Raw genomic sequence first — 82,414 nt, forward strand, 5'->3', positions numbered from 1 at the left:
TCATATTCATAGTTTACCGCTGCAGGTACTACTGTAGCTCTGATGATGTTATTCATCTGTGCTAAAGTAGCTCCACATGAACTTGGTGCTAACACTGTACTTGGAATACCAGGAGTAACTACACTACAAATGTCGCCATATGGCATCCACTCTGTATTCAATAATACGGCAACCTCTACATTGTAAACCGTTCCATACTGTGCAATATCCAAAGTGGATAATTGTAATACATAGTTCGGACGATCAACTACACGAACAACATTGGTTGTCATATTGGTTACTCTGAAGCGGTATCCATTTAACGCCACTCCATTTGGAATGCTTGATGAGAAGAAATCTCCTCGTAAAGCTTGATTAATCGCTGTTAATGTTGCTCCGCAATTGTCATTACGTAAACGAGCTAAGATCACCGGACATCCATCGGTTGTACTACCGTTACAGTTCTGATCAATGCCATCGTAGCAGATTTCTGTCGCTCCTGGGTTGATGCTTGAATTGTTGTCATTGCAATCGCCACCTTGTGTTACATAGTTTGAACCTGGTGCTGTACAAGCTGTTACTAAAGTACTGGAATTACCATATGAATCACCATCATTATCTAGATACCAATCTAATGGTTGGCATAATGTAGTTAATGAAGCTGTGGCAGGTGAAGAAAATTGATTTGTTTCTGAATTATATTGATACAACCAAAAAGTATAGTTAGTGAAAGAATTAAGTCCAGATAAATTGAATCCAAACGGGCTAGCTCCACTACCATCTCCAGCTGTACTTCCAAATGTATATTCTGCAGCAGTTGTAGGATTAACTGGTGCTGAAGCTGTTGGAGAATAAAATAATCTGTAAATAATTGTTCCATTAACATTGTTAGGACCACAAGCTAGAAATACACTAGAAGAAGTTGGATTTAAAGCTACAAATCCAACAGGTTGAGTTGGTGGTGGTGGAAATGCAAAATTCACTGTGTAAGTTAATTGAACTGAAGGATCTTCAGATGTAACTAAAACTGTTGCACTTCCTGGTATAGCTGTAGATTGTGTAATTACAGTTGATGCAGCACCGCTATTTGGTGTAGCAGATGTAATTTGAGGTATTTCAGTCGTACCAAAAGGAACACTGTACGTATATGAAAGCTGATTCGAACTAAATCCATCTACTGGTGCAAAATCTACTTGTAAATCACTTAACGTTGCATCTGTACTTACACCCGGATTATTCCAAAAATAAATATTATCTAAGTAAATATCAATTGGAGTTGTACTTCCTGGACCATTCGCAGCAAATTTCATTTGTATTACGTTGTCCCAAGTCATTCCTGTAAATAAACTTTTAGGTAAATCAACACTTACCCATTGTCCTTGAACGTGATTGATGGTTACTAAAACTTCTGAAGGTCCTGAACCTGCATTTATTGGACTAACTTGAACAATTGCAGTTGAAGTTGGAGCATTTGTCCAAAGGTCAACATGCAAAAATTCCATATCAGAAAGATTTGATGCGTTAAGTTGTGTTCCTTGATAATTAAAGTTGGGATAATGTAAAATGGTATTTCCAGAATCCGGAACAGCAATAAAAGCAGAATTAACTAAAGTATGACCTGATTGACCCCAGTTTGGGTCATAATTATTGGCAATATTTGAATAGCTGTTACTAAAAACGGATACAACATTAGCAGCATTTCTTGTTGGGACTGGTGCATTTGTTGTAGGGGGTATTAATACCGGAGGAGGATTTAATGTTGAATTAGATGCTATTGCAGGAGTTGAGTATATACTTGAAGAAGTATCAAATTGATACAACCAAAAAGTATAAGCTGTTGAAGGGGAAAGTCCTCCAATGTTAAATCCAAAAGCACCATTACCATTGTTATCACCTGCAGTAGAACCAAAGTTATATTGTGAAGCGGTTAAAGGATTTACTGGAGCAGTAGCTGTTGGTGAATAGAATAATCTGTAAACGATATTTCCACCCGTATTATTAGGGCCAACAGCTAAACGAATACTAGTTGAAGTTCTAGGGTCTTGTGCAACAAACCCAACTGGTTGTGGTACACTACCTGATGAAGTTGTTGTTGCAGTTACTGATGTTGGGGGAGAATATAAACCTGAGCTAGAGTCAAATTGATATAGCCAAAAAGTATAAGGTGTTCCCGAATTCAATCCGGTTAGCACAAATCCAAAAGCACTAACACCATTTCCATCACCCGGTGTAGAACCAAATGTGTATTGAGTGGCAGTTGTTGGGTTTACTGGAGCAGTAGCTGTTGGTGAATAAAACAGTCTGTAAACGATGTCACCACTACCTGCATTATTTGGTCCACAAGCTAAAAACACACTTGAAGAAGTTGGAGTATTTACAACAAGACCAACAGGTTGAGCAGGTGGCGTAGGACCACCACCTCCACCACTGTTTACCTCTATAACAACATCATCATAATATACAGATGCAGTACTACCTTGACCGGCCATTAAAAAACCGATTTGAACATTTCCATTCGTAAATGGGGCTGAGAAAGTTGCTGTAAAAGTTTGCATTGAAGTGGTTAGTGCATAACTTTCTCTGAATTGATCATTCCAAATACCTACATTTTGAATCGCGACAGTAATGTTTCTGTTGGATGCTGCACGGGCTTTGAATGTTAATGTGTAAGATGTACCGGAGGTAAACGACATTCCACCTTGCACTAATTGCGTATCCCAAAGATTACCGGCCGAATTAGTTTCGTTGTAAAATGCCTCTCCATTAGACACCGTACCCTGCGGTCCAAATGACCAGTTCGCGGTGCCATTTTCAAAATCACCATTGGTGAGTAAATTTTGCGAAATTCCAATATTGGAAAAAAGTATCGCAATGAGTAAAGTAAATTTTTTCATTTTAAATTGATTTATTGACACTCAAATTTAATTTTATATTTCACTCAAACGTTTTCGAACTAGTGTATAAAAACTATACAATTTTTTTTTAGTTGTAGTAGATATATAAAAGTCATATTTTAAAGGAGTTTAGCTTGTTTTTACAGATTTGTTTTTTACAGATTTTACCTTCTTTGTTTTTTTGTTTTTTTATTGATGTTGAGTTAATGTTGCGGTAATTTTGGTTTTAGAATGAAATTTCACCGTAAGTAATTACTTAATTTATATTTTTTTTAGCTTAAAATTTTACTTTATGAAAAAAAATCTATAAAAAATTATATAATTTGTAACAAAGAAGAAATTTGAATAATGGACTTATTTTTTTCATTTTAAATAATTGTAAGATTATTAAAAGTAGATTTGTTTTGTTGAGATGTTGATATGGAAATACTTTTTTAAAAGGTGTATTTTTGTCATTAATTTTACAATTTGAGTTCATAACCTCACCTTTTCTTTTACTTTCTAATTTTAAATCTGCAAATATTACTTTCTTATGTTAATAGTAAATAATGTTTTATTCCAATATGATAAAAAAAATGTATTAAATGATGTGTCATTTGCTATAAATAAAGGACATATTTTTGCTATAATTGGTGAAAGTGGTTGTGGAAAAAGTACACTTTTAAAATTGATCTATGGTTTGTATGATTTAAATAGTGGACAAATTTATTGGAAAGATCAAGAAGTACTTGGACCAAAGTATAATTTGATTCCCGGTATGTCATATATGAAATATTTGGCACAAGATTTTGATCTGATGCCATTTATAACTGTTGCTGAAAATGTTGGTAAATATCTGTCCAATTTTTATCCTGAAGAAAAGAAAGAAAGAATTTCTGAATTACTAGAAATTGTTGAAATGACCGAATATGCCAACACAAAAGCAAAAAATCTAAGTGGCGGACAAATGCAACGGGTAGCTTTAGCAAGAGTTTTAGCCCTAGAACCGGAAGTTTTATTGTTAGATGAACCGTTCAGTCATATAGATAATTTTAGAAAAAACAGTTTAAGACGTAAACTTTTTTCCTATTTAAAAGAAAAAAATATCACAACTATTATTGCTACTCATGATGGCACAGATGTGCTATCTTTTGCAGATGAAGTTCTTGTATTACGACAAGGTGAAAAAGTTGTACAGAAAAAGCCATCTGAACTTTATCAACATCCAAATTCATTCTATACCGCTTCCTTATTCGGCGAAGTAAATGAAATTTCCGGACAATATTTTAATGAAGCTGAAAACTGTTTTCTTTTTCCTCACCAATTAACGATTGTTGAAAATTCTACCCTAAAAGTTGAAGTAGTTCACTCTTATTTTAGAGGTGGACATTATTTAATTGAAACCAAACAACTTGAAAACACCATTTTCTTTGAGCATCACAATTCAATTGAAATGGGAACAGTTGTGTATTTAAACAAAAAATAAGCCCCGAAATTTCTCAACTTCAGGGTTATTTCTATTCTCTATTTTCTAAAAATTATTTCAAATGCTTCTCTAAAAATTGGTCTTGTTCCCAAAGTAAATGAAGGATGTTTTCTTTCGCTACATACCCATGACTTTCTTTCGGTAAAATAACCATTCTAACCGGTGCTCCCAGATTTTTCAACGCTTGAAAATAACGTTCTGTTTGCAAAGTAAATGTACCCGGATTATTATCGGCTTCACCATGTGTTAACAAAAGAGGTGTTTTCATTTTGTTGGCATTCATAAAAGGAGACATCGTATTGTACACTTCGGGAACATCCCAATAATTGCGTTGCTCACTTTGAAAACCAAATGGAGTTAAGGTTCTGTTATAAGCACCACTTCTCGCAATTCCACAAGCAAATAGATTAGAATGAGTTAATAAATTAGCAGTCATGAACGCTCCATAAGAATGACCACCTACTGCTACTTTTGAACGGTTAATATATCCCAATTTATCCACAGCATCAATTGCTGCTTCTGCATTGGCAACCAATTGTTCAATAAAAGTATCGTTGGGTTCTGTTGTTCCTTCTCCAATTATTGGGAAAGATGCATCGTCTAAGACTACATATCCTCTCGTTACCCAATAAACAAATGAACCATAATTTGGAAAAGTAAATTCATTTGGGTTTTTATCACTTTGTCCAGCCGAGTTCTTATCTTTGAATTCTGCCGGATAAGCCCAAATTAAAAGTGGTTTTTTCTCTTTTTTAGTTTTATCATATCCAACCGGAAGATACAAGGTTCCGGATAATTCAACTCCGTCTTTTCGTTGGTATTTAATCACTTCTTTATGCACGTTTTTGATGCTTTCAAAAGGATTCTTAAAGAAAGTTAATTGTGTTAACTTACTTTTAGATTTAAAATTTCTGTAGTAATAGTTTGGATATTCATTTTTTGATTGAATCATCACCAAAGCTTCACCTTTTTTTACATCTTCAACCGATAAAATGTCTTCTTTTTTATCTTTATACGTTGATTGATACAGACGTTTTGTTTTGAGAGTAGTCAGATTCAATTCGTCAATAAATGGAAATTGTCCTTCTTTAGTAAAACCATCACCAACCAAATAAACAGTATTATTTTCAATATTTAGTACCATTTTACCCCATTGATTTTTCTTCATTTCAATACTTCCGGGGTCGCTGTAAATGTCTTGGTAGTTTCTATCCGAAATAATTTTTGGTTGCAGATTCGGATTGGATGGATTAATCAAATACGTTTTCATATTTCGGGTATCATACCATTGATCCATCACAATAGCCACATTTTCATTACCCCACATTATTCCGGCATAACGTTGTTGAGTTTTAACAAATGAAGTTGGATTGGATGTAAATGGTGCTTCCCACAAGAAAACTTCGTCTCTAAAATCAACCTTGTTAGCTTGATTCCCTTCATCTAAGGCTTCAACAAAGGAAAGAGTTGCAGGTTTATCGGTTCTCCAACTCATACTTCTTTTTCCTTTTCTAACGGATGAAAATCCTTTTGGCATTATTTCAGTCAATGGAACTTCATTTACCACTTTTACTTCTTTTCCGGATTTGTCATAAACTACCGATTTTTGTGGAAATCTGCTCAAGGGAACAATGTATGAAAACGGTTTGTGAATAGTGGTGACCATCACAAAATTTCCATCTGGTGAAATGCTCTCACTGGCATACAAGTCTGCTTTTTTGAATAATTCTGCCTTGCCGTCTAATGTTACTTTATATAATTCTGATGTGATTAAAGTTTCAAAATTTTGTTCATCAATTGGATTTTTTAACAAATCTTGATAGGTTCTGTTTTGCGAAACATTTCCATCACCGGTTGAAACGATTGGTCCGGTTGGCAAATCTTTTTTCTGATCAATCAATGCAGGACGATTTTTCACTAACATTCTAACCAATATCGTTTGGTTATCTGCAAACCAACTAAACGGATTACCCATGTTTGCATTTACAGTTGCATCAGTCAATTTAGTAGCTTGAGCTGAGGCTAAATCCAAGACCCATAGTTCAACACCTTTTGTGGTTGTATTCGAAAAAGATATTTTTTTCTCATTCGGCGACATGCCAATGTTACTTATTCTTGGGTTTTCCGGTAAACCTTTTACTTGCATTTCTACTTTATCGGCTACTTTTCTAACTTTTAAATTTGTAATATAAGTTACCGTACTGGAAATGTTTGTTACCGGATTGATACGAAGACCACCCAAACGCATTTCTTCTTGGTTCAAGTCATCTAGTGTTTTGAAAGTGCTTCGATAAGACAAGAGCATGTACTCTTTTTTACTATCCATATTAACGGATGGAGCTCTTTCATAATCAGCTAATTCTAAAATTTCTTTTGGTGGTTTTTGATAAGATAAATTTTCTTGAGCTGTAGCAACATAGCTTAGAAATAAAATAAAAAGGAACTTAATTTTCATAAAGTTTATATTGATTTATTAGTGCCCCTAAAGTATGACTAATAAAACGCAAACTTCTAAAAAATGTGTTAAAATAGGGTAGAAGCTCTAAAGTAGTTTATTCTTTAAAAATACTCATTGAAGCTTTAGCACCAGTTGCAAGATTCCATATATTGGACATGATAACTACATCAAACTCATCTAATACAGCAAATTGAGCAGTGTTGGGGCCGGATGTGCCTTGATTTAAGGCAACAAATTCAATATTGTTGAAACCGGGAGCTAATTCAATATAAAAAACAGAAAATTCGGCATCCAAATAGATATTAGCTTCAACAACTTTGTCGTTTAAAATGATACTCACGCGGTCTCCGTCAATGGCTTGATGGTCTCTGCATAATACTTTTACAAATTTTGATTTGCTGATAAAGCTTCCAAAAAATTTACCGCGTTTGTATTCTTCCAACATTTCATTTTCACCATTCAAATTGGGTTGAACGTTAAAATCGGGTTTTACAAAACCGTAATTTTGAGTCAAATCAATTTCTTTTTCCTTGCGAAGTGGAGAGTAATAGTTATCAGATTTTTTTTCTTCTTTAGATTTTGGGGAAAAAATGGAAGAATTAGAAGTGCTGGGAGAAATACCAAAATTTCCACTTGGCGTGATTGATTTTTTGCCGGAGTCAAATTGTGCTTTCCCTGAAAGAGAAAAACAAAGTAAGACCAAAATGGAAAGTGAAGTTTTCATACCCCAAAAATACAATTTTATGCATATTAGCCTCTTAATAAATTGCCAATATTGAAAATTATTTCCTCAATAACAATGCCAAATTAAAAATTGTAAAAAGTTGAAGAGTATAAAAAAGAGAGCTGAAAATGATAGCTGTTTTTAAAAGATTGCTAAATTTGTTATTCTAATTTTATTAATATAGCATAATATGTATCATTCAAAAATAGCCGGATTAGGATTTTATGTTCCAGAAAATGTGGTAACCAACAATGATTTATCAAAAATCATGGAAACCAATGACGAATGGATTCAAGAGCGAACCGGTATCAAAGAACGCCGTCATGTGGTTAGAGGCGATGGCGATACGACTACTAGCATGGGTGTAAAGGCGGCTAAAATTGCCATTGAACGTTCTGGTATAAGTAAAGATGAAGTTGATTTTATCATTTTTGCCACCTTGAGTCCCGATTATTATTTTCCTGGTCCTGGAGTTTTGGTACAAAAAGAACTTGGATTAAGAACGGTAGGAGCTTTGGATGTCAGAAATCAATGTTCCGGATTTGTATATGCACTTTCTATTGCTGACCAATACATCAAAACCGGGATGTATAAAAATATACTCATCATTGGGTCTGAATTGCATTCTTACGGTTTAGACATGACAACACGTGGAAGAGGGGTTTCAGTTATTTTTGGCGATGGAGCCGGTGCTGCCATTGTTTCTCGTGAAACCGATTTAACCAAAGGAATTTTATCCACTCATTTGCATTCAGAAGGTCAACATGCAGAAGAATTGTCTTTGATCGCTCCGGGTATGGGAAAACGTTGGGTAACTGATATTATTAAAGATAATGACCCTAATGACGAAAGTTATTATCCTTATATGAATGGGCAATTTGTGTTTAAAAATGCAGTTGTCCGATTTAGCGAAGTGATAAATGAAGGATTGATGGCCAATAATTTAAACGTGTCTGATATAAACATGTTAATTCCTCATCAAGCAAATTTGAGAATTTCTCAATTTATCCAGCAAAAATTCAAATTGGCTGATGATCAGGTGTATAACAACATTCAAAAATATGGTAACACAACAGCAGCTTCTATTCCAATTGCATTAACGGAAGCTTGGGAAAAGGGTAAAATTAAATCAGGTGATTTGGTGGTACTAGCTGCTTTTGGTAGTGGCTTTACGTGGGGAAGTGCTATAATCAGATGGTAAATTTATAAAAAATGAAACCCGAAGTTTTTGCTTCGGGTTTTTTAATGGAGTAAAACCAATTTTTAGAATAATCCTCCACCTTGTGTTTCGTTTTTATCTCTTTGTTTACGTTGTAATGCTCTGTTTTTACCGGATCCAAATTTATAATTAAAGGTAATGTTCAACATTCTACTTTCCCAACGAAATTGCCCATCCACTTTATCCGGATTTTCTCCTTCAAATCTAGCTCTCATTTTGTTGAAAATATCATTGTATCGTATGCTAATAGAACCTTGATTATTGAATAAATTTTGTCTGATGCCAAAATCTGTACGCCACATATCTTTGTTGCTGAATTGAACATCTTTAACGGCACTTCTATACATGCTAAACCATGTAATTTTGAAATTTTTCGTCACATTAAAATCATGACTCATTCTGGCATTAAACGGGATTGCCAAAACCGATTTTTCTACCGGTATATTTTCTGCATTTTCAACAAAACCACGAATGTTGTTAAAATAGGTATCAATACCATAGTTGGCAGTCCACCATTTTTTAAATCTAAGATTCCCTGAGGTTTCAATACCGTATTGAGTGGAGTTTTCAAAGTTGTCAAACGTCATTAATTTTTTGTTTGGGTCATACGGACTTTGAATGAATACCTGTGAAATAGGATCATTAATGTATCTAAAGAAAACACCGGTTGTGATAGAACCTATTTTAGTTACTCTTGTATAATTTAATTCAAATGAATTGGTAAACTGTGGTGTTAAATTTGGATTTCCTTCTTGGTCAATTGTAGGACTACTCCATTCACGAATTGGATTTACTTGATTCAAATTAGGTCTGTCAACACGTCTGGAATAGCTCAGATTGTAAGTGTTTTTTTCATTTGCAGTATAAGAGAAAAATGCAGAGGGATAAACGGTAAAAATGTAATCTTTAAACTGACCGGGCGTAGTTTCAACTCTTCTGAAATTTGCTTCAACATCAAAACTTTCGATACGAGCACCAATTTGATAACTCCATTTTTTTAATTGCTTTCCATAATTGGTATAAGCACTCAAGATAGAACGCTTATAATCAAAATCAGAGAAATACGTGAAATTTTGATCAAAAGTATTATCGGTAGCGTCAAATCTACTTTCTAATCCTACTTCTAATTTTGTTTTATCATCCAAAGGATGAACATAGTCAACATTCGCAATAAAATTTTGACCCAATGTTTCTACTTGATTGGTTTGTAATAGCACATTATTTCCATCATAAAACTGACTGTCTTCCGGTCTGAAATTTCTATTGTAATTCAATTCAACATCTAAAGTTTGTTGCGGATTTTTAAACAAATGTTTATAACTCAAATTGTAAACATCGTTTTTGCTTTTGTTTTCAGAAATGAATAATTGGGTAATAGAAGGGGTAATACCGGTAAAGTAGTTCACATCGTTTGAGAAATAACCTTCGGTAGTATTAAAAATTTGATTGGTAAAAAATGAAAAAGTATTCTTCTCATTTAAATAAAAATCAACACCGGCTTTAATGAAATTATTCGTATTTAAATTTTTAATAAAAAAATCTGAACGATTACTGAAATTATCATCAGAAATGTCTTTTGTATTTAAATAACCTTCACTAATTCTTTGACCGTGATTGATAGAGTAGGTAGTATAAAAATTGAATTTATTAATGCGGTAATTCAAATCTAATGAACCATTTCCTTTTGGAGTGATACCAAAATTTACTCCCGCATTTACACTCCCGTTGAATCCTAAATTTGAATTCTTTTTCAAAATAATATTGATGATTCCGCTCATTCCTTCCGGATTATATTTTGCAGAAGGATTTGTTATCAATTCAATTTGTTTGATGGAGGTAGATGGAATTTGTTGAATGGCCTGAGAAGCACTCATTTGTGAAGGTTTACCATCAATGAAAATTTGAACATTTGAATTACCTCTCAACGAAATAGTATTGTTTTGTGCATCAACACTCACCGATGGAATATTGTTTAAAACGTCTGAAGCTGTTGGTCCGGCATTCACTAAATCAGCACCAACATTTACCACTTTTCGGTCGATTCGTTGTTCAATACTTGAACGTTCTCCAACCACTTCAACTTCAGATAATGAAGTTGCTTCTTCTTCTAATTGTACTGTTTTAACTTGGAAATTTTTGGCTGTTAAATTTGCTGGAAGTTGAACGGTTTTGAATCCAATAAATTGAATTTCTAATTGATAATTTCCATAAGCGATTTTCGATATGGAAAATTCACCTTTTTCATCTGTTATTCCACCATTAACAATCTGATCATTACTTTTTAGTACAATAGTGGCATAAGGAATAGGAGAATTGTTAGATTTCTCCACAACTTTACCGGAAATGGTTCCGGTATTTTGTGCTTGCAATTGAAAGAATGAAATGAATAAGGCGAGTAGTGTTAGTTTAAAGTTCATTTTAAAGTTCATTTTAATGTTTTTTGATTGATTGATTGATTAACGTAATAGACTATCAAACCTATTTTTTGTTACAACCATAAATAAAAAAAGTCTTCCGTTTCCGAAAGACTTTCATTTCTAAACAACAAAACAATATAAAACTATCTCTTTAATGAAAAGTGAGATTTAAACTCTTTGGTTTGGTAGTTTTCTTCAAAAGTTACTGTAAACCAATAATCTGTTGAAGGCATAATGCTACCGTTATAGGTTCCATCCCAACCACCTTTGCTAGGATAAATTTGGGTTAATAATTTTCCGTATCGGTCATAAATATATATTACCGCTTTTTCTTGACCACTCAAATCAGTAATATTCCAAGTGTCGTTAAATCCATCTCCGTTAGGAGTAAAGAATTTTGGATAATTCACCACAATAATGGTATCCGTTACGCTTCCACAACCGTTTTTGTCTCTTACCGTTACAGTGTGTGAACCGGAAGTGATATTGTCAAAAGTCGGACTATCTTGAAACGGACTACCATCTAAAGAATATTCATAATTTCCTCCAATTCCTGTTGCATTTATCGTAATAGAATTGGTATCACTAAATGCTGTACTTATTGTAAAATTGATTGCAGCAGGTTCTGAAGCTAAAACTTCTGCAGGTGTAGGTTCTGATGAACAACCTGTTTGAATGTTTGTTGCAATCACACTATACACACCCGGAGCAGTTACTTGTAATGAACTTCCATTTGCACCGGCAATTAAAGTGGTGTCTAAATACCACTCAAAAGTGTGTGTTGATGATGATAATCCACTAAAAATGGTATAGGGATTCAATAGATTTCCTGTAACACTTTCTATACACACAATTCCGTCTTGAGGAGTTGGTTCAGGTATTTTTAGTACTGTAATTTGAATTGGAATAATAGCATAACAATCTGCTACTAAAGTATTGTTTACTCTTGCATAAACTGTTGCCAATGTTGAATTAGTAAAACCATTTGTTTGGCTTACAGCATTTTCCATTGTTGCATAATAGCCTACCGTAAATTCAGTTCCGGTTTGAGTACCTAAAACAGCACTGTTTAAAGTTGTAAAATCAAAAGAAGTTACGCCATCATTTGTACCGTCTTCATCACATGTTCTAGTTAAGGATGATGGAACCGGATTTGCAACAGGAGTTGGAACAATAGTTACAACAAATGATGTTTCATCTGAGCAATTTGGCGTAAAACCGGAATTTGCAAAAACATAAATCGTTTGAGTTGTAGTAATTACACTTCCTGCCTGAAGTTGACCTCCGCTTCCGTTTGGACCTCTATAATATCTTCCAACAGTTAATGCAGGCAATACATAACTAGAACATGTTGTTACATCTGCTAACTCATCAACATTAAAAATAACGATATTAAAACTTTTTTCATCAAAACAATTAGGAGTTGTGCCGGTTTCAGCATATACATAAATAGTTTGCGAGGTAGTTATAACAGTTCCTTCTGTTAATTGAGTTCCACCTCCATTTGGTGCTGTGTAATAGTTTCCAACTGTCAATGCTGGTAACGTATATGAATTACAAGCATTTACATTCAATATGGCTGGAATAACCGGTGTAGTATTGATGGTAACTGTAAATGAAGTTTGATCGATACAAGAGAATGCCGGTCTAATTTGATTTTCTTTATAAATGTAAATGGTTTGATTAGTTGTAATTACTGAACCAGCTGGTAATAAAGAGCCAAAACCATTCGGACCATCCGGTTGAGTGTAATATTCATTTCCTGAGGTTAAAGTAGGTAATATATAGCTATCACAAACTACTACGTTTGGTAAAGAATCTGCTTGAATTTCAAATACATTTACTTGGAAACTAGTTTCATTTGAACAACCGTCAACTTCACGATAAATGTAAATTACTTGAGAGGAAGTGATCACATGACCTCCATTTAATTGTGTTCCTGTTCCGTTTGGACCTGTGAAATAGTTACCGTTTACTAAATCTGTTAAAATATAACTGTTACAACCGTCAATATCTGAGCGTGAATCAATCACTGGTGGCGTTAATACAGTTATAGTAAAGCTTACAGAATTTTGACATCCAGACCCATTATTTAAATATACGTATAAAGTTTGAGAAGTAGAAATCACATCACCGGCAAATAAAGCAGTACCGGTACCATTTGGTCCTGTAAAATAGTTACCTTCTGGCAGTTGAGGTAAAATGTAAGATGCACAACCCGTTGTCACTTCTGGGGTTTCCACTGCTGGCAAAGAGATGGATACTGTAAAATTTAGATTAGAAGTACAATTTGGTTGAGACTGGCTTTGTGCATAAACATAGATAGTTTGTGTAGAGGAAATGACAGTACCGGCCGGTATTTGTTGACCTGTTCCGTTTGGTCCGGTAAAATAACCTCCAATAGGTAAGTTCGGTAAAGTATAACTCACACATTCAGTAGTAGAAGTCGGAGCATCTAATCCAATGAAAACTGTAAAACTAGCTTGACTTTCACAGAAATTATTTATCGCATATACATAAATAGTTGTTGTTTCTGTAATTACAGTTCCTGGTGCAATAGATTGTCCAGTTCCGTTTGGACCATCAAAATACATTCCATTAGTTAAGTTAGGTAAGGTATAAGAGGTACAATCAAATACATCTTGAAAGCTTCCTACTGATGGTGAAGGAACTATCGACAAACTAATTGGAATATCGATGATACAAAATGGAGGCTCCAAAGATTGAAAGTAAAAATAAATTGTCTGAGAAGAGGTTAATTGAGTTCCGGGTGCTAATTGACCTGTTCCGTTTGGACCTGTAAAATATCCTCCAATTTGAGAATTTGGAATACTGTATGTATCACAAAAGTTTGTATTGTTTGGCATAAATTCCTCCGGTTTGATGATGGTTACCATAAAACTAGACTGATTCGTACAAAATGGTTCTACAGTACCAACACTATAAATGTAAATACGTTGTGTTTCATCAACAATATCGCCAGCAAATAAAGGTGTACCGGTTCCGTTTGGTCCGGTAAAATAATTACCGTTCACCAAACTAGGAAGTACATAATATTCACAAACAAATACGTTCTCCAGTACATCTACCAATGGTAATGGTACTACCTCAATATTGAAGGACACCACACTAAAACATGTAGGATCAGAAATACTTTGTACTCTAGCATAAATTACTCTACTTATGGTGTTGTAAAGTGTTGTATTTAATGGTGTTGTACCTGAATTTGCATTTTCTAATGATGTATGGTAGGTTACTTGATAGATATCAGTAGATTGACCATTTAATATTTGCTCATCCTGTAATGATAATCTAAAACGACTTCTATTTGGTGCATCTGAAATGGCACAACCGTATAAAGTAGTAGGCTGATGAGCTACCGGTGGTGGCACAACTAACAACTCAAACGCTTTCACCGCAAAACAACTTGTATTGTTTTTTTGAACTCTTACATAAATAGTTTGATTACCAGCACTAGTGTAGTTATTGGATAACGGATTTACTCCATTCATTGCATTTGCTTCTGTTGCGTGATAGGTTACGGTCGTAGGTCCTGTTACTCCTGCAGTTACAACAGAATTATTTTGAGTTAAATTAAAGGTGTAGGTAGCAGATCCATTATTACAACGCATCAAATCAATTGGATTTGGAATGGATAAAACTTGATTAAATTCCACAATTATAGTATCAGAAATAACTTGACAAGGAAACGCAATGTTCGTGTAAATTAATTCATATGTTCCAGGCTCAGTAACTGTTAATGTACTTCCGTTAGCTCCGGGAATAATTTCACCGTTTCTTTTCCATACAAATGAATATTGAGCTGCATTTAAACCACTATTTAATAGATGTGACTGTCCACTACATATTGCTGCATTATTGGCAACGGTTAAGTCATTTCCTAGTACGTTTTGACCAATGTTGAAACTGTTGGCTGAAAGAAATATTGCAGAGTCAGATTGTGGGTCAACTCTATCTGCAATTACTAATTTAATTTTATATGGTGTGTTAGGTGTTAATACTGCTGATGCATTCATTACTACTGTTTGACCATTAAAATTGGTTGGTGAAAACGGAGCATTGGCACCACCATTAAACGAACCAAAATATTGTGCGTTTACAGACGGACATGCAGAATTATATAAAAAATCTCTAATCGTAACTACTGAAATTGGAGTGTTTGTTCCAGGTACAACCGCTAAGTTTGTGGTTACTCCTGTATTTAAATTCGTTAATAAAAACGCAAATGCATCAGAAAATTGACATTGAAAGTTTCCGTATTCTTCTGACGCAAATAAAAAGTCAAAATCAAAGAAAGGAGATAATGCCGTAAAATTAAACTCCAAAACCGTTGCGTTTTTTGAAGTCATGGCAATTCCTGCATTGGCTAATGTGTTTTCTAAGTCAGCATCTCCCGGCCATGTGTTTAAACCATCATTTAACATTGAAGTGTTTGGTCCAACCGCATTCATCACGTTTCCTGTACTAAGGATTACTCCGCTTTGCATTGGAAAGTTTGGATTGGTGTTTTGAAAATACCCAATCCCGTTGGAGGAACCAAAATTAGTTCCCGTTCGCCAATTTACATTGTTTACATTCAAACACGGTGAGTTAACCAAAACATTGGTTACTAATTCCGGTACGGTGTAGGTTGTCGTATTGACTGAAATAGATTGAGAAATTCCTATGATAGGAATCAATAGTAGCAGGTAAAGTAATTTAGTTTTCATACCTATTAATTTGGGTTTGACAGTATTTATTGAATTTTGACACCACAAATAAATGGATATTAATCGATAAAAAGCAAATAAAATCGATGAAATACACAAAATAATTATAATATAAAGAAAAATACTTACAAAATTTACCTACTTGTATAACTTTTTTCTACTTTTTAATTAGAATAAAATTGGAATTAATGACACTTCCATTATGATAAAGATAAAATTGCATGTTTTTACATATTAATTATCTTTGCAACCTTATAATGAAATCATGCGAGTATCCGATATTTTAGTAGTTCCTATTCAAAATGCCATTCAAGAACTTTTTTCTGTTTCATTTGAAAAAATTGAATTTCAAGTGACCCGTAAGGAGTTTGAAGGGGATATTACCATGGTTATCTTTCCTTTGTTGAAAGTAATCAAAGGTAATCCTGTTGAAATTGGTCAAAAAATCGGTCAGCATTTGGTTGAGAATGTTGAACAAGTGGAAAAATTTAATGTGGTTTCGGGGTTCTTAAACATCGTTATTTCGGATACATTTTACCTTCATTTTTTTAATTCTATTCTCAATACTTCCCATTTTGGTCATGTTGCTGTACCAACTTCCGATAAAGCGGTGATGGTTGAATATTCTTCGCCCAACACCAATAAACCTCTACATTTAGGACATATTCGCAATAATTTATTGGGTTATTCAGTGGCAGAAATCATCAAAGCCTCCGGTAAAAAAGTGTATAAAACCCAAATTATCAATGATCGTGGAATCCACATCTGTAAATCGATGTTGGCTTGGAAAAAGTTCGGAAATGGTGAAACACCGGAATCTACCGGTTTAAAAGGGGATAAATTAGTCGGAAATTATTATGTAGCTTTCGATAAACAATATAAATCCGAAATAAGCGAATTAATAGCTAAAGGTCAATCAGAAGAGGAAGCCAAGAAGAATGCACCAATTATTCTCGAAGCCCAACAAATGCTCCTCGATTGGGAAGCCGGTAAACCCGAAGTCATCGAACTTTGGAAAACCATGAACCAATGGGTGTATGATGGATTTAATGAAACCTACAAAAACTTAGGTGTTGATTTTGATAGTTATTATTACGAATCCAATACCTATTTGTTAGGAAAAGAAGTGGTTCAATTTGGTTTAGAGAAAGGTATTTTTGAAAAAGATCCCGATGGTTCGGTTTGGATTGACTTAACCGAAGAGGGTTTAGACCGTAAAATTGTACTTCGTTCAGACGGAACAGCTGTGTATATGACGCAAGATATTGGTACCGCCATTCAACGGGTGAAGGATTTTCCAGATGTGGGCGGAATGGTGTATACCGTTGGTAACGAACAAGATTACCACTTCAAAGTGTTGTTTCTTATCTTGAAAAAACTTGGTTTTGAGTGGGCAGAAAATTTATATCATCTGTCGTATGGAATGGTAGAATTACCTTCCGGAAAAATGAAATCACGTGAAGGTACGGTTGTTGATGCCGATGATTTAATGGTAGAAATGACGCAAACCGCCGGAAAAATTGCTCAAGAATTGGGTAAATTAGAAGGCTATTCAGAAGAGGAAAAACAGCGATTGTATAAAATCATTGGTTTAGGAGCGTTGAAATATTTTATGTTGAAAGTTGATCCGAAAAAAACCATGCTTTTCAATCCGGAAGAATCGGTTGATTTTAATGGAAATACCGGTCCGTTTATTCAATATACGTATGCTCGAATTCAATCTATTTTGCGAAAAGCGGATGTAGATGTAACGGAAGAATGTGCCAATTTTGCTCTTCAACCCAAAGAAAAAGAGCTCATGAAATTAATAGAAACCTATCCAACGGTTATTCAAAATGCGGCTCAAGCGTATAGTCCGGCAATCGTAGCGAATTATGTTTATGATTTGGTAAAAGAATACAATTCGTTTTATCAAGCCATTCCAATTTTACCTGAAAAGGACGAAAATTTAAGATTGTTCCGTGTGCAATTGTCTAAAAAAGTGGGCGAAATTATCGCTTCTGCTTTCCAATTATTAGGAATTGAAGTTCCGGAAAGAATGTAAAGGATAAATGTTAGCAAAAGCAACATATTTTTTCAGAACATTAGCCGTCATTTTGCTGTCGGCTGTTTTCTTTTTAGTATTCAAAAGCATTTTACCTAAGCGAATTTTTTCTGAAACAAAAATTGCTTCAAAACATGTTACCATAGATAGTATTTTATTAGAAACCATCTCAGCGGAACAGGAAATTTCAACCGCAGAAAATGGAGTGGATTCTTTTAGTCGCAAGAAAATTGTCTTTGAACAAATCGACGGCATAACTTTTCCGGCTGAAGAATATGAACAATACAAAGGGTTTCAATATTTGATTCCATTTTATGAGAAATTATACCAAATGGAAACCGAACAAAAAGGCGATGTTCGAATTGCTTATTTTGGCGATTCAATGACTGATGGCGATATGATTGTTCAAGATTTCCGCAGAGCGTTACAAAATCAATATGGTGGGAAAGGAGTTGGTTTTGTGCCGATTACTTCTGAATCTGCCAATTCCAGAAGTTCTGTGGTGCATCAATTTTCTCCCAATTGGAAGACACAATCTTATTTAAATGTCAAAAGGCCACTTAATCCTTTTGGGGTGAATGGTCATGTGTTTTTTGCCAATGACACCGTTTCTCAACCTTGGGTAAGTTATAAAGCAGGAAAAGGTTTGCACACTTCTAATTTAGACAATCCAACGTTGTTTTATGGTAAATCTGATAACAAGAATGGTGAGATTATCCTAAAAACAGGAAAAGATACATTGATAAAAAAATTAAACCCTGAAAAATTAGTCAATGCTCTTTCGTTGTCAACGAGTTTAAAATATTTGAAAGCTTCTTTTAAAAAGGCAGATTCTATTCCAATTTACGGATTTAATTTTGATGATGGAAAAGGTGTGCATGTTGATAATTTTTCTAACCGAGGAAATTCCGGGTTGCCGATTTCTACATTTAATGTGAATGTGATGAATCAATTTCAAGAGCGATTTGATTATGATTTAATCATTTTACATTACGGAACAAACGTACTCAATTATGGTTCTTACAATTATACTTGGTATGAACGCAAGATGAATCAAGTTGTTAATCATTTGAAAGCTTGCTTTCCGGGTGTAACCATTATGGTCATTTCTACCGCCGATAAAGCAACGAAATATGATTTAGAAATGAAAACCGATTCAGCTGTAGTTCCGCTGAGTTTGGCTCAAAAGAAATATGCCATTCAATCGAAATCAGGCTTTTTTAATTTATATGAAGCCATGGGTGGAGAAGGTTCTATGACCAAATGGGTAGAAGAGGAAGTTCCGGCGATGGCAGCTAAAGATTATACCCATTTCAGTTATCGTGGGGCTCAAAAAGTTGCCGACTTGTTATACAATCAGTTACAAGAAGGTTATGTTGCGTATAAAAATCTACGAAAGCGTCAAAAAGTTGTACCTGCCAAAACCGTTTCAGATTCCGTTTTAACACCTAAAAAGCCTGAGCATGAAAAGTAAATTATGGTGTTTTCTATTTTTCTGCCACTTTTCACTTTTGGCTCAAACGGATTCTCTATTTGTTGAGATTGATACTACTGTTGTGATTACTACCAAAAATGCTTTGACCAATGCTTCTTCCATTAAGGCTGTTTTTGCTAAATTGAGTCAATTGGAAAAAAATAAAAAGGGAAAGGTAAACATTGTTCACATTGGTGATTCACACATTCAAGCCGATTTATTTTCAGGCTACAATCGAACAATTTTGTTGCAAAAATTCGGAAATGGGGGAAGAGGTTTTGTTTTTCCGCATGCGTTGGCTAAAACGAATGGTACTTCTGATGTGCGGTTTTCGTCTAATCAAACGTGGGAAAGTCAACGTAATATTTATCCGGATGTTGGAAATCCGGTGGGGTTAAGTGGTTTTGCTTTGTTTACAAAGAAAAATGATTTTGCGATAGAAATGAATTTGAAGGATAAATCGTTTGGTTTTTCCTCTCTAAAAATCATTACACCTCAAAACCAGAAAATGTTTGATGTAGCTTTGGCTTCCAAAATCATTAAACTGGAATCGGATATTCCTAAAAATATCATTCATAAAATAAAAAGCGGCGAAAATTTATCGGTAATAGCCGATAGGTATAATCTCTCGATTCAAGCTATTAAAACAGCTAATGGTTTAAAAAACAATAACATCAGAGCGGGAAAAACATTGAAAATTCCATCTAACGAAAAGGAGAAAAAGGTAGTAGAACGTTCTGAGTTTATTCCGTTGCTTACCAAAGAAAGTAATGGGTATCATTTGTTTGAATCAGATTCGTTGTTGCATAAAGTATATCTTATTCCGGCAATGGAAAAGACCGATTTTGCTCTTAACGGTTTGGTTTTGGAAAATAATTCACCCGGTGTCGTTTACCATACTATTGGTGTGAATGGTGCAAAATGTTCAGATTTTACGAAATTTCCATTGTTTTTTGAGCAATTAAAGGTGCTTTCTCCTGATTTGGTCATTATTTCGTTGGGAACAAATGAAAGTTTTGACAAATTGATTACACCTGATTACATCACTCAACTTAATTTGATGATTGAAGCGATTCGTACTAAAAATCCGGAAACGGCAATTTTGATTACTACGCCACCACCATCACAATTTAAACGCAAATTTCCCAATACATTTGTTGCGGAGTATGCCAGAGAAATTTTAGCTCAATCCACTACAAACAATTATACGGTTTGGGATATGTTTTCCATTTCCGGTGGTTTGTTTGGAATTTCGCAAAGTGCAAAGGCCGGATTAATAGGAGCGGATAGAGTGCATTACACCAAAAATGGCTATGAAAAGCAAGGACAACTTTTTATGGAAGCTTTTTTAGAAAGTTATGAAGAATTTAAAACTTTAATCGAAGAATAGTACGTGAAACTGCTTTCAAATAGCCGTCAATGGTTGGAAACTTTGGTTGGAAACCCTACTTGGGAACAAGTGCAAAGCTGGTTTGTATTTGACCCACAAAAACCATTGTTGTTCAACAGTGCGTTGTTTTTGGGATTGTTTCTGGTGTTTTATTTTTTCTATATTTTAACCCAAAAAACACATCGTCTTCGCATTGCGTATGTGGTGGCTTTTTCACTTTTTTTCTATTATAAATCGAGTGGCATTTTCTTTTTGCTGATTATCTTTTCCTCGGTGTTGGATTACGCCATAGCCAAATTGATTTATGACGAAAAAGATACGTTTTACCGAAAATTCTATTTAGTGGTCAGTTTGGTGGTCAATCTAGGATTGTTGGGTTACTTTAAATATACCAACTTTTTCATTGACAATACCAATCTACTTTTCGATAGAAATTTTGAGTTTCAAGACATTATTCTACCGGTTGGGATTTCATTTTATACGTTTCAAACACTTAGTTATACGATTGATGTCTATCGAAAGGAACTCGAACCGACCAAAAGTTTCATGGACTTTTTGTTTTTCGTTTCGTTCTTTCCGCAGTTGGTGGCGGGACCAATTGTTAGGGCAAGCGATTTTATTCCGCAGATTTACAAGAAATTAAAACTTACCAAAGAAGAATTCAATGCCGCTTTGTTTTTGATTATTGGCGGATTATTGAAAAAGGCGGTGATTTCCGATTACATTTCCATCAACTTTGTTGATCGTGTTTTTGACGCACCAAATAGTTATTCTGCTTTTGAGAATTTAATGGCTTCTTATGGCTATGCAATTCAAATTTATTGCGACTTTTCCGGATATTCCGATATGGCGATTGGTTTAGCTTTACTGATGGGATTTTGGTTGCCACCAAATTTCAGAACGCCTTATCAGTCTGCTTCGGTAACTGAGTTTTGGCGACGTTGGCATATTTCGTTATCGTCTTGGTTACGGGATTATTTATACATTTCCTTAGGAGGAAACCGCAAAGGGAAATTCAGAACCTATGTCAATTTATTTCTCACGATGTTGTTGGGCGGTTTGTGGCACGGAGCTTCTTGGAAGTTTGTCTTTTGGGGTGTTTTACACGGGTTGGCCTTAGCCGTAGAACGCTATTTTGGAATGTTCATCAAATTGCCAAAAAACTATTTCGTGCGAACCATTCAAATTTTCTTGACGTTTCATTTTGTGGCGTTTTGTTGGTTGTTTTTTAGAGCAAAAGATTTTCCTACCGCTTTTGAAATCATGCAAAACATTGGCAAAATCACCTTTAATCCACAGCAATGGATGATTATTGCTCAAGGCTATCAAAATGTATTTTTATTAATTGCCATTGGATTTGTTTGGCATTTTCTTCCTCATAACTTCATCAAGTTACTTCAAAAAGGATTTGATGCCACACCATTAATCGGGAAAGCTGTAGTGTTAGCTTTTGTTTATTGGATTGTCTATGCCACGGCATCAGCAGGGCCGCAACCGTTTATTTATTTTCAGTTTTAGAGGGTTTCAAATTTTCTCAAATGGTATAAAAATTGCATGCAAAAAAATGTAATATTCATTTTTAATTATTAAAAAAGAGTAATAAGTTATATCTAAAACTATCAATTGTTTAAGTTGATCAATACGGTTCTTAGATGACTTATGGTAGTTGAAAAAATGCGATTTGTTTTATTTTTTATTCATATATTTGTTAAGTTATTTTCTTATACTATCATTATAATTTATGGCTACATTAACTAAAACTCCACTTGAAAAAAGACCTGAAGAAGATACCGTTCGTATTAAAGGTGGTATTTTAACAGTTCAAGCAACAGTGATTAGCGGTAAAGAAGGAGAACATTTTGTGTCAATTATTCCTTCTTTAATGATTAGTGGATATGGTTCAACAGAGGAGGAAGCAATGGAATCACTTGATGAAAATATGGAAACCTTTTGTGAAGATTTCATGAAGTTGAATCAAGATCAAAGAAAATCGGAATTAATTAAACTAGGATTTACGCAAGTTAGATATCATTCCAAGAATTTTTCAAAATTATATGTAGACGAAAATGGATTGTTGCAAGGTTTAGAAAATGTAACCATTAAAAAAAATAAGCAATACCAAGTTGCTTGCTAATTTTTTGTAAATGGGTAACAACAGGCCAGTTAAAACAAAGGATTGGGTTTCATTTCTAAAGGCACATAAATGCACTTATCTTCGCACAAAAGCTTCGCATGACCATTACAAATGTCCTGGATGTTTATGAACGATAACACATCGTGAAAAGGATAAAGAAATTCCGTCATTACATCTTAGAACTAATCTTTTTAGTATGGGATTAACAATTGAATACTTGTATAAGTGGATAGAAGAAAACTGTTAAGATTCCATCCGATTTATTTAATATAAAATTTTCAAATTACTTCTATTTTTTTGTTATTATCTTACAGGACAATTTAGACACTATAATTACATCAAACTACTTCAAAAAGGATTTGACGCCACACCATTAATCGGGAAAGCTGTTGTGTTAGCTTTTGTTTATTGGTTTGTCTATGCCACGGCATCAGCAGGGCCGCAACCGTTTATTTATTTTCAGTTTTAGTGGAATTCAACAAAGAAGTTTATTAAAATATAAAAACCGCAAAGTCATTTGACATTTGCGGTTTTTAAAAATAATTTTATTGAGCTATAGAAAGTCTATCGATATTCTAATTAGTCTCTAATTGCTCTAAAACTTCCATTAGTAACGGTAGCTGTTGTACCCTCATCATTAGTGCCGGTAAAGCTAAACGTTCCTTTTACATAATCAGCACCTAATTCAGTAATTACTAAAGTACCGGAAGAAGCGTCAATCACTTCATCGCCAATCCATACATCAGCTGAATATAGGGTGTCAACATTATCATCAGACACAAAATCATCAGTGATTTGATGTGTACCAACAGTAGCTCCATTTGGCATCCATAACGATATTCTTGAGAAATCACTATTTACAGTTCCGCTTCCTAAAATTAAAGTTCGCAAAGAAGTAAGCGTTTCCGGTTCAAAATCATAATTCACACCATTTAAGGTATAACGAAGATAAAAGGTATTATCCTGATTTCCACCTCCTGAGGAATCATCATCCGAAGAACAACCCATAAGGCTAATTGTAATCAAAGCAAAGAATAGAAAAGATAATTTTTTCATGGTAAATAGTATTTAATAGTTATTATTTTATTGTTTAAAACGCTTCTTGTTTGGAGTTTTTCACAACACTTTTTAAGTTGAATTCTACTTTAAAAGAATAGTGTAAAAGAGCCTATTTCAAGAAATTAATCGTTGAGTGGCATTTTCCAAACGGGTGCAAACATAAGCATAATAGTTAATAAAAAAGCGTTAAAATAAAATAAGGCGTGTTAATTATACTTGTTTTTAATTGGAAAGTTAATTTGCTGCAAAGTCTGGACCTATCGCAGAGCAGCGTGCCATTGATTAGACTTTGAGCAGCTGGGGCAATGTGCTATCAAAGAAGACTTAGGGGAGCTGGTGACCATCGCAGAGCAGGAATAAGTATGGTTATATTGAAATTGGAATGTTAATTTGCTGCGAGGTCAGAGGCATTCGCAGAGCAGCGTGCAAACAAAGAATACTTAGGAGAGCGTGGGGGTTCGGAGCCCGTTATTGTCAGTTAAGCCCAAAGTTAATTATTGTAAGACGTTTAAATTCTGTAAACTAGCCAGCATTATGCAAAATAGTGGTTAGCAGCTGTATTTTCTTTTTAGTTTCGTTTGATATGTTTTTGTATATATTTTTCTAATTCTTTTCCATCAAATGTTTTATGATTGATATCAAAATATATCTCGTTTTCATTACTTTGTTTTAGAGTAATTAAACTTTTTTTTCCGTTTTTTTCCACAATGTATATGTCTAACCATTTTTCAGGTCTTATGTTATCAATATATTTTGCGTTTGCTGAATTTATTATTTTGCAAAATTCACTAATCTCATTTTTAGTTAATGAAAAGGAATATTCTTTATAAAAATCATATTCTTTTTCGTTCCATTTCCAACTACCGTCACCATTATTAATTTTGTCAACATTAGATTGATTCAGTTTTGCTTTTTCTGAAGTGTCAAAAGATGCTCTTTTATAATAAAACATATTAAAAACCGACCAAGCAAATAGTAAATTTACGATAATGATAATAACGATAAATACCTTTTTTCTGTTCATTTTTTTGGTCTCGAGTAATATATAGCTGCTAACTAGTAAACATCCGCAAGTTTATGTAACTTTTTTCAATTATTTTAAAAAAAAACTGATTGTACAGTTCTAATTCTGTGCTATGGTATTTTTTTTAAAGATATTCCATCCCCACCAAACCATTTTACGGATTCCCGTAACGCACTAAAAAAAATAAATAGGAGTATCCTTGCCACTCGGCAAATTTGTTTTTGGAAATACTAAGATATAAAAAAAGTGATTCGTTCTTACAAAAAAGTACAATTTTTAAAAATTCACTTTCACAAACGCATTCGGGGTCAGTTCTAATGAATAGGTGTTTACTTCTTCAATGGCTGTATTGCCGGGGTTAATGCGGTAAAAACGATTGATCGTGTTGCGTTGGTTCAAGAGGTTCAGCACCGAAACGCCCAAAAAGAGGTTAGTTTTTTTACCCAACGCTACCGCATACGAGGAGGAAAAATTCACTTGAAAATAATCGTCCAGGTTTTCGGCATTGGGTAAACTGTAGGCAATCGCCGGGTTGTCAGGAGTAGGAAAGATAGGGGTATTGCTCAACGGGATAGTGTTGGGTCGACCGGTAAACCATTTACCACCCAACGCCAATTTGAGATTTTTCCATTGATAAGTAGCTCCCAACGCTAGGCTGTGGTTCACTTCAAAATTGTTGGCAAACTGCGGCGGAATGTAGCCTTCAAACGTATAATCGTTGTTGTTAAAACTGTAATTGAACCAACCGGTGAATTGGTCAATCTGTTTTTGAAGGAGCACTTCCACACCATATACTTCGTATTGTCCAATCACTTTTACAAACTCCAATTGGTTTTGAAAACCTTGTCCGGAACTGGTGATGCCTTCTACTTTTTTATAAAAGGCTTCGGGATGAATGAGCCAATTGTTTTTGCGAAACACCATACCAACCGAAGCTTGATTGCTCTTTTGAATCGGAATGGTTGCATTGTTCGCTAAGACCCAACGGCGTTTTTCCACTCCTAAAAAGTCTTGTTGTAAATCGATAATTTGCGAAGTGGTTTGGTTTTTTTGCTCCGCTGCAACTTCCACTTTTAAATGGTCAGAAAGAGCATAATTCAGATGTAAACGAGGTTCAATCAACGTCATCGACCATTTGTCGAAATAGTTGCCTCGAACGCCCAATTTGGCGTACAGTTTTTGGTTGGGTGATTGGTATTCTAACTCGGCAATTAAAGCGTGACTCATCAAGACTTCTTTCACCGTTCTGGTAAATTGAGGAACATTCACATCATCAAAACTTCTGATTCCAATTTCATTGAACTGATAGCCGTTGTGCAACGTAAGGTTTTGATTCAATTTGTGACTGTTTCGCAAACGAAAACCATTGTCTAAAATCGTGTTTTCCTGCACCAACACCTGATTGTCTTCCACCGATTCGTTTTTGCCCTCTAACTCATAATAGGAGCTGTACACACTGATTTCGGTTTCGTTTTTGTCGTTCCATTTGGTTTTCCACGTCAGGGTTCCGCCAAAAGTGTTTTGGTTCAGCCTACTGTTTTTGGAAATCAACTGCGAGTTAGCCAACGTACTTTCCGTAAAGGTCAACGCATTGGAAATGGCAATTCCATCAATGAATAATTCACTTTTTTTACCTATTTTTTGTTGGAATTGCACGGTAAAATCATAAAAGTAAAAATCTTCTTCGCTTTCGTAATTCACGTCTTGATTGTTGGTTACATCAATCACTTCCGTGTTTTGAAAAATACGGTTGAAGTAATTTTTATACGTCGGCGAATTGAAAACATCCGTGAACGATCTTCGGGCCGCAATTTCAATGCTGTTGTTTTTTCCGGTTTTGATACGAGAGGCAAATTCAGCATTCAGCAAGTTCATTCCAACAGTTGAGGTGTTTTCTTCGGTGTTGGTGCGAGAAGAAATATCAATTACACTTGATACACTTTCGCCATAAAAAGCAGAGCTTCCGTTTTTCGAAATTTGAATGGTATGAGCAAGATTCGGATGTAAAGCCGAGATTAAACCAAAAAAGTGTCCGGTTTGATAGAGTCGAATCCCGTTCCAAAGGAATAAATTTTGGTCATGGGTACCACCACGCATATTTATATTGGCAATGGTTTCATCGGCACTTATAATACCGGGAATTTGCTGCATGGTTTGCAACACATCCGGTTCTACCAATCCGGGTAGAATACCGAATTTCTTGGGTTTAATTTCAAAGGTTCCATTTGTTTTTTTGCGAATACCTACCGTCAAATAAGCATCGGCTACCACTTCTTCCAGTTCCTGAATGGCGTATTGCAAAAGAAATGTGGGACAATTTTCCACATACAAATCGTTAATCAAAACCGATTGAGCTTGGTAATTCACATGACTGATTTCAATTGGGTTGGGCGAAATTACCGGAAGTTGGAAAAAGCCTTTTTCATCTGACAACACAAACGTATTAGTTCCGGAAACCCGAATCGTTGCATTGTAAATCGGTACTTTAGAATCGTTGTCTAACAAATACCCACAAAGCGGTTTGTCTAGTTTTTTGTTATTGGAAATGGTAATCAATCGGTCGCTTACAAACTTAAACCGAAGGGTTGTTTTACTTTGGATATACTCGATTTTTTCTTCTAAGGTTTTTTTTAAAGCCGGAGAAGGGAGTGTATACACTACAATTTCGTCTTCGATATAGTTAAAAGTGACTTGGTGTTTTTTTTCAATTTCGCTTAAGATTTCCTTTAAAGGCATAGTGGATCCTAGCTCTTGACCGGAAAGGTCAAAAAACCATAAGAAAAGTAACAATAGGGTTATTTCCCCTTTTTTAATCTTCATTCACTACTCTAATCGATAGGTTGAATCATTTATTTTCGTCATTTTTAAATGATACGTGGTCGCAACAATTTCAAGAGCAACTTCAAGGTTATTCATCGGAATGGTACCGGTAAATCGTTGTGAGGTTGCTTTTCCTTTCATCTGAATATCGATGTTGTATTGACGCATCATTTCTTCTAAAATAGCCGGAAGTTGGGCGGCAGTAAACGCTACTTGTTTTGAAAGCCAATCCGGTTCTGTTTGTGCGATTTGGGCTGCCACCACTTGTTGACCGTCTTCAAACGAAACCGTCATTCCTTTGGTTAAAAGGAGTTGAGTGTTTTGATAGTTTACTTGTACTTTTCCTTCAAAACAGGTTACATCCAAGCGATTGTTGCGGTTTTTCACATTGAATTGGGTTCCCAATACGGTCACTTTTCCTAATTCGGTTGCCACTTCAAATTTTTTCCCTTTTGCGACTTTAAAAAAAGCTTCACCGTTGAGTTTCAGTTTACGTTCGTTATCCCAATTCCATTTTTTGTATTCTATCTCCGAACCGGAATTGAGCAATACGGTTGAATTGTCGGGTAACAAAAATTCTGTTGTGGCACCATTTGGAGCATATTCCGTGAAATTTGCAAAATTTTTCACGGCAAAAGTAATACCGAAACTTAAGATGACTACGGCAGCAATGCGAAGCACCACTTTTTGGATGGAAATAGGTTTTGCTTTTTTTGAATGTAAAATCCTTTGTAGCATTTTATCTTCATCAAAAGCAGGAGTAGTTAACTCGCCTGAGTACTGTTTAATTCTTTGGTAAACGGCAAAATCTTTAGAGGCTTCAAACGCTTTCAGTTCGTCACCTTCCAATTCATTGTTCAGCCATTTTGCTAAGTGGTAATTTTCTTCCATATCATTGGATTTTTATCTATAACAGTTTGGATTTCAAAAACCCTACTTAAAATAATCAAATTCTTTTCTTAATTCCAGGAGTGCCAAATGCATTCTTTTTTCAACGGCTTTTACACTTATGCCTAAGGCTTCGGCAATTTCACTGTATTTTTTACCATCAATGCGGTGCATTAAAAAGCAAGTGCGTTGGCCTTCGTTTAAATTGGCAATAGCCTTTTGTAATTTTGCTTTGAATTCCTCTTCTTCCATGTGGAAATCCGGACTTTCAAACGTTTTGTCTTGTTTTGGAGCAGCTTTGGCATATTCCAACACTACTTTTTGATGGGCAATTTGATTGAGTGTCGTATTGTTAGCGATGGTATATAAATAGGATTTAGCTTTGTCTAAAGGTACTTTTTCGCAGTTTTCCCAAAGTTTGATAAATGCTTCTTGGGTTACATCCTCAGCTTGTTCTGCATTGCCGAATTTGTAATACATATAATTTCGGAGTGCTTTGACGTGGTTTTTGAAAAAGTTGTTAAAAATGACTTCTTCACAAATTCCGGAGAGTGATTTACTATTCATTTGCAATTTTAAAAACTTTGTGAAATTATAAAAAAAAAGTAAGGTGGGTAGGGTATTTTGGTTTTAATTTGTTTTAGATTTAAATGTATGGATTATGAAAAAAGTTTTACCATTTGTTTTGACGCTTTTCGGTTTCTTTTTGTTGGTCTCTTGTCAAGAAGAAGAAAATACGATTGTTCAAGATACGACTCAAAATTTAAATACAACTTCACCGACTACCAAGTTTTTATCTCGAGTAGCTCAAAACAATACTTCTGTAGATAATGTCGTGGACGGTACGAGTGTTTTTAGAGTGAAACTTCCGGTACAAATAACATTAAATTCAGTGAATTTAACGCTGAACACTGTAGCTGATTATCAATTGGTTTCCGATTTAAAAGCGGCCTCTACTTCGGATGATGATGTGGTGAATTATACCTTTCCGATTACCGTTTCTTTGCGAAATTTTGAGGAGATTACAGTTAATAATTTGACACAATTGAATACGATTATAACACAGAATGAAGATTTGAGCGACATCAGTTGTATCACAATTCTTTATCCATTAACAATTAACGAGTACGATAGTGAGAATCAAATCGCCAATGTTTTGACAATGAACAGTGATTCACAACTTATAAATTACCTGATAAATTTAAATATTAGTGTTTTTTATTCGATTAATTATCCTATTTCGCTTATCAATCCGAGTAACCAAAATGTAGTGATTAATTCTAATTTGGAACTGAAGGATGTAATTGAAAGTGCCATCGGTCAATGCGGTTCCAATTCCGGTTCAACGGATGATTTTATTGACGTTTTGACCTCCGGCAATTGGCGTATTTCCTATTATCATGAAGGCGACGATGATGAAACGAGTACCTTTAATGGTTTTGTCTTTACATTCAACATCAATAATACGATTACGATAACTAAAGACAGTTCAACTTATAACGGGACTTGGTTATTTTATGAAGACGATGGACTAGATATATTGGAAATTGATTTTGAAGATGATCCGTTAGATGATTTAGATGATGATTGGGAGTTGTTTGAGTTTTCTTCTACTTTAATTCAGTTAAAAGAGGAGGGCGATAATGAATATTTGAGTTTCACTAAAATATAGAAGCAATGGACATGAAGACTCTTTTTCGAAACTTTCTTTTTGGAAAAAATAACATCATTTATTTTCTCACGCAGGCGGTGATTTGGGTTTTTAATGTGCTTTTGATTTATATCTTATTTTTTTAATTTCTTAACTTAACCTATTAAAGCATGAAAAAGTTTTTTTAATTCCTTTATTATTCGGTATATTTATGCTGAATGTTGCTTCAACTTGTAGCAATGACGACGATGACAACAATTCATCGAGCCATTATTTCACAAACATAAAATACATTGGTCAATGGAACTTGGCGAGTGACTTTATTTTCTGAAGATGGTTCGAACCAAACCTCACAATTTTCAAATTATGATTTTGTTTTTGGAACGAATGGTTCACTCATAGCCGATAATGGTAGTACGACCATGAACGGGACCTGGACCACCGGAACGGATGACAGTACGCCGAAATTTATTATCAATTTTAGTGCAACGAATGGTCCATTTGAAGAAATCAGTGAAGATTGGCGAATTTTATCAACAACCGCCACAAGAGTAGAGCTCAAACATGTTAGTGGAGGAGACGGGAGTATTGATTTGTTGACTTTTGAAAAGAATTAATTTAATTTCTTAATTTACTAAAAAGCCATTCGTAACGGAATGGTTTTTTTATGTTTTAAACTTTTCAAATAGTAGTTTATTTTGGTTTTATTTGAAATGAACTATGCACAAGTTGAAAATGGTTTTGAATCAAAACCATCAATTTACAAAAGGGATTTATTTAATTATTTACAAGTATTGGCTTTACATAAATACTGAAATTTGTTTTTATTAGTTTATTTTTTAAAAATCATAATGTTGTTTGACCAGCTTGGTGTAATTAAAATTTGAAATAATATTGCCACTAATCTACTTTGTCTGTTCGCTACGCTCAAGCCACTAATTTTTTTAACATGATTATTTGATCTAATTCGAATTTTCATCAAAGATGAACAAATTATTACGTTCACTTATTTTTATATTCGAGAATTCGCGGTAAAATTCACAGAATAATTTTTGAATTAAACATACACTCAATAGGAAAAATTGATAATTGAGCACAAAAAAAAAGCTGCATTTTTGTGCAGCTTTTTTACGCATAGTAGGTTAAAAGAGGTATTTGGAAACTAACTAACTTTAATCGTCTAACAAATCAGTGTATTCTTCAATTTTATCTTTGATGGTGTTGGCTAAGCTGCGGTTTCCATCATTATCAGTTGGACTAATTTCGATTAAACCGTCACCATTATCATCGGTTGCATTCGATAAATCAACATTGGCTAGAACAGCGTCTAAGTTGAAGTTTATCACTAAAGTGGCTGAGTTGTCAGCAATTACTAGGTTTTGACCGGCATCTTCGTAGTCAATTTCAAAATCCTCATCAATGTTGTGCCAAAAGATAAAAGGAGTTGAACCAATAGTTCCTTTAATCAAAACCGACTTGTTAAATAATTCACTGTTTGAATTGTTGTTTCTGGCCATTTTGAATTCTACTTCTTCATAAATACCATTTGGAATATTGATGGAAGTAATGGTGGTTTGTCCGCTTAACAAATCCAATTCAAATGGACCGCTCAATTCGAATTCATCGTCATCACCATAAAACCCATCACCGTAGTCATCATCATCGTCATCATAAAAATCATCATCCAATTCAAATTCAATTTCTTTTAAATTAATTTTAAAATCTGAAATGGCTACAGCATTTGCACTTCTACCGGTATTTCCGGAATAGCTGGCTTTGGCTACAATTCTTAAATTGTCATTTCCATTAGATGTTTCATTTTCATCATTAGAACAAGAAACCATTACGATTCCCGCTAGTAGGCCTAAAAGAATTTTTTTGTTTTTCATAGTATGTAAATTTTGTTGTATACCCATAAAACAATCTACTTTTATTTTACCCTACCTTATTTTAAAAAAAAATTACTTCATCTCATTTTTTGATGCTTATTTGCTTTATGTTATCTTTGCACTTCATTAAAAGAAAATCAGATTTATGTTCAGTAATTTAAGCGATAAATTAGATAAAGCTCTTCATATATTAAAAGGTCACGGTAAAATTACCGAAGTAAACGTAGCTGATACTTTAAAAGAAGTTCGTCGAGCGTTATTAGATGCCGACGTGAATTTTAAGATTGCTAAAGATTTTACCACTACCGTTAAAGAAAAGGCTATCGGTCAAAACGTATTGACCTCGTTACAGCCGGGGCAGTTAATGGTGAAATTGGTGAAAGACGAATTAACCGAGTTAATGGGTGGTTCTGAGGTAGGAATTAATCTTTCCGGAAACCCGACAGTTATTTTGATGTCAGGTTTGCAAGGTTCAGGTAAAACGACTTTTTCGGGTAAATTAGCCAATTTTCTAAAAACAAAAAAAGGAAAAAAACCGCTTTTAGTAGCGTGTGATATTTATCGTCCGGCAGCAATTAACCAGTTGCATGTGGTGGGAGGACAAATAGGCGTTGAGGTCTATTCTGAACCGGAAAATAAAAATCCGGTTGAGATTGCTCAAAATGCCATTAAACATGCCAAAGCCAACGGATTTAATGTTGTGATTGTGGATACCGCCGGTCGTTTGGCAGTTGATGAGCAAATGATGAATGAGATTGCGAATGTTCATCAAGCCATTCAACCACAAGAAACCTTGTTTGTAGTGGATTCCATGACCGGACAAGATGCGGTAAATACAGCAAAAGCTTTCAATGACCGTTTGAATTTTGACGGAGTTATTTTGACCAAATTAGATGGTGATACGCGTGGTGGAGCCGCCTTATCGATTAAATCCGTAGTTGATAAACCGATTAAATTCATCGGTACGGGAGAAAAAATGGAAGCCATTGATGTGTTTTATCCTTCCCGTATGGCGGATAGAATTTTGGGAATGGGTGACGTGGTTTCGTTAGTAGAAAGAGCTCAAGAACAATATGACGAAGAAGAAGCCCGTAAACTGCAGAAGAAAATTGCCAAAAACGAATTCGGTTTTGATGATTTCTTGGTGCAAATTCAACAAATCAAAAAAATGGGTAACATGAAAGACTTGGTAGGCATGATTCCCGGTGCCGGAAAAGCATTAAAAGATGTAGAGATTGAAGATGATGCGTTCAAACACATTGAAGCTATTATTCACTCGATGACACCAACCGAAAGAAGTAAACCAACGATTATTGACGGTAAAAGAAAGATAAGAATTGCAAAAGGTTCCGGTACGAAAGTAGAACAAGTGAACCAATTGATGAAGCAGTTTGATCAAATGAGCAAAATGATGAAGATGATGCAAGGCGGCGGCGGAAAAAACCTAGCCAGAATGATGGGCGGAATGAAAGGAATGCGACCCTAATAAAGACAACTGAGACGCGATGATTCGCGTCTTATTTTTTTAGCACAACACAACCAAAACAACACACTATGAAAATTTTAGACGGTAAAAAAGTTTCCGAAGACATCAAGAATGAAATTGCTGCTGAGGTGCAGAAAATGAAAGATAATGGTGAGAAAGTTCCACATTTGGCCGCCGTTATTGTGGGAAATGACGGAGCGAGTTTAACCTATGTAGGCAGTAAAGTAAAAGCCTGTGAACGAGTAGGTTTTGAAAGTACGCTGATTAAAATGCCCAACACCACTTCTGAAACGGAATTACTCAAAAAAATTAAAGAATTAAACGAAGACGATAACATAGACGGTTTCATTGTGCAGTTGCCATTGCCCAAACAAATTGATACGCAAGAAGTGTTGATGGCGATTGACCCGAATAAAGATGTAGATGGATTTCATCCGGAGAACTTCGGGAAAATGGCGTTGGATATGACAACCTTTATTCCGGCTACTCCATTTGGTATTTTAGAATTATTGGAGCGTTATGGAGTGGAAACTCAAGGAAAACATACGGTTGTAATTGGTAGAAGTCATATTGTAGGAAGACCAATGAGTATTTTGATGGGAAGAAAAGGTTTTCCGGGAAATTCTACAGTTACGTTAACGCATAGTTATACTAAAAACATTGCACAAATTACCACCCAAGCGGATATTATCATCACGGCATTGGGCGTACCGAATTACCTAAAAGCCGAAATGGTGAAAGATGATGCTGTGGTGATTGATGTGGGAATCACACGTGTTGCCGATGATACCACTGAAAAAGGTTACCGTATTACCGGTGATGTTGACTTTGAATTTGTTAGCAAAAAAGCCTCTTACATTACACCTGTTCCTGGTGGGGTTGGTCCCATGACGATTGCGATGTTGCTGAAAAACACCTTATTGGCAAGAGAACAGAAGCGTTTGAAATTGAAATAGAATAAAAAACCCAAGTGATGAACTTGGGTTTTTAGTTTAAATGATTATCTTAGCTTTAAATTTTGTAAAATGGGAGCAGAAGCTTTAAAACTAGAACTATTGGATTGGTTAATGCACGTTGATAATAACGACATGCTCCAGTATTTAAAAGTGATTAAAGATCAAACTACATCTCAGAAAGATTGGTGGGATGAGTTATCTCATGAACAAAAAGCAGGAATAGAAAGAGGAATAAAAGATATTGAATCAGGAAGAATAGTTTCTCATGAAGATATAAAAAAGAAATATGGCTTATAAAAAGTATAAGTTATATTGGTCAAATGAATCGATAAATAATCTTGAAGATATTTTAGATTATTTAAATAACAAATGGACAACCAGAGAAGTAGAAGATTTCAAAGAAAAACTTCGCAGGCATATAGATATTATTTTGTTTTTTCCAGAAATTTTTCCAATTTCTTAATTTCAACCTAGATTGAGAAAGGCTGTTTTAAGTAAGCAAACAACCGTATTTTATGAAATAAATAAAGATAGAATTACAATTGTCTATCTATTTGTTGTAAAAAAGAATCCCAACAAAATAAAATAATAAAATCACCAACTATTTTTGGTCACATTACCTTAAATTTTCATTTAGTAATTCATTTTCTTTCATAAAAAAGCCCCAATAATTTGAAACTATTGGGGCTTTCCTTTTGTTTAATTTAATTATGAACCATTTGAAACAGCTCCGGTAAGATTGATATTAGCCGAAATGTTTGTCTGGTCTAATTTTTTGAAATTTCCTGTAAATTTAATAGTATAATTATTTCCACCATTTGAAATAATTTGAACCGTTCCCGTTGGAGCATTTCCACTTGTTATTGTCTCAGAAGTTAAATTAGTAACAGCTACTAATGAAGTCCAACCAATACAAACTCTTACATCAGATGCAAGAATATTATCAATACTCGTAAACGTATCTTCATCTTGATCAGTAGAAATTTGATAGGTTCCGGCAACAGATTCTCCATTTTTTACAAATAAGTCAAAGGTAACGGTTGCTACATCTGTCATTCCTTTAATTCCATTGATAATAAAAGTGTTACGATTGTAAATGTTACCATCCAATTCATAAGCATTTGGACTAACAATGTTTACAATTCCTTGAGCTGGAGGTAGAGAATAACTTACACCGTCAATTTTAAAAGTTGAAGATGAACTACTTGAATCACTGTCACTACTACATGAAAGTGCAGTAAACATAGCAATAATTGCTAAACTTGATAAAATTAATTTTTTCATGATATTGTTTTTTATTGTTCGATGCAAAAATAGCCTAAACTTCTTATTATCAAAATTTTGAAGCTACTTTTTTTTGGGTTGAAATGGTGCTTTGATTTTCGGCAAACTGGCTTCTTCGGTCTTACTTGAAGGTTCAATCAATTGATTCAATTCTTTGATTTCAGCATTAGTTAAATCGCGGTATCTTCCCACCGGAATATCCAATGAAATATTGATGATTCGGGTGCGTTTCAATGCTGTAACTTCATAGCCCAAATATTCACACATTCTTCTGATTTGACGGTTTAAACCTTGCGTAAGCACAATCCGGAAAATGTATTTACTGATTTGTTCTACTTTACATTTTCGGGTTACGGTATCTAAAATCGGAACACCGTTTCCCATTCGTTGAATGAATCGGTCGGTGATGGGGCGATCAACCGTCACAATATATTCTTTTTCGTGATTGTTACGTGCACGAAGAATTTTGTTGACTATATCGCCGTCATTGGTCATGAAAATTAGTCCTTCGCTGGCTTTATCCAATCTTCCAATCGGAAAAATACGTTCGGGATAATTGATGTAATCTACAATGTTGTTTTTCACATTTAAATTAGTGGTACATTCAATTCCAACCGGTTTGTGAAAAGCTAAATAAATTGGTTTTTCTCTTTTTTCACGGATTAGTTTACCGTCTACTCGCACTTCATCGGTGTCTAAAATTTTTGTGCCCATTTCGGCAATAGCACCGTTGATGCTTACTCGCTTTTGTTCAATCAGTTTATCTGCTTCTCTTCTGGAGCAAAAACCTGTTTCCGATAAAAATTTATTGATTCTTTTTCCGGTTGTTTCCATCCCGCAAAGGTAAACTTTTTTGTGTTTTGAAAAAAGTAGCAATTCAGCTCTTCATTCGAAAGTATTCTGTCATTTATTGCTTTACAAAAGCTTGAATTTTTTGATATAAATCATTGTCATGCATACTGTGACCTAAACCATTTGTTTCTACAAAAATTGCCCTTTTCCAAGTAGAACTAATTTTTACTGCTTCTTCAAAAAGTACCACATCATCTGATTTGTCATGGGAAATAAAACCTTCAAATTCTATAGAGGAAGCAAATGTTTTTCCGGAAAATGCAGTAAAATTCATGTCGAATTTATGTTCAAAATACATTTCCAATAATTGCACTGCTTTTGAGTTCAATCCAAGAATTTTGGTATAATTGTCAATTAGAATTTCCAAATCAGAAGGAGCTCCCAACAACACCATTTTTTCAATATTTTTTGGTTGATATCGGTGATGAAAATACAAACAAGTAGCACCACCAATGGAATGCCCGATAATGGTTTTTGGTTGATATTCTTCTACCACTTTATTGACAAAAGAAGCAAATTTGGGTACGCTGAATTCTTTTCCACTCGATAAACCATGAGCAGGACCATCAAGAGCAATTATTGAATTACCGTTTTGAAGTAAATAAGGAAGTAAAGGTTCCCACCGAGACGAATTGCTTTCCCAACCATGTATCAATAATAACGGTTCTTTTGTTCCGCTCCAATGATAGACTTCAAAATATTCTTCGTTTATCGATAAAGTTTCTCTAGTAGCTTTTTTTAAAATTTCCGGCAAGGCATCCGCTTGTAATCTTCCCGCTCTCGGTTCACTAAAAAAACGATAGGCCAATTGAGTAGCCTTTTTGGGCCATACATAACTCAAAATGGAAATGTAAAGTCCAATGGATTTTGCTATTATTTTTTTAAAAAAATCAGTCATAAAAAAACCCCGAAACTCGGGGCTTTAGATTATATAGTTGCAAATATGCTTTCCATTTTTTGTTTTTCTTCGGCAGCTAATACGTTGTCAACCAAAATTCTTCCGCTGTGCTCATCAGTGATGATTTTTTTGCGGGCTGCAATTTCCACTTGCGTTTGGGGTGGAATGGTAAAAAACGAACCGGTAGAAGCTCCTCTTTCAATAGAAACGATGGCTAAACCATTTCTAACATTGTTTCTGATTCTGTTGTAAGCCGCTAAAAGTCGATCTTCAACATTAGCTGCATATTCAGTAGAAAGCTTCGTCAAAAACTCTTCTTCTTTTTGTGTTTCAGCCATAATATCACCTAATTCCGCTTTTTTGTGCTCTAAGTGATTTTGTTTAGTAGCTAATTTTTCTTGTGAATCAGCAACTTGTTGTTTTTTGTATTCAATAGATGCTTTTAATTCTTTGATATGCTTTTCATTCAATTGAATTTCTAACTCTTGGTATTCAATTTCTTTTGTTAACGAATTGAATTCTCTATTGTTACGTACATTTTTTTGTTGCTCTGTGTATTTTTTTATGCCTTCTTTATGAGCTTCAATGGCGTTTTTCTTAGCTCTGATTTGATCATCAATTTGTTCTAAATCGGCTTTTAGTTTTTCATTTCTAGCTTTTAATCCAGCTACTTCATCTTCTAAATCTTGCACTTCAAGAGGCAATTCTCCTCTAACGTTTCTGATTTCATCTATTCGTGAGTCGATTAACTGCAAATCATAGAGAGCTCTCAACTTCTCTTCAACACTCATTTCTTTTACGTTTGTCATAGTCTAAAAGTACTTAACTGGGTTTGTATTCTGTTCTGATAAAATGATGGCAAAATTAGGAATTTTTTTGATAAGAAAATCAACAATATAGTTTTTTGTGTAGCGTTCGCTTTCATAATGTCCAATATCGACTAAAAGTAATTGATTTTCAGCTTCATAGAATTGATGATATTTTAAATCGGCGGTTAAAAAAGCATCGGCTCCCATTTTTTTTGCCTGTTGAATGGCAAAACTTCCGGCACCACCTAAAACAGCTACTTTTTTGATTGGTTTATTCATAAATGCGGAATGACGGATGTTTTCACACTTCATTTTTTCTTTCACCAATTGTAAAAAATCACGTTCAGGCATTTCGTTTTCCAATTCGCCAATCATGCCTAACCCAATATTTTGGTGTTGGTTTTGCAATTCATAAATTTCATACGCCACTTCTTCATACACATGATTGGTAAAGAGAGCTTTCAATATTTTGGCTTCCAAATGCTTTTCAAACGTCACTTCAATTTTGATTTCTTCACTTTCTACAAACTCAAAGCGTTCGCCAATTTCCGGATTACTGTGTTCATTGCCCATATAGGTTCCGATTCCTTTGGAATTAAAACTGCAATCTTCATAATTGCCAATGTTTCCCGCACCGGCTTCAAATAAAGCATTCCGCAATTGTTGATGGTTTTCAGGAATGGTAAAGGTGACTAATTTTCGAATGAATTTTTCTTTAGGCACCAATATTTTCGTTTTTTTCAATCCTAATTGGTTACAAATCATTTTGTTTACCCCTTCCGGATGATTGTCTAAAGCGGTATGGACAGCATAAATGGCTATATCGTGTTTAATGGCTTTCATTACCACTCGTTCCACGTATGTTTTACCCGTTATTTTTTTCAATCCTGAAAAAAGAATCGGGTGGAAGCAGACAATCAGGTTGCATTTTTTTTGAATGGCTTCGTCCACAACCGTTTCCAGAGCATCGTGGCACACTAAAATGCCGCTGATTTCTTGTTGCGGATTCCCGACCAAAAGGCCAACATTGTCAAAATCTTCCGCATAAGCCAAAGGAGCTAATGCTTCTAAAATAGGGGTAATGGTGTGAAGTTGCATAGAATTAAATTGATTTTCAAAGATAGTATTTTCTTTTTGAGATGAAATTTTTTGAGAGATTGAAAGTGAATTATACCGATATTAATTGCTTATTTAACGTGAGTTCGATATAAAAACTAAAGAAGCATTCACCATTTTACACGAATTACACAAATTAACACGAATTGAAGATGTAATATTATACCAATAAAATCTGATAAATCAGATTTTAATTCGTGAAACTTAATTGTTAAAAATTATGATTCGTGTAAATTCGTGCAATTCGTGTCTAAATTTATATATAATTACGTCGAACTCACGTTAAATAAAGAGAATTTACTCAAATTGAATCCTTCCCAATCCATTATAGCAAAGCTATAAAATCAACGAAAATCTGTTTTATCTATTTAATCTGTGTTCCATTTAAAAGCTTTAAAATTTCAAAATAAATCCAAAACAAAAAAGATAAAATTTCTTTAAATATCCCTACCTTCGTAACATGATTTTGTTGCGAAAAATACTCTTTCCTTTTGCCATTTTATATGGGTTGATTACCGCCATTCGCAATTGGTGTTTTGATAAAGGAATGCTAAAGTCGTATTCATTTTCTATTCCGATTATCGCTGTTGGGAATCTTAGTGTGGGTGGAACAGGAAAAACACCGCAAATAGAATATTTGATTCGATTGCTTTTACCAAAGTATAAAGTGGCTGTTTTGAGCCGTGGTTATAAACGCAAAACCTCCGGATTTTTATTGGCTAATTCAGTTTCTACTGCCGAAAGTTTGGGTGATGAACCTTTTCAAATGGCACAAAAATATCCAACGATACAAGTGGCTGTTGATGCTAATCGCAAAAACGGGATTGAACGGTTATTGGCTTTACAAAACAAACCTGATATCATTTTACTTGACGATGCTTTTCAGCACCGCAAAGTGAAAGCCGGTTTTTATATTTTGCTCACCGCTTATAATGATTTATATGCGAATGATTATATATTACCAACCGGAAATTTGAGGGAAAGTAGGAGTGGAGCAAAACGTGCAAATATCGTTGTGGTGACCAAATGTCCGACAACACTTTCCGAAGCTGAACAAAATCAAATTCGAGAAAAGTTACATCTTTCAACACATCAACAACTTTATTTTTCGGCTATTCAGTATGATGAAATTTTGTATTCTGAAACCGAAAATCGTACCGTTGCTTCACTACATAACACTGATAAATTGTTAGTTGCCGGAATCGCCAAACCCAAACCTTTTTTCAACCATTTGCAAGATGGCAACGATGAGGAATTGGAATTTCCTGACCACCACGATTTTACAGAAAGTGATATTCAAACCATTCAAAAAAAATCTAAAAATAAACCGATTATTACCACCGAAAAAGATTTCGTTCGGCTAAGAGGAAAAGTAAATCAGGCACAATTATTCTATTTGCCCATTCAAAGTGTTTTTCTTTCTAACGGCGAAAATTTCAACCAACAAATAAACATTTATGTGGAACAAAGTACAAGAAACCGTCCAATTTCTTAAAGAAAAAACCAATTATTCACCTGAATACGGTATCATTTTAGGATCCGGTTTGGGTTCATTCACACAAGATATCGACATCGAATTTACCATTCCGTATTCCGAAATTCCAAACTTTCCGGTTTCCACCGTGCAAGGACACAAGGGTGCATTGGTTTTTGGAACAATTGGGAACAAACAAGTGGTGGCCATGCAAGGAAGATTTCATTACTATGAAGGATATGATATGCAAACGGTTACCTTTCCGGTAAGAGTTTTACATTATTTGGGCATACAAAATTTGATTGTTTCCAATGCTTCCGGCGGTGTGAATCCGAATTATAAAGTGGGTGATGTCGTGTTGATAAAAGACCATATCAATTTGTTTCCAGATCATCCGTTGCGTGGTACAAATGATGAGCGTTTTGGTCCACGCTTCGTAAACATGAGCGAACCGTATTCCCGCACCTTACAACAAAAAGCGAAAGCTATTGCTTTGCAGCACAACATTGATTTAAAAGAAGGTATTTATTTAGGTCTGCAAGGGCCAACTTTTGAAACCTTAGCTGAATACAAAATGGTCAAAATTTTAGGAGCTGATTGCGTAGGCATGTCCACTGTGCCGGAGGTGATTGTAGCCCGCCACATGAATTTATCTTGTTTAGGAATTTCAGTTATTACCGATATGGGCGACGAAGATAATATTGATGAAGTCAACCACGATGAGGTTTTGCAAGCTGCCAAAAAAGCCGAACCGGTAGTTAGAAAATTAATTAGAGAGTTTATTCTAAAGGAGTAGGAAGCTATTCCGGTTATCCGTTGCATCCCGATAGCTATCGGAATCAGTCTTCAAGCTATTTTTCTACTCCTTTTTCGTGGCTTCCTTTGGTCGCCCCAAAAAGCAAAGAAAAATTAGCTTTCAGTCTTGCGGGGTTTTCTCCCGAAACTTTGGGACTACCCGGGCTGATAAGTTCATCCTTGAAAGAGAATTGAATTTTTAACTCAACAGTTGAGCTATCGATCGATAAAAATTATCCGGATTAAAAGGTTTTGTCACTACATCATTCATTCCGTAGGATAAAAGCATTTCTCGGTTTTCATTCAATGAAATGGCGGTAAGGGCAATAATTGGTAATGTTTTATTGAATTCCCTAATTTTTTGCGTTGCTTCCGTTCCGTTGATGCCCGGAAGATGAACATCCATGAGCACTAAATCAAAATGGTGATTGCGTATCATTTCAATGGCATCTTCTCCATTATCTATGATTTCACATTGAATGGATTTGTTTTCAACCATTTTTTTGGTAATCATTTGGTTGATTTTGTTATCTTCAACAATGAGTATTTTTTTGTTTTCAAAAACACTTTCGTCATAGTGCTTTTTGACTTCTACAAATTGTTGTTCGCCAACAATAAAGTTTACATCAAACGAAAAAGTAGAACCAATTCCTTCTGAACTGGTTAATTTGATTTGACCACCTAAAAGCTCAACTAATCTTTTAACGATGGCTAAGCCCAAACCGGTTCCACCGTATTTACGATTGATTTCTACAGAGCCTTGTGAAAAACTTTCAAAAATTGTGGATTGTTTTTCAGGAGAAATTCCAATTCCGGTATCGGCAATGTCAAAATGTATGGTACATTCTTCGTCTTTTGTTTCAGTTACGGATGCTTTAACGTATACTTTTCCGTTTTGTGTAAATTTTAAAGCGTTATTGATGAGGTTGATGAAAATCTGTGATAATTTTGTTGGATCGCCAATCAAATTTTCCGGTATATTTTCATCCATTTCCAACACAAAATCATTGTTATTTTTAGACGCTAAATCTTTGAATGAATTATGTAGGTCACTTAATAATTGTTTGATGTTTACATTGATTTTTTCAATTTCAATGTTTTCACTTTCTACTCGGTTAATTTCTAAAATATCATTAATGAAGGTCAGTAAATAATCTCCCGAGAATTTAAGAGAGGTTAAATACTGCATTTGCGATTTTTTAGGATTTTCTTCTAACAAAAGATGGGTGATACCGTTGATGGCATTTAATGGCGTTCTTAATTCATGACTCACGGTAGATAGAAATTCTGCCCTTGCTTTCGACGCTTTTTCAGCTTTTTCCTTTGCTTGAATTAACTCTTGATTTTTATCTTGTAGTAATTTATTGCTTTGGCTTCTGATGATATTGTTTTTGTATAACGATAAACTCAATAACGACAAAATTGAAATCAATGCAATACTCAAAATACTGATGAGTTTAGAGAACTTATTAGCTCTTTGTTGTTCTTTGTTTTCCCGATTCATTTGCTCAACAGCTTTTAATCGTTCGGCTTCTTTGAAACTTAAGAAGTCTTCAGTTCCTACTCTTTTACTATTTAGGACTCTGATGCTATCTCGTAAAGTTAAATGTTGTTTTAAGTATTTATGCGATTGTTTTATATCAATCATTTCTTCATAAATAAAACTCAATGATTTAGCTACATCAGCAGACAATTGTAAATCTTTATATTTAGAACTGAGTTCTAATGCTTTGTTGTAATAATTGATGGCTAAATTATTGCGATTTCTTTTCGCTTCTATTTGACCAATATAATAGTATGCTTTTGACTTAATTTTTGATTGGTCTTCATCATCCGGTTTTGAAATTAGAGTACTAAAAATAGTTAACGCTTTGTCATCATCACCTTTGATTTGATGAAGGATTCCTTTTTGAAGATTAATTAATTCTTTCCCTTCTGGAACATTGATGAGTTCATAAATTTTCTCTGCCTCATTAAAATAGTTTTCAGCTGTTGAATATTCCTTTTTTTCAGAATAACATAATCCTAAATTATACAAAGTATAAGCTTGATTTGCAGTAGGTTTTTGTTTCGCGTAAAGCGGAATACTTTTATTGAAAATTAAAATGGCATCATTTACTTTTTTCAACTCAAAATAAACATTTCCTAAAAAAGAAAAAGCATTGGCTTGAGCCAAATAATCTTTGTTTTTTTCAGCCGCTTTAATGGCTTTTTGAATGTAGTCCATTGAACTTCCAAAGTTGTTATTCTTTTTGTGAAAATTGGCAATTTCAATGTAATAAGTAGTACTGTCAATTTCCACTTTTTCTTTTTTCTTTTGTGCAAAAAGGGAGATTGTACAGAAAAATATCGTTAAAAAATAATATTTCATACTAAAAGGCGTGCTTTTATTTAGCGTATAAAAATAATTATTTATTTGAAATATATGTAATTAAGTCAATAATTCTCGATGAATAACCAATTTCATTGTCATACCACCCCACAACCTTAACCATTTTATCAATTGTTGAAGTCAATTGAGCATCAAAAAGACAAGAATGTGAATTGCCAATTATATCAACTGAAACAATTGGAGCTTCTGTGTAGGCTAATATATTTTTAAATTCATTTTGAGAAGCGTTCAAAAAAGCAGCATTAATTTCTTCTATCGTTACTATTTTGGAAACATAGCAGGTGATGTCGGTTAATGAGCCATTTGGCACCGGTACTCGAATTCCACTTCCACCAAGTTTTCCCTCTAGTTTTGGAAAAATTTTTGTCAAAGCTTTTGCCGCACCGGTTGTAGTTGGAACGATAGATTGTGCCGCACCACGTGCTCTTCTCAAGTCATGATGAGGTTGATCGTGCAAACTTTGATCAGTAGTATAGGAGTGAACCGTGGTGATATAGGCTTGTTCAATTCCGCAAAGTTCATCAATGATTTTTATCATCGGAGCGGCGTTGTTGGTGGTGCAACTCGCATTGGAAATAATAGTTTCTGTTCCGTCAAGAATAGATTCATTGACACCCATCACAACTGTTTTAATGCTATCATCTTCAGGAGGAGCCGATAAAATGACTTTTTTTGCTCCGGCCTTCAGATGTGCTTGAGCCGCTTGATACGTTTTAAACTTTCCGGTGGATTCGATAACAAAATCAATTCCGTTCCAGTTTAGGTTTTCTATATTTTTTTCTGAATAGTAGGAAATTTTTTTTCCGTCAACAATCAGATGTTTTTCATCAAAGTCAACTTCTTCCTTTAAAATACCATGAATGCTATCGTATTTAAGCAAATGAGCCATGGTTTTTACATCTGCTAAATCATTAATGGCAACGATTTCTATCGTGGGATGATTTAACAATAAACGGAAAAAATTTCTTCCGATTCGACCGAAACCGTTGATGGCGATTTTTGTTTTTTGCATAAAAATAGTATTCGTTTATAAAAGTACAGATTTAAATACGAATTATTTGTTTTTCAAAAGAATTCAAACCATAATGTACTTATATTTGTATTAAATGATTTATTTATGAAAGTATATTTAACCTTTTTTTTAGTTTTACTGGTGTCAAATGTATCACTTTTTGGACAAACTAAAAGTAAAACGATATCCTCAAAAATTGAAAAAGTAATTGTTTTTACTGAGGGAGCTCAAGTTGTAAGAACTGCAAAAGCAACATTTTCAAGTGGTAAGACTGAATTGGTTTTTTCAGGTGTTTCTCCTAAAATTGACAAAGAAAGTTTACAAGTAAAAGGAAAAGGAGCATTTACCATTCAATCTGTTGTGCATCAAAATAATCATTTAACAATTCAAAAAAACAGAGAGGAAATTGAAAAATTACAATCTGCCAAATTGCAACTAAATAAGAAAAGAACGTTTGAAAATAATGTATTGACCATATTAAAGAATGAGGAATCAATTTTAGCAAAAAATCAGGTTATTGGGGGAACAAATTCAGGATTGAAAATGACAGATTTGAGAGAGGCTGTTGATTTTCAACGCCAACGATTGATAGATTTATTGAAGCAAAAATCTGATGTAGAAGCGAAAATGTCATCTATAGACAGTACAATAACCAAATTAGACAAACAATTAAAGTCATTAAATGAGTCAAATGAAACTGCAACAAGTGATATTGTAGTAACGGTATCTTCAAGAGGAGAAATTGCAAATGCCTCTTTCGAAATTACCTATTATGTCATGCAAGCAGGTTGGTATTCTAATTATGATTTGAGGGTAGAAGACATTAAAAATCCGATTGAGTTGTTATTTAAAGCCAATATTTTTCAAAGTTCAGGTGAAGATTGGAATGATGTTTCTTTAACCATTTCAAATGGAAATCCAACGGAAAGTGGAGTAGCACCAACATTACAACCATGGTATTTGAATTTAAATCAACGCATTAAACCTTCCGGTTCAGTACAAGCCTATGGCCAATTAATTGGTAATACTATTACTGGTGTGGTTTCAGAGGGAGGTATTCCATTGCCGGGAGCAAATGTAATTGTTAAAGGAACATCAATTGGAACATCAACAGATTTTGATGGTAAATACAGTATAAAAGTACCCAATCAAAATAGTGTTTTAGAATTTTCTTTTGTTGGAATGAAGTCTCAATTAGTAAACGCAAATTCCAAAGTAATTAATGTTAGTTTGGATAGTGATACTCGATTAGAAGAAGTAGTGGTTGTGAGTGGTTATAATAGTTCAAAAAAGAAGCAGGTTCAATATGAGGAAGAAAGTATTGCATTACAAACCGCAGTTAATTATCAACCTACTACCATTACCTATGAAATAAATGAGCCTTATACCATATTAAGTGATAATAAAAAATATACCGCCGAAATCAAACGATTTGAGTTACCTGCTCAATATCAATATTATGCTGTACCAAAATTAGATGAAAGTGTTTACTTAACTGCAAAAGTTACCAATTGGCAAGAGTTAAATTTATTTGATGGTGAGTTGAATTTATTTTTTGAAGGAGCTTATTTAGGTAAATCACTTTTAGATTTACAATCAGCATCGGATACCCTAGATATCTCTTTAGGGAAAGATAAAGGAATTGTTATTCTGCGAAAAAAATTAAAAGAATTTAGTTCCAAGCAATTTTTAAGCAACTATAAAAAAGAAAGTCGGGCCTATGATATTATTGTTAAAAACAACAAGCCTTATGCAGTAAATATAACTGTATTAGACCAATTGCCAATTAGCAATAATAAAGAAATTATATTAGAAGAACAATTTTATAATGAAGGTGAAATCGATAAAAATACAAATATTGTTAAATGGAACCTAACTATACCTTCCAAAACAGAAAGGAAAGTACAATTAAAATATCAAGTTAAATACCCTAAAAACGAATTTTTACAGTTGGAATAATATTACAAAATATGTTTCTGAGCATGATAAGAAGATCTTACCAACGCTCCACTTTCCACATGGCGGAAACCTAATTCTTTCCCGATTTCTTCATATTTTTTGAATTGTTCCGGAGTGATGAATTCTTTTACCGGTAGATGCTTTTTACTCGGTTGCAAATATTGACCAATTGTCACAATGTCAACATTGGCAGCTCTTAAATCCTTCATGGTTTCAATGACTTCTTCTTCTGTTTCACCCAATCCTAACATGATTCCGGATTTGGTTCTTCTGATTCCTTTTTCTTTTAAGTAGCGTAAAACTTCTAAGCTTCGGTCATATTTTGCTTGAATTCGCACTTCGCGAGTTAAGCGACGTACTGTTTCCATGTTATGTGAAACTACTTCAGGATTGGCTTCAATAATTCGGTCAATATTTCTTTCCACTCCTTGAAAATCAGGAATTAAAGTTTCTAAGGTAGTTTGCGGATTCATTCTTCGGATGGCCAAAATGGTTTCATACCAAATAATGGAACCCATATCTTTTAAATCGTCACGGTCCACACTAGTGATTACCGCATGTTTGATATTCATGATTTTGATGGAACGAGCCACTTTTTCCGGTTCATCCCAATCTACTGTTTCCGGACGACCGGTTTTTACACCACAAAATCCGCACGAACGCGTACAAATATTTCCGAGAATCATAAAGGTAGCTGTGCCTTCTCCCCAGCATTCTCCCATATTCGGGCAACTTCCTGAGGTGCAAATAGTGTTCAATTTATATTTATCAACCAATCCTCTAAGCTCGGTATATTTTTGTCCGGTTGGCAATTTTACTCTCAGCCATTTCGGTTTTCCCACCGGTGGTTGAACATGGTCTAAAACAGTATTCATATCTTTTTATTGAAGTACAAAGATAAGAAAAAACGAAATGTAAACTCAAGAACTCAAAAATTAGGATTTCTTTATTATTTGTTGAATGAAGCGAACTTAATCAATAAAATCTAAATCAGAATTGTGCGTTTCGGCGATAGTTAATGTAGCGTAAATTCCCAACCCAAAAACAACTGTTCCAACAATAGCTGCTGACCAAATTACACCGTAATCCACTTTAAAAAAATCAAATCCGATCAGCATTACCGGTAATAAACCTCTTACCATATTGGGAACTGTGGTAGTAGCCGTACTTCGAATATTTGTGCCAAATTGTTCTGCTGCAACTGTAACAAACATAGCCCAATAACCTGTTCCCAATCCGAGCCAACAACAATAAAAATAATACATATTTTCAGTTTTTTGACCACTAAATAAAAGGAGTAAAACACCAATAATGGTGAATAGCATCATGTAGAGTATAGCTTTTTTTCGTGAATGCAAAGCATGAGAAATAAAACCACTGGCAAAATCTCCGGCAGAAATTCCGATATAGGCCCACATGATGGCTTTTCCGGGTTGAATGGATTCAATTCCCATCACACCAGCAAATTGATTGGCCATGACGGCTAAAATTCCTATGCAAAACCAAGTGGGTAAACCAATCGCAATGCATCGTAGATATTTTATAAATCTATCTTTGTTAGTAAAAAATGAGATAAAATTACCTTTTGAAACCTGCTGACGATGTTGGATGTCTTTGTATATACCGCTTTCCACCACACCAATTCGTAATAGTAAAAGAGCTAAGCCCATGGCTCCGCCAATAAAATAGGCAATGGTCCAACTTCCGGCTAGTTCAACCGTTAATTGGGCTACAACCGCTCCTAACAATCCAAATCCCGCTACAATTGAAGTACCAATAGCTCGTAATTCTTTTGGTAAACTTTCTGCAACTAAAGTGATGCCGGCTCCTAATTCACCTGCTAAACCCACTCCGGCAATAAAGCGTAAAACAGCATACAGCATGACTTTGTCTTCTATTGGAAATTGAGGTAAAAATCCACACGCAATATTGGCCAATGAATACACCAAAATGGAACCAAATAAAACAGAAAGACGTCCTTTTTTGTCGCCAAGCACTCCCCAAAGAATACCACCGACCAGCAAACCGGTCATTTGAAAATTTAGAATTGTTGTTCCGTCTTGGTCAACATTCATTCCTAATTCAATAAGACTTGGCACGCGTACAATTCCGAAAAGCAATAAATCATAAATATCTACAAAATAGCCTAAAGCAGCCACAATAACAGGAAGACTTAAAAGGTGTTTGAGTTTTTCAGCTCGCGTAAAAGTTGTCATTTTTTGTTTGTTGAGAAAAACAAAAATAACAAAATAGTATTATCGTTGTTGAATGATTTCAGCGAGTAATTTTTTTGCTCGAAGTAGTTTTACTTTTACATTGCTGAGAGGTTCATTCAATTGTTCTGAAATTTCCTGATAACTTAATTCCTGAAAATAGCGAAGTTGAATTACTTCCTGATAATGGGGCTTCAATTCCTTGATATAGCCTAATAATCGGGAGAGATTTTGTTCTGTAATCAACTTGTCTTCAACCGTTGGAGTAGTATCCGCGACATTATACATTGGATGATTTTCTTCATCGGAAATTTCTACAAATGGTGTAATTTTCTTTTTCCGTAACGCATCAATATGTACATTTTTGGCAATAGCAATCAACCAAGTATTAAATTGAAATTCCGGATTGTAACTGTTCAGTTTGTCAAATGCTTTAGAAAATGTTTCTATGGTAATGTCTTCTGCATCCGTTTCATTTTCTGTTCTTTTCAGCATAAAACCATATACTTCATTCCAATACATATCCAACAGGGAAGTAAAGGCTACTTGGTCGCCATTGATGGCTTTTTGTATGGTTTTATTTATTTCCAATGGACGGGTTTTGAGAAAATATTACTCAGAAAAACATTTAATTGTACCATTAATAAAGCAATTTCCATAAATGGATACCAATAGATAACGTCTTTTTCATTCAATTTATTAGCGGCATAGCCCATCACTAACCAAGCAATTAAATAGCGAAACAATACGATTGGTAAAACAATCATCCATAAATATTGAAAAGACAAAAGTAAAATAGCAAGTAGCAAAAAGGAAAGTTGTGAAAAATAGAACAATCCCAATTGAAAACGGTCAAAACCTTTGTAATACGAGGCCGTTGAAACATGTCTTCTTTTTTGGGTAAACCATTCTTTGAACGTTGTTTTAGGTTTTGAATACGTAAAACTATCTTTTGAAAAACAAATCGTTGTATTAGCTCCGTTTGCCGCTTGATTGATAAACAAATCATCGTCACCGGAGCGAATTTTCATGTGGTCAATAAAGCCGTTTACTTTGAAAAATTCTTCTCTTTTGTAGGCTAAATTTCGACCAACTCCCATATAAGGTTTACCTATTTTTGCCCAACCAAAATATTGCGTAGCAGTTAGCAGGGTTTCAAAACGAATTAATTTATTTAGAAAGGAATTTTGAATTTTTTCATACGCTCCATACCCTAAAATAATGGTTTTTTTGAGTGTAAATTGAGCACTCATTTCTTTTATCCAATTGGTTGAAGTTGGATAACAATCGGCATCTGTAAACAAAAGATATTCGTGTTTTGCGGCTTTGATACCCAGCGTTAAAGCGAATTTTTTATTTCCCCAAAAGGCTTCGTTGTTTTCAACTTTTACCAATTTTACATTGGAATGCTGTTTTTCAAATGCTTCAAAAATTTCTAATGTGTTATCAGAAGAAGAATCGTCAATTAATACAATTTCAAATTCAGGATAGTTTTGTTCTAAAAGAAGGGGTACAAACTTCTGTACGTTTTCCTCCTCATTTTTAGCACAAACAATCACGGAAATCGGAATTCTTTTTGGTGTAGAATCGTTGTTTTTCAGAAAAGAAAATTTTCCAAAAACCACTAAATAATAAAAAAGCTGAACAATTCCAATACCAATTAGAGCATAAAATAATAAGTGCAGCATAAATTTTTATCGCTTACGAATGACTTGGTTCTGAACAATCTTTCATTTCTTCCGGTGTGCGACCACAAAAGCTACAATTTTCACCGTCTTTATTTAAAAAAGGGCTTTGGCTGGCACAGGTTCCGGCAAATTTACCGTCTTTTTTCAACCATATTTTTATTGCTATTCCGGCAAAAGCCAGAGCAAGAAGACCAATCGTAAGAAGTATCAATTTCATGTGTGGTAATTTTTGAGGGCAAAGGTACAAAAAAGAAAGAAATTTTAATTCAAAAAGAAGGGTTAAATAATGTTAACTTCTGCCTCAATCGAAATACCGAATTGCTCAAAAACAGTTTGTTGAATGTTTTTTGAAAGGGCATAAATTTCCGCTCCGGTTGCCTTTCCATAATTAACCAAAACTAAGGCTTGAAATTGATGGATTCCGGCATCACCAAACCGTTTTCCTTTGAATCCGGCTTGTTCAATTAACCAACCTGCAGGCACTTTTACTTCCGTTTCAGAAACGGTATAGCTTGGCATTTCGGGAAATTTCACTTTAATTTTATCATAATCCGCTTTGAGAATTACCGGATTTTTGAAGAAACTTCCGCTATTGCCCAGTTCTTTTGGGTCGGGAAGTTTGCTTTTTCTAATTGCAATAACCGCATCACTAACATCTTTTATGGTAGGTTGTAGTATTCCGTTTTTCGCTAATTCAGTATCAATCGCACCGTAAGAAGTATTCAGTTGGTGATTTCTTTTGGTCAGTTTAAAAACAACTGATAAGATAATAAATTCATCTTTAACTTCATTTTTAAAGATGCTTTCGCGGTAGCCAAACTGACATTTTTCTTTGGTAAATATAAGGTTTTCAGTTGTTTCGATATGCATGGCTTCGCATAGCACAAAACTATCTTTCATTTCAACACCATACGCACCAATATTTTGAATAGGAGTGGTACCCACATTTCCGGGAATGAGCGAAAGATTTTCTAAACCACCAAAACCTTGATCGATTGTCCAAAGCACAAATTCATGCCAATTTTCACCTGCTTGTGCTTCTACCCACACAAAATCATCATTTTCATCAATAATTTTTTTTCCTTTTAAATCAATGTGAATGACCAAAGCATCAATATCTTTCGTTAAAAGCATGTTACTTCCACCACCCAAAATAAATTTTTTTAAGGAAGGAAATTGAATTAACACTTCTTTTAATTCTGCTTGATTGTGCACGGAAACGAATTCTTTTGCTTTCGCTTCAATACCAAAAGTGTTGTAGTTTTTTAATGAAAAATCGGTTAAAATTTGCATGATTCTGTTATTCAACTGTTTCTAATGCTCGGTTCAAAAATTCGTTCAAGGGTTTTAATAAAAGTAATTTATCTGCTATTTTTTTAGTAAAATCAGCATCAAAAAAGTCAGTGTCTTTGATAGCAAAAGTAGCGGTGTAACTTTTTAATTTTAAATGTTCAATTGCCGGGTGATTTGTCTCAAAATCTTTTGGAGCTTTTTTCAACACATTTTGTTCTTCGCGGTCAAGTGCTTGAAAAGTATTTTTGAACGTTTTATCATTTAAAATTTCGTCTAAGTCTTCGTAAAAAAAAGCAATTTCTTTTCTTATTTTTTTTACATCTTCCGGTTCCGGACAATATAATCCGCCGGCTATGAAGCTTTTACCTTTTTCGTAATGAACATAATATCCGGGAGCATTTTTATGGTTTTTTCGAGTGGAAAACCAAATGCCTAAATTGGTTTTATAAGGCGATTTATCTTTCGCAAAACGAATGTCGCGATTGATGCGGAAAGTACAATTTTTAACTTCTAAATCATGCAACATCGGTTCACCTTTTTTCATTTCCTCCAACAATGCCGCAATCAATGAATGGTATTCTTTTTTGAATAGTTCATATTGCTTTTTATGGTCGTGAAACCATTCTTTGTTATTGTTGTTTTTCAACTCTTCTAAAAACTGAAATGCGTCTTTTAAAGCCATATTTATTTTATTTGATGAAGGCACACAAAGGTAAAAGAACCATTTTAATTTGAGTGGAAATCGACATTAATTTTTAGTGGAAACTGAAAAGTTTAGGATAACGTAAACAGCGAATATTTTTGTTTTGTTTTTTTTACAATTAATTCAGTGCGTTCCTCATGAGTATCAGAAATGAATAATTGACCAAATTCATCTTGATTGACCATTTCTACAATTTTAGCCACACGGGTTTCGTCTAGTTTGTCAAAAATATCATCTAATAATAGAATAGGTTTTTGTCCGCTTTGTTTTTTTAAAAAATCAAATTGAGCCAGTTTTAAGGCGATTAAAAATGATTTTTGTTGCCCTTGTGAACCAAATTTTTTGATGGGATATCCTTTGATTTCAAACGCTAAATCATCTTTGTGAATGCCCATTGTAGTGTATTGAACTATTTTGTCTTTTTGAATGGATTCGTCCAATAATTGATGTAAATCCTTATCAAAAAGGTGGCTTTCATACCGCAAAGAAACTTCTTCAACTGAATTTGTTATGGATTGATGATGTTTGTTAAAAATGGGTAAGAATAATTCAATAAATGCTTTTCGGGTTTCAAAAATAGAATGCCCCAATTGATGCAATTGTTCATTATAAATGGAAAGTGTTTCTCCATCAAAAGTATGATTAAGAGCAAAATACTTCAGTAATGCATTTCGTTGTTGCAGAATTTTTTGGTAGTGAATCAATTGATTTAAATAGGTTGGATTCAATTGTGAAATAACGGAATCCATGAATTTTCTTCGGGTTTCACTTCCTTCAATAATTAAATCCGTATCATAAGGAGAAATAATCACTAACGGAATTAATCCTAAATGTTCAGAAAATTTTTCATATACTTTTCCATTGCGTTTTAAGGTTTTTTTGAACCCTTTTTTTAGGCTACACACAATTTGTTCTGTTCGATCGTTTTTATCAAAATCGCCTTCAATTACAAAAAAATCTTCTCCATGTTTGATGTTTTGTACGGCCAATGGATTAAAGTAGCTTTTTCCGTTTGCCAAATGATAAATGGCGTCCAAAACATTGGTTTTCCCAACACCATTTTTCCCCACAAAACAATTGATTTTACTCTCAAAATTGAATTCAATTTCGGAGAAGTTTTTATAATTGAGTAAAGAAATTCGTTTTAAATACAAGGTAAAAGAACAATTTTTCGGATTAAATTTTGAACAGCAAAAATAATCGGATTTTAAGTAATAACTACACTATTATGGAAAGACTTTTAAATAATTTAAAAATATCTCGAAAATTACTTTTAAATAGGAATAAAAATTTTATTTTTGCCGCTCATTAAATTTAGAATAAATGGCAACTTATAACAAAAGAGGATTCAAAGCACCTAAACCTAAAGAAGTTGAAGATATTGATAATGATGTAGAAGTTGATATCGATGCAAAAGACAGTACAACCGCTGAAGTTTTTAACACCTTAGACGAAAGTGCATCAAGAGCAGAAGAGTGGGTTGTTCGCAATCAAAAATATATTTTTGGAATTGTTGGTGCAATTGCTTTGGTTACGATTGGATATTTGGCATATCAAAAATTTATTGTTGAACCAAAAGAATTGGAAGCGGCAGATGAAATGTTTTTAGCTCAACAAAATTTCCAAAAAGCGTTAGATGCTACTACCGGACAAGATAGTTTGTTTAATGTAGCCTTGAATGGTGCGGATGGAAAATATGGTTTTGTTAAAATTGCTGCTGAATATTCAGGAACTGATGCAGGAAATTTAGCGAATTATTATGCCGGAATGGCTTATTTAAATACTGGAAAAAATACTGAAGCTATCTCTTACTTAGATAAATTTTCCTCTGAAGATATGATTTTAAGTGCTTTAGCCAAAGGTGCGGTTGGAGATGCATTCGCTCAAAAAAATCAATTAAAAGAAGCGTTAGAATATTATAAAAAAGCGGCAGAAATGAATCCAAATGATTTAACTACTCCTCGCTTTTTATTGAAAGCCGGTCAAACTGCTTTTAGTTTAGGTCAAAAAGCAGATGCTTTAAAATATTTTACAGAAATTAAAGAAAAATACGAAGCTACACCAGAAGCTAGAAATATTGACGGATTAATCGGAATGGCTCAATAAATATGGCAACCGAAAATAAAAATTTATCGCATTACGATAAAAATTCACTCCCAAACGTTAGTCAACTTTCGTTTGGGATTGTTGTTTCTGAATGGAATGAAACGATAACTGAAGGACTTTTTAAAGGTGCTTTGGATACTTTATTAGATTGTAATGTAAAGCCTGAAAATGTAATTCGATGGAATGTTCCCGGTAGTTTCGAATTAATTTATGGTTGTAAAAAAATGATGGAAAAGCATCCACATTTAGCCGGAATTATTGCTATTGGAAGCGTCATTCAAGGGGAAACCAAACATTTTGATTTTGTGTGTGAAGGTGTTACACAAGGCATCAAAGACTTGAATCTTTTAGGGAAAATGCCCGTTATCTTTTGTGTGTTAACGGATAATAACATGCAACAATCGCTTGATAGAAGTGGAGGAAAGCACGGTAATAAAGGAGTAGAAGCAGCAGTTGCAGCAATCAAAATGACTGCTTTGTAAAAATGTTATATTTACAATTCAAAGCCAAAGTCGAATGATTTTGGCTTTTTTTCTTGTAAATCTCATTAATTAATGCTTTTACACCTGTCAGGTATAAGAACAACCTTTATATAAAAACTAACAAAACTTTCACACGGTTATATTTTCTAGTCTTTTCAGAATTGCTTAACTTTGAATGTTAATATTGAAAACATGTTAAAGCGATCATTATTTAAATTACCTAGAAACAAAAGTTTTAATTACACTCCCCGCTACTATGAAGGAAAGGAGCAAGGTAATCTATATGATTTTGATTCTGTTTTTTATAAAAATAGAGATTCAGTAAATTATAACGATTATCGCTCTCATTGGTCTGATGCACGTAATGAAAGCCGTCACAGAGGGAATAGAGAGATTAATTTTAGGTTAATTGCCATCGTTTTAGTGTTAGTATTATTGTTTTTAATCGTTATCGATTTCGATATATCCATCTTTAGACAACGATAATGTCGAGTATCATTCAATTACTTCCCGATCATGTAGCCAATCAAATTGCTGCCGGTGAGGTCGTTCAGCGGCCAGCTTCGGTGGTAAAAGAATTATTGGAAAATGCTGTAGATGCCAAAGCAACCAACATCAAATTAATAGTAAAAGATGCTGGAAGGTCGCTCGTTCAAGTGATTGATAACGGTCAAGGAATGAATGTGACCGATTCCAGAATGTGTTTTGAGCGTCATGCTACTTCCAAAATTCGTCATGCCGAAGATTTGTTTTCACTCTACACCAAAGGATTTCGTGGTGAAGCATTGGCTTCTATTGCAGCAATTGCTCATGTTGAGCTAAAAACGAAACAAGAAAATGATGAATTAGGTACACATATCATCATTGAAGGGAGTAAATTTATTTCGCAAGATCCTGCCGTTTTACCAAAAGGAACCTCTTTTGCTGTCAAAAATTTATTTTTTAATATTCCGGCCCGCCGTAATTTTTTAAAATCGGAAACGGTTGAACATCGTCATATTATTGATGAATTTCAACGGGTAGCGTTGGCACATCCTGCCATTCATTTTACGTTTATTCATAATGGAAGTGAGTTGTTTAATCTTCCATCTTCTAATTTACGTCAGCGAATTGTAAACCTGTTTGCCGGTAAAACAAATGAAAAATTGGTGCCGATTTCCGAAGAAACCGAAATTGTGAAAGTGCAAGGTTTTATTGCAAAACCTGAATTTTCAAAGAAAAGCAGAACTGAACAATTCTTTTTTGTGAATGATCGATTCATTAAAAGCGGTTATTTACATCATGCCGTGATGGCTGCTTACGAAGGCTTGTTAAAAGACGGAATGCAACCTGCTTACTTTATATATTTAGAGGTGCCACCGAATACCATCGATATCAATATTCATCCCACAAAAACAGAAATTAAATTTGATGATGAACATTCGCTTTATGCGATTTTGCGTTCAACCGTAAAACATAGTTTAGGTCAGTTTAATGTTGCTCCGGTGTTGGATTTTGAACGGGATCCAAATTTAGACACACCGTATCATTATCAAGAGAAAGAGGCTTCTGTTCCATTGATTCAGATAGATGCCAATTTTAATCCGTTTGCTGATGATAAACCTTCAAAATCATATTCTGGTTCGAGCTACAGAGAAAAAAGAGCAGATGCTCCCGCCTGGGAAAGTTTGTATGTGGGTTTAAAAAATGATGTACAAGAGATTGATGTGCATTCGTTTGAACAAGTGGCGGTATCCAGTTCATTGTTTAATGATGTTGATTTGGAAGAATCTCAAAACAGAACGTACCAAATTCATAAAAAATATATTGTAAGCTCCATTAAATCCGGAATGATGGTGATTGACCAACAACGGGCTCATCAACGGATTTTATATGAACAGTATTTAAAAAATATGACTGTTCATCAAGCTTCCAGTCAACAGTTGCTTTTTCCATTGGAATTGTTTTTTTCTGTGCATGAGATTCAATTGTTGAACGAATTGAAACCATCTTTAGTTACTACCGGATTTGTTTTTGATTCGATTGAAAATGATAAAGTAATCATTTCAGGTATTCCTGTTCACGTTACGGAAAGTGAAGTTTCTATTGTGTTGGAAGAACTGATGAATGATTTACAAAGTGATACTCCGGAAAATAGTTTTAGTTTAAACGATAGCATTGCCAAATCAATGGCCAAAAGTTTAGCAGTTCGAACAGGAACCTATTTAACCGAAAAAGAACAGGAAAACATTGTCAACAGTTTATTTGCCTGTAAAGAACCAGATGTTTCTCCATTTCATAAACCCACATTCATCACCATTAGCGTGGATGATTTAGATAAAAAATTTGCTATATGATGCGAATGACTGAAACCGTTAAGCAATTGGTAATCATCAATGTAATCTTTTATATTGGTTCTAATACCATTGCACCTGCTGCCTACGATTATCTGGCTTTACACTATCCATTGAGTGAAGGTTTTAGATGGTGGCAACCTATCACGCACATGTTTATGCATGCCAAAATGCCCAATTTGATGCATATTTTCTTTAATATGTTTGGTTTAATCATGTTTGGTTCAGCTTTAGAGCATTTTTGGGGATGGAAAAAATTCTTGTTTTTCTATATTTCTTGTGGTTTAGGAGCTTCTTTGTTGCACATGGGAATGACTTATTATGAAATTCATTCTTTGATGGCAAAAGTTTCAGATTTAAATTTAACTACATCTGAAATTGATTATTTGTTAAAGGCAAATCATTTTCAACATTTTGATACTAATAATAAAATTATACCCGGGCAGTTGAATGATATTCTTGAAAAAGTGAATGCAAATCAAGATCAGTATAATATAATTGCCAAAGCTGCGATGGAGTTTCAAACTACTGCAGTTGGTGCTTCCGGAGCATTGTATGGAATATTAGTTGCATTTGCCTTTATGTTTCCTAATGCCGAATTGATGTTGTTGTTTTTACCGATACCAATCAAAGCAAAATATTTTGTTCCTGTTTTGGTTTTGGGCGATTTGTTTATGGGACTTCAAGGGGGTTCTATATTTGGTGGTGGAGGAGGAATAGCTCATTTTGCTCACGTTGGAGGAGCAGTTACCGGATTTTTGATGATGTGGTTTTGGAAGAAAAATCAGTTTAATGATAGGAGATGGGATTAGGAATAGGTAATAGGTAAAAGGTAAATGGTAAAAGGTAATTGGAAAAAAGATGAGTATTTTAAATGAAATAAAGCAACAGTACCGTATGGGTGGCGTAACAGAAAAGTTAATCTACCTTAATGTATTTTTATTTGCGATTCCGTGGGTGCTAACCGGAATATTATTTCTTTTTGGAATCAAATTTAATTTTACGCAGTTTATCAGTTTATCTTCAACTCCGGCTGATTTACTTTGGAAACCATGGTCGGTTTTGAGTTATGCTTTCTTCCATGCGGATATTTTTCATATTCTCTTTAATTTAATCATTTTCAATTTTGCCGGGCGTTTGTTTTTGACCTTTTTTACTCAAAAACAATTGTTGAGTTTGTATCTGATGGGAGCCATTTTTTCGGGATTAATATTTGTTATCAGTTACTTAATTTTTCCTGCCTTAATTAATCAAAATGCAACATTAATTGGTGCTTCAGGTGCTATAATGGCTGTTCTTTTTGCTACCACAACTTATGCTCCGTATATGCAAATTCGTTTGTTGCTGATAGGAACGGTTAAACTTTGGCATATCGCTTTGTTTTATTTAGTTATTGATTTAATTAGCCTTTCTTTTAGTAATGTGGGTGGACATATCGCACATCTTGGTGGTGCTTTGTTTGGGTATTTGTATAGTAGTCAGCTTAAAAAAGGAACAGATATTACTAAATCATTTACTTCATTTGTAGATGGTTTGGTTAATTTATTTAAGGGAAGAAAATCGACTCCTTTCAAGAAGGTACATAAGAATTCAACCTATTCAAAACCAAAACCTGTTGCAAAAGATAAAACACAACAGCAGATTGATGATATATTAGACAAAATCAGTAAGTCAGGTTATGAAAGTTTAACCAAAGAAGAAAAGGAATTTTTGTTTAAAGCCGGAAATAATAATTAGTTTCGTTGTATGAATAAGTTAGGCTGGTTTAATAAAGGAATATTTTATATCAATATTGTACTCACGATATTGACCTTTATGGCTTATATACTTCCTTTTTTGGCTCCCAAACTGTTTCCGTTATTATCTGTTTTTACGCTTTTTTTGCCATTAATGCTTATTTTGAATTTGTTATTTTTTGGTTATTGGTTACTTCAATTCAAACGCCAAATGTTGCTTTCCGGCGTAGTTTTATTATTAGGCATTACGTTTGTATCAAAATTTTATAAATTTTCGGAAACAAACTTACCCAAAGAAGAAAACGATTTTGTGGTGATGAGTTATAATGTCCGTTTGTTTAATTTGTATGATTGGATTAAACGAGAGGATGTAAGCGAACAAATTTCCGGTTTTATTAAAGAACAAACGCCTGATATTTTGTGTATTCAAGAATTTTCAAAGCGAAATGAAGTTGATTTTAGAATATATAAACATAAGTATATTTTTATTGAAGGTAAGAATACAAAATTGGGACAAGCTATTTTTTCTAAATATCCAATTGTAAATGAAGGTGTAATTCCGTTTCCAAATTCTACTAATAATGCCGTTTATGCAGATATAAAAAGAGGAAAAGATACGATTCGGGTGTACAGTATTCATCTACAATCTATTAAAATTACGCCGGACGTACACGAAATTGATGAGAACATTCAAGGTGTTTCTCAACATCAATCTAAACGCATCTTTAGACGTATGAGTAGTTCGTTTAAGCTTCAACAACAACAAGCCGAAATCATCAAAAAGCACAAATCAGATTGTAATTACCCTATTATTGTTTGTGGGGATATGAATAACAGCCCTTTTTCGTTTGTGTACAGAAGTATCAAAGGTGATTTAAACGATACTTTTGAAGAAGCCGGAAAAGGTTTTGGTACCACGTATAATTTTAAATATTATCCTGCTCGAATCGATTATATTTTTGCGGACAAACAGTTTAAAGTAAAACAATTTCAATCTTTTCCGAATTTTAAAAATTCAGACCACTTTCCGATAGTATCAAGGTTAGCTTTTGATAAAGAATAATTTATAAGGATTGTTTTTTAAGATAATCTAAAGCATATCTACCTTCGTTGAACAACAAATCTAAGATGCTTAAATTATTAATGAATCCATGTTTTTCAGCAAAAACTTGTTGATAGGGTTCACAAATGGTTGTGTCTTTTTTTCCATTTGCCAGATACCTAAAATCATTCACTTCTGACACTTCATGAAAATATTCAGCTGTGTATTCCGGTTGAAAAGCAATGCCTAAACACTGATTTACAATTTCGAATAGCTCAATATTCAAATCAAATAAAAAGGTGTGTTGCTTTTCAAAAATAGGGGCAATATCATCTTCAAAATATTCAAAAAATGGTGAGGTGCGATAAGCGGCTTCTAAGGTTTTAAAATGCTGCTTTTGCCAATTAAATGCAGGTTCAATTTTGATGTCTTTGTATTTTTGATGAGCAGTTTTGGAATGTTTTATCGGAATGTTCAACAATTGAATTCCATTCGGACTATAAATATACATTCTGTTCCGATTGGTTTGTTTTTGAAAATTGTCTTCCTTTTCAAACACCAATTCTTCTGCTTGAACAATTGCGGCATATTGACTAATTGACGGAAAATAAGTGGGATGTAAAAGGGTTTTCATAACCAATTATGCACTTTGTTTTTTCTTGCGTTTGCGGTAAAAACTATAACCATTCCATCCAATTAAAACAATTACAAAATAAATGAAATAGGATACCGGTTCGCCATTTCCACCAACAGTTGTAAACATTCTTTCCCATCTTATTTTATCTAAAGCTTTACTCCAGGGAACATTTTGATCTAGGCTTAACCAAATAAACACAGGTTTTCCAACAATGTGGTCAGAAGGAACAAATCCCCAGTAGCGACTATCTTCTGAGTTGTGACGATTATCACCCATCATCCAATAATAATCTAACTTGAATGTGTAGTCTTTCGCTACTTTACCGTTTATTCTAATTTCATCACCATTTACTTCTAATTTGTTTTTTTCATAATCAGAGATAATCATTTTGTAAAATGGTAGTGTTTCTTTGTTCAAAGCAACCGTTACACCAGCTTTAGGTATGTATAATGGCCCCATGTTATCACTGCTCCAATCTGGCTTTGTATGGGGAAAGATAGCAGTTGAACCTTCTGCAATATCATATTTTAGAGAAACTACTCTACTGTCTTTTTTTATTTCTTCTGCTAGTTCCTTCGTTAAATTTAAATAAGCAAATTTTGTAGAAACACCCATTTCTAATTTTTTAAAATCCTCTTCATCCAGTTGACCATCAACAGTAGCTTGAGTACTGTCTTTATAAACTTCAACAAGCTTTGAATTACTATTACCACTTGTTAAATAGTGTTTAATGGACGGAACATCCCAATATTTTCGATTGATAGTATAATAGTATCTAACTTCGGTGAGTTTATAGGTATTGATAAAATCACCTAGGTTATTATCTTTAAATTCAACTTTATAAAAATGTTGTAATTTTTGACGATCGTGCAATGGAAGAACTTTTCCATTTACATAAACAACTCCGTTTTTAATGGCCAGACTATCTCCCGGAATGCCAAGACATCTTTTTACGTAATTTGATTTTTTATCTAAAGGTTTATTAACACGTCTTCCTGAACGATCTCTAAATTGATAAACGGTATCTATAGGCCAATTAAACACTACAATATCATTTCTCTCAATACTTTCTATCCCCGGAAAACGGAAAGAAGGCAATTGTGGCCAACTTAAATACGATTTGTTTTTTGTTAACGGTATAGAATCATGTACCATTGGCAAACCAACTGCTGTTGTTGGAGTTCGGGCACCATAATGAAATTTACTTACAAATAAAAAGTCGCCAATAAGTAATGATTTTTCTAAGGAAGAAGTAGGAATGGTAAAGGGTTGCATAACATAAGTATGCACAGTAGTCGCCACAACAATAGCAAACAAAATTGAACTAATAAAATCAGCTGTTGGGTTTTTCGGATGAAGACTTCTGTCTTTTATATGATGAAGATCTTGTGAATAATTAAAATAATAGATAATAAAACCAAATGTAATGACAGCTAAAAATGTATCAAAGGCTGAATTTTTACCAAAACTTCTCATGGTTTCCACCCATATAACCGGAAACATGATTAAATTGACAATAGGAATAAAAAGCAAGAATGTCCACCACCAAGGGCGATTGATGATTTTCATCAAAACAATTGCATTATAAACCGGTACGGCGGCTTCCCATGATTTTCTTCCTGCTGCTTTATATAATTTCCAAGTTCCTAAATAGTGGATAATTTGAACAACCAAAAAGAGAATAAACCATTGATATAAAGTCATTTTTGTATATTTTTAATTTGATAATTATTACATTTAACAAGCAATTAGTACCTAAAAAAGGTTTAATGTTACGCTAAAAAGGTTCATTTTATTTTAAATCCAAAACATCTTTCATGGTAAATACCCCTTTTTTACCTACAATCCATTCTGCTGCTATAACAGCACCAAAAGCAAATCCTTCTCGATTGTGAGCAATATGTTTGATTTCAATAGTGTCAACAACAGATTGATAAAAAACACTATGAGTTCCCGGAACGGCATCAATTCGTTTCACATCAATAAATACATCATCCGGTGTTGGATTTTCAATACTCCAACTGTTTTTTGATGTATGATTGATGATTGCATTTGCAAGCGAAATAGCTGTTCCACTTGGTTTATCTAATTTTTGAGTGTGATGAATTTCTTCCATAGAAACATCATATTGCGAAAATTTAGCCATCATTTTAGCTAAATAATCATTCAACTCAAAAAATAAATTTACCCCTAAACTAAAGTTTGAACCATAAATAAAAGCACCATTGTTTTCTTTACAAAGATTGACCATTTTATGATAATCATTTAGCCAACCAGTAGTGCCGGAAACGATTGGAGTATTATTTTTCAGACAAGCGGTAATGTTTTGCACCGCAGCATCAGGAATGCTAAAATCAATGGCAACATCTGCATTGTTTAAACCCTCAAAAGAGTCTTGACTACTTTTTTTAAGCACAATTTCATGACCTCTTTCCAAAGCAATTTTTTCAATTACTTTACCCATTTTTCCATATCCGAGCAGTGCAATTTTCATTAGAACTTAAAATTTAATACGATACCAACATTGTGTTTATTATTGAAGTCATTTTGATAGATATCCGGACGAACAGATAAATTATCATTTACATTGAATTGTAACAAATGAGCATCAACATTGGCATCAATTATATTCAAAACATAGAATCCTAACATCACAACCAACGAAATGTCACGGTTTCTTTGGTAAGTTCGTTGAGCATTTATCAACACATTATTAGAATAAATTCCAAAATATTCATCATCTGTATAACCTTCTAATCTTCGTTTGTAGATGTTTCGAAATTCTTTATAGTTTTTATTGTTTTGATTGTAGAAATAATAACCAATTGCTATTCCTCCATAAACGATTGGAATTTTCCAATATTTTTTGTTGTATGCTTGACCTAAACCGGGTAAAATTGCAGAATAAAATGCTGCTTTTGATGGTGCAAGCGGATCAATAGGTTTGTATTGAATAGAATCTGTTTTGCTATTAAATTCTTCAATCTGAACTTGAGAATAGGAGGAATGTATTCCTAATAGTAGAAATACAATCACAACTATTTGTTTTACTTTCAACACTATCCTTTGATTAATGCGATGATTCGTTGAAAATCGGCTTCAGATTTAAACGGAATAGTGATTTTACCTTTTCCGTTGGCATCTATTTTTACATCTACTTTTGAACCTAAAACGGTACCGATTTCTTTTTTATCTGAATCAGAAATTACAAAAGCAGAAGCAGATTTGCTTGCTTTTCCGGTTTTGGGTTTTAAACCTTCTTGATAATTTTTCACTAAGGTTTCAGTATCGCGAACAGAAAGATTCTGACTGATGATTTTGTGGTAAATGTCTGATTGAGCATCTTCGTCTTCAATGTTAATCAATGCTCGACCATGACCCATTGAAATAAATCCATCCCGAATTCCGGTTTGAATAATCGGGTCTAATTTCAACAAACGAAGATAATTGGCAATAGTAGAGCGTTTTTTACCCACTTTATCGCTCATTTGTTCTTGCGTTAACTGAATTTCATCAATTAAACGTTGATACGAAAGTGCAATTTCAATTGGGTCTAAATCATGACGTTGGATGTTTTCTACCAAAGCCATCACTAGCGACTCGTTGTCGTTGGCAATTCTGATATATGAAGGAATAACAGTTAAACCGGCCATTTTAGAAGCACGGAGTCTTCGTTCACCCGATATTAACTGGTATTTGTTGAATTCTAATTTTCTAACGGTAATGGGTTGAATAACACCTAGTTCTTTGATAGATGTTGCTAATTCCTGAAGCGTTTCTTCGTTAAAATTGCTTCTGGGCTGAAACGGATTTATTTCAATGGCCTCAATGTCAAGCTCAATAATATTTCCAACCACTTTATCGGCATTTTTGTCATTTACCGATTTGATGTCGTTTTCCGGGTCTTTCAATAAAGCCGATAATCCTCTTCCTAAGGCTTGTTTTTTTGTGGCTTGTGTCATAAAATCCTAGCTATTTTTTTTGATAATTTCTTCTGCTAAACTCAAATAATTGTTAGCACCTTTGCTGGTTGCATCAAAATTAATGATGCTTTCGCCAAAACTTGGAGCTTCACTTAATTTCACATTTCGTTGAATGATGGTTGAAAAAACCATATCATTAAAATGCTTCTGAACTTCTTCCACCACTTGGTTAGATAAACGCAAACGGGAATCGTACATGGTTAATAATAATCCTTCTATATCCAAATCCGGATTGTGTAATTTTTGAACACTTTTGATGGTGTTTAATAATTTTCCTAAACCTTCCAAGGCAAAATATTCGCATTGAATCGGAATCACCACGCTATCGGCGGCGGTCAAAGCATTCAAGGTCAATAATCCCAAAGAAGGAGCACAATCAATCAAAATATAATCATAGTCATCTTTAATCGATGCCAATGCTTCTTTGAGCATATATTCACGATTTTCTTTGTCAACCAATTCAATTTCAATAGCCACCAAATCAATGTGAGCCGGAATAACATCAACGTTGGGAGCAGAGCATTTTACGACTGCTTCTGCAGGAGAATTGCTATGTTCCAATACTTGATAGGAGCCAATAGAAACCGTATCCACATCAATTCCCAACCCTGAACTGGCATTCGCTTGAGGGTCAGCATCAATTAGTAATACTTTTTTTTCTAAAACACCTAATGAGGCGGCTAAATTCACTGTAGTAGTAGTTTTACCAACGCCTCCTTTTTGATTCGCAATTGCAATAATTTTGCCCATTGATTCGATTAAATTTGAGCCGTAAAATTACGATTATTTATGGGTTTTTCAAGTTCAAGTTGTTAACAAATGTTAATTGTTTTATGTACAATTAATTAGCTGAAAACCGATGGATTTTATTTGCTTTTTTTGGCTTTAATCATGGCTTCCAACATATCCCACATTTGCTCGGGAATTTGTTCTAATAAATTGAATTGACCAGCTCCTTTTAACCATTCGCCACCATCAATTGTTATTACGTCTCCGTTAATATAAGCTGAAAAGTCAGAAACTAAAAATGCCGCCAAATTGGCTAATTCTTGATGATCGCCTACTCGGTTTAATGGAACTTTTTTAGCCATATCAAATTTTTCGGCTAAATCGCCCGGCAACAATCTATCCCAAGCTCCTTTGGTTGGAAATGGTCCCGGAGCAATGGCATTACTTCGAATTCCATATTTTGCCCATTCTACAGCTAAACTTCTGGTCATCGCCAAAACGCCGGCTTTTGCAGTGGCACTTGGCACAACATAAGCAGAACCTGTCCAAGCATACGTTGTAACAATATTCAAAATGGTTGATGATTCTTGCTTGGAATCAATCCAATGTTTTCCGAAAGCTAAGGTGCAATTTTTTGTTCCTTTTAGCACAATATCAATGATTGTATCGAACGCATTGGCCGATAATCGTTCAGTTGGAGAAATGAAATTTCCGGCTGCATTATTCAATAAAACATCTACTTTTCCAAAATTTTTTAGGACTTCTTGAAGCATTTCTTCCACTTGTTCATAATGGCGAACATCGCATTGCAAAGGCAAACATGTTCCTCCGGTTTCTTTTTCTAATTCGGCAGCGGTGGTTTTTAATTTGTCTAAATCTCTGGAAGTAATGGCAACTTTTGCACCCAATTCTAAAAAGTATTTGGTCATCGCTTTTCCGAGTCCGCTACCGCCACCGGTAACAACAATTACTTTGCCTTCTAAGGCATTATCACGAAGCATTTTTGCTGAAAAATTCATAGTCTTTTATTATAAGTGTTGTTAATCCAAATTTTAAAGATAGGGTCAATAAATTCAATTTTTTTTTCAAAAACGTCAATAATTTCTTTTTGAATGAGTGCTTCTTTTGAGCGGTTAACGCTTGCAGAAGAACTTAAATTATATTTTTTTATTGTTTTTTTACTACTCAATTCTTTTTCATCTGCTGCCAAAGCTTTCAAAAGATTGAGTTGTAAGTTTGATAGTCCATCAACTTCTCTGCTAAAAAACAGTTCATATTGAAGCAGAAGTTTATCTAATCCGTTTTCAATATCCTCTTTCGAACATGCTTTGTTAACTTCTAACCAAACCGCATTTGCTAATTGTTGCACAAAATACGAATGATTTTCCACTTTTTGAGTCAAAAATTCTGCTAATTCTATGGAAATATTTTTTTTGGTAGATTTGAATTTTTCGATAATGTATTCTTGCCAATGATGTGTTTCAATCTTTGAAAGTAAAATTACTTCACCAAATTTGTAAAACGGCATCGATTTGTTTTCAAAAAGTTCTGCCATCATGTGCCGTTTGCTACCATATAAAACATAACTACAATTTTGATGTTTTTGCCATGTTGCTCTGGCTTTTTTCTGAAAACTTAACGGATCATCAAAAAATGACAGGTTTTGAAATTCATCCAAACAAATAACAAGTTGAATGTTTTTGGCTTTAGAAACAACTTCCGGTAAATCTAAAATTTCTTGTTGATTTTTTGAGATGTTATCCCAGTCAAATGATATTGAAAACTCTTGATTAGGGTCTAAACCAAAACTAAATTTTGGTATGATTTGCTTGAAAAATAATTTTGCGTTTTCAACTCGCTCATCCCATTTTGAATAACTTGCTTTTAAAATTTCAGTCGCAAAATAGTTGTAAAATTCCTCCTCATTTCTAACGTTGTATAAATCGATAAAGCAAAATTTGATTTTTTTTTCCTCTTTTGCCATGCTTCGGGCAATTTTTGAAACCAATGACGACTTACCCCAGCGTCTGGGTGAGATAAGTGTAAGATTAATTTTTGATTTAATGTTTCGTTTTAAAAAATCTAATTCACTTGTTCTGTTGACAAAAAAATCATCATCAATTATTTTTCCGTATTTGAATGGTAAGTTCATTTTTAATGAATTGAATTACAAACTTACGACTTATTTAATAACTAACAAAATTGTAACTAACAAAATTGTAACTAACAAAATTGTAACTAACAAAATTGTTACATTATTTTTTGCTTCAATTTTATTAATCTCTCCGCGGCTTTCATCAACATTTCATCATCTTTTGCAAAACAGAAACGGATGCGTTTTAAATCGGTTTGATTGCCATAAAATACTGAAAGAGGAATTGTTGCCACACCAAATTCGGTCACTAATCGTTTCGTGAAATCCAAATCATTTTCATCTGAAATGTTTTGATACGATGCGGTTTGAAAATAAGTTCCTTCGCAAGGTAGCAAGTCAAAAGCTGTTTCATTTAAAAGGTTTTGAAAGAGATTCCTTTTCTGAAGATATAATTCAGCCACTTCCTTTACATCAAAAACAGTCAAGTATTCATTAATGGAAGCTTGAGCCAAACTATTCACACTAAATACTAAGTATTGATGTACTTTTTTGACTTCTTTTAGAAAATTTTCAGGAGCAATTAAATAACCAATTTTCCATCCGGTTAAGTGAAGTGTTTTCCCGAAGGATGAAACAATTAAGCTTCTGTCTTTTAATTTTTCTCTTGTATTAATGGAAATATGTTTGTTTTCAAACGTAATGAATTCATATACTTCGTCTGATAAAATCAATAGATTGGGGTACTTTTCGATGATTTTTTCGAGTTGAATAAAATCATTTTCTGTCCAAATTTTTCCGGACGGATTGTGTGGATTATTCAAAATCAACATTCGAGTTTTCGTTGATAAATGCTGACTAATAGCTTCAAAATCGGGAGAATAATCTTCTTTTAACGCAATCCGAATGGGTTTGGCATTACTCAAAATGATTGGCATTTCATAACAATCATAACTTGGGTCGAGAATGATGATTTCGTCTTGCGGTTGCACAAATGCTTGAATGGCAGCAAAAATCGCTTCGGTTGCTCCGGCTGTGATTAAAATTTCGGATGACGGATTCACTTTTCGTTGATAATGATCCGATGTTAACTGAGCAATTTTTTCCAATAGTGGTGGATAACCAGCCATTGGAGCATATTGATGAATGTCGGTTTTGGCCAAACAAGCCACAATTTCTGACATTCGAACATCAATCGGAAAATTCGGAAAACCTTGCGAGAGATTTATCGCTTGATAATCAGTTGCCATTTTAGACATGACGGTGAAAATACTTATTGGAGTGTTGGGGAGTTTTGACATTACATTATTTTTTACCATATAAGTCATATAAGAAACAATTTAATCAAAAGCTTATATGGCTTATATGTTTAAATTTAATAAATTTTCTTCACAAAATTTCGTTTTAAAAGTGAATACACAACCGAATCCCAAAATTTCCCATCCCAATATTCATTTTCCAGAAAATGAGCTTCTTTCACAAATCCATTTTTTTCTAAAACTATACCGGAAACATGGTTTTCAGGATCAACCACTGCTTCAACCGAATGAAAATTCAGCACATTGAAACCATAGTCTAAAACCAAGTTGATGGCTTCGCTCACAATACCTTTTCCTTGGTAATCCGGCAAAAGCATATAGCCAATTTCCGATCGGTAATTTTCGGTTTGAATGCGGTAATGACCAATCACCCCTAATAATTTCGGATTTCCTTTTAACGTAATGGCCCAATTGATACCGGTGTTGTTTTCAATTTTTTCGGTAATCATCGCAATGTGTTCCATTGCCATTTCGGGAGAAGTTGCCAACGGTCGCGGAATAAATTTCATCGTTTCGGGATTACCGCGAAGTTCCATTACTTCGTTGACATCATCAACAGTAACCGCTCTTAACAACAAACGATCGGATTCGAGGATTGGGAATGGGGTGAAGGAGAGGGTGAGCATTTTGTTTGTTTTTGTAAATATATGAAATCTCTTTAAACCTGACAGGTTTCAAAAACCTGTCAGGTTTAAATCCCTAAAAATGATTCAATAGCAAAACAATCCACTTTTTCCGTATGAATACTTTTAAAATTTTCTAAACCATTGAATAGTTCCATTACTTTTTCTCTTTGAAGTTTTGTTGGCTTTTCTGAAACACAAGATAAGTATGAACTCCAAGGGTATTCTAACGGATGCTCACATATTCTGTGGTGAACAGGATTATTATGAATGTATGAAATGACATTTTGAAAATAGTTATCATAATCGATTTGCTTTCTTCTAAAAGGTCTTTCAAACAAAGAACCGTGACGATTATGCCATTTATTATAAGCTTTGGTGTAAGCATTAAATAAATTTGAAAATGTTTGTGAAGGCAAGACTTTCTTGGTTGAAGTAATTTCCTCAATTTCTTTAATTCTAACTAAAAAGTGGAAATGATTTTTCATTAAACACCAAGCATAGGTTTCTGCAATCGGATTAATGTGTTCATCGTAAAGATTAAGAAAATGCTGGAAGTTCGATTTCTCTTTAAAGAGAATATCACTGTTAATACCTCTGTTGTATATATGGTAGTATTTACCATATTTTAACGGTTGAATCATATCTGTATGGCTTTTAATTTATTAGGCTAAAATAAAAAAAACTTCTAATAAAGTATTTTATTTTTTGAAAAATTTTAACGGTTTAATTTGTTAAACCTGACAGGTTTCAAAAACCTGTCAGGTTTACGTATCAAAACTATTCCACCGTTACACTTACTTTTTATACTTCTTTTCAGAAACAATTTCAACCACTTTGAGTTCTTTTGCAAATAATTCAATCAAATTCTTTAACGTTTTACCCGCTTTTGTTCGCTCGTTTATTTTGATGGTGATTGTTGTTATTGATTTTTGGTTGTGATATGAATTAAGGGAGTTTTTTGTTTGGTATTGAATGAGAAATTCCTATAAAAAAACACCAACCTCTCAGTCAGTGTTTTATAAAAATCTATATTTCTGTCTACTGTGACTGCGACTGAAAACTACTCCTCCATCAAAACCTCCAAAATACTAATCGCCGCCTCACTAATCTTCGTTCCGGGTCCAAAAACGGCAACCGCTCCGGCATCAAACAAAAATTGGTAATCTTGTGCAGGAATCACGCCACCAACTATAACCATAATGTCTTCACGACCGTATTTTTTGAGTTCTTCAATCACTTGCGGAACCAAGGTTTTGTGTCCGGCTGCTAAAGACGAAACGCCTAAAATATGCACGTCGTTTTCCACAGCTTGTTTGGCGGCTTCTTGTGGGGTTTGAAAAAGTGGACCAATATCCACATCAAAACCTACATCGGCATAACCGGTTGCCACTACTTTTGCACCACGATCGTGACCGTCTTGTCCCATTTTGGCAATCATAATACGAGGACGACGACCTTCTTTCTTGGCAAAAGCATCGGCTAATTGTTTCGCTTTTTCAAAGCTTTCGTCGTTTTTGATTTCTTTACTATACACGCCGCTAAAAGTTCTAATTTGTGCTTTATATCGTCCGAAAACGGCTTCTAAGGCATCACTGATTTCGCCAAGAGTTGCTCTGTTTCGGGCTGCTTCTACGGCTAAAGATAATAAATTTTCCTGACCTGATTTTGCAGATTCAGTCAATTTGGCTAAACTTGCTTTTACTTTTTCCGTATCACGAGTGGATTTTATTTGTGCCAATCGTTCCAATTGTTGTTTGCGTACCATTTCGTTATCCACATCCAAAATCATCAACGGATCTTCTTTCTCCAAACGGTATTTGTTTACGCCAACAATAATATCTTGTCCGCTGTCAATTCTCGCTTGCTTTCTGGCTGCAGCTTCTTCAATTCGCAATTTCGGAATTCCGGCTTCAATGGCTTTGGTCATGCCGCCTAATTCTTCCACTTCTTCAATCAAAGCCCATGCTTTTTTGGCAATTTCATCGGTCAAACTTTCTACATAATAACTTCCTGCCCACGGGTCAACCGTTTTGCAGATTTTCGTTTCTTCTTGCAAAAAGATTTGCGTATTTCGTGCAATTCGAGCAGAGAAATCGGTTGGTAAGGCAATCGCTTCATCCAATGCATTGGTGTGTAATGATTGCGTTCCGCCAAAAGCTGCTGCTGCGGCTTCAATGCATGTTCGAGCTACATTGTTAAACGGATCTTGTTCGGTTAAACTCCAACCCGAAGTTTGACAATGCGTTCGTAACGCTAATGATTTTTCATCTTTCGGATTGAATCGTTTGAGCAATTTTGCCCATAACATTCGACCCGCACGCATTTTGGCGATTTCCATAAAATGATTCATCCCAATTGCCCAGAAAAACGAAAGGCGAGGAGCAAAAGTGTCAATATCCATTCCGGCTGCTAATCCGGTTCGGATGTATTCTAAACCATCGGCTAAGGTATAAGCCAATTCAATATCGGCAGTAGCTCCGGCTTCTTGCATATGATAACCCGAAATCGAAATCGAATTGAATTTAGGCATATTTTTACTCGTATATTCAAAAATATCGGCAATAATTTTCATCGAAGGAGTAGGTGGATAGATGTACGTATTTCGCACCATAAACTCTTTCAAAATATCATTTTGAATGGTTCCCGAAAGTAAATGTGGAGCCACGCCTTGTTCTTCAGCAGCCACAATATAAAAAGCCATAATTGGTAAAACAGCACCGTTCATGGTCATGGAAACCGACATTTCACCAAGCGGAATTTGATCGAACAAAACCTTCATATCTTCCACCGAATCGATAGCAACTCCGGCTTTTCCCACATCACCCACCACACGTTCATGATCAGAATCATATCCTCGGTGTGTGGCTAAATCAAATGCAACTGAAAGTCCTTTTTGACCTGCAGCTAAATTTCTTCGGTAAAACGCATTACTTTCTTCGGCTGTGGAAAATCCAGCATACTGACGAATGGTCCACGGTCGGCGAACGTACATAGTAGCATAAGGACCACGCAGATTAGGAGCAAATCCGGCACCAAAATCAAGATGTTTCAAATCCTTCACATCCTCTTTTGAGTAGAATGATTTGAGTTCGATGTTTTCGGCGGTTTGAAAGTTATCTGTTTGAGGTTTTTCTATATTCTGATTTCTACCTTCTAATTTTATATGTTGGATGTTTTTTCTCATGATAATTTTTCTGAAGATAAACGTTCCTGCTCCAATTTCTCAGCCAATCGTCTTTCAATAATCGGTGTAATCAATGTTTTTCTCGGATTGGTTTTCACAAAAGGAAACAGCTCTAAGTCATTGGCCATTTTGTCATTTTTGTTCGGATATTTGTTGGTTCCCAACAAAACTTCTTTTCCGGAATCAAATAAATCTTGTTCTTTTTGAGCACTTTCATTGATTTTTCGTTGAATCGTTCCTTCAATTAATTGAGTAATGAATCCGCCATTGGCCTCAATATCTTTAAACAGAGTCAAGGCTTTTTCGGCTAATTGTTCGGTTAGACTTTCAATATAATAAGCTCCGTCAGATGGATTATTAACCTCATTAAAATAACTTTCGTGTTTTAAAACCAATAATTGATTGCGGGAAATTCGATCTCCAAATTCATTGTCTTTGTGATAAATAGCATCATAAGCCAAATTAGAAACCGCATTGGCTCCGCCCAAAATAGCACTCATACATTCGGTTGTGGTGCGAAGCATGTTGACGTTGTAATCGTATAATGTTTTGTTGCGTTTGGTTGGCGTAACAACAATATGACAATCAAAAGTATGATTATATTCTTTTGCCAACGCATTAAAAAGTAAACGTAAAGCTCTCAATTTAGCAATTTCAAAAAAGTAATTGGTGCCAACTGAAACTTCAAATGTAATGGGCGATGAAATGTTTTCAATCCGATTGAAATATTCATTCACATGTGCTAAAGAATAAGCCAATTGCTGAATGATATTCGCTCCTGCATTTTGATACAAATCGGTTTTGCAACTTAAAAATGGAATGTTTAATCCAGAAATTAAATTTAGCTCACTAAAATCTTTTTCTAACGAAGTAAACCAATTTCCATCTTTTGCCAATTGACCAACTGGATCTTGTAAAACAACAATTTTGTAATCATTTTGAATCGAAAAAGCACCAACTTTTTTAACAAATTCAGCAGAAAGAAATAATAAATTAAAGTAATACGTTACATTTTCTTTCGGAAGATTCATCATTAATTCATCCAACAAAATCGCTTCACTTTCAATCGTAAACCGTATAGATTCCGCACCTCTTTGTAAAGAATCAATTGCTCTTTCATTCGATTTTTTTACATCATGAACATAAATATTCTGAACAATGTTAAATCCATCAGAACCCGATGTTTCAAAATTAAAATCATTTTCATCGCTGTGATAAAAGGGTTTTACTTTAATGCCTTCCGGACTTTCCCAAACCAACGTTTCATTGTAGTCTGCACCTTTGAGTTCAAACTGAATTTGTTGTTTCCACTGCTTTGTAGAAACAGGTTCAAACTCTTTAAATAATTCTTTTGCCATAATTTATAGCGATTTGTTGTTTTCTTCTTCTTTTGGAAGTATATCTTCCTCAAATTCTATGATATAAATATCTTCACTATCTCGTTTCATATAGTATTTTTCACGAGCGTATTTTTCAATTTGATCAGGATTATTGAGGCGTTTAATGTCTAGACAATCTTTTTTAATTTCGTCTTGGTAGTATTCTTTGTTGGTTTCCAATTCATCGAGCTCTTCATTCAAAACACGATGTTCCAGATAGGAATAATTATCTAAAAAAAGCATCCATACCGCAAAAAAAAGAAATACAAAAACATATCGATTTCCGACATATTTAAACCAAGGATATTTTTCTTTTAAGCGTTGAATAAATTTCATAATTATAATATACGTTGATTGATAACGGCTCTTACAACATCAATTGCCACTGTATTATATTTGTCATTTGGAATAATAATATCAGCAAAAGCCTTGGTGGGTTCGATAAATTGTTGATGCATCGGTTTCAACGTGTTTTGATAACGATTTAAAACTTCTTCCATATCTCGACCACGTTCAGCAATATCACGTTTTAATCTGCGAATTAGGCGTTCATCAGAATCGGCATGCACAAAAATTTTAATATCAAACATATCCCTAAGTTCCGGATTGGCTAAAATTAAAATTCCTTCAACTATCATTACTTTCCTTGGATGAGTCATAATTGTATCATCCGTTCGATTGTGGGTGACAAAAGAATAAACAGGTTGTTCAATAATTTTACCGGCTTTTAATTCTCTTAAATGTTGAACCAATAAATCAAAGTCAATCGCTCTTGGGTGATCAAAATTAATCTTTGTTCGTTCTTCATAACTTAAATTGTGCGTTTCTTTATAATAAGAATCTTGTGAAATAATGCCCACTTCAGTTTCCGGAAGTTCGTTCATAATTTGATGTACAACCGTGGTTTTCCCACTTCCTGTGCCACCTGCAATGCCAATAATCAACATGTTTTTTTTCGTTTGTTTAAGTGTAACAAAGTTAAAAATTATAAATGCAGAAATATTGTTTTTTCATTATTAATTTTTAAAAATGTTTACACATTATATTTGGCTTAAATTTATTTGTTTTAGATATAATTAACTAGCATGACGATACAGAAATCAAAAAATCCCTCTCACAAAGTGAAAAGGATTTTGGTGGTCGGAGTGGCAGGATTATTTCATGAACCTGAATATAGGAAATGTTGCTCGCCAAAATCCTTAGAGCTTCGCACAGCGTTATTTTTTGTTTTCAAACCTTACAAGCAAGCTTGACGGTTCTAAAAACAAAATATCCCTCTCACAAAGTGAAAAGGATTTTGGTGGTCGGGGTGGCAGGATTCGAACCTGCGGCCTCCTGCTCCCAAAGCAGGCGCGATAACCGGGCTACGCTACACCCCGCATTCAATGCTTGAATGAGGGTGCAAATATAGTACTATAATTAGTTTTACCAAACCAATTTTTAAATAAAATTAGGTTATTCAAAAATTATTAAAACTAATCAACAATTAAGTAATCTTTTTTATTTAAAACTTACATTTGCAATCAAATTTAGAAATCAATATTATGTCTGATACAATCGAAAAAGTTAAGTGCTTAATTATAGGTTCAGGACCAGCGGGTTACACAGCTGCCATTTATGCTGCAAGAGCCAATATGTTTCCTGTTTTGTACCAAGGAACGCAACCGGGAGGACAATTAACTACCACCAATGAAGTTGAAAATTTTCCGGGTTATCCTGATGGTGTAACCGGACCGGAAATGATGATTCAATTGCAAGAACAAGCCAAACGTTTTGGAACTGATATTCGTGATGGGTGGGCAACCAAAGTTGATTTTTCCGGACCTATTCATAAAGTTTGGGTAAACGATACAAAAGAAATTCATTGTGAAACGGTGATAATTTCCACCGGAGCATCTGCAAAATATTTAGGATTGCCATCAGAACAACATTACCTTCAAATGGGGGGTGGTGTTTCAGCTTGTGCGGTTTGTGACGGATTTTTCTACAGAGGTCAAGAAGTTGTAATTGTTGGAGCAGGAGATTCAGCTTGTGAAGAAGCTCATTACTTATCAAAATTGTGTAAAAAAGTGACCATGTTAGTGCGTAGCGAAAAATTCCGTGCTTCCAGAATTATGGAAGAGCGAGTTCGCAAAACGAAAAACATTGAGATATTATTAAATACAGAAACTGTTGAAGTAAAAGGAGACGGTCAAGTAGTTAGCTCTGTTTTGGTGAAAGAAAGAACAACCGGAAAAGAAACTGAAATCCCTGCTACAGGATTTTTTGTTGCCATTGGTCATAAACCAAATACGGATATTTTTGCGGATTATCTTGACTTAGATGAAACAGGTTATATTAAAAATGTTCCGGGAAGAGCATTGACTAATGTAGAAGGTGTTTTTGTTGCAGGAGATGCTGCCGACCACGTTTACAGACAAGCGATTACTGCTGCCGGAACTGGCTGTATGGCGGCTTTGGATGCAGAACGTTATCTTGCGAGTAAAGAATAAGTTGAAAAAATAAAAACAAAAAAATCCAACTGAAGAGTTGGATTTTTTTTATTTGAGTAGTTTTTTGTTTAAGGATGATTCGTCTGCAAAGCGTTTGATTTCAATGGTTGCATTTCCATATAAGTTAGTTTCAGACTTACCGGAAGATTCTAACGTTAATTTATCTGATACTTGAATGTGGCTTTTAGCTGAACTTTCTATTACTAAAACTGCTGTTTTTGTGGCTAGATTTTTTCCTGTAAAAGTGGTACTATTATCCATTCTAAGATTACAACTATTTACATCACCTTCAATGGTAGCAGTTGCTTTTTGATACATATCACATTTAAAATTAGATGAACGAATCAATGCTTTTACATTGGTATTTTTACTTAATTCAAACAAAATATCATCTGATTTTATGTTTATTTCCACTTTTGATTTATCATTTGCAATCAAGGTAAAATTATCACAATCAGCATTTAAAAATAATCGGGCATCATCATAACATTTAAAGGTTGCTTGATTTAGTTTTAAATCTGACAACGCTGTAACTTTTGCTTCCCCTTTTGCAATCAGCATTTTAAATTGGTCAGTATAGGTTATTCTTACACTTGTTTTTTTTGCACCTGAAATAGCATGCATCAATCCGACTCTCAAAGTTGTTCCACTTAATTTAATGTCAAATGATTCATGCGTATTATCATCAGCTTCAATTTCTACATTAGGTTGATCACCTTTAATAATGAATACATCTATTTCATCTTCAATTTCAATATTTTCAAAATTACTTATCTCTTTTTGGGTGATAGTTACAATTTTAGAAGCTTTAATTTTTTCTTTTTTTTGTGACCATACAATAGTGCTTAGTAAAAGAAAAGTGAACAAAAGGATACTTTTTTTCATTTTAGATTGGGTTAATGAAGCAAATATAAAAAAAACATCCCGATTTTGTCGGGATGTTTTTAACTAATCTATTAATAAATTTTTAATTTAACTTAACTGAACCACCTGATGAAGTTGCCTTTGTTATCGTTTTTGGGTTGTTATAATATTTAATATCACTTCCACTTGAGGCTTTTGCATCTAAACTTACAATAGGGTGAACTTTTATTCCACTACCACTAGAAGATTTTGCCGTTACTTCATTTGAAAGTAAATTTTCTGCATCAATATCGCTACCACTTGATGATTCAGCTATTAAATTTAATGTTTTGCCATCAATTTCAATTTCACTGCCGCTACTTGTTTCACAAATAGTTTTTTCTGATTCAACAGTCAAATTAATTTCAGCTCCACTTGAAGCTTTGGCATCAATTGATTTGACAACTAGTTTGTTTTTACTGTTTATTGAAGATCCACTTGACGCTCTTAAATTTTCCACATTCGGCATCGAAACATATACTTTTCTTGATTTACTAAACTTAACACTTTTTTCGATGCTAATCTTTAAAATTCCGTCAGATATGTCAGTTGTAATATATTCAATAATATTTTTATCTGCTTCAACAACTATTGATTTAACATCTTCTTGAGTAATATATACATCAATGCCTTTTGAAACTTCAATATTTGTAAATTCTCCTGAAACAGGACGATTCTCTTTAATTATATTTCCATCTCCTTTAATGTTATCACCTAGGTCTAATGAAAATTGACAGGAGTTCATCAATATTGATAAAAGAACAACAATGATGGTTCTGGTAATGTAAACAATTAACTTGATCATGATTAGTTAGTTTTAATGATTATACCTTCCTTGTTTATTTCGAGTCCTTTGAAATCTTTGTTTTTAATTTCTTTATTTTTTTCTTCTATGAGTATTCCGTCTCGGTTAATTGTTACAGATGTTGATGATGAATCACTCGAAACATCATTGTACTCATTTTCTTCAACCGGACAATTTATACATTTAACTTGCTCTTTAGTTATTATATAAATGTATTGGTCAGAACTGTAATGTAAATTAAAAAATGAATTGTTAGATGAATCAAAGCGTTGAACAGAACTATCAGGCTTAATGTAAGTACCTTGTGGCATGTATAAATACAATTCAACTTCTTGGTTTCTATATTTGTTTTTTAAATCGGTAATAAAAAAGTTGTCTAAAATTAATTTATTTTTCTCAAATTTATAGGAATAATTTATTTTTTCTGCTCTTTTCTTTGCTTCAGAATTTGATTTTCCCTCTGCTTTTCGTTCAATTTGAAGATATGGCATTGGCTCATCAGTATAAAGAATTTCTAAACTAATCTCATTTGAATAAATGATGTCATTGCCGTTTTCATCTTGGGTTACCTCAAATTCATTGTGATGAAAATCTTTTGCATAGTAATCATTAAATTTAAATTGAATTTCTAATGTGTCTGTTGGTGAAATGGTTAACGTTTCTTTTTCTACAATTTTACCGTTGTAAGCAATTTCAGTTGCTTGTTTGAGGCCAAATGCAATTAAAGTACCAACTGAAATTATCCATAATGCTAGTAAGGTATATTTTGCAATATTTCCAATTGATTTCATGTTAGTTATCAATAATTTTAATCCCAAAATCATCAAAAAGAAAAACGGAATACCAATTGCAAATATACTTAATAAGACAACTAACCAAATTGGAAATTCGCTCACAATAACGGCGTCATAATAACTTTGCCATGGCATATCTACAAATGTAGTTGAGCCAAAAGTAAAGCCTCCAATTAAGATACTTCCTAGCATAAAAATTGAGATGATTAAAATTAATGCTCCAATAAATTTGGCAAAGACACTAAAAATAGTCATGAATATTTCTCCAATAGCAGACCCAACTCTTTCAGCTCCTGTTTTTGCCGCACTTCCTACTTTAGTATAATCGGCATTTTCTATTTTCTCTGAAATATTCGAAAATTCCTCACGTACTTTTTTTTCAATATTACTCAAATTCACCGGCTCTCCTGTCATTTGTAGTTTTTCAGCGGTAGTTTGAGCTTTAGGAATTAAAACCCATAGTAATAGATAAAGTAAGATTGGTGAGCCAACTCCGGCAATTACGATAAAAACCAACAATAATCTTATCCATAAAGAATCTACACCAAAGTAATGACCTAAACCTGCACAAACTCCTCCTAAAATGTTTTTATCAATATCACGATAAAGTTTTTTATTGGTTTTTGTGCTTGTGTCAGTGAAATTGGATTGACTTGATTCACCTTCTTCTTCAATTCTATAATCTTCTGGTTGACCCATAATGGCAATCATGGCATCAACATCTTTCAGATTAATTACATTTTTATCAGAATCTTTATGCTCACTGAAAATTTCAGAAATTCTTACTTCTATATCTTTCATAATTTCATCTTGACCAGAAGAATTAGAAAGTGAACGTTTTATAGCATCAAAATAGCGATTTAATTTTTGATATGCATCTTCATCAATGTGAAAGAAGAGACCGCCTAAATTTATATTTACTGTTTTGTTCATGACTTTAGTTTTGGTTAGTTATGGTGTTTACGGCGTTGGATAATTCTGTCCAAGTACCATTGAGTTCATTTAAAAATTGTTTTCCTATTTCTGTCAGAGCATAATATTTTCTTGGTGGCCCTGATGTTGATTCTTCCCAGCGATAATTGAGTAGTCCGTCATTTTTAAGTCGAGTGAGCAGTGGATAAACCGTGCCTTCTACGACCAATAGTTTTGCGTTTTTTAAGGTATCTAATATTTCAGAGGTGTAGGCTTCTTTTTCTTTTAAGACCGATAAGATACAGAACTCTAAAACACCTTTTCGCATCTGTGCTTTTGTGTTTTCAATATTCATAATTCATGATAAGATTTTTAGTTTAACTGATTCGTTTTTTGATTTGATTAATTGCCTTTCAGCGATGATTGATTGATGATTGAAACTCTATTTTATAAATTTTATGGTAAATGGATAATTGTATATTGTGCCCTCATTGGCTTTAACAGTTCCTATAACAACTAAAATAAATTCCGCAATTGTCCAAATTCCAACCACTATAGCAGTAATAATACCTAGCGTGATTAAATCTACTGGAATTACATCTCCGCCTGCATTTTCAATTTTAATATAGTTAACAATGGAACCGATAAAAAAGATTCCTAATACAATAGCTATAATAATGCTATACGTTAATATGCTCAAATGAAAATTCACTACAGATTTACCATTTTCATTTACATATTCGGATTCATGTTTTTTTTGTTGCCATATGATTAATGGAACTACAATTCCGGCAAACGGAATTAAATACTTAGCAAATGCACTCAAATGCAATAATGCTGCTGTTGTTTTTTCGTTTTGTGCTGTCATAATTTAAAGTGTATAATAATATCCTATGCAAATATATGTCTAAAAGAAGGTATTGTGTTACGCATAGTACTTATATTTAACAAAATATTAACAATATTGATTTAATTGAAAAATATTATATTTACATCAAAATTCAGTATCCATGAGGTTTTCAGCTTTTAATATCAATGTTTTTCTTTTTTTTAAATTACCATCTGCTTTTTGGTGTGGTGTTCGGGTAAAGTCAATAAATGATAAGGAATGTGTGGTAACTGTGAAACATCGATGGTTCAACCAAAACCCTTTTAATTCCATGTATTTTGCTGTTCAAGCTATGGCGGCAGAACTCACGACTGGTGCTTTGGTAATGGGAAAAATTAAAGAAAGCGGCAAAAATATATCCATGTTAGTAGCTAATAACAATGGAAATTTTACCAAAAAGGCTCGTGGTAGAATAACATATATATGTAGCGAAGGCTCTCTTATTGATCAAGCCATTAAAAAAGCAATTGAAACCGATGAAGGACAAACATTTTGGATGAAATCCATTGGAACTGATGAAAAAGGAGACCAAGTTGCGGAACTTAACTTTGAATGGAGTGTTAGATTAAAGTAATTTTCAGAAGCTTCATCCCGCTTTTCGTTACAAGTCCGTTTGATGGGCTTGGTTCGGCTAAGCTTTACCAAGAGCTTCCTTTGGTCGCTTTGGTAAATCAAGTCTCACACAAGCCCATCAATCCGGGCTTTTCACTACAATCGGGGCTAGGGTAGCAGAAGTAAAAAGAAGTTTCAGGTTTCAACCAATATCAATTGATTACCAAACC

At 34.1% G+C, this 82,414-nt stretch carries 70 protein-coding genes and 1 tRNA gene; 24 read left to right on the top strand and 47 right to left on the bottom strand.

Annotated elements, in window-relative coordinates:
• A partial coding sequence (locus tag H601_RS16165; RefSeq protein WP_211223544.1) for a carbohydrate binding domain-containing protein occupies positions 1 to 2,873 on the bottom strand: 2,873 nt, incomplete at its 3' end.
• Positions 2,874 to 3,405: 532 nt separating this feature from the next.
• Here H601_RS16165 and H601_RS0110150 point away from each other — a divergent pair.
• Positions 3,406 to 4,338 (top strand): ABC transporter ATP-binding protein, encoded by a 933-nt coding sequence (locus tag H601_RS0110150; RefSeq protein ID WP_026711421.1) that lies wholly within the window; start codon positions 3,406 to 3,408, stop codon positions 4,336 to 4,338.
• A 52-nt stretch (positions 4,339 to 4,390) separates the two neighbouring features.
• On the opposite strand, the gene H601_RS0110155 is transcribed toward H601_RS0110150, so the two are convergent.
• Positions 4,391 to 6,793, bottom strand: a complete 2,403-nt coding sequence (locus tag H601_RS0110155; protein ID WP_026711422.1) for an alpha/beta hydrolase family protein — start codon at positions 6,791 to 6,793, stop codon at positions 4,391 to 4,393.
• A 97-nt stretch (positions 6,794 to 6,890) separates the two neighbouring features.
• A complete protein-coding gene (locus H601_RS0110160) occupies positions 6,891 to 7,520 on the bottom strand; it encodes a hypothetical protein (RefSeq protein ID WP_026711423.1) in 630 nt (209 codons plus the stop codon).
• A 190-nt stretch (positions 7,521 to 7,710) separates the two neighbouring features.
• Here H601_RS0110160 and H601_RS0110165 point away from each other — a divergent pair, with 190 nt between their 5' ends.
• Positions 7,711 to 8,721: a 3-oxoacyl-ACP synthase III family protein gene (locus tag H601_RS0110165; protein ID WP_026711424.1), complete on the top strand. Its 1,011-nt coding sequence runs from the start codon at positions 7,711 to 7,713 to the stop codon at positions 8,719 to 8,721.
• A 62-nt stretch (positions 8,722 to 8,783) separates the two neighbouring features.
• On the opposite strand, the gene H601_RS0110170 is transcribed toward H601_RS0110165, so the two are convergent.
• Together H601_RS0110170 and H601_RS0110175 are read right to left on the bottom strand one after the other, a co-directional pair.
• Positions 8,784 to 11,156 carry a TonB-dependent receptor gene (locus H601_RS0110170; RefSeq protein ID WP_026711425.1) on the bottom strand — a complete coding sequence of 791 codons (2,373 nt, stop codon included), beginning with the start codon at positions 11,154 to 11,156 and terminating at the stop codon, positions 8,784 to 8,786.
• Between the two features lie 143 nt (positions 11,157 to 11,299).
• Entirely contained in the window at positions 11,300 to 15,886 is a 4,587-nt protein-coding gene (locus H601_RS0110175; RefSeq protein WP_084139970.1) for a T9SS type B sorting domain-containing protein, read from the bottom strand.
• A gap of 265 nt (positions 15,887 to 16,151) precedes the next feature.
• Between H601_RS0110175 and argS the strand changes: the two genes are divergently transcribed.
• From argS to H601_RS15575, 5 genes are all read left to right on the top strand, one after another.
• On the top strand, positions 16,152 to 17,930 hold the full coding sequence (argS, locus tag H601_RS0110180) for an arginine--tRNA ligase (RefSeq protein ID WP_026711427.1): 1,779 nt from the start codon (positions 16,152 to 16,154) through the stop codon (positions 17,928 to 17,930).
• A 7-nt stretch (positions 17,931 to 17,937) separates the two neighbouring features.
• A complete protein-coding gene (locus H601_RS15565) occupies positions 17,938 to 19,404 on the top strand; it encodes an SGNH/GDSL hydrolase family protein (protein WP_051220719.1) in 1,467 nt (488 codons plus the stop codon).
• On the top strand, positions 19,394 to 20,794 hold the full coding sequence (locus tag H601_RS15570; RefSeq protein WP_035655832.1) for a GDSL-type esterase/lipase family protein: 1,401 nt from the start codon (positions 19,394 to 19,396) through the stop codon (positions 20,792 to 20,794). The genes H601_RS15565 and H601_RS15570 overlap by 11 nt, the downstream gene beginning before the upstream one ends.
• A 3-nt stretch (positions 20,795 to 20,797) precedes the next feature.
• Positions 20,798 to 22,312, top strand: a complete 1,515-nt coding sequence (locus H601_RS16690) for an MBOAT family O-acyltransferase (RefSeq protein ID WP_211223545.1) — start codon at positions 20,798 to 20,800, stop codon at positions 22,310 to 22,312.
• Between the two features lie 223 nt (positions 22,313 to 22,535).
• Positions 22,536 to 22,928, top strand: a complete 393-nt coding sequence (locus H601_RS15575) for a hypothetical protein (RefSeq protein ID WP_051220720.1) — start codon at positions 22,536 to 22,538, stop codon at positions 22,926 to 22,928.
• A gap of 579 nt (positions 22,929 to 23,507) precedes the next feature.
• On the opposite strand, the gene H601_RS0110205 is transcribed toward H601_RS15575, so the two are convergent.
• The 5 genes from H601_RS0110205 to H601_RS0110225 form a co-directional block, all read right to left on the bottom strand.
• The gene (locus tag H601_RS0110205) at positions 23,508 to 23,984 is read right to left on the bottom strand and encodes a hypothetical protein (RefSeq protein ID WP_156900385.1); all 477 of its coding nucleotides are present in this window, start codon (positions 23,982 to 23,984) and stop codon (positions 23,508 to 23,510) included.
• A gap of 571 nt (positions 23,985 to 24,555) precedes the next feature.
• Positions 24,556 to 25,011 carry a hypothetical protein gene (locus H601_RS0110210; protein ID WP_156900386.1) on the bottom strand — a complete coding sequence of 152 codons (456 nt, stop codon included), beginning with the start codon at positions 25,009 to 25,011 and terminating at the stop codon, positions 24,556 to 24,558.
• A 276-nt stretch (positions 25,012 to 25,287) separates the two neighbouring features.
• Positions 25,288 to 27,831 (bottom strand): TonB-dependent receptor, encoded by a 2,544-nt coding sequence (locus tag H601_RS0110215; RefSeq protein ID WP_035655836.1) that lies wholly within the window; start codon positions 27,829 to 27,831, stop codon positions 25,288 to 25,290.
• A 3-nt stretch (positions 27,832 to 27,834) separates the two neighbouring features.
• A complete protein-coding gene (locus tag H601_RS0110220) occupies positions 27,835 to 28,722 on the bottom strand; it encodes a FecR family protein (protein ID WP_026711432.1) in 888 nt (295 codons plus the stop codon).
• A gap of 42 nt (positions 28,723 to 28,764) precedes the next feature.
• A complete protein-coding gene (locus H601_RS0110225; RefSeq protein WP_026711433.1) occupies positions 28,765 to 29,286 on the bottom strand; it encodes an RNA polymerase sigma factor in 522 nt (173 codons plus the stop codon).
• A 94-nt stretch (positions 29,287 to 29,380) separates the two neighbouring features.
• On the opposite strand from H601_RS0110225, the gene H601_RS0110230 reads away from it, so the two are divergent.
• Both H601_RS0110230 and H601_RS0110235 read left to right on the top strand, forming a co-directional pair.
• Positions 29,381 to 30,391 (top strand): hypothetical protein, encoded by a 1,011-nt coding sequence (locus tag H601_RS0110230; protein ID WP_026711434.1) that lies wholly within the window; start codon positions 29,381 to 29,383, stop codon positions 30,389 to 30,391.
• A 272-nt stretch (positions 30,392 to 30,663) separates the two neighbouring features.
• Complete coding sequence (locus tag H601_RS0110235; protein WP_026711435.1) at positions 30,664 to 30,987, top strand: hypothetical protein; 324 nt, start codon at positions 30,664 to 30,666, stop codon at positions 30,985 to 30,987.
• A 555-nt stretch (positions 30,988 to 31,542) separates the two neighbouring features.
• Here H601_RS0110235 and H601_RS15580 read toward each other — a convergent pair.
• Positions 31,543 to 32,259, bottom strand: coding sequence for a hypothetical protein (locus tag H601_RS15580; RefSeq protein ID WP_051220722.1), 717 nt, complete (start codon positions 32,257 to 32,259; stop codon positions 31,543 to 31,545).
• Between the two features lie 145 nt (positions 32,260 to 32,404).
• Between H601_RS15580 and ffh the strand changes: the two genes are divergently transcribed.
• The 4 genes from ffh to H601_RS16695 all read left to right on the top strand — a co-directional run bounded on the left by ffh (position 32,405) and on the right by H601_RS16695 (position 35,164).
• Complete coding sequence (gene ffh / locus H601_RS0110250; protein WP_026711437.1) at positions 32,405 to 33,745, top strand: signal recognition particle protein; 1,341 nt, start codon at positions 32,405 to 32,407, stop codon at positions 33,743 to 33,745.
• A gap of 68 nt (positions 33,746 to 33,813) precedes the next feature.
• Positions 33,814 to 34,701 carry a bifunctional 5,10-methylenetetrahydrofolate dehydrogenase/5,10-methenyltetrahydrofolate cyclohydrolase gene (locus H601_RS0110255; protein ID WP_026711438.1) on the top strand — a complete coding sequence of 296 codons (888 nt, stop codon included), beginning with the start codon at positions 33,814 to 33,816 and terminating at the stop codon, positions 34,699 to 34,701.
• 69 nt (positions 34,702 to 34,770) lie between these two features.
• The gene (locus H601_RS0110260) at positions 34,771 to 34,998 is read left to right on the top strand and encodes a hypothetical protein (RefSeq protein WP_026711439.1); all 228 of its coding nucleotides are present in this window, start codon (positions 34,771 to 34,773) and stop codon (positions 34,996 to 34,998) included.
• Complete coding sequence (locus H601_RS16695) at positions 34,988 to 35,164, top strand: type II toxin-antitoxin system RelE/ParE family toxin (RefSeq protein WP_211223546.1); 177 nt, start codon at positions 34,988 to 34,990, stop codon at positions 35,162 to 35,164. The genes H601_RS0110260 and H601_RS16695 overlap by 11 nt, the downstream gene beginning before the upstream one ends.
• 245 nt (positions 35,165 to 35,409) lie before the next feature.
• Here the strand turns inward: H601_RS16695 and H601_RS0110270 are convergent, their stop codons facing one another.
• The 5 genes from H601_RS0110270 to H601_RS0110290 all read right to left on the bottom strand — a co-directional run bounded on the left by H601_RS0110270 (position 35,410) and on the right by H601_RS0110290 (position 39,642).
• A complete protein-coding gene (locus H601_RS0110270) occupies positions 35,410 to 35,985 on the bottom strand; it encodes a hypothetical protein (RefSeq protein ID WP_026711440.1) in 576 nt (191 codons plus the stop codon).
• A gap of 63 nt (positions 35,986 to 36,048) precedes the next feature.
• The gene (gene rluF, locus H601_RS15590; RefSeq protein ID WP_035655840.1) at positions 36,049 to 36,819 is read right to left on the bottom strand and encodes a 23S rRNA pseudouridine(2604) synthase RluF; all 771 of its coding nucleotides are present in this window, start codon (positions 36,817 to 36,819) and stop codon (positions 36,049 to 36,051) included.
• Positions 36,820 to 36,892: 73 nt separating this feature from the next.
• Complete coding sequence (locus H601_RS0110280) at positions 36,893 to 37,735, bottom strand: alpha/beta hydrolase (RefSeq protein ID WP_026711441.1); 843 nt, start codon at positions 37,733 to 37,735, stop codon at positions 36,893 to 36,895.
• Between the two features lie 29 nt (positions 37,736 to 37,764).
• Positions 37,765 to 38,544 carry a zinc ribbon domain-containing protein gene (locus H601_RS0110285; RefSeq protein WP_026711442.1) on the bottom strand — a complete coding sequence of 260 codons (780 nt, stop codon included), beginning with the start codon at positions 38,542 to 38,544 and terminating at the stop codon, positions 37,765 to 37,767.
• Between the two features lie 3 nt (positions 38,545 to 38,547).
• Positions 38,548 to 39,642, bottom strand: a complete 1,095-nt coding sequence (locus H601_RS0110290; RefSeq protein WP_026711443.1) for a Nif3-like dinuclear metal center hexameric protein — start codon at positions 39,640 to 39,642, stop codon at positions 38,548 to 38,550.
• Positions 39,643 to 40,120: 478 nt separating this feature from the next.
• On the opposite strand from H601_RS0110290, the gene lpxK reads away from it, so the two are divergent.
• Positions 40,121 to 41,155: a tetraacyldisaccharide 4'-kinase gene (lpxK, locus tag H601_RS0110295; protein WP_026711444.1), complete on the top strand. Its 1,035-nt coding sequence runs from the start codon at positions 40,121 to 40,123 to the stop codon at positions 41,153 to 41,155.
• The gene (locus H601_RS0110300) at positions 41,118 to 41,930 is read left to right on the top strand and encodes a purine-nucleoside phosphorylase (RefSeq protein WP_026711445.1); all 813 of its coding nucleotides are present in this window, start codon (positions 41,118 to 41,120) and stop codon (positions 41,928 to 41,930) included. Before lpxK ends, H601_RS0110300 begins: the two co-directional genes overlap by 38 nt.
• A gap of 198 nt (positions 41,931 to 42,128) precedes the next feature.
• Here H601_RS0110300 and H601_RS0110305 read toward each other — a convergent pair whose 3' ends face one another.
• Positions 42,129 to 44,300: a tetratricopeptide repeat-containing hybrid sensor histidine kinase/response regulator gene (locus H601_RS0110305; RefSeq protein WP_026711446.1), complete on the bottom strand. Its 2,172-nt coding sequence runs from the start codon at positions 44,298 to 44,300 to the stop codon at positions 42,129 to 42,131.
• 37 nt (positions 44,301 to 44,337) lie between these two features.
• On the bottom strand, positions 44,338 to 45,333 hold the full coding sequence (gap, locus tag H601_RS0110310; RefSeq protein ID WP_026711447.1) for a type I glyceraldehyde-3-phosphate dehydrogenase: 996 nt from the start codon (positions 45,331 to 45,333) through the stop codon (positions 44,338 to 44,340).
• Between the two features lie 105 nt (positions 45,334 to 45,438).
• Here gap and H601_RS0110315 point away from each other — a divergent pair, with 105 nt between their 5' ends.
• On the top strand, positions 45,439 to 47,292 hold the full coding sequence (locus H601_RS0110315) for a mucoidy inhibitor MuiA family protein (RefSeq protein ID WP_026711448.1): 1,854 nt from the start codon (positions 45,439 to 45,441) through the stop codon (positions 47,290 to 47,292).
• A 2-nt stretch (positions 47,293 to 47,294) separates the two neighbouring features.
• Here the strand turns inward: H601_RS0110315 and lipA are convergent, their stop codons facing one another.
• The 8 genes from lipA to recF all read right to left on the bottom strand — a co-directional run bounded on the left by lipA (position 47,295) and on the right by recF (position 54,343).
• The gene (lipA, locus tag H601_RS0110320) at positions 47,295 to 48,167 is read right to left on the bottom strand and encodes a lipoyl synthase (RefSeq protein WP_026711449.1); all 873 of its coding nucleotides are present in this window, start codon (positions 48,165 to 48,167) and stop codon (positions 47,295 to 47,297) included.
• Positions 48,168 to 48,263: 96 nt separating this feature from the next.
• Positions 48,264 to 49,508, bottom strand: a complete 1,245-nt coding sequence (locus H601_RS0110325) for an MFS transporter (protein ID WP_026711450.1) — start codon at positions 49,506 to 49,508, stop codon at positions 48,264 to 48,266.
• A gap of 39 nt (positions 49,509 to 49,547) precedes the next feature.
• Complete coding sequence (locus H601_RS0110330) at positions 49,548 to 50,096, bottom strand: RNA polymerase sigma factor (RefSeq protein ID WP_026711451.1); 549 nt, start codon at positions 50,094 to 50,096, stop codon at positions 49,548 to 49,550.
• Complete coding sequence (locus H601_RS0110335; RefSeq protein WP_026711452.1) at positions 50,087 to 51,193, bottom strand: glycosyltransferase; 1,107 nt, start codon at positions 51,191 to 51,193, stop codon at positions 50,087 to 50,089. Before H601_RS0110335 ends, H601_RS0110330 begins: the two co-directional genes overlap by 10 nt.
• A 13-nt stretch (positions 51,194 to 51,206) precedes the next feature.
• Positions 51,207 to 51,410, bottom strand: coding sequence for a hypothetical protein (locus H601_RS0110340; protein ID WP_026711453.1), 204 nt, complete (start codon positions 51,408 to 51,410; stop codon positions 51,207 to 51,209).
• Between the two features lie 62 nt (positions 51,411 to 51,472).
• A complete protein-coding gene (murB, locus tag H601_RS0110345) occupies positions 51,473 to 52,486 on the bottom strand; it encodes a UDP-N-acetylmuramate dehydrogenase (protein ID WP_026711454.1) in 1,014 nt (337 codons plus the stop codon).
• 7 nt (positions 52,487 to 52,493) lie between these two features.
• Positions 52,494 to 53,168 carry a DUF2461 domain-containing protein gene (locus H601_RS0110350; RefSeq protein WP_026711455.1) on the bottom strand — a complete coding sequence of 225 codons (675 nt, stop codon included), beginning with the start codon at positions 53,166 to 53,168 and terminating at the stop codon, positions 52,494 to 52,496.
• Between the two features lie 92 nt (positions 53,169 to 53,260).
• On the bottom strand, positions 53,261 to 54,343 hold the full coding sequence (gene recF / locus H601_RS0110355; RefSeq protein ID WP_026711456.1) for a DNA replication/repair protein RecF: 1,083 nt from the start codon (positions 54,341 to 54,343) through the stop codon (positions 53,261 to 53,263).
• Between the two features lie 169 nt (positions 54,344 to 54,512).
• Between recF and H601_RS0110360 the strand changes: the two genes are divergently transcribed.
• From H601_RS0110360 to H601_RS0110390, 6 genes are all read left to right on the top strand, one after another.
• Entirely contained in the window at positions 54,513 to 55,295 is a 783-nt protein-coding gene (locus H601_RS0110360) for a tetratricopeptide repeat protein (protein ID WP_026711457.1), read from the top strand.
• 2 nt (positions 55,296 to 55,297) lie between these two features.
• A complete protein-coding gene (gene ribH, locus H601_RS0110365) occupies positions 55,298 to 55,777 on the top strand; it encodes a 6,7-dimethyl-8-ribityllumazine synthase (RefSeq protein WP_026711458.1) in 480 nt (159 codons plus the stop codon).
• A gap of 485 nt (positions 55,778 to 56,262) precedes the next feature.
• The gene (gene mutL / locus H601_RS0110375) at positions 56,263 to 58,113 is read left to right on the top strand and encodes a DNA mismatch repair endonuclease MutL (RefSeq protein ID WP_026711460.1); all 1,851 of its coding nucleotides are present in this window, start codon (positions 56,263 to 56,265) and stop codon (positions 58,111 to 58,113) included.
• Positions 58,110 to 58,922 (top strand): rhomboid family intramembrane serine protease, encoded by an 813-nt coding sequence (locus tag H601_RS0110380; protein ID WP_026711461.1) that lies wholly within the window; start codon positions 58,110 to 58,112, stop codon positions 58,920 to 58,922. Before mutL ends, H601_RS0110380 begins: the two co-directional genes overlap by 4 nt.
• Positions 58,923 to 58,971: 49 nt before the next feature.
• Complete coding sequence (locus H601_RS0110385) at positions 58,972 to 59,847, top strand: rhomboid family intramembrane serine protease (RefSeq protein WP_026711462.1); 876 nt, start codon at positions 58,972 to 58,974, stop codon at positions 59,845 to 59,847.
• Between the two features lie 9 nt (positions 59,848 to 59,856).
• Positions 59,857 to 60,909, top strand: coding sequence for an endonuclease/exonuclease/phosphatase family protein (locus H601_RS0110390; protein WP_026711463.1), 1,053 nt, complete (start codon positions 59,857 to 59,859; stop codon positions 60,907 to 60,909).
• Position 60,910: 1 nt separating this feature from the next.
• On the opposite strand, the gene H601_RS0110395 is transcribed toward H601_RS0110390, so the two are convergent.
• The 16 genes from H601_RS0110395 to H601_RS0110475 all read right to left on the bottom strand — a co-directional run bounded on the left by H601_RS0110395 (position 60,911) and on the right by H601_RS0110475 (position 76,216).
• A complete protein-coding gene (locus tag H601_RS0110395) occupies positions 60,911 to 61,522 on the bottom strand; it encodes a WbqC family protein (RefSeq protein ID WP_026711464.1) in 612 nt (203 codons plus the stop codon).
• A 6-nt stretch (positions 61,523 to 61,528) separates the two neighbouring features.
• The gene (lepB, locus tag H601_RS0110400; RefSeq protein ID WP_026711465.1) at positions 61,529 to 63,229 is read right to left on the bottom strand and encodes a signal peptidase I; all 1,701 of its coding nucleotides are present in this window, start codon (positions 63,227 to 63,229) and stop codon (positions 61,529 to 61,531) included.
• An 88-nt stretch (positions 63,230 to 63,317) separates the two neighbouring features.
• Positions 63,318 to 64,019, bottom strand: coding sequence for a 4-hydroxy-tetrahydrodipicolinate reductase (dapB, locus tag H601_RS0110405; protein ID WP_026711466.1), 702 nt, complete (start codon positions 64,017 to 64,019; stop codon positions 63,318 to 63,320).
• A complete protein-coding gene (locus tag H601_RS0110410; protein WP_051220723.1) occupies positions 64,019 to 64,582 on the bottom strand; it encodes a DUF5683 domain-containing protein in 564 nt (187 codons plus the stop codon). The genes dapB and H601_RS0110410 overlap by 1 nt, the downstream gene beginning before the upstream one ends.
• Positions 64,583 to 64,584: 2 nt before the next feature.
• Positions 64,585 to 65,487, bottom strand: coding sequence for a ParB/RepB/Spo0J family partition protein (locus H601_RS0110415; RefSeq protein ID WP_026711468.1), 903 nt, complete (start codon positions 65,485 to 65,487; stop codon positions 64,585 to 64,587).
• A gap of 6 nt (positions 65,488 to 65,493) precedes the next feature.
• The gene (locus H601_RS0110420; protein ID WP_026711469.1) at positions 65,494 to 66,258 is read right to left on the bottom strand and encodes a ParA family protein; all 765 of its coding nucleotides are present in this window, start codon (positions 66,256 to 66,258) and stop codon (positions 65,494 to 65,496) included.
• Between the two features lie 116 nt (positions 66,259 to 66,374).
• The gene (locus H601_RS0110425) at positions 66,375 to 67,256 is read right to left on the bottom strand and encodes an SDR family oxidoreductase (protein ID WP_026711470.1); all 882 of its coding nucleotides are present in this window, start codon (positions 67,254 to 67,256) and stop codon (positions 66,375 to 66,377) included.
• The gene (locus H601_RS0110430) at positions 67,253 to 68,389 is read right to left on the bottom strand and encodes an AAA family ATPase (RefSeq protein WP_026711471.1); all 1,137 of its coding nucleotides are present in this window, start codon (positions 68,387 to 68,389) and stop codon (positions 67,253 to 67,255) included. Before H601_RS0110430 ends, H601_RS0110425 begins: the two co-directional genes overlap by 4 nt.
• Positions 68,390 to 68,487: 98 nt before the next feature.
• A complete protein-coding gene (locus H601_RS0110435) occupies positions 68,488 to 69,630 on the bottom strand; it encodes a methionine aminotransferase (protein ID WP_026711472.1) in 1,143 nt (380 codons plus the stop codon).
• Between the two features lie 74 nt (positions 69,631 to 69,704).
• Positions 69,705 to 70,274, bottom strand: a complete 570-nt coding sequence (locus H601_RS0110440; protein ID WP_026711473.1) for a GNAT family N-acetyltransferase — start codon at positions 70,272 to 70,274, stop codon at positions 69,705 to 69,707.
• A gap of 65 nt (positions 70,275 to 70,339) precedes the next feature.
• Positions 70,340 to 70,915, bottom strand: a complete 576-nt coding sequence (locus H601_RS0110445) for a transposase (RefSeq protein ID WP_026711474.1) — start codon at positions 70,913 to 70,915, stop codon at positions 70,340 to 70,342.
• Positions 70,916 to 71,334: 419 nt separating this feature from the next.
• Entirely contained in the window at positions 71,335 to 73,458 is a 2,124-nt protein-coding gene (gene scpA, locus H601_RS0110455; protein WP_156900387.1) for a methylmalonyl-CoA mutase, read from the bottom strand.
• Complete coding sequence (locus tag H601_RS0110460; protein WP_026711476.1) at positions 73,455 to 74,816, bottom strand: methylmalonyl-CoA mutase subunit beta; 1,362 nt, start codon at positions 74,814 to 74,816, stop codon at positions 73,455 to 73,457. Before H601_RS0110460 ends, scpA begins: the two co-directional genes overlap by 4 nt.
• A gap of 3 nt (positions 74,817 to 74,819) precedes the next feature.
• Positions 74,820 to 75,173, bottom strand: coding sequence for an FtsB family cell division protein (locus H601_RS0110465; RefSeq protein ID WP_026711477.1), 354 nt, complete (start codon positions 75,171 to 75,173; stop codon positions 74,820 to 74,822).
• A gap of 2 nt (positions 75,174 to 75,175) precedes the next feature.
• On the bottom strand, positions 75,176 to 75,784 hold the full coding sequence (gene udk / locus H601_RS0110470) for a uridine kinase (protein ID WP_026711478.1): 609 nt from the start codon (positions 75,782 to 75,784) through the stop codon (positions 75,176 to 75,178).
• Positions 75,785 to 76,138: 354 nt separating this feature from the next.
• A tRNA-Pro gene (locus tag H601_RS0110475) sits at positions 76,139 to 76,216 on the bottom strand.
• Between the two features lie 165 nt (positions 76,217 to 76,381).
• On the opposite strand from H601_RS0110475, the gene trxB reads away from it, so the two are divergent.
• Positions 76,382 to 77,329, top strand: coding sequence for a thioredoxin-disulfide reductase (trxB, locus tag H601_RS0110480; RefSeq protein ID WP_026711479.1), 948 nt, complete (start codon positions 76,382 to 76,384; stop codon positions 77,327 to 77,329).
• Positions 77,330 to 77,377: 48 nt separating this feature from the next.
• Here the strand turns inward: trxB and H601_RS0110485 are convergent, their stop codons facing one another.
• The 5 genes from H601_RS0110485 to H601_RS0110505 all read right to left on the bottom strand — a co-directional run bounded on the left by H601_RS0110485 (position 77,378) and on the right by H601_RS0110505 (position 81,611).
• Positions 77,378 to 78,214, bottom strand: a complete 837-nt coding sequence (locus tag H601_RS0110485) for a GIN domain-containing protein (RefSeq protein WP_026711480.1) — start codon at positions 78,212 to 78,214, stop codon at positions 77,378 to 77,380.
• An 82-nt stretch (positions 78,215 to 78,296) separates the two neighbouring features.
• A complete protein-coding gene (locus tag H601_RS0110490; RefSeq protein WP_026711481.1) occupies positions 78,297 to 79,037 on the bottom strand; it encodes a head GIN domain-containing protein in 741 nt (246 codons plus the stop codon).
• A 2-nt stretch (positions 79,038 to 79,039) separates the two neighbouring features.
• Positions 79,040 to 80,764: a PspC domain-containing protein gene (locus tag H601_RS0110495; protein ID WP_026711482.1), complete on the bottom strand. Its 1,725-nt coding sequence runs from the start codon at positions 80,762 to 80,764 to the stop codon at positions 79,040 to 79,042.
• Between the two features lie 4 nt (positions 80,765 to 80,768).
• Entirely contained in the window at positions 80,769 to 81,098 is a 330-nt protein-coding gene (locus H601_RS0110500; RefSeq protein ID WP_026711483.1) for a PadR family transcriptional regulator, read from the bottom strand.
• Between the two features lie 87 nt (positions 81,099 to 81,185).
• Positions 81,186 to 81,611 carry a DUF4870 domain-containing protein gene (locus H601_RS0110505; RefSeq protein ID WP_026711484.1) on the bottom strand — a complete coding sequence of 142 codons (426 nt, stop codon included), beginning with the start codon at positions 81,609 to 81,611 and terminating at the stop codon, positions 81,186 to 81,188.
• A 142-nt stretch (positions 81,612 to 81,753) separates the two neighbouring features.
• Here H601_RS0110505 and H601_RS0110510 point away from each other — a divergent pair, with 142 nt between their 5' ends.
• Complete coding sequence (locus H601_RS0110510; RefSeq protein WP_026711485.1) at positions 81,754 to 82,206, top strand: DUF4442 domain-containing protein; 453 nt, start codon at positions 81,754 to 81,756, stop codon at positions 82,204 to 82,206.
• Positions 82,207 to 82,414: the final 208 nt, after the last annotated feature.

Origin of the sequence: Flavobacterium filum DSM 17961, assembly GCF_000425465.1 — a bacterium.
GTDB classification, from domain to species: domain Bacteria; phylum Bacteroidota; class Bacteroidia; order Flavobacteriales; family Flavobacteriaceae; genus Flavobacterium; species Flavobacterium filum.

Excerpts from the sequence above, each read along its gene's own strand:
- H601_RS0110150 (WP_026711421.1), top strand. The coding sequence starts at position 3,406 with ATGTTAATAGTAAATAATGTTTTATTCCAATATGATAAAAAAAATGTA.
- H601_RS0110155 (WP_026711422.1), bottom strand. The coding sequence starts at position 6,793 with ATGAAAATTAAGTTCCTTTTTATTTTATTTCTAAGCTATGTTGCTACA.
- H601_RS0110160 (WP_026711423.1), bottom strand. The coding sequence starts at position 7,520 with ATGAAAACTTCACTTTCCATTTTGGTCTTACTTTGTTTTTCTCTTTCA.
- H601_RS0110165 (WP_026711424.1), top strand. The coding sequence starts at position 7,711 with ATGTATCATTCAAAAATAGCCGGATTAGGATTTTATGTTCCAGAAAAT.
- H601_RS0110170 (WP_026711425.1), bottom strand. The coding sequence starts at position 11,156 with ATGAACTTTAAACTAACACTACTCGCCTTATTCATTTCATTCTTTCAA.
- H601_RS0110175 (WP_084139970.1), bottom strand. The coding sequence starts at position 15,886 with ATGAAAACTAAATTACTTTACCTGCTACTATTGATTCCTATCATAGGA.
- argS (WP_026711427.1), top strand. The coding sequence starts at position 16,152 with ATGCGAGTATCCGATATTTTAGTAGTTCCTATTCAAAATGCCATTCAA.
- H601_RS15565 (WP_051220719.1), top strand. The coding sequence starts at position 17,938 with ATGTTAGCAAAAGCAACATATTTTTTCAGAACATTAGCCGTCATTTTG.
- H601_RS15570 (WP_035655832.1), top strand. The coding sequence starts at position 19,394 with ATGAAAAGTAAATTATGGTGTTTTCTATTTTTCTGCCACTTTTCACTT.
- H601_RS15575 (WP_051220720.1), top strand. The coding sequence starts at position 22,536 with ATGGCTACATTAACTAAAACTCCACTTGAAAAAAGACCTGAAGAAGAT.
- H601_RS0110205 (WP_156900385.1), bottom strand. The coding sequence starts at position 23,984 with ATGAAAAAATTATCTTTTCTATTCTTTGCTTTGATTACAATTAGCCTT.
- H601_RS0110210 (WP_156900386.1), bottom strand. The coding sequence starts at position 25,011 with ATGAACAGAAAAAAGGTATTTATCGTTATTATCATTATCGTAAATTTA.
- H601_RS0110215 (WP_035655836.1), bottom strand. The coding sequence starts at position 27,831 with ATGAAGATTAAAAAAGGGGAAATAACCCTATTGTTACTTTTCTTATGG.
- H601_RS0110220 (WP_026711432.1), bottom strand. The coding sequence starts at position 28,722 with ATGGAAGAAAATTACCACTTAGCAAAATGGCTGAACAATGAATTGGAA.
- H601_RS0110225 (WP_026711433.1), bottom strand. The coding sequence starts at position 29,286 with ATGAATAGTAAATCACTCTCCGGAATTTGTGAAGAAGTCATTTTTAAC.
- H601_RS0110230 (WP_026711434.1), top strand. The coding sequence starts at position 29,381 with ATGAAAAAAGTTTTACCATTTGTTTTGACGCTTTTCGGTTTCTTTTTG.
- H601_RS15580 (WP_051220722.1), bottom strand. The coding sequence starts at position 32,259 with ATGAAAAACAAAAAAATTCTTTTAGGCCTACTAGCGGGAATCGTAATG.
- ffh (WP_026711437.1), top strand. The coding sequence starts at position 32,405 with ATGTTCAGTAATTTAAGCGATAAATTAGATAAAGCTCTTCATATATTA.
- H601_RS0110255 (WP_026711438.1), top strand. The coding sequence starts at position 33,814 with ATGAAAATTTTAGACGGTAAAAAAGTTTCCGAAGACATCAAGAATGAA.
- H601_RS0110260 (WP_026711439.1), top strand. The coding sequence starts at position 34,771 with ATGGGAGCAGAAGCTTTAAAACTAGAACTATTGGATTGGTTAATGCAC.
- H601_RS16695 (WP_211223546.1), top strand. The coding sequence starts at position 34,988 with ATGGCTTATAAAAAGTATAAGTTATATTGGTCAAATGAATCGATAAAT.
- H601_RS0110270 (WP_026711440.1), bottom strand. The coding sequence starts at position 35,985 with ATGAAAAAATTAATTTTATCAAGTTTAGCAATTATTGCTATGTTTACT.
- rluF (WP_035655840.1), bottom strand. The coding sequence starts at position 36,819 with ATGGAAACAACCGGAAAAAGAATCAATAAATTTTTATCGGAAACAGGT.
- H601_RS0110280 (WP_026711441.1), bottom strand. The coding sequence starts at position 37,735 with ATGACTGATTTTTTTAAAAAAATAATAGCAAAATCCATTGGACTTTAC.
- H601_RS0110285 (WP_026711442.1), bottom strand. The coding sequence starts at position 38,544 with ATGACAAACGTAAAAGAAATGAGTGTTGAAGAGAAGTTGAGAGCTCTC.
- H601_RS0110290 (WP_026711443.1), bottom strand. The coding sequence starts at position 39,642 with ATGCAACTTCACACCATTACCCCTATTTTAGAAGCATTAGCTCCTTTG.
- lpxK (WP_026711444.1), top strand. The coding sequence starts at position 40,121 with ATGATTTTGTTGCGAAAAATACTCTTTCCTTTTGCCATTTTATATGGG.
- H601_RS0110300 (WP_026711445.1), top strand. The coding sequence starts at position 41,118 with ATGTGGAACAAAGTACAAGAAACCGTCCAATTTCTTAAAGAAAAAACC.
- H601_RS0110305 (WP_026711446.1), bottom strand. The coding sequence starts at position 44,300 with ATGAAATATTATTTTTTAACGATATTTTTCTGTACAATCTCCCTTTTT.
- gap (WP_026711447.1), bottom strand. The coding sequence starts at position 45,333 with ATGCAAAAAACAAAAATCGCCATCAACGGTTTCGGTCGAATCGGAAGA.
- H601_RS0110315 (WP_026711448.1), top strand. The coding sequence starts at position 45,439 with ATGAAAGTATATTTAACCTTTTTTTTAGTTTTACTGGTGTCAAATGTA.
- lipA (WP_026711449.1), bottom strand. The coding sequence starts at position 48,167 with ATGAATACTGTTTTAGACCATGTTCAACCACCGGTGGGAAAACCGAAA.
- H601_RS0110325 (WP_026711450.1), bottom strand. The coding sequence starts at position 49,508 with ATGACAACTTTTACGCGAGCTGAAAAACTCAAACACCTTTTAAGTCTT.
- H601_RS0110335 (WP_026711452.1), bottom strand. The coding sequence starts at position 51,193 with ATGCTGCACTTATTATTTTATGCTCTAATTGGTATTGGAATTGTTCAG.
- H601_RS0110340 (WP_026711453.1), bottom strand. The coding sequence starts at position 51,410 with ATGAAATTGATACTTCTTACGATTGGTCTTCTTGCTCTGGCTTTTGCC.
- murB (WP_026711454.1), bottom strand. The coding sequence starts at position 52,486 with ATGCAAATTTTAACCGATTTTTCATTAAAAAACTACAACACTTTTGGT.
- H601_RS0110350 (WP_026711455.1), bottom strand. The coding sequence starts at position 53,168 with ATGGCTTTAAAAGACGCATTTCAGTTTTTAGAAGAGTTGAAAAACAAC.
- H601_RS0110360 (WP_026711457.1), top strand. The coding sequence starts at position 54,513 with ATGGCAACTTATAACAAAAGAGGATTCAAAGCACCTAAACCTAAAGAA.
- ribH (WP_026711458.1), top strand. The coding sequence starts at position 55,298 with ATGGCAACCGAAAATAAAAATTTATCGCATTACGATAAAAATTCACTC.
- mutL (WP_026711460.1), top strand. The coding sequence starts at position 56,263 with ATGTCGAGTATCATTCAATTACTTCCCGATCATGTAGCCAATCAAATT.
- H601_RS0110380 (WP_026711461.1), top strand. The coding sequence starts at position 58,110 with ATGATGCGAATGACTGAAACCGTTAAGCAATTGGTAATCATCAATGTA.
- H601_RS0110385 (WP_026711462.1), top strand. The coding sequence starts at position 58,972 with ATGAGTATTTTAAATGAAATAAAGCAACAGTACCGTATGGGTGGCGTA.
- H601_RS0110390 (WP_026711463.1), top strand. The coding sequence starts at position 59,857 with ATGAATAAGTTAGGCTGGTTTAATAAAGGAATATTTTATATCAATATT.
- H601_RS0110395 (WP_026711464.1), bottom strand. The coding sequence starts at position 61,522 with ATGAAAACCCTTTTACATCCCACTTATTTTCCGTCAATTAGTCAATAT.
- lepB (WP_026711465.1), bottom strand. The coding sequence starts at position 63,229 with ATGACTTTATATCAATGGTTTATTCTCTTTTTGGTTGTTCAAATTATC.
- dapB (WP_026711466.1), bottom strand. The coding sequence starts at position 64,019 with ATGAAAATTGCACTGCTCGGATATGGAAAAATGGGTAAAGTAATTGAA.
- H601_RS0110415 (WP_026711468.1), bottom strand. The coding sequence starts at position 65,487 with ATGACACAAGCCACAAAAAAACAAGCCTTAGGAAGAGGATTATCGGCT.
- H601_RS0110420 (WP_026711469.1), bottom strand. The coding sequence starts at position 66,258 with ATGGGCAAAATTATTGCAATTGCGAATCAAAAAGGAGGCGTTGGTAAA.
- H601_RS0110425 (WP_026711470.1), bottom strand. The coding sequence starts at position 67,256 with ATGAATTTTTCAGCAAAAATGCTTCGTGATAATGCCTTAGAAGGCAAA.
- H601_RS0110430 (WP_026711471.1), bottom strand. The coding sequence starts at position 68,389 with ATGAACTTACCATTCAAATACGGAAAAATAATTGATGATGATTTTTTT.
- H601_RS0110435 (WP_026711472.1), bottom strand. The coding sequence starts at position 69,630 with ATGTCAAAACTCCCCAACACTCCAATAAGTATTTTCACCGTCATGTCT.
- H601_RS0110440 (WP_026711473.1), bottom strand. The coding sequence starts at position 70,274 with ATGCTCACCCTCTCCTTCACCCCATTCCCAATCCTCGAATCCGATCGT.
- H601_RS0110445 (WP_026711474.1), bottom strand. The coding sequence starts at position 70,915 with ATGATTCAACCGTTAAAATATGGTAAATACTACCATATATACAACAGA.
- scpA (WP_156900387.1), bottom strand. The coding sequence starts at position 73,458 with ATGAGAAAAAACATCCAACATATAAAATTAGAAGGTAGAAATCAGAAT.
- H601_RS0110460 (WP_026711476.1), bottom strand. The coding sequence starts at position 74,816 with ATGGCAAAAGAATTATTTAAAGAGTTTGAACCTGTTTCTACAAAGCAG.
- H601_RS0110465 (WP_026711477.1), bottom strand. The coding sequence starts at position 75,173 with ATGAAATTTATTCAACGCTTAAAAGAAAAATATCCTTGGTTTAAATAT.
- udk (WP_026711478.1), bottom strand. The coding sequence starts at position 75,784 with ATGTTGATTATTGGCATTGCAGGTGGCACAGGAAGTGGGAAAACCACG.
- trxB (WP_026711479.1), top strand. The coding sequence starts at position 76,382 with ATGTCTGATACAATCGAAAAAGTTAAGTGCTTAATTATAGGTTCAGGA.
- H601_RS0110485 (WP_026711480.1), bottom strand. The coding sequence starts at position 78,214 with ATGAAAAAAAGTATCCTTTTGTTCACTTTTCTTTTACTAAGCACTATT.
- H601_RS0110490 (WP_026711481.1), bottom strand. The coding sequence starts at position 79,037 with ATGATCAAGTTAATTGTTTACATTACCAGAACCATCATTGTTGTTCTT.
- H601_RS0110495 (WP_026711482.1), bottom strand. The coding sequence starts at position 80,764 with ATGAACAAAACAGTAAATATAAATTTAGGCGGTCTCTTCTTTCACATT.
- H601_RS0110500 (WP_026711483.1), bottom strand. The coding sequence starts at position 81,098 with ATGAATATTGAAAACACAAAAGCACAGATGCGAAAAGGTGTTTTAGAG.
- H601_RS0110505 (WP_026711484.1), bottom strand. The coding sequence starts at position 81,611 with ATGACAGCACAAAACGAAAAAACAACAGCAGCATTATTGCATTTGAGT.
- H601_RS0110510 (WP_026711485.1), top strand. The coding sequence starts at position 81,754 with ATGAGGTTTTCAGCTTTTAATATCAATGTTTTTCTTTTTTTTAAATTA.